General features: G+C 33.8%; 128 protein-coding genes, 4 pseudogenes and 2 other annotated features (2 of these 134 running past the window's edge). Of the genes and pseudogenes, 29 read left to right on the top strand and 103 right to left on the bottom strand.

Going from position 1 to position 115,343, the window contains the following annotated elements; all coding sequences use genetic code 11:
- The 14 genes and pseudogenes from MKY90_RS10435 to MKY90_RS10370 all read right to left on the bottom strand — a co-directional run.
- Positions 1-58 carry the start of a hypothetical protein gene (locus tag MKY90_RS10435; RefSeq protein WP_061675489.1) on the bottom strand. The gene continues 131 nt to the left of window position 1, outside the view, so the window shows 58 of its 189 coding nt (coding positions 1-58); it begins with the start codon at positions 56-58; its stop codon lies off the left edge, out of view.
- 162 nt (positions 59-220) lie between these two features.
- Positions 221-406, bottom strand: coding sequence for a hypothetical protein (locus MKY90_RS10430; RefSeq protein ID WP_098168027.1), 186 nt, complete (start codon positions 404-406; stop codon positions 221-223).
- A gap of 171 nt (positions 407-577) precedes the next feature.
- The gene (locus MKY90_RS10425) at positions 578-757 is read right to left on the bottom strand and encodes a hypothetical protein (RefSeq protein WP_061675524.1); all 180 of its coding nucleotides are present in this window, start codon (positions 755-757) and stop codon (positions 578-580) included.
- A 382-nt stretch (positions 758-1,139) separates the two neighbouring features.
- On the bottom strand, positions 1,140-1,328 hold the full coding sequence (locus MKY90_RS10420; RefSeq protein ID WP_061675486.1) for a hypothetical protein: 189 nt from the start codon (positions 1,326-1,328) through the stop codon (positions 1,140-1,142).
- 86 nt (positions 1,329-1,414) lie between these two features.
- Positions 1,415-1,608 (bottom strand): annotated as a pseudogene (locus MKY90_RS10415) (hypothetical protein).
- Positions 1,609-1,803, bottom strand: a complete 195-nt coding sequence (locus tag MKY90_RS10410; RefSeq protein ID WP_061675484.1) for a hypothetical protein — start codon at positions 1,801-1,803, stop codon at positions 1,609-1,611.
- Between the two features lie 13 nt (positions 1,804-1,816).
- Complete coding sequence (locus tag MKY90_RS10405) at positions 1,817-2,032, bottom strand: hypothetical protein (RefSeq protein WP_098168121.1); 216 nt, start codon at positions 2,030-2,032, stop codon at positions 1,817-1,819.
- A gap of 149 nt (positions 2,033-2,181) precedes the next feature.
- Entirely contained in the window at positions 2,182-2,610 is a 429-nt protein-coding gene (locus MKY90_RS10400; protein ID WP_061675483.1) for a GNAT family N-acetyltransferase, read from the bottom strand.
- Between the two features lie 3 nt (positions 2,611-2,613).
- On the bottom strand, positions 2,614-2,979 hold the full coding sequence (locus MKY90_RS10395; protein ID WP_061675482.1) for a cupin domain-containing protein: 366 nt from the start codon (positions 2,977-2,979) through the stop codon (positions 2,614-2,616).
- A 12-nt stretch (positions 2,980-2,991) separates the two neighbouring features.
- Positions 2,992-3,477: a GNAT family N-acetyltransferase gene (locus MKY90_RS10390; protein ID WP_002127033.1), complete on the bottom strand. Its 486-nt coding sequence runs from the start codon at positions 3,475-3,477 to the stop codon at positions 2,992-2,994.
- Positions 3,474-4,034 (bottom strand): 2'-5' RNA ligase family protein, encoded by a 561-nt coding sequence (locus MKY90_RS10385; RefSeq protein ID WP_061675481.1) that lies wholly within the window; start codon positions 4,032-4,034, stop codon positions 3,474-3,476. The genes MKY90_RS10390 and MKY90_RS10385 overlap by 4 nt, the downstream gene beginning before the upstream one ends.
- 6 nt (positions 4,035-4,040) lie before the next feature.
- A complete protein-coding gene (locus tag MKY90_RS10380) occupies positions 4,041-4,607 on the bottom strand; it encodes a GNAT family N-acetyltransferase (protein ID WP_061675480.1) in 567 nt (188 codons plus the stop codon).
- 231 nt (positions 4,608-4,838) lie between these two features.
- Positions 4,839-5,966, bottom strand: coding sequence for a metallophosphoesterase (locus MKY90_RS10375; protein WP_215598819.1), 1,128 nt, complete (start codon positions 5,964-5,966; stop codon positions 4,839-4,841).
- A 150-nt stretch (positions 5,967-6,116) separates the two neighbouring features.
- Positions 6,117-6,539, bottom strand: a complete 423-nt coding sequence (locus tag MKY90_RS10370) for a GNAT family N-acetyltransferase (RefSeq protein ID WP_098168030.1) — start codon at positions 6,537-6,539, stop codon at positions 6,117-6,119.
- Positions 6,540-6,670: 131 nt separating this feature from the next.
- Between MKY90_RS10370 and pdxR the strand changes: the two genes are divergently transcribed.
- Positions 6,671-8,071, top strand: a complete 1,401-nt coding sequence (gene pdxR, locus MKY90_RS10365; protein WP_341091267.1) for a MocR-like pyridoxine biosynthesis transcription factor PdxR — start codon at positions 6,671-6,673, stop codon at positions 8,069-8,071.
- A gap of 44 nt (positions 8,072-8,115) precedes the next feature.
- Here pdxR and MKY90_RS10360 read toward each other — a convergent pair whose 3' ends face one another.
- Both MKY90_RS10360 and MKY90_RS10355 read right to left on the bottom strand, forming a co-directional pair.
- Entirely contained in the window at positions 8,116-8,973 is an 858-nt protein-coding gene (locus MKY90_RS10360; protein ID WP_002012482.1) for a YitT family protein, read from the bottom strand.
- Between the two features lie 169 nt (positions 8,974-9,142).
- Positions 9,143-10,351 (bottom strand): macrolide family glycosyltransferase, encoded by a 1,209-nt coding sequence (locus MKY90_RS10355; RefSeq protein ID WP_002141425.1) that lies wholly within the window; start codon positions 10,349-10,351, stop codon positions 9,143-9,145.
- A 383-nt stretch (positions 10,352-10,734) separates the two neighbouring features.
- On the opposite strand from MKY90_RS10355, the gene MKY90_RS10350 reads away from it, so the two are divergent.
- The 3 genes and pseudogenes from MKY90_RS10350 to MKY90_RS30400 all read left to right on the top strand — a co-directional run.
- Positions 10,735-11,613: a phosphotransferase gene (locus MKY90_RS10350; protein ID WP_098168032.1), complete on the top strand. Its 879-nt coding sequence runs from the start codon at positions 10,735-10,737 to the stop codon at positions 11,611-11,613.
- A gap of 23 nt (positions 11,614-11,636) precedes the next feature.
- Complete coding sequence (locus tag MKY90_RS10345; protein WP_016126813.1) at positions 11,637-12,503, top strand: GNAT family N-acetyltransferase; 867 nt, start codon at positions 11,637-11,639, stop codon at positions 12,501-12,503.
- A pseudogene (locus MKY90_RS30400) lies at positions 12,496-12,630 on the top strand (class I SAM-dependent methyltransferase); the annotation flags it as partial. The gene MKY90_RS10345 and the pseudogene MKY90_RS30400, both read left to right, overlap by 8 nt.
- A gap of 31 nt (positions 12,631-12,661) precedes the next feature.
- Here the strand turns inward: MKY90_RS30400 and alr are convergent.
- A complete protein-coding gene (alr, locus tag MKY90_RS10340; RefSeq protein ID WP_016126812.1) occupies positions 12,662-13,837 on the bottom strand; it encodes an alanine racemase in 1,176 nt (391 codons plus the stop codon).
- Positions 13,838-14,008: 171 nt separating this feature from the next.
- Here alr and MKY90_RS10335 point away from each other — a divergent pair, with 171 nt between their 5' ends.
- Positions 14,009-14,470 (top strand): DinB family protein, encoded by a 462-nt coding sequence (locus tag MKY90_RS10335; protein ID WP_098168033.1) that lies wholly within the window; start codon positions 14,009-14,011, stop codon positions 14,468-14,470.
- On the opposite strand, the gene MKY90_RS10330 is transcribed toward MKY90_RS10335, so the two are convergent.
- From MKY90_RS10330 to MKY90_RS10300, 7 genes are all read right to left on the bottom strand, one after another.
- Positions 14,439-15,635, bottom strand: coding sequence for an MFS transporter (locus MKY90_RS10330; protein WP_341093233.1), 1,197 nt, complete (start codon positions 15,633-15,635; stop codon positions 14,439-14,441). The two genes, MKY90_RS10335 and MKY90_RS10330, sit on opposite strands and share 32 nt — an antisense overlap.
- Positions 15,636-15,839: 204 nt before the next feature.
- On the bottom strand, positions 15,840-16,385 hold the full coding sequence (locus MKY90_RS10325; protein ID WP_002135878.1) for a MarR family winged helix-turn-helix transcriptional regulator: 546 nt from the start codon (positions 16,383-16,385) through the stop codon (positions 15,840-15,842).
- 147 nt (positions 16,386-16,532) lie between these two features.
- Positions 16,533-17,309: a Cof-type HAD-IIB family hydrolase gene (locus tag MKY90_RS10320; protein ID WP_341091261.1), complete on the bottom strand. Its 777-nt coding sequence runs from the start codon at positions 17,307-17,309 to the stop codon at positions 16,533-16,535.
- Positions 17,310-17,315: 6 nt separating this feature from the next.
- On the bottom strand, positions 17,316-17,906 hold the full coding sequence (locus MKY90_RS10315) for a histidine phosphatase family protein (protein ID WP_016092755.1): 591 nt from the start codon (positions 17,904-17,906) through the stop codon (positions 17,316-17,318).
- 91 nt (positions 17,907-17,997) lie between these two features.
- Positions 17,998-19,209, bottom strand: coding sequence for a stage II sporulation protein P (spoIIP, locus tag MKY90_RS10310; protein ID WP_341091258.1), 1,212 nt, complete (start codon positions 19,207-19,209; stop codon positions 17,998-18,000).
- Between the two features lie 15 nt (positions 19,210-19,224).
- The gene (locus MKY90_RS10305) at positions 19,225-20,196 is read right to left on the bottom strand and encodes an SPFH domain-containing protein (RefSeq protein ID WP_016126806.1); all 972 of its coding nucleotides are present in this window, start codon (positions 20,194-20,196) and stop codon (positions 19,225-19,227) included.
- A 2-nt stretch (positions 20,197-20,198) separates the two neighbouring features.
- Positions 20,199-20,627 carry an NfeD family protein gene (locus MKY90_RS10300; RefSeq protein WP_002012470.1) on the bottom strand — a complete coding sequence of 143 codons (429 nt, stop codon included), beginning with the start codon at positions 20,625-20,627 and terminating at the stop codon, positions 20,199-20,201.
- A 274-nt stretch (positions 20,628-20,901) separates the two neighbouring features.
- Here MKY90_RS10300 and MKY90_RS10295 point away from each other — a divergent pair, with 274 nt between their 5' ends.
- Positions 20,902-22,119, top strand: a complete 1,218-nt coding sequence (locus tag MKY90_RS10295) for an MFS transporter (RefSeq protein ID WP_016126805.1) — start codon at positions 20,902-20,904, stop codon at positions 22,117-22,119.
- A 49-nt stretch (positions 22,120-22,168) separates the two neighbouring features.
- Here the strand turns inward: MKY90_RS10295 and MKY90_RS10290 are convergent, their stop codons facing one another.
- The 5 genes from MKY90_RS10290 to spoIIP (MKY90_RS10270) form a co-directional block, all read right to left on the bottom strand.
- The gene (locus tag MKY90_RS10290) at positions 22,169-23,644 is read right to left on the bottom strand and encodes an amidase family protein (RefSeq protein ID WP_341091250.1); all 1,476 of its coding nucleotides are present in this window, start codon (positions 23,642-23,644) and stop codon (positions 22,169-22,171) included.
- A gap of 187 nt (positions 23,645-23,831) precedes the next feature.
- A complete protein-coding gene (locus MKY90_RS10285; RefSeq protein WP_002127013.1) occupies positions 23,832-24,278 on the bottom strand; it encodes an NUDIX hydrolase in 447 nt (148 codons plus the stop codon).
- A gap of 23 nt (positions 24,279-24,301) precedes the next feature.
- Positions 24,302-25,042: a M15 family metallopeptidase gene (locus tag MKY90_RS10280; RefSeq protein WP_002031537.1), complete on the bottom strand. Its 741-nt coding sequence runs from the start codon at positions 25,040-25,042 to the stop codon at positions 24,302-24,304.
- Between the two features lie 11 nt (positions 25,043-25,053).
- Positions 25,054-25,551 (bottom strand): GNAT family N-acetyltransferase, encoded by a 498-nt coding sequence (locus MKY90_RS10275; RefSeq protein ID WP_201056167.1) that lies wholly within the window; start codon positions 25,549-25,551, stop codon positions 25,054-25,056.
- 266 nt (positions 25,552-25,817) lie between these two features.
- Complete coding sequence (spoIIP, locus tag MKY90_RS10270; protein WP_002127011.1) at positions 25,818-26,972, bottom strand: stage II sporulation protein SpoIIP; 1,155 nt, start codon at positions 26,970-26,972, stop codon at positions 25,818-25,820.
- A gap of 89 nt (positions 26,973-27,061) precedes the next feature.
- On the opposite strand from spoIIP (MKY90_RS10270), the gene MKY90_RS10265 reads away from it, so the two are divergent.
- Both MKY90_RS10265 and MKY90_RS10260 read left to right on the top strand, forming a co-directional pair.
- Complete coding sequence (locus MKY90_RS10265; protein ID WP_002127010.1) at positions 27,062-27,367, top strand: hypothetical protein; 306 nt, start codon at positions 27,062-27,064, stop codon at positions 27,365-27,367.
- Positions 27,368-27,371: 4 nt separating this feature from the next.
- Complete coding sequence (locus MKY90_RS10260; RefSeq protein WP_078178819.1) at positions 27,372-27,677, top strand: permease; 306 nt, start codon at positions 27,372-27,374, stop codon at positions 27,675-27,677.
- On the opposite strand, the gene MKY90_RS10255 is transcribed toward MKY90_RS10260, so the two are convergent.
- From MKY90_RS10255 to MKY90_RS10230, 6 genes are all read right to left on the bottom strand, one after another.
- The gene (locus tag MKY90_RS10255; RefSeq protein ID WP_341091248.1) at positions 27,650-28,216 is read right to left on the bottom strand and encodes a DUF1572 domain-containing protein; all 567 of its coding nucleotides are present in this window, start codon (positions 28,214-28,216) and stop codon (positions 27,650-27,652) included. The genes MKY90_RS10260 and MKY90_RS10255 overlap by 28 nt on opposite strands.
- Positions 28,197-28,526: a chaperone CsaA gene (gene csaA / locus MKY90_RS10250; RefSeq protein WP_001263027.1), complete on the bottom strand. Its 330-nt coding sequence runs from the start codon at positions 28,524-28,526 to the stop codon at positions 28,197-28,199. Before csaA ends, MKY90_RS10255 begins: the two co-directional genes overlap by 20 nt.
- 66 nt (positions 28,527-28,592) lie before the next feature.
- Complete coding sequence (gene brnQ4, locus MKY90_RS10245; RefSeq protein WP_396022273.1) at positions 28,593-29,930, bottom strand: branched-chain amino acid transport system II carrier protein BrnQ4; 1,338 nt, start codon at positions 29,928-29,930, stop codon at positions 28,593-28,595.
- Between the two features lie 450 nt (positions 29,931-30,380).
- Complete coding sequence (gene cbpA, locus MKY90_RS10240) at positions 30,381-31,028, bottom strand: cyclic di-AMP binding protein CbpA (RefSeq protein ID WP_002186059.1); 648 nt, start codon at positions 31,026-31,028, stop codon at positions 30,381-30,383.
- 175 nt (positions 31,029-31,203) lie between these two features.
- Complete coding sequence (locus MKY90_RS10235) at positions 31,204-31,848, bottom strand: HXXEE domain-containing protein (protein WP_002148541.1); 645 nt, start codon at positions 31,846-31,848, stop codon at positions 31,204-31,206.
- Positions 31,849-31,856: 8 nt separating this feature from the next.
- Positions 31,857-32,444, bottom strand: coding sequence for a TetR/AcrR family transcriptional regulator (locus tag MKY90_RS10230; protein ID WP_002086042.1), 588 nt, complete (start codon positions 32,442-32,444; stop codon positions 31,857-31,859).
- A 270-nt stretch (positions 32,445-32,714) separates the two neighbouring features.
- Between MKY90_RS10230 and MKY90_RS10225 the strand changes: the two genes are divergently transcribed.
- The 3 genes from MKY90_RS10225 (at position 32,715) to MKY90_RS10215 (ending at position 35,604) form a co-directional block, all read left to right on the top strand.
- Complete coding sequence (locus MKY90_RS10225; RefSeq protein ID WP_002168576.1) at positions 32,715-33,602, top strand: hypothetical protein; 888 nt, start codon at positions 32,715-32,717, stop codon at positions 33,600-33,602.
- 210 nt (positions 33,603-33,812) lie between these two features.
- The gene (locus MKY90_RS10220) at positions 33,813-35,120 is read left to right on the top strand and encodes a hemolysin family protein (protein WP_002086044.1); all 1,308 of its coding nucleotides are present in this window, start codon (positions 33,813-33,815) and stop codon (positions 35,118-35,120) included.
- Between the two features lies 1 nt (position 35,121).
- Positions 35,122-35,604 carry a DUF456 domain-containing protein gene (locus MKY90_RS10215; protein WP_000217328.1) on the top strand — a complete coding sequence of 161 codons (483 nt, stop codon included), beginning with the start codon at positions 35,122-35,124 and terminating at the stop codon, positions 35,602-35,604.
- Positions 35,605-35,627: 23 nt separating this feature from the next.
- On the opposite strand, the gene MKY90_RS10210 is transcribed toward MKY90_RS10215, so the two are convergent.
- The 4 genes from MKY90_RS10210 to cls form a co-directional block, all read right to left on the bottom strand.
- Positions 35,628-36,248 (bottom strand): NAD(P)-dependent oxidoreductase, encoded by a 621-nt coding sequence (locus MKY90_RS10210; RefSeq protein WP_002168577.1) that lies wholly within the window; start codon positions 36,246-36,248, stop codon positions 35,628-35,630.
- Positions 36,249-36,486: 238 nt separating this feature from the next.
- A complete protein-coding gene (locus tag MKY90_RS10205) occupies positions 36,487-36,666 on the bottom strand; it encodes a hypothetical protein (protein WP_002012451.1) in 180 nt (59 codons plus the stop codon).
- Between the two features lie 197 nt (positions 36,667-36,863).
- Positions 36,864-37,328 carry a spore coat protein gene (locus tag MKY90_RS10200; protein WP_002012450.1) on the bottom strand — a complete coding sequence of 155 codons (465 nt, stop codon included), beginning with the start codon at positions 37,326-37,328 and terminating at the stop codon, positions 36,864-36,866.
- 32 nt (positions 37,329-37,360) lie between these two features.
- Positions 37,361-38,545: a cardiolipin synthase gene (cls, locus tag MKY90_RS10195; protein WP_002127002.1), complete on the bottom strand. Its 1,185-nt coding sequence runs from the start codon at positions 38,543-38,545 to the stop codon at positions 37,361-37,363.
- Positions 38,546-38,704: 159 nt separating this feature from the next.
- Here cls and MKY90_RS10190 point away from each other — a divergent pair, with 159 nt between their 5' ends.
- On the top strand, positions 38,705-38,791 hold the full coding sequence (locus MKY90_RS10190) for a YjcZ family sporulation protein (protein ID WP_000505094.1): 87 nt from the start codon (positions 38,705-38,707) through the stop codon (positions 38,789-38,791).
- 129 nt (positions 38,792-38,920) lie between these two features.
- Here the strand turns inward: MKY90_RS10190 and MKY90_RS10185 are convergent, their stop codons facing one another.
- From MKY90_RS10185 to cotH, 8 genes are all read right to left on the bottom strand, one after another.
- Positions 38,921-39,427 (bottom strand): acyl-CoA thioesterase, encoded by a 507-nt coding sequence (locus tag MKY90_RS10185; RefSeq protein ID WP_002012448.1) that lies wholly within the window; start codon positions 39,425-39,427, stop codon positions 38,921-38,923.
- Positions 39,428-39,546: 119 nt separating this feature from the next.
- Positions 39,547-40,416 carry a TIGR03943 family putative permease subunit gene (locus MKY90_RS10180; RefSeq protein WP_002012447.1) on the bottom strand — a complete coding sequence of 290 codons (870 nt, stop codon included), beginning with the start codon at positions 40,414-40,416 and terminating at the stop codon, positions 39,547-39,549.
- A 3-nt stretch (positions 40,417-40,419) separates the two neighbouring features.
- A complete protein-coding gene (locus MKY90_RS10175; RefSeq protein WP_000418719.1) occupies positions 40,420-41,316 on the bottom strand; it encodes a permease in 897 nt (298 codons plus the stop codon).
- 199 nt (positions 41,317-41,515) lie between these two features.
- Positions 41,516-42,457, bottom strand: coding sequence for a magnesium transporter CorA family protein (locus MKY90_RS10170; RefSeq protein WP_000932386.1), 942 nt, complete (start codon positions 42,455-42,457; stop codon positions 41,516-41,518).
- Positions 42,458-42,643: 186 nt separating this feature from the next.
- Positions 42,644-44,023 carry a putative polysaccharide biosynthesis protein gene (locus MKY90_RS10165; protein ID WP_016126800.1) on the bottom strand — a complete coding sequence of 460 codons (1,380 nt, stop codon included), beginning with the start codon at positions 44,021-44,023 and terminating at the stop codon, positions 42,644-42,646.
- 96 nt (positions 44,024-44,119) lie between these two features.
- Positions 44,120-44,722, bottom strand: a complete 603-nt coding sequence (locus MKY90_RS10160) for a DedA family protein (protein ID WP_002031481.1) — start codon at positions 44,720-44,722, stop codon at positions 44,120-44,122.
- Between the two features lie 104 nt (positions 44,723-44,826).
- The gene (locus MKY90_RS10155; RefSeq protein WP_002031477.1) at positions 44,827-45,444 is read right to left on the bottom strand and encodes an NUDIX hydrolase N-terminal domain-containing protein; all 618 of its coding nucleotides are present in this window, start codon (positions 45,442-45,444) and stop codon (positions 44,827-44,829) included.
- Between the two features lie 105 nt (positions 45,445-45,549).
- Entirely contained in the window at positions 45,550-46,626 is a 1,077-nt protein-coding gene (cotH, locus tag MKY90_RS10150) for a spore coat protein CotH (protein WP_016126799.1), read from the bottom strand.
- A gap of 181 nt (positions 46,627-46,807) precedes the next feature.
- Here cotH and exsB point away from each other — a divergent pair, with 181 nt between their 5' ends.
- Positions 46,808-47,422, top strand: coding sequence for an exosporium protein ExsB (gene exsB / locus MKY90_RS10145; protein ID WP_078178628.1), 615 nt, complete (start codon positions 46,808-46,810; stop codon positions 47,420-47,422).
- Between the two features lie 46 nt (positions 47,423-47,468).
- On the opposite strand, the gene MKY90_RS10140 is transcribed toward exsB, so the two are convergent.
- From MKY90_RS10140 to MKY90_RS10115, 6 genes are all read right to left on the bottom strand, one after another.
- Positions 47,469-48,080, bottom strand: coding sequence for a phosphoserine phosphatase 1 (locus tag MKY90_RS10140; protein WP_098168042.1), 612 nt, complete (start codon positions 48,078-48,080; stop codon positions 47,469-47,471).
- Between the two features lie 13 nt (positions 48,081-48,093).
- Positions 48,094-48,639 carry a short-chain dehydrogenase gene (locus tag MKY90_RS10135; RefSeq protein ID WP_016126797.1) on the bottom strand — a complete coding sequence of 182 codons (546 nt, stop codon included), beginning with the start codon at positions 48,637-48,639 and terminating at the stop codon, positions 48,094-48,096.
- Positions 48,640-48,651: 12 nt separating this feature from the next.
- On the bottom strand, positions 48,652-49,068 hold the full coding sequence (gene fosB / locus MKY90_RS10130) for a FosBx1 family fosfomycin resistance bacillithiol transferase (RefSeq protein ID WP_002148565.1): 417 nt from the start codon (positions 49,066-49,068) through the stop codon (positions 48,652-48,654).
- Between the two features lie 59 nt (positions 49,069-49,127).
- Positions 49,128-50,789 (bottom strand): peptide ABC transporter substrate-binding protein, encoded by a 1,662-nt coding sequence (locus MKY90_RS10125; protein ID WP_002126994.1) that lies wholly within the window; start codon positions 50,787-50,789, stop codon positions 49,128-49,130.
- 71 nt (positions 50,790-50,860) lie between these two features.
- Entirely contained in the window at positions 50,861-51,859 is a 999-nt protein-coding gene (locus tag MKY90_RS10120; RefSeq protein ID WP_016126796.1) for a DUF2628 domain-containing protein, read from the bottom strand.
- A 25-nt stretch (positions 51,860-51,884) separates the two neighbouring features.
- Positions 51,885-52,337: a methylated-DNA--[protein]-cysteine S-methyltransferase gene (locus MKY90_RS10115; RefSeq protein WP_002031467.1), complete on the bottom strand. Its 453-nt coding sequence runs from the start codon at positions 52,335-52,337 to the stop codon at positions 51,885-51,887.
- 133 nt (positions 52,338-52,470) lie between these two features.
- Here MKY90_RS10115 and namA point away from each other — a divergent pair, with 133 nt between their 5' ends.
- Positions 52,471-53,508 carry an NADPH dehydrogenase NamA gene (namA, locus tag MKY90_RS10110; RefSeq protein ID WP_215598827.1) on the top strand — a complete coding sequence of 346 codons (1,038 nt, stop codon included), beginning with the start codon at positions 52,471-52,473 and terminating at the stop codon, positions 53,506-53,508.
- 835 nt (positions 53,509-54,343) lie between these two features.
- Here namA and MKY90_RS10105 read toward each other — a convergent pair.
- From MKY90_RS10105 to MKY90_RS10080, 6 genes are all read right to left on the bottom strand, one after another.
- The gene (locus MKY90_RS10105) at positions 54,344-55,366 is read right to left on the bottom strand and encodes a sensor histidine kinase (RefSeq protein WP_016126795.1); all 1,023 of its coding nucleotides are present in this window, start codon (positions 55,364-55,366) and stop codon (positions 54,344-54,346) included.
- Positions 55,363-56,034, bottom strand: coding sequence for a response regulator transcription factor (locus MKY90_RS10100; protein WP_000720526.1), 672 nt, complete (start codon positions 56,032-56,034; stop codon positions 55,363-55,365). The genes MKY90_RS10105 and MKY90_RS10100 overlap by 4 nt, the downstream gene beginning before the upstream one ends.
- 81 nt (positions 56,035-56,115) lie before the next feature.
- Positions 56,116-58,098: an ABC transporter permease gene (locus tag MKY90_RS10095; protein WP_341091238.1), complete on the bottom strand. Its 1,983-nt coding sequence runs from the start codon at positions 58,096-58,098 to the stop codon at positions 56,116-56,118.
- Positions 58,088-58,855, bottom strand: a complete 768-nt coding sequence (locus tag MKY90_RS10090) for an ABC transporter ATP-binding protein (RefSeq protein WP_001244390.1) — start codon at positions 58,853-58,855, stop codon at positions 58,088-58,090. Before MKY90_RS10090 ends, MKY90_RS10095 begins: the two co-directional genes overlap by 11 nt.
- A 552-nt stretch (positions 58,856-59,407) precedes the next feature.
- Positions 59,408-59,680: a hypothetical protein gene (locus MKY90_RS10085; RefSeq protein ID WP_016126793.1), complete on the bottom strand. Its 273-nt coding sequence runs from the start codon at positions 59,678-59,680 to the stop codon at positions 59,408-59,410.
- Between the two features lie 69 nt (positions 59,681-59,749).
- Positions 59,750-60,130, bottom strand: coding sequence for an MFS transporter (locus MKY90_RS10080; protein ID WP_341091236.1), 381 nt, complete (start codon positions 60,128-60,130; stop codon positions 59,750-59,752).
- 245 nt (positions 60,131-60,375) lie between these two features.
- Between MKY90_RS10080 and MKY90_RS10075 the strand changes: the two genes are divergently transcribed.
- Positions 60,376-60,726, top strand: a complete 351-nt coding sequence (locus MKY90_RS10075) for a hypothetical protein (protein WP_003188779.1) — start codon at positions 60,376-60,378, stop codon at positions 60,724-60,726.
- Between the two features lie 152 nt (positions 60,727-60,878).
- Here MKY90_RS10075 and MKY90_RS10070 read toward each other — a convergent pair whose 3' ends face one another.
- Positions 60,879-61,538 (bottom strand): oxidoreductase, encoded by a 660-nt coding sequence (locus MKY90_RS10070; RefSeq protein WP_003188777.1) that lies wholly within the window; start codon positions 61,536-61,538, stop codon positions 60,879-60,881.
- Positions 61,539-61,654: 116 nt separating this feature from the next.
- Positions 61,655-61,879 (bottom strand): hypothetical protein, encoded by a 225-nt coding sequence (locus MKY90_RS10065; protein ID WP_002012427.1) that lies wholly within the window; start codon positions 61,877-61,879, stop codon positions 61,655-61,657.
- A gap of 197 nt (positions 61,880-62,076) precedes the next feature.
- Between MKY90_RS10065 and MKY90_RS10060 the strand changes: the two genes are divergently transcribed.
- Both MKY90_RS10060 and MKY90_RS10055 read left to right on the top strand, forming a co-directional pair.
- Positions 62,077-63,027 carry a metal ABC transporter substrate-binding protein gene (locus tag MKY90_RS10060; protein ID WP_002126988.1) on the top strand — a complete coding sequence of 317 codons (951 nt, stop codon included), beginning with the start codon at positions 62,077-62,079 and terminating at the stop codon, positions 63,025-63,027.
- 138 nt (positions 63,028-63,165) lie between these two features.
- Positions 63,166-63,636 carry a GNAT family N-acetyltransferase gene (locus tag MKY90_RS10055; RefSeq protein ID WP_002031458.1) on the top strand — a complete coding sequence of 157 codons (471 nt, stop codon included), beginning with the start codon at positions 63,166-63,168 and terminating at the stop codon, positions 63,634-63,636.
- 136 nt (positions 63,637-63,772) lie between these two features.
- Here the strand turns inward: MKY90_RS10055 and MKY90_RS10050 are convergent, their stop codons facing one another.
- Positions 63,773-64,723, bottom strand: coding sequence for a CobW family GTP-binding protein (locus tag MKY90_RS10050; RefSeq protein ID WP_002086082.1), 951 nt, complete (start codon positions 64,721-64,723; stop codon positions 63,773-63,775).
- Between the two features lie 165 nt (positions 64,724-64,888).
- On the opposite strand from MKY90_RS10050, the gene MKY90_RS10045 reads away from it, so the two are divergent.
- A complete protein-coding gene (locus tag MKY90_RS10045) occupies positions 64,889-65,791 on the top strand; it encodes an aldo/keto reductase (protein ID WP_002064972.1) in 903 nt (300 codons plus the stop codon).
- Between the two features lie 24 nt (positions 65,792-65,815).
- Here the strand turns inward: MKY90_RS10045 and MKY90_RS10040 are convergent, their stop codons facing one another.
- Both MKY90_RS10040 and MKY90_RS10035 read right to left on the bottom strand, forming a co-directional pair.
- Positions 65,816-66,400: a GNAT family N-acetyltransferase gene (locus MKY90_RS10040; protein ID WP_002126982.1), complete on the bottom strand. Its 585-nt coding sequence runs from the start codon at positions 66,398-66,400 to the stop codon at positions 65,816-65,818.
- Positions 66,401-66,475: 75 nt separating this feature from the next.
- Complete coding sequence (locus MKY90_RS10035; protein WP_002141392.1) at positions 66,476-67,948, bottom strand: flavin monoamine oxidase family protein; 1,473 nt, start codon at positions 67,946-67,948, stop codon at positions 66,476-66,478.
- A gap of 187 nt (positions 67,949-68,135) precedes the next feature.
- Here MKY90_RS10035 and MKY90_RS10030 point away from each other — a divergent pair, with 187 nt between their 5' ends.
- Together MKY90_RS10030 and MKY90_RS10025 are read left to right on the top strand one after the other, a co-directional pair.
- Positions 68,136-68,327: a DUF3896 family protein gene (locus MKY90_RS10030; RefSeq protein WP_002012420.1), complete on the top strand. Its 192-nt coding sequence runs from the start codon at positions 68,136-68,138 to the stop codon at positions 68,325-68,327.
- 104 nt (positions 68,328-68,431) lie between these two features.
- Positions 68,432-69,433 (top strand): LLM class flavin-dependent oxidoreductase, encoded by a 1,002-nt coding sequence (locus MKY90_RS10025; RefSeq protein ID WP_002012419.1) that lies wholly within the window; start codon positions 68,432-68,434, stop codon positions 69,431-69,433.
- 52 nt (positions 69,434-69,485) lie between these two features.
- Here the strand turns inward: MKY90_RS10025 and MKY90_RS10020 are convergent.
- The 3 genes and pseudogenes from MKY90_RS10020 to MKY90_RS10010 form a co-directional block, all read right to left on the bottom strand.
- Positions 69,486-70,427: pseudogene (locus MKY90_RS10020) on the bottom strand (alpha/beta hydrolase).
- 254 nt (positions 70,428-70,681) lie between these two features.
- Positions 70,682-71,146 carry a DUF3939 domain-containing protein gene (locus MKY90_RS10015; RefSeq protein ID WP_002012417.1) on the bottom strand — a complete coding sequence of 155 codons (465 nt, stop codon included), beginning with the start codon at positions 71,144-71,146 and terminating at the stop codon, positions 70,682-70,684.
- A 108-nt stretch (positions 71,147-71,254) separates the two neighbouring features.
- Entirely contained in the window at positions 71,255-71,698 is a 444-nt protein-coding gene (locus MKY90_RS10010) for a Dps family protein (RefSeq protein ID WP_002012416.1), read from the bottom strand.
- A gap of 235 nt (positions 71,699-71,933) precedes the next feature.
- Here MKY90_RS10010 and MKY90_RS10005 point away from each other — a divergent pair, with 235 nt between their 5' ends.
- A complete protein-coding gene (locus MKY90_RS10005; protein WP_002064968.1) occupies positions 71,934-72,974 on the top strand; it encodes a YkvI family membrane protein in 1,041 nt (346 codons plus the stop codon).
- A gap of 33 nt (positions 72,975-73,007) precedes the next feature.
- On the opposite strand, the gene MKY90_RS10000 is transcribed toward MKY90_RS10005, so the two are convergent.
- The 5 genes from MKY90_RS10000 to MKY90_RS09980 form a co-directional block, all read right to left on the bottom strand.
- The gene (locus MKY90_RS10000) at positions 73,008-73,376 is read right to left on the bottom strand and encodes a DUF3979 family protein (protein ID WP_002141388.1); all 369 of its coding nucleotides are present in this window, start codon (positions 73,374-73,376) and stop codon (positions 73,008-73,010) included.
- A 266-nt stretch (positions 73,377-73,642) separates the two neighbouring features.
- A complete protein-coding gene (locus MKY90_RS09995; protein WP_002012413.1) occupies positions 73,643-73,948 on the bottom strand; it encodes a hypothetical protein in 306 nt (101 codons plus the stop codon).
- A 164-nt stretch (positions 73,949-74,112) separates the two neighbouring features.
- Positions 74,113-76,095, bottom strand: a complete 1,983-nt coding sequence (locus MKY90_RS09990) for a methyl-accepting chemotaxis protein (protein WP_002086101.1) — start codon at positions 76,093-76,095, stop codon at positions 74,113-74,115.
- A gap of 208 nt (positions 76,096-76,303) precedes the next feature.
- Positions 76,304-77,353, bottom strand: a complete 1,050-nt coding sequence (gene rsgA / locus MKY90_RS09985; RefSeq protein WP_341091232.1) for a ribosome small subunit-dependent GTPase A — start codon at positions 77,351-77,353, stop codon at positions 76,304-76,306.
- A gap of 182 nt (positions 77,354-77,535) precedes the next feature.
- Entirely contained in the window at positions 77,536-78,063 is a 528-nt protein-coding gene (locus MKY90_RS09980; protein WP_341091230.1) for a DinB family protein, read from the bottom strand.
- 196 nt (positions 78,064-78,259) lie between these two features.
- On the opposite strand from MKY90_RS09980, the gene MKY90_RS09975 reads away from it, so the two are divergent.
- Both MKY90_RS09975 and MKY90_RS09970 read left to right on the top strand, forming a co-directional pair.
- Positions 78,260-78,607: a DUF4257 domain-containing protein gene (locus MKY90_RS09975; protein WP_000426320.1), complete on the top strand. Its 348-nt coding sequence runs from the start codon at positions 78,260-78,262 to the stop codon at positions 78,605-78,607.
- Positions 78,608-78,691: 84 nt separating this feature from the next.
- Positions 78,692-78,916 (top strand): hypothetical protein, encoded by a 225-nt coding sequence (locus tag MKY90_RS09970; protein ID WP_098168047.1) that lies wholly within the window; start codon positions 78,692-78,694, stop codon positions 78,914-78,916.
- A 184-nt stretch (positions 78,917-79,100) separates the two neighbouring features.
- Here the strand turns inward: MKY90_RS09970 and MKY90_RS09960 are convergent, their stop codons facing one another.
- Entirely contained in the window at positions 79,101-80,276 is a 1,176-nt protein-coding gene (locus MKY90_RS09960; protein WP_098168049.1) for an MFS transporter, read from the bottom strand.
- A gap of 49 nt (positions 80,277-80,325) precedes the next feature.
- The gene (locus MKY90_RS09955) at positions 80,326-81,261 is read right to left on the bottom strand and encodes an aldo/keto reductase (protein WP_098168050.1); all 936 of its coding nucleotides are present in this window, start codon (positions 81,259-81,261) and stop codon (positions 80,326-80,328) included.
- 107 nt (positions 81,262-81,368) lie between these two features.
- Here MKY90_RS09955 and MKY90_RS09950 point away from each other — a divergent pair, with 107 nt between their 5' ends.
- Positions 81,369-81,677: an ArsR/SmtB family transcription factor gene (locus MKY90_RS09950; protein WP_002012403.1), complete on the top strand. Its 309-nt coding sequence runs from the start codon at positions 81,369-81,371 to the stop codon at positions 81,675-81,677.
- A 40-nt stretch (positions 81,678-81,717) separates the two neighbouring features.
- On the opposite strand, the gene MKY90_RS09945 is transcribed toward MKY90_RS09950, so the two are convergent.
- The 3 genes from MKY90_RS09945 to MKY90_RS09935 form a co-directional block, all read right to left on the bottom strand.
- Entirely contained in the window at positions 81,718-82,668 is a 951-nt protein-coding gene (locus MKY90_RS09945) for a serine protease (RefSeq protein ID WP_341091227.1), read from the bottom strand.
- Positions 82,669-82,954: 286 nt separating this feature from the next.
- On the bottom strand, positions 82,955-83,242 hold the full coding sequence (locus tag MKY90_RS09940; protein ID WP_002012401.1) for an AbrB/MazE/SpoVT family DNA-binding domain-containing protein: 288 nt from the start codon (positions 83,240-83,242) through the stop codon (positions 82,955-82,957).
- A gap of 119 nt (positions 83,243-83,361) precedes the next feature.
- Positions 83,362-85,242, bottom strand: coding sequence for an ABC transporter permease (locus MKY90_RS09935; RefSeq protein WP_098168051.1), 1,881 nt, complete (start codon positions 85,240-85,242; stop codon positions 83,362-83,364).
- Between the two features lie 264 nt (positions 85,243-85,506).
- Between MKY90_RS09935 and nadE the strand changes: the two genes are divergently transcribed.
- A complete protein-coding gene (nadE, locus tag MKY90_RS09930) occupies positions 85,507-86,325 on the top strand; it encodes an ammonia-dependent NAD(+) synthetase (protein WP_002064947.1) in 819 nt (272 codons plus the stop codon).
- Between the two features lie 98 nt (positions 86,326-86,423).
- On the opposite strand, the gene MKY90_RS09925 is transcribed toward nadE, so the two are convergent.
- The 4 genes from MKY90_RS09925 to MKY90_RS09910 form a co-directional block, all read right to left on the bottom strand.
- Positions 86,424-86,831, bottom strand: coding sequence for an NUDIX hydrolase (locus MKY90_RS09925; protein WP_341091224.1), 408 nt, complete (start codon positions 86,829-86,831; stop codon positions 86,424-86,426).
- Positions 86,832-86,861: 30 nt separating this feature from the next.
- Positions 86,862-87,059 (bottom strand): DUF4083 domain-containing protein, encoded by a 198-nt coding sequence (locus MKY90_RS09920; protein ID WP_002086113.1) that lies wholly within the window; start codon positions 87,057-87,059, stop codon positions 86,862-86,864.
- Positions 87,060-87,162: 103 nt separating this feature from the next.
- Positions 87,163-88,323 carry a transglutaminase domain-containing protein gene (locus MKY90_RS09915; protein ID WP_002086115.1) on the bottom strand — a complete coding sequence of 387 codons (1,161 nt, stop codon included), beginning with the start codon at positions 88,321-88,323 and terminating at the stop codon, positions 87,163-87,165.
- A 145-nt stretch (positions 88,324-88,468) separates the two neighbouring features.
- On the bottom strand, positions 88,469-89,221 hold the full coding sequence (locus MKY90_RS09910) for a YwqG family protein (protein WP_061675422.1): 753 nt from the start codon (positions 89,219-89,221) through the stop codon (positions 88,469-88,471).
- 224 nt (positions 89,222-89,445) lie between these two features.
- On the opposite strand from MKY90_RS09910, the gene MKY90_RS09905 reads away from it, so the two are divergent.
- Both MKY90_RS09905 and MKY90_RS09900 read left to right on the top strand, forming a co-directional pair.
- Complete coding sequence (locus tag MKY90_RS09905) at positions 89,446-89,604, top strand: YjcZ family sporulation protein (protein ID WP_000540422.1); 159 nt, start codon at positions 89,446-89,448, stop codon at positions 89,602-89,604.
- A gap of 82 nt (positions 89,605-89,686) precedes the next feature.
- Complete coding sequence (locus tag MKY90_RS09900; protein ID WP_063217763.1) at positions 89,687-90,652, top strand: patatin-like phospholipase family protein; 966 nt, start codon at positions 89,687-89,689, stop codon at positions 90,650-90,652.
- A gap of 95 nt (positions 90,653-90,747) precedes the next feature.
- On the opposite strand, the gene MKY90_RS09895 is transcribed toward MKY90_RS09900, so the two are convergent.
- Positions 90,748-90,915, bottom strand: coding sequence for a DUF3933 family protein (locus MKY90_RS09895; RefSeq protein ID WP_002012388.1), 168 nt, complete (start codon positions 90,913-90,915; stop codon positions 90,748-90,750).
- Between the two features lie 12 nt (positions 90,916-90,927).
- Positions 90,928-92,370, bottom strand: coding sequence for an aminotransferase-like domain-containing protein (locus tag MKY90_RS09890; protein WP_002141371.1), 1,443 nt, complete (start codon positions 92,368-92,370; stop codon positions 90,928-90,930).
- A gap of 122 nt (positions 92,371-92,492) precedes the next feature.
- Here MKY90_RS09890 and MKY90_RS09885 point away from each other — a divergent pair, with 122 nt between their 5' ends.
- Positions 92,493-93,110 (top strand): LysE/ArgO family amino acid transporter, encoded by a 618-nt coding sequence (locus MKY90_RS09885; protein ID WP_341091220.1) that lies wholly within the window; start codon positions 92,493-92,495, stop codon positions 93,108-93,110.
- A gap of 48 nt (positions 93,111-93,158) precedes the next feature.
- Here the strand turns inward: MKY90_RS09885 and MKY90_RS09880 are convergent, their stop codons facing one another.
- The 20 genes and pseudogenes from MKY90_RS09880 to MKY90_RS09790 form a co-directional block, all read right to left on the bottom strand.
- Positions 93,159-94,409 carry an MFS transporter gene (locus MKY90_RS09880; RefSeq protein ID WP_215553109.1) on the bottom strand — a complete coding sequence of 417 codons (1,251 nt, stop codon included), beginning with the start codon at positions 94,407-94,409 and terminating at the stop codon, positions 93,159-93,161.
- 217 nt (positions 94,410-94,626) lie between these two features.
- A complete protein-coding gene (locus tag MKY90_RS09875) occupies positions 94,627-94,833 on the bottom strand; it encodes an alpha/beta-type small acid-soluble spore protein (RefSeq protein ID WP_000113539.1) in 207 nt (68 codons plus the stop codon).
- A 122-nt stretch (positions 94,834-94,955) separates the two neighbouring features.
- Positions 94,956-95,798 (bottom strand): sugar phosphate isomerase/epimerase family protein, encoded by an 843-nt coding sequence (locus MKY90_RS09870; protein WP_002126948.1) that lies wholly within the window; start codon positions 95,796-95,798, stop codon positions 94,956-94,958.
- A 14-nt stretch (positions 95,799-95,812) separates the two neighbouring features.
- Positions 95,813-96,817, bottom strand: coding sequence for a DUF6005 family protein (locus MKY90_RS09865; RefSeq protein ID WP_063217767.1), 1,005 nt, complete (start codon positions 96,815-96,817; stop codon positions 95,813-95,815).
- A gap of 24 nt (positions 96,818-96,841) precedes the next feature.
- Positions 96,842-97,117 carry a petrobactin biosynthesis protein AsbD gene (gene asbD / locus MKY90_RS09860; RefSeq protein WP_063217768.1) on the bottom strand — a complete coding sequence of 92 codons (276 nt, stop codon included), beginning with the start codon at positions 97,115-97,117 and terminating at the stop codon, positions 96,842-96,844.
- Entirely contained in the window at positions 97,114-98,352 is a 1,239-nt protein-coding gene (locus tag MKY90_RS09855; RefSeq protein ID WP_063217769.1) for an AMP-binding protein, read from the bottom strand. Before MKY90_RS09855 ends, asbD begins: the two co-directional genes overlap by 4 nt.
- Positions 98,339-100,180: an IucA/IucC family protein gene (locus tag MKY90_RS09850; protein ID WP_215552499.1), complete on the bottom strand. Its 1,842-nt coding sequence runs from the start codon at positions 100,178-100,180 to the stop codon at positions 98,339-98,341. Before MKY90_RS09850 ends, MKY90_RS09855 begins: the two co-directional genes overlap by 14 nt.
- 67 nt (positions 100,181-100,247) lie before the next feature.
- Positions 100,248-102,056, bottom strand: coding sequence for an IucA/IucC family protein (locus tag MKY90_RS09845; RefSeq protein ID WP_078184741.1), 1,809 nt, complete (start codon positions 102,054-102,056; stop codon positions 100,248-100,250).
- 250 nt (positions 102,057-102,306) lie between these two features.
- Positions 102,307-102,843 (bottom strand): GNAT family N-acetyltransferase, encoded by a 537-nt coding sequence (locus MKY90_RS09840; RefSeq protein WP_215552500.1) that lies wholly within the window; start codon positions 102,841-102,843, stop codon positions 102,307-102,309.
- A 77-nt stretch (positions 102,844-102,920) separates the two neighbouring features.
- Positions 102,921-103,601 (bottom strand): MgtC/SapB family protein, encoded by a 681-nt coding sequence (locus MKY90_RS09835; protein WP_002012374.1) that lies wholly within the window; start codon positions 103,599-103,601, stop codon positions 102,921-102,923.
- Positions 103,602-103,759: 158 nt separating this feature from the next.
- Positions 103,760-104,416 (bottom strand): YkyA family protein, encoded by a 657-nt coding sequence (locus tag MKY90_RS09830; RefSeq protein WP_002086134.1) that lies wholly within the window; start codon positions 104,414-104,416, stop codon positions 103,760-103,762.
- A 14-nt stretch (positions 104,417-104,430) separates the two neighbouring features.
- Positions 104,431-105,252 carry a peptidoglycan-N-acetylglucosamine deacetylase gene (locus tag MKY90_RS09825; protein WP_201051895.1) on the bottom strand — a complete coding sequence of 274 codons (822 nt, stop codon included), beginning with the start codon at positions 105,250-105,252 and terminating at the stop codon, positions 104,431-104,433.
- Between the two features lie 134 nt (positions 105,253-105,386).
- Positions 105,387-105,653: pseudogene (locus MKY90_RS30395) on the bottom strand (sensor histidine kinase); the annotation flags it as partial.
- Positions 105,654-105,715: 62 nt separating this feature from the next.
- Positions 105,716-106,717 carry an LCP family protein gene (locus MKY90_RS09820; RefSeq protein ID WP_098168058.1) on the bottom strand — a complete coding sequence of 334 codons (1,002 nt, stop codon included), beginning with the start codon at positions 106,715-106,717 and terminating at the stop codon, positions 105,716-105,718.
- Between the two features lie 359 nt (positions 106,718-107,076).
- Positions 107,077-109,380, bottom strand: a complete 2,304-nt coding sequence (locus MKY90_RS09815; RefSeq protein WP_341091215.1) for a glycoside hydrolase — start codon at positions 109,378-109,380, stop codon at positions 107,077-107,079.
- A 221-nt stretch (positions 109,381-109,601) separates the two neighbouring features.
- A complete protein-coding gene (locus MKY90_RS09810) occupies positions 109,602-109,814 on the bottom strand; it encodes a DUF6366 family protein (RefSeq protein WP_002031378.1) in 213 nt (70 codons plus the stop codon).
- A gap of 92 nt (positions 109,815-109,906) precedes the next feature.
- A complete protein-coding gene (thrB, locus tag MKY90_RS09805; RefSeq protein ID WP_078204805.1) occupies positions 109,907-110,800 on the bottom strand; it encodes a homoserine kinase in 894 nt (297 codons plus the stop codon).
- On the bottom strand, positions 110,797-111,855 hold the full coding sequence (gene thrC, locus MKY90_RS09800) for a threonine synthase (RefSeq protein ID WP_000276430.1): 1,059 nt from the start codon (positions 111,853-111,855) through the stop codon (positions 110,797-110,799). The genes thrB and thrC overlap by 4 nt, the downstream gene beginning before the upstream one ends.
- Complete coding sequence (locus MKY90_RS09795) at positions 111,848-113,143, bottom strand: homoserine dehydrogenase (protein WP_078184736.1); 1,296 nt, start codon at positions 113,141-113,143, stop codon at positions 111,848-111,850. The genes thrC and MKY90_RS09795 overlap by 8 nt, the downstream gene beginning before the upstream one ends.
- 307 nt (positions 113,144-113,450) lie before the next feature.
- Positions 113,451-113,682, bottom strand: a binding site (T-box leader).
- Positions 113,683-113,798: 116 nt separating this feature from the next.
- Positions 113,799-114,030: a binding site (T-box leader), on the bottom strand.
- A gap of 236 nt (positions 114,031-114,266) precedes the next feature.
- A complete protein-coding gene (locus MKY90_RS09790; protein ID WP_341091213.1) occupies positions 114,267-114,905 on the bottom strand; it encodes a pyridoxamine 5'-phosphate oxidase family protein in 639 nt (212 codons plus the stop codon).
- 81 nt (positions 114,906-114,986) lie between these two features.
- Here MKY90_RS09790 and MKY90_RS09785 point away from each other — a divergent pair, with 81 nt between their 5' ends.
- Positions 114,987-115,343 carry the 5' portion of an NUDIX hydrolase gene (locus MKY90_RS09785; RefSeq protein WP_078184734.1) on the top strand. 252 nt of this gene lie beyond the right edge of the window, so only the first 357 of its 609 coding nucleotides appear in the window; it begins with the start codon at positions 114,987-114,989; its stop codon lies beyond the right edge, outside the window.

Here is a 115,343-nt window from a genome sequence, read left to right as displayed (position 1 = left end):
CTATCAGATTATGATCTCCTATAACTAGAGTGAAATCTAATATAAGAAAAGATTTCATTCAACTTCTTACTTATTAACCGGAACTTCTATTGCTAGTTTGGCTGTCTACATAGTCAAAATTACATTTATCTGCCGATTCAAGCATTCTACCAATAATTATAAAGATTGTTTTATTTCGTTTAGTTTCAATACTGCTCCAATCGGAAAAAGTTCATTCATTTCACTTTTTATGTATCTTTTGATAAACTCGTTCAAATAGAACTGAAGACCCCACAGCTATTACACCAAATAAAAATACTACAAGTACATTTATTAATCTTGTTTTATTGTCTGCAGGCACCATAAAACTCGCGATGAGTGTTACTAATGTGCCAATAATAATTATAATTCTTCCTTGTTTTAACATTCAGTTACTCCTTTTTCTTTGTCCAAGCTACCTTTATAGCCATATTAACTGAATTTGTATTCATCTATATTTAGAATAATCTCAGAAATATCTATTTTTCTTCATTTCAATTTATAGAAAAGAAATGCTCGTGTAACTCTCCTTCTATAGAAATACTCATCAATCCAAGTTTCATTTATTTATCCTCCTGCTAATATAATCCATTAAAGTAATAGCTCCGATCCCCATAGCTCCCCAGAAAACCATACTAAATGTATATATTACCTTTTCCTTAATTGAATATGGACCCATTAGTCCAACAATGATTGAAATTACAACTCCTATAATCATTACAATTTTCGCAATTTTCATCATCCTACTGCCCCTTATCCATCTTCTTATTAAATTTTTGATTCACCATAATTAATTTATTAGCAGGATATACCTATAATAAATTAGATCCTTCCTTTCTTAAACAAACTAATTATTTCTATCTCTCTCTAAATTTATTAGTTATATATTCTACTAAGCTTGTAGTCCTAAGAGACATTACACCCAATACAAGTATAAAAGTGAAAGTAATAATTTTCCCTTTTAAATCGAAAGGAAAAAACAAACTAGCAATAGCCATTGCTATAAACCCAACAATTTTAATAATTTTTGACGATTTAAACATTCTCTTATTCCTCTCCCAAATATTCTTGAATTTTGCGAACAACCCACCAACTACTTTTCAACTTGGTAAAATTTTTATTTATTCCTCTTTTCTTTGCTTTTTAATAATGTAATCTAATAAAGTAATTCCACCTAACCCGATTGCACCATAAAAGACCATACCTAGTGTATGTACTATCTTTTCTTTTAACGAAAATGGAGCTATTAGTCCTGCAATGATTACTATTACAATTGCTATTATCATTACGATTCTTGCAATTTTTATCATCCTATTACTCCTTATCCGTCTTCTCAAGATTTACAAATCTACACCTTTGGGTTTTATTACTGTTCCCACTTGTAAAAGCTTCATAGTCACTCTCTTTCAGTTTTTATTCCCCTAATAAATTCCATTATATATGTAAATCCAATTGCTAATCCGCAAAAAACAAGTACAAAAAAAAAGTAAGAATATGATCCCCTAATGACTGCGGAAAAAATAATGAAAGTAATGCAATAATAGGTACTGTTATTAAATATATAGTTCTCATATGTTTAAAAGGGCGCATTTATTTACTCCTTTTTCTATTGAATTTCTCCATAATATTTATAACAATTGAGTTCCATACTAGTGAAACCCCAGTAAATATAAGAACAGCTAGCGAAATAACAATTTTATCTTTCCACGTTTCTCCATTTATCATAGCGAGTGTAATGAATAATACTGCAGCAATACATATTACTATTCGTGTTACTCTACGCATTTTAATCCCATCCTCACTCTTCTCTCTTTAATTTAAATGAGAATCCTCCACCATATTCATTAGGTGCTGTTGCGGAAAAGCCTGATTCTTCACCTGCACGGATTTTATAACCATACCCACCCAGTATGATTTCACCTGTAACATTTATATCATAAAATACTGATATAAGGATAAAATCAGGGATCTTAATCTTCGTAATTTCCGCTTCGTATACTTGCAAAGCTATCATGTTTTTTTCTTCATATTTATAGTAATTTTTGCTACTTTCCCTCAATTTTCACCCCTATTATATCTTTTTCAAAAAATCTTATTTAACTGCATTCCAACTATTAGATAAATTAAATTCAACAAGAGCACTTCCCGCCGGAAATATTTCTCTCACTTCAAAGTCATAATTACCTGTCTTTCAACAAACCCAAAATCTTCGTACATCTCTTTTGCAAAATTCCCAGCAAATACATTCAAACGAATTTCGGAATACTTCTCCTTCAATTCCTTAATGCCAGCCTCCATCAATTCTCGTGATAATCCTCTCCCGCGATATTCCGGGAAAACGTATAACTCATATATAAATCCAAGTTTTTCACGAGAAAAATAATCAGTATTTTCCCCTATTAATATCCAACCCATTACTTTATTTGCTTCTTTAACGACTAAATAATATGCTCCCTTTTCTATAATTGGCTCTGTAATTTCAATCGCTTTCTCCGTACTTAACTGACAATTTCCTCTCGTCCCTTCAAAAAGCGATTGAGCTGCATATTTTAATATTTCATTTGTATCTTCTTGATTTGCCTTTATTATCATTTTTCACAACTCCCCTTGAATAATAGGCATTATTATCGCTTGTTCAAGATTCTCCACTTCCATAACAATTGCCATCAAGCCCTTTTCCGTACTCGTCTCATGTAACTCACCCTTCTCCCAAAATACAGCTTGTCCAGCTTCTACCTTCACTTTTTCTTTATCTGCCCCGCATACATATCCTTCACCATCCACAATAAGAAGCAGTTGAGATACAACTGCTTCATGATATCCGATGATTCCATTCTCTTGTAGATGCATAGAACCGATATGTATATTCCCTTGATGTTTTAATATTTTTGACATTATAAAATTAGATTGAAATGCTGATATATGCTCTCCCACTTTTTCACTGAAATCAAAAATTTTCATTTCTGATCCTCCTTATATGTATAAAACCATTCTCACTGTTTGCAGCATATGTCCTTCGAAATCTTCTTCAAATTGCTCTAAAGCCGCAAAACCTTTTGCTTCATAAAATCGTTTTCCTTTTTCATTTTCCGCTTCTACATGAATGTACATTTTTCGAATCCCTTTTAACGTCGTGATCCCTTTTTGTAACAAAGCTGTCCCTATCCCTTTCCCTTGCTGATCTGGCAACAAATAAATTGCACCTAATTCTGCTTCGTTTTGCAGTCTAATTGGTGAAAAATTTGCAAAGCCAATTACTTCTCCCTCTTCTTCCGCAACAAATAAATGTGTATTTTCAAGGCGATATTTCATTTTTTCATCGGAATACGCTTCATTTAAAAAGTTGTCTTGAATCTCTCCCGGAATAATTCCTTCGTAAGTATCATGCCAAGCTATTTTCGCTACGTTTTGTACAGCATGAATATCTTCTTGCTTCATTTCTCTAATTACATATGTCATCTCGATGTCTCCATTCTCTTTAAATTACACTCTGCTAAAATACTAGAAGAAACGGCAAAACCATCTTCATAATTTACCTTAATTAATTTTAACTTCTCAATCGAAGCTAGTGTAACATCAAACTTTTCATATATATATTCCATTACACTTAAAAATTGATTTGAATTTAACCCATTAGCAATCGTGCAATGTGGAACCCATTTTCCTGGTACGTAATATGACTGTAGATTATCATGAAAAACTTTGAAATAATCATGATAAGAATGATGAAGTCTTAATAACTCATCAGTAATGGTTGGTGCTAGAAAGATCGTTCCGTTAGTAGGAAAAGTTCCAACTGAAGGAAAAGTTACAGCGGAGATGTTCTCTTGAAAAACTACAAACTCCTCTAATTTCTTCGTGTATAAATTAACATCTAACTCATTATAATCAGCCAATGTAATATGTGGTTCTACTCCAGCTAGTTGATTTATTCCAATTATATTTGTTAATTCATTTTGCAATTCTCTAATTTTATTAGTGAACACACAATCAAATGTAGCAATAATAGCGTACATGCTTCCTCACCCCTTCGTTACACATAGCACTTCCCATTCTTCACGAATCATTCCCATTCGAATAGAATCATAGTATGTCCCGTTATAATATCGGCATTTTCGCATTCTTCCTTCTAAGCTCATTCCTATTTTCTCTGCTACTTTCATCATTCTTTCATTGCCAGACCAAGTTGTAAGCCCTACTCTACCAATCTCCATATTTTCAAATAGTAAGTCCCTATATAATGTTAATGCTTCTGTACCATATCCACCGTTCCAGTATGCTGGGTCATAAATTACGATTCCCATTTCTAACCAACGCGTCGGTTTATGCTCCCAATAAAATCCGACTGTCCCTATAATTTGACCGTCATTTTCGACAATTAAATTCGATAGCGGCTCTTCTATTAAACGTTTTTGTGAATTTTCTTTATATGGCGTGTATTCTTGCATTGATATTGGAAAGTATGGTGCATCCCATTTCTTCCATTCTGGGTTTTCTTCTTTATATACAATACTCCATAATGTTTTTATATCTGATTCCTCAATTGTACGAATTGTAACTTTGTTCCCCTTTAATATAACGTTTTGCATAATTTCCTCCTACATCTCTCTTTATTTCATATATAATTATAATGTTTTTTCTGAAAAATCAAAACAAAACTATACTCTATATTGTATAATTTTGTTATAAAATACGAATTATTTATGTAAATTAACCAATTTTTTCGAGTTTAATCTAGAAACGGAATTTCGGAAAAATTAGATGAAGTACGAACTCGTAGCATAGTTAATAAAAAAATAGGAGGTTATATCCCTCCCATTTTAGCTAAATATTGCATTTCCCTTCTTTTCTACCTCAAGTAGAATTCCTTTCTCTATCCAGCCTTCTACACCATCTTTTTTAATTAAATCATATCCCATGCAGCTACCATCAATTAAAGAAACTGTATCCCCTTTTCTAATACTGATTTGCGCACAAGAAATATCCGTTTTCACTGTATACTCACCTGATTCAAGTTGCTTTATATACTCGTTTTTCACATGAAGTAATTCATTTGTTCCTAGTTGTTTACATACGGTAAAACCTTTCATTCTCTCCACAGGTTCTATGTAATAATGTGGATATGTAACCCAGCCCTGCATTACTGAATTCGCATTAAAATCGGCCAATACTTCATACTGTGGAAAATGATCTACAAATGTATAAGAAAACGTATCACCTGAAGTTGTCCTCTGAATAATAAATGCATTTAATTGCCCTGCTTCTTTAATCGCATTACCACCATCAATCGCAATAATTTTTTTCTCCTTATCAATAACTGGATTGTTAGACGGCGCCTCTTCGGAATAGTTCACAACAGGCCAATGTCCAACAATTACGTACTTATCCGCTCTATGTGACTTATTAAAAAACTCCGGCATTGCAATTGCATTTTTCCTGTCTGTTTGTCTCCAATTCTCTCTATCTTCAAGACCAGCATGTACAAAGATATAATCTTCTGTTTCAATCGCTGTCGGCAATTCTGTTAGCCACTTTATTTCTTTTGAAAAATAGCTCATCAATATGTTTTTCACTTCACAAATATCACTTTCTTCATTAACTGTAACGTTCAATTGCCCTAGCCATTCATTAAAAATTGTATTTTTTCTCGTACATAAATAATTTATTAGCGCAGGATTTTCATTTACAAGCGCTTCAACTACAACTTCACAATTCCCTTCAATTACATAAACATTTGGCTTGCTAACTACTAAATCCATCACATAGTTTACGACGCCAATGCTATCGTTCCCCTTCTCACAAAGGTCTCCATTTATAATTAAATAATCATCATCTTTAAAATTAACTTTATGTAATAATTCCTTTAAAAGATTTAATTCGCCATGAATATCAGATATTACGATAACTCTTACACCTTTTGGGATTAATAGTTTCTGAATTTTTTCCAAGTATAAACTCTCCTAACCTTCTTTTAATTCCATATTATCGTCTCAATTATAAAGAGACTATTCGACAAAATAAGTAATTACCCCTCCTCATTCTTCAATTCTAAATTAAAAGGGGTTCCATATGCTCTCACACATAGAACCCCCTTACTATTATAATTCTTTATAAAAAGAATAGCTTACCTTATCATAGCCTTCTCTTTCATAAAAACGATGTGCATCAACTCTTGGAAACGCTGATGTAAGAACGATAGAACTGCACCCTTTTTCTTCCCCCCATTTTTCTACATATGACAGCAGAACCTTACCATATCCTTTTGATCTGTGAGCTTCTGCAGTTACAAGATCATATACGAAAACATGTTTCTCATTATAAAAATTCGTACAAATCGCTACACCAGCTAGACTAACAACTTCGTCATCTTCATTCTGTAACGAGAGTAGTTTATAATTTTCTTTTTTCATTTTTTGAAATAAAGAACTTGCTTCTTCTCTTGAAATTTTTGTTCGTAATTGCTGTAATACAGGGAATACATCATATAAATCAGATTCTGTTACTACTTCTCTAATACTCATTATAATTCTCCCCTTTCTATTTATTAAATTTTCTAAATGTTATATCATCATTATAAAAAGTAACTGCCCTTAACTTAAGTGACAGTTCGATTATTTTTTATATGGCCAGTTTTTAAAGGAGAATTCTTAAAATGGATCTTACTATCCCATTACAACTTGAAAGTAAAACACCAATTTACTTACAAATTTACGAATATATGAAACGAGAAATTTCTCAGGGCTTACTACCTACTGGTACACGCCTTCCTTCTCACAGAAATTTAGCGATACAACTTAATGTTAGTCGTATTACTGTTGAATCTGCTTATCAACAATTACTAGCTGAAGGTTATGTAGAAAGTAAACCGAAACGCGGGATTTTTGTTGCAGAAGTTGATATTGATGTCATTCAAAATAAACAACAAGTTGTGTCAAACAGCGCTAACAATATAAAAAAAGAACAATATGACTATGATTGTAGCCAAGGGCTGATTGATCAAAAAGCTTTTCCAATTACAAACTGGAAAAGAGCATTACAAGAAACTTTATTCCAGTATGAAAATGAATTATTTGCTAGAGAAGATCCTCAAGGTGAGTTCGTTTTACGAGAGCATATTTCAAAATATTTATACCATGCCCGCGGGGTACATTCTTCACCTGATCAAATTATTATCGGAGCCGGTACGCAGCCTCTTCTTTGGCTACTACTTCAACTGCTTGGTTCAAAAAAAGAATATGGAATCGAAAACCCTGGATTTCACCGTATAACTGCCATGATTCAAAGTTCTGGTCTTCCTGTTCACCCTATTTCATTAGACGATAAAGGGATTCGTATTTCAGCTTTACGTGAATCACGTTCCAATGTAGCATACGTCACTCCATCACACCAATTTCCTCTTGGAATGATTATGCCATTATCTAGAAGGCTCGAATTATTAAGATGGGCCAATGATTGCGAAGGATATATTATTGAAGATGATTATGACGGGGAATTTCGTTATATAGGAAAACCTATCCCCTCTTTACAGGGACTAGATTCAAATGAACGCGTTATTTATATGGGAACTTTCTCGAAATCCTTTTTACCTTCTTTGCGAATGGGGTATATCGTTTTACCACCTCATCTTTTAAAAATCTATAAAGCGCTTGGGGGCATGTTTAAACAAACTGTTTCTACCCTGCAGCAACTTGCCTTTGCAACCTTTATTCACAATGGTGATTGGGAGCGCCATTTGAACCGTAGTCGTACGTTATATAAAAGAAAGCACACATTACTAGTTAAATCTATCAAAAATGACATGGGATCTCGTGTTCAAATACTTGGCGAACAGTCTGGACTGCATATCGTACTTCATGTTCATAATGGTATGAACGAACAAGAACTGATTCATACTGCTGCAAAACAACAAATCAAATTATACCCACTCTCTACATATGATTCTGTACATAATTTAAGCGAGGCGTCATATGTACTACTCGGTTTCGGCAGCATTCCCGAAGATAGTATCGAAATTGTAGTCAAATTACTAAAGGAAGCCTGGTTCCCTAAGTAAAATAACTCCACATAAGTTATACTTATGTGGAGTTATTTTACACACTATTTTTCTGATACGTCTCCTGATCGAGCAGTCCTTCCTGGACGCTTAACACCAGTTGTTTCTGTTGAATAGGAAGCTTCAATTATAGCGGTTGGATCTACAGAGAGAACGAGATCTTTCATTTTTGGATAAATGAAACGGTTTGTAATACAATAAATGATTTTCTTGTGCTCTCCTAAAAAACCACCTTCTCCATGTAGATACGTAACGGATAATTGCAATTCTTTCATAAGCAAATCGCCTATTTCTTTATTTTTCCCAGAAATAATCATAACGCTCTTTCCTTGATTAATACCATCTAATATGAAATCAATCATTTTCGTAACAATATAGAAAATAGCTAATGAGAACATCGCTTGTTCGATTGAAAATAAAATGGCAACAAAAATGAAAATAACCGCATTTACAGCAAGTAAAAATGTACTAATTGGTACTTTAAAATGCTTGTTCATCCAAACAGCTAACATTTCTGACCCATCAATTGCTCCACCCATTTTTACAACAATCCCAACACCAACACCAAAAAGAACTCCTCCATAAAGTACAATTAATAATTCCGAAGTTGTAATTGCTGGAAATGGCTTTAAATAAATCAATCCAAGTGTTGTAACAACATTTGCATAAGACGTACGGATAAAGAACTTCTTACCCATTACTTTTGCAGTAAATAGTAAAATTGGGATATTAAGTCCTAAAAATACTCCATAAAGCGGTAATCCAGCAACTTTATTTGCCATAATAGCAATGGCCGTTACCCCGCCATCTACTAATCCATTAGGTGCTAAAATAAGCTCTAATGAACCCGCTACAATAATCGATCCAATTGTTAATAATACGTATTCAAATACTCTTTTCATTCATTACCCCCAAAACATATATATTTTCTTAGTATTATTTTAACGTAATTTTACTACTAATTCAAAGATATCAGTTTATATACACAAAAGTTTCACCTTTATAGTGATTTTTTATGTGATTTATTTATAAAAACACACTTACGTATTTCAGTAAGTGTGCTCCAAACATTTATTTAAGTTTTAAGTATGAATTCACTTTCATTTTAAATATTTCATCAACTGCTCTATTATACCCACCAGCATTTCGAAGTGACTCTCCAACTTTACGACTATTTTCCTTAAACGTTACATCATACATTACTTTCTTTACAGTCTCACGTAACAATTCAGAAGTTAATTCTTTACGATTAAGCCTTATTCCAGCTCCTACTTCACTCACTCGTTTCGCAACTAAAGGCTGATCTCCTGTTACCGGAATTACAACTAACGGGACACCGTAATATAGTGCTTCACTCGAACTATTCATACCACCGTGTGTCACGAATACATCAGCGTACTGTAATACTTCTAATTGCGGCACATAATTATACAACTTAAAGTTATTCGGAATGTTTTCAAATTGACTTATATTTATCTTCTTACCAACAACTAATACGACTGTCGCTTCTACATCTTTAAACGCTTCAAAACATTTTTCATATAACTCAGGTTGTTCATTAAAAACTGTTCCCATAGAAATGAAAATCAATTGTTTATCTTTTAAATCTTCCATAGGAAAGCTATCTACTTCTTTTCGAGTAGCAATTGATGGACCGACAAACTTATACGATTCATCGAATACATCTGAACGCGGCTGATATTCCTTTGAAGTATATACAATAGTAATATCACCAGGATGATTCATAATATCATACATATTAATACATTTCATTCCATACTGCCTATTCCATTTTTCCATTCCCGCTAAACAAGATTGATATAATGGATTAGTTTCATCTACTTGTCTCGATTCTTGTTCATCATTAAAAGTAATGTACTGATTAAAAGCAAACGTTGTACAAGAAGAAACGCTAGGTAATTTTAAAACATTCGCTATAATACGTCCTACTGGAAAATGATTATCGTATATCAAGTAATCGTACTTTTCCCCTTTTGTTTCTTCTACAATTTGAGTAACAATACGCTCTGATGCTTCAATCATATGAGATAGCATCGTCAAAGGACTCCCACCTTCATTTACTCGTTCCATAATATTAATTTGAGAGAGGAAATTCTCAAACACTCGGAATTCTGCACCTGTTGCTTCAATCTTCTTTCTATAATCTTCAATACAATACGAAACAACTGTTTCCCCTCGCCGAATTAATTCACTTACAATAGCTAAAGTCGGATTTATATGACCTTCTCCAGGGAAATTTATTACGAGTACATTTGCCATAATATTCTCTCCTATCTAATATAATCAATAGTTAATCATATTAATTAATTTAAAACTATTAAGTAATCTATTCTACTTCTTCATATTTTTCTCTTCATTTTATTATTGAGAAATATTTTTCATAACCTACATTATAACTCTTATAAAAGTAGACTTAACCCTTCATTTATTGAAAAATACGGGATTTACATTCAGGCATTTTTACAGATTTATCATCAGAAACATTATTTTGATAATTCATACAAAACTAGAAAAATATAATTTTCACACTGATTTCTCACCATAAATTTATTTAAGTTCTATGTTGTCCCCATTATTATCCACTTGGTACATATTCTGTTATATAATAAATTTATAGAATTTACAGAATAAGGAGTCCTTTCATGCTACAACAACTATTCATTTCACCTATTATATCTGTTCAAGCACTACATCCGGGCTATGAAGACCATGCAAGCGACGTGTTTCTTGTTAAAACAGAAACTGAAGAAGTTATTGTTCGTTCCTCAAAAATGACTGAAGAGCCCAACAATGATTTTTGGTGGGGATGTAAAAACCTTTTTGGAATTGATCCAAGGCATGTACATCATTTAGAAACAATACACGCATTATTGAAAAAGCATACTACCTTGCCCATCCCGACTATTTTGCAAAAACATGTTTTAAATGAGCGAGAGTATGTAATCGTCGAAAAACTAACCGGAAATACGCTGCAATCATTTTTCGGACAACCTGATTCTATTTTATTCAGCCTTGGAAAAGGACTAGCAGAAATTCATTCGTTTCAAGCAGAGTTTATAGGAAACCCATCAAATACTTTCCACATTCCACTAGAAGAATTTAAATCTCACATATTAAAAGTCAGTAAAGATCTTGTAAATAGATTCTATTCCGATAACGCGAGCATCCAAAACGCATTTCATACTTTTGAGTCACAGCTATCTTCCTTGCCGTCACCGAAGGAATCTACACTCGTTTTAATTGATATGGATCCTACCCAGTTTTTATCAGATGATCAATCTATTACTGGTTTAGTAGATACAGAAGCTTATGCAATTGCTCCACGAGAGTTTGATTTTATTGGATTAGAATATGTACTTACAGAAAAAGAGGCTCATGCTTTTAAACAAGGTTACGAAACCATTATGCCCATTCCTCGTCTTGAAGAATGTAGACATCCCTATCGATATTTGTACCGGTTATTATCTGTTCAGGGCAGTGTGGAGTTAGACAAGTGGCTAAGTCATCCATCCTATTTTTAAATACGAATGAGAGGGATTATGAAATGAATATTGAACAAAAGAAATCTTTAACAGCAAACGAAATTCAGCAAATGAAAGATTTATCTCATATTTGCGGACAACACGATCAAATTGATTACTCGTCAGATTTACATATAAACTTTTTAACTGCCCGTAATATAGAAGTGGTAAATGATTTTCTATTTTATGATGATACTCAATTAATCGGCGCATTAAGTATGTATGACTTTGAGAGACCAACAAAACTGGAGTTAATAGGGTTTGTTCATCCGAACTATAGGAAACAACATATAGGCACTACTCTTTTACAAACCGCAATGAAAGAAATACAAAAAAGAGAGGCAGATGAAGCCCTTCTTATAATTAATGGTGACTCTATTTCAGGGAAATCATTTGCAAAACAAATGAACTTTCCTTATTTATACAGTGAATACGGTATGGAGTTCAAAACAAACGAAGCACAAAAAACAATGAAAAATAATATTAATCTTACTGTTGCATCTTCTGAATTACTTCCTGATCTTATAGAAATCGCTAGTGAAGCTTTTGGAGATTCGGCAGCAAATACATCCACATGGTTACAAAAGATGATGAATTCATCTTCCCATCAAGTTTATAGTGCTCTTATCGATGAAAAAGTGATAGGAACGATTACAGTTACTGAGCAAGAGCAATCTACTACACTATCAGGATTTGCAGTTCATCCTTCTTATCAAGGTAAAGGATATGGTAAAGGTATTCTTAGTTATATGGTACATACACTTATTACAGAAGGAGTTTCAACAATTGAACTAGACGTCGAAACGAAAAATAACAATGCTTTAAAACTATATACACAATGTGGTTTTGAAATTATGACAAAGTATGATTATTATAGATTGTTGGAATAGGAGTGACTTTTCTATCGAGGAAGCATGTTATTTTAGAGACGAAATTATTACCTCTTTAAAATCTGTAGGATGTAACAATATACAACTACACGGTATAAATAGAACATTTTTCATTTGTCAAAAATAAAAAAACTGAATCATATCGATTCAGTTTTTTCTTATTTTTTTCTTAATATATTTACAACCGCAGTCGTTTCATCATTTTTTTTATAAACACGTGGAATTCTTCTATCCAACATGCATGTAACTTCATAATTAATTGTACCTAACATATCTGCTATTTCTTCCACCGCAATCTCTTCTTCACCTTGTTTGCCGTAGAATACAACTTCGTCTCCTACTTGTACTGGCATTGCATTTGTAACATCTAGCATAAGCTGATCCATACAAACACGGCCAATTACAGGTACTCGTACTCCGTTTATTAGTGCATGCCCTTTATTAGATAGCTGACGATTATAACCATCAGCATAACCAATCGGTACAGTTGCAATCCATTCTTCGCCCGTTGTTACATAAGTATTCCCATAGCTAACACCACGATTTTTCTTCGCATGTTTAACATGAGCTACTTTTGATTTTAAAGACAACGCTGGCTGTAAGGAAGCAACTGTATGATCCACTTCTCTTGAAGGATACATACCGTAAATTCCAATACCGACACGAACCATATTTTGAAATGTGTTACTAAGTTCCATTGATCCTGCACTGTTTGAACTATGAATATATGGAAAATGAATTCCTAATTCTTCCGCTGTATTTACAGCTTTCTCAAACAAACTTGTTTGCATATTTGTATAAGTTTTATCTATTTCATCGGCGGTAGAGTAATGTGTAAACATCCCTACTACTTCTACATATCGCATACGTTTTAACTCTTCAAAAAACGGTTTAACTTCTTCTTCCTGTAAACCAATACGGCTCATTCCTGTATCAATTTTCACATGAATTCGCACTTTCTTTTGAAGATGGTTTGCAACTTCATCTATACCTTGTAAATCTTCTACTCTATAAACAGTCATCATAACGTCATATTGAATTACATCTTCTACAGCTGCTACTGGTGTATATCCTAAAATTAAAATAGGTACAGTGATTCCAGCTTCTCTTAATTCAATCGCTTCATCTACAAATGCAACTGCAAGTTGGTTTATTCCTGCTTCAATAGCCGATTTCGCAACTTCAACTGCCCCATGACCATACCCATTCGCTTTTACAGCAGCCATCATTGCAATATTTTCATCATTCACACGTCTTTTAAATTCTTTTACATTATGTTTTACCGCATTTAAGTCAACTTCAACAATTGTATCTCTTCCATATTTCAAGCTCATTGGTCTAACTCCTAACTCAATAATTACATTCCATTCTATTTCACGTTTCATATGACCTTTTACAATATAATACTTTTCACTATGCTAGTCAAACTACTAGAATTTTCGGAATTTTGAGTATGATATAATACCCTTAAGAAACTATTATATACGGAGGTGAGAATAATTACAATGTTTGTTCCATCTGCATTGAATCAAGTTAAAATTGCTATCGATACTTCCATTCAAATACTGAACCAATATACTGAAAGTGATTTGAAAATAAAGCCGATTGAATCAAAGCGGTCATTATTTGAAATGTGCACACATCTTTCCCTTATTTTCCATGCTGATTTACTCATATTAAATGGTATTACGGAAAAAGACTTACATACCTTTTATATAGAACAAACACCAGAAACAATTACTCAAATACAGCAAACGATGATACAAGGGTACGATTTACTTTCTAAAACTTTTTTATCCTATTCCAATAAAGAATTAGCGGAAATTATGACTGCTTATTGGGGTATTTCTTACTCTCGATTCGAATGGTTGCTTGAAATCGTTGCACATTTTTATCATCATCGCGGGCAAATTCATATTTTATTATGTGAGCATATTAAAAATCCTTGCATTCCTTTATTCGAATAAAAAGAGCGGAAACAAAACCAATAAAGAGTATCAATCCTAATAAAACAAACGTCTGAGCATATTCTCCTATTTTCATAAGATAAATAGAAATAATAGGTCCTATACTAGTTCCTAAAAATAAAATAAATGTATAAATAGAAACTGCTATTCCCCTTGCTTCCCCTCCTAATTGGCCAACAAGAGAAACTAACGATGGAACGGATATAGCAATACCTATTACAAAACAGATGCTCATCATTACAAGTAGCGGCAGGTTCGAAATAAAGCCCATTGAACTTAAACTAAAAATAGCGACCAACAATCCGCCCTGAAGAACTTGCCTTACTCCGAATCTCTTTGTTAAACGACCCGCAAGTGGTGACAGCAACATACCAAATAGCCCCGCTAAGCGAAAATAAAGAATTTGTTCTGAAGTTAAATTGTAAGTAGGACTGCTCAAATAATTCCCTAAAACAGTATACATGTTAACAAAAGCCATTAACAAAACAAATGCAATCATATAGCTCAATACTAAGCTTTTATGTGTAAAAACTTTACCCATCTGTTTAATTGGTCCCAAAATATCAGTATTGGATTGAGACGTTTCCCCTTTCGGAAGAGAATAATGAACCAATACAGCAGTAATGATATAGACAATACTAAGAAGAAAGAACACCATATGCCATCCAAAATGCTGACTAACAGCTGTACTTATTACTTGCCCTGCAATTCCAGCTACTAAAAAACCGGTACTAACAAATCCTATTGTTGTAACCTTTTTTTCTACTGGAAACATTTCTACAACGTAAGCTAACGCTACTGGAGAAAATGTAGCTGCTGCTATCCCCTGTAACCCTCGAAGAATAACAAGCCAAAATAAACTATCCACAATCCCTAAGAAAAAAGAAACAATCGACAGTGCAAGCAGTCCAATAAAGATCCCTTTTTTTCTCCCATATTTATCAGAGATTGCCCCAAATAACAAACAACCTATAGCAAAGCCAACAGAAAATATACTGCCTGTAGCCGCAGATTGTGCTAATGAAACCTTAAAAAGGTCTGAAAATAGAGCGGTTAAAGGAATCGTCACATATAGGCTGGACATAACTACCATGCCTGCCCAACATAACACCGCTGTCATTATTGTGTAATTCCTTTCACTATTTACTTCTTTTGATATTTCCATCATAAAATCTCCCCCTTACAATGATTTTCCCCATCGGTTTAAAACATCTAAAGTAAACTACTCAAAACGACATTCCTTTAACACTTACTTAATTTGTTTACGTTAAAAGACATATCACCACCCCTCATCAAATTAGCTAGACATATAATAAGGTAACCTAATTATATGTCTAAATAAAAAAGTTGACTCACACAATCAACTTCTTTATCTGCCTTCTCCTAATTTCTTCTGCATAGTTACTTGCATTTTATTTAATAGCTTCTCTAAAGTTTGACGCTCTTCTTGACTAAAGTCATCAACTAACGACGCGCAAGATGACCAAAAAGTCGGTAAAGAATGCGCAACTAGTTCTTTTCCTTTCGGAGTAATTTTCACCTTTAATCTTCTTCGATCTTCAGAATGATTGAATCTTACGATTAACTCTCGTTTCTCCATCCAATCTAATAAGCCAGTGACAGAAGCACGTGTAATCCCTAATCGGCTCGCAATATCCGAAGGACTCATGTTCACTTCTCCCCCATTCGATTCCATTTCACGCAAAATAAACAACAGTAAAAAATCTAATTTACTTTCTGAAATACCCAACGGAGCTAAATCTACGTCAACTGCATCTAGAACATTATCAGACGTCCATAACATTAACAAACCAAGTTTTGCTGCGATTGGATCCGTATCCGCTGATACTGTCTTTTTTATTAACTCTGCATAAGGCTCAATCCCTAAAGGAAGAGCATCTTTTTTTGAATCCATTCATTTTCACTCTCCTTTCTTTCATTTAATTAGCTTACCTAACTACTTTTTATTATACTCATATTCTTCCTTCTATTGCAAGAATATTGTTAGACAAAAAAATCCTGTTTTTAAAACAGGATTTTTCACACTGACTAACTAATATTTCTAAATAATCCCAAACTCTTTTAAAGCAAAAGAAATGCCACCTTCACTTGATTTCTTTGTAACGAAATCTGCTCTTGTTTTTAACTCTTCTCCGCCATTCCCCATTGCAATTCCTAGTCCTACATACTGTAACATCTCAACATCATTTTCACCGTCACCAAAAGCAATTGCGTCTGATTTACAAATTTTCAGATGTTCCAATACCTTTTGAATTGCAGTTAGTTTCGATACTTTATTATCTTCCAACACATTCATAACGTAACCATGAAAACGTTCAAACGTAAGCATTGGATATCTTTTCAAAAATTTTTGAGTTTCTGATTCATCAGCATACAGACATACACAATAAACCTCTTCTGATAAGTTTCTAACTTTGTCAGGATACTGCTCTAAATTTAACGTTTCGTTTAGTGCTCGTATTACACGTTCATCTTTCGAAGCAACACCATTCATAGCAAATTCTTCTGTAAAATAAGAAACACTATGACCATGTAATTCAGCGAAATTTGAAATATCATGAACAATTTCACTTGAAAGTACCGATTTATGTATAACTTCTTCCCTACATTTTATATGTGCACCATTTGCAGAAATAAACGTGTTTATGCCCAGCTCTTTAAATTGTGAACATAAGCTATATGGTCTCCCGGTTGTAACAACTACGTGAATTTCTTTATCTATTAACCTTTGTATCGCTTCTCTTGTACTTTCGTGCATACTTCTATCAATCTCACTTAAAAGGGTACCATCAACATCGAAAAATACAACTTTGTACACAGGTCCTTACATCCCGTCCAAATGATTCGTATCATTTATGAAATGTACCGTTTTTTGTGCACCCTCAATTTCAATCAAACTAATTCCCGTATCTCCCATTTTAAAATAATAGTCCATGCTAATTGGCATTTGGAAAAACGCTCGTAAAATACTATTTATTACACCACCGTGTGCAACAATTGCAATTCGGTCATACGTATTCTCTGTCACGATTTTAGAAAAAATCCCTTCTATTCTCATTCTAAATTCAATAAATGATTCCCCGTTTTCAAAACGATCATGAAGAAATTTTGGCTCTGGATATTTTTTCGCTTCTTCAAATGATAACCCTGCTTGTACCCCATTATTAAACTCCATTAATTCTTCTTCTAGTTGAATTGGGCACCCAATTCCTTCTGCTAATGTTTCACCAGTTTCGCGAGCACGTTTTAATGTGCTTGCCCAAATGAAATCTGGCGGGAAATCTGCTTTCACTTTCTGTACAAGTCTTTGTACTTGCTGTCTTCCCTTTTCTGTTAATTCAAAGTCAGCTCGACCTTCATGTACATTTAAAATATCTGCTTCTGATTCACCGTGGCGTATTAGTAGTATTTGCATGTTTCTTCCGCTCCCTTGTTTAATATTCACAAAACTCCATTATATCACATTCTTAACTTTATATAACAAAAAAGGAACGGTTTCCCGCCCCTCATCCATTCACTTTCTCTGCATCATTCCAATAATACTTACTAAACGCTTCCGTCAACACATCAATTGTGTTATATAATTCATCTAATGTATTATCAACACCACCAACTTCAATTAACATCGCATTTTTAGATAAATCTTGATTATAAACGCCATTTCCATCTTTTTTATACTTTGGAAAGATTCCTCTGCTTAATCCGTAATAGTTTTCATCTAAATAACTATTGATTGCTCTTGCAATTTTTTCATTTTCAGCACGCCCTTCATTTTCCATCCCAATTATAAAATATAATCTTGCATACGATTTCCCGTTAATTACTTTTGTTGTTACCTTCTTCCGCTGATCATCACGGTGTATATCAATCGGAAACGCAATATTATTATTTTGTGCTAATGTTTCTTTTACATATTCATGAGACGCTTTATATGATTGCGGCCATTTCCATTTTTTACTCGCTAATAAATCCCCCATATTCGTTTTATCATGAACTACTGGAATTCCTTGTCCTTCAAGTTGTTCTTTCATACGTTTCCCTAGTAAGGACACATTTACATCTGGACTTGATGGATCGGTAGCCCCTGGTAATAACGGAAAGAAAGATTCCCAGCTATGTGTATGATAAATATATACTGCACTTTCACCTTTTTTCGCTCCATTCTTTTTCTGAACCGGATTATTCTTTTCAGCTTCTGTAACTTTATCTTTTGCTACTTCTCGCTCTTTCGTTACTTCTTCAATCGGTACACTAGATTCATTTGGGATATTCGTAAAGTTTGTCCCTTCCCCAGCTACAATAATGTTAGAGTAATACTTTGACATACCAGGCACTTCTTTACCGACAAACGTTCTTAAATCTTTAATTTTCAAATCCGTCGCAATCGAGAACATTAAATTTCCAAATGACTCCCTTTTATTCTGCTTAAAATAATCAAATCCGTAATAGCGATTCTCACTTTCTATCATTTGAACAAAACCTTGCATCGATACTTTTCCAAACCATTGATTCACGTAATTCGATTTTATTGTATGTAAAAGCGACGTCAAAATCGACGCAATAATAATTATGACTAGTGCATATAGAAAGAGTAACGAGATTAGTTTCTTCCCATGTATACGGGTTGCATACTTTTTCAATGTATCACCTTCTTTATACATGGATATGTACAAGCTTTTCGTAATATACGCAAAAAAAAAAGAGAAATGGCATCCCATTTCTCTTTCTCACTCTTATTGTTCTTTTTCTGTATCTGACGAAGGTAATTTCTTCGCTTGTTTTTCTTTGAAGATTTCCCCAATTGCACCAAGAGTACCAAGTGTTTCAATTGCATTAGACGGAATAAAGACTTTATTCGCTGGTCCTTTTGCAACCTCAATTAATGATTCAAACGATTTATAAGCAAGTACGCGTTCATCTAAATCTGCTGCGCGAAGTAATTCAATTCGGTTTTGTTCTGCTTTTGCGATTTCCTCAATCGCTCTTGCTTCCCCTTGTGCTTCTAATTCTTTTGCTTCTTTTAAACCTTCAGCTTCTCGAATACGCGCTTCTTTATCCCCTTCAGCCATTAAAATTTTACTTTGTTTTTCCCCTTCAGCCCGAAGGACTTTATCTTGTTTCGCTGCTTCAGCTTCTAAAATGATCGCACGTTTATTACGTTCTGCTTTCATTTGTTTTTCCATTGATACTTGCACATCTTTTGGTGGATTAATATCGACTATTTCGACACGCTCAATACGAACGCCCCATTTTTCTGTCGCTTCATCAAGTGCTAAACGAATTTCTGTTGAAATTTTTTCACGACCTGATAATGTTTCATCAAGCTCCATTTTACCAATAATTTGACGCATTGTTGCAGATGTAATATTACGAACACCATATTCATAGTTTGAAATACCATATGTCGCAAGCTCTGGTTCAACAATTTGATAGAAAATAATTGTATCAATTTCTACTTGTACATTATCTTTCGTTATTACCTTTTGTGGTGGTACATTCGTTTGTTGAATACGCAAATCGTGATATACACGAACGCGGTCTACAATTGGGATTAGAATATTTAATCCTGGGTGCATAATCCGTTGAAATTTACCAAACCTTTCAACGACCCCAACTTTTTGCTGAGAAATAATTTTAATTGTCAATGCAATAAATACAACGACAATCAATGCGAAAATAATCGTTAACGTTAATGCTACTGCCATATTTATTCACTCTCCTTTTTCACTTGTAAAATAGTACTATGCCTCTGTATAACAACGACTTTTTCTCCAGCATCAATAGGAGTATCCGAAATAGCTGTCCAAGTATCTCCATCCACTTTCACAATACCGTTCACTTCGCTTGTAATCGTTTGCATAACAATTCCCTTTTTACCAACAAGTTTATCTACTGTATCAGTAAAACCTTTTGCTTCTCGAAAGTTTTTAGAAATTCTTTTCGTAAAGAAAGTCAATGTTAAACTTACAATCGCCCCAACAACAACTTGTAAAAATAGTGCATCAGGAGCAAACAAAGCAATAAGACCTCCGACAACAGCTCCAATTCCAAGCCAAAGCATGTAAAACGTAATCGACAACATTTCTGCAATAAATAAAATACCCGCTATTATAAACCAAATCACCCATCCAGCCATATGCAACCCTCACTTTCTTTCTCATTTTCTATATGTATATGAAGAAAAGAATGGTTTATCCGCCCTTTCTCATAGAGGGGGCGTTTGCTACAAGCTATTATATGTATTCGCTGTTACAACAAGCATTAATAAAATGCTATATTAATATATTCTTCATTATACACGAAAATCCCTTTCAAAAAATGACAAAAAATTTAATTCTTTCAAAAATATAACTTACAGATTATAATAATTAAAATTAAAAGCAGTATTGATTTGAAAGGTGGTATTCTTATTGCCTAAACGTTCACTAACTTACTATTTGGGCTCCAAAATATGCATTACTCTCGCTGACATTGTATACATAATGATTATTACAACTCACATCTATATCACAACTAGATCAGCTACAATTACTGCTCTTTTTCCATTATTACAGGTTATCACAAATCTTATCGCGAACACCTCTGCACCACTTATAATGAATCGGTTTCCATCTTATTCATTGCTATATACTCTACAATGGATTAAAACAGCTCTTTTAATATTGTTAATGATATTATTTCCTATACTATCAGCAAACATTTCTGCTCTTTTAACTTTTGTTATTTTCATTTCATTATGTAGTGGCTGGAGCGCTCCTCTACTATACGCCGTTATCCCACGCTTAACACCACAAGAAAAATTAGTAAAAGTAAATAGTGTCTTTTCCTTTTCAACACAAATTATACAAGCCGCTGCATACTCATTTACAAGCATAATTGTTCTTCTCATTGGCGTTACTTCGACACTCATGATTAATAACATATTGATGATTTTCGGATGTATTACATTACACCTTTCATTACAATCTATACAAGCTGAACGAGTAGCAGAACCCACTTCTTCGAAAACTACTGCATTATTAGAAGGATGGAAACTGTTATTTCAACACCCGTCTCTGCGCATCGTTACAATTATGGACTTAATTGAAACTTTCGCAGGGACGATATGGATCGGTGCTATTACGATGGCATATGTAACGACTGTTCTTCATAAAGGCGAAGATTGGTGGGGATATATTAACACAAGTTATTACGTCGGCACATTAATTGGTGGGATATTAGCGTGGAAAATGAGTACATATATTCAAAAAAATTTAATACGCTCCATGGCGATAGGCTCTCTTATGTTTAGTATTCTTACATTTTTATATGGTATGACAAGTAGCGGATTTATTGCTCTATTTCTTTGTGTTCTAATGGGGCCATGTTATCAAATTAGAGATATTTCTCAAACGACGGTTTTACAATCAAGCGTCACTCCTTCTTTATTATCGAAGATGTATACAGCTCATGGTGCACTTCTCTCGACAGCTTCTGGTCTTTCTATGCTTAGCGTTGGAATTATTACTGATATGTTCGGCGTTCGTACTATTTATATTATCGCCGCTTTTCTTATTTTATGTTCTGCTTGTTTATCCTTTAACTTATTAAAATATCAGAAGACGGAGCAGAAAGATATTTCACTTTAATCAATAAAACAAAAAGGACAGGAATTCCTGTCCTCTTTGTTTATTCTATTCATGACAAGTTGGGAATCTTCCTATGTTTTGTCGCTTGTTCAAAAGCATATGCTAGTTTAATTAATGCCCCTTCACTAAAAGCAGCACTTGCAAGAGTAATTCCAAAAGGCCTCCCATTATCCATATATCCCGCAGGCATTGCTATAGACGGATAACCTGCTTTCGCACATATAGTAGATCCTATATAAGAAGGGAACAGTATCGCATCCAGGTTATATTTTTCCAACGCAAAATCAATACCTTGTTTTTGCGAAAAATATATATCTTCTAATCTTGCGTTTAAATATTCTGGATTTCTTAACGTATTAGGAAAATCTTTTCTTCTTTCTAACTTAGTTTGTCCATATTTCAAAGCTCTTTCTGCTATGTTTTTATTAAACTCCATTAACTCCGAAATAGAATGTACTGGAATAGTAGAAGGTAATTTAGAAAGATAGTTATCCAAACTGTGCTTCAGCTCATAAAGTGGAACTCCCCAACTCCATTCCCTATGAAAAGACGGAATATCAATATCTTCTACTACTGTCGCTCCCTCACTACGTAATACTTGGATCGTTTCCTCAAACAATTTTTCATCGTACTCACCATTTTCGTAATAGTCTTTTGGAGCATTGTTAAATACGCCAATCTTTGCTCCCTTTAATCCATTTACATCGAGATAAGGTGTATAATCTTGATATGCCATTCCTTCACTTTTATGAGTGGCTACATCCATCTCATCCACTCCCGTTAAGTTCCCTAATAGAATTGCAGCATCCGTTACCGTTCTAGCAAATGGCCCAGCTGTATCTTGTGAATAAGTGAAAGGAATAATTCCACTACGACTAATTAACCCAACAGTCGGCTTAATACCTACAACCGAGTTTTGAACAGCTGGACTTAAAATAGAAGCATCTGTCTCTGTTCCAACGGATAATACAGTAAAGTTAGCAGCAACTGCAACGGCAGATCCTGTACTCGATCCACCAACAAACATATCATCCTTTCCTGTACCGTAAGGATTAATCGTTTGACCGCCTCTAGCGCTATATCCAGCCCACATTTCAAAAGACATTCCGTTTGCTAACTCTGTCATATTTGCTTTCCCTAGTATAATCGCACCTGCTTCTCGGAGCTTTTTAACAAGAAATGCATCTTCACTACTTATATTTTGTTCCAGGGCAATCGTACCAGCACTTGTATGCATCGAGTCATTCGTTTCAATATTATCCTTAAGTAAAACAGGTATACCATGTAATGGACCTCTTACTCCTTTTGTCTTTCTTTCATAATCTAACGCTTCTGCAATAAAGATAGCATCTGGATTGATTTCTAAAATAGAATTGATTTTCGGTCCATCTTGGTCATACTTTGCGATTCTATGAAGATAATACATGACTAGTTCTTTTGAAGTTAACTTCCCAGCTTCCATTTCCTTTTGAATATCATGAATTGTTAATTCTTTTTGCAATAGTGTATTGAACTGAATTTCCATCGTCATTCTCCTTCTATAAAGTCTTTTATTGCTAACATGTATCTATTACTTTTTCATTTTCTCCGCTCCTCGCATAAACAGCTACAATCCCTTTAAAGAAATTCAACTCACCAGTTTAAAAACCTTTAATTTCCAGAGAAATAAAAAGAGTCTGAAACGAATACAATATCGCCTCAGACTCTTTTTATTATTTTACATATACCTCTTCTAACAAATGTAAAAACTCGCCTTGTTTACCTGCTAATTCAGGGCATTTGTTAATATCAACCCATTCATAACAAAATACTAAACCTTTGTCTTCCTCACCAGCACTTACTATATGTTCCCACGTATCTTTCACATCTGTTAATAATGAAATGTGGAAAAAATGACGTTTTTGATATTCCTTTTTTTCTTTCATATAAATAATGTAATCAGAAAGGAAGCGCTCGATACAAAAATGGCGTAGTCCTGACTCTTCTTGTACTTCACGTAAAATTGCTGCCTCTAACGTTTCGCCTTCATCTACCGTCCCGCCTGGCACTTGGATACCAGCCTCTCGTATATCACGATGTTTAAAAACGAGTAGTTGCATAACCCCTTCTTTTTCTCTCGTAATATATGCATGTACCTTTTTCTTATATAACATCGTCATCTTAGCCCTCTCCCCTCAATTCATTACTGCGTTACTTCTTCAATCGTTAGTTGGTTTTCATATAAATATGTAGCTTGCGGATTCCCAACATAACGTACATGCCACGGTTCATAACGATAACCGGTAATCCCTTCTTTCTCTTTCGTATATCGAATAACAAAACCAAACTTATGGGCATTTTCAGAAAGCCACTTTCCTTCTTTCGTCTCCCCAAAAACAGTTTCTAGCTGAAATTTAGCAGATTGAGATGTAATATCCATAGCTAGTCCTGTTTGATGTTCACTCGTACCAGGGACTGCACTAGACATTGCTGTCTTTGCTTCTCCATCTTGTCTTTTATACATTGTATTTAATGCTTTTTGTCGATCAAAAGATCTAAATCCAGAGACTGCAAAAAGGAAAATCCGCTCATTATTGGCTTGCTGAAACATTTCCTCAAGTGCCACCGCTGCCTCTTTCCTCATCTTTTTCTTCTCTTGATCACCTTCACTAGAGTAACGTACTTTCGGAACAACTAAATCTGGCGGTCTATACCCATCTGGTAAACGCCTATTTTTATTCACAAGTACAAGCATCGAACTTGGATTACTAATGACTGCGATATCCCCATCCATATTAGCAATCGTTTCTTTAGCTTTCGGAAATATATTGTTTACATTTACTTCCTTCGCCTCTTGCTCCTTGTACATCTTATAATTTATTCCTGCTACTCCAATGATCAGTATCATTGCTACGATACCAAGTAGTGCCCATCTTTTTTTCATATAACGACCTCTTATTTTAATAATTTGGCCATTTCATACTCATCGATACCTTTTCCATCGATGATAAGAGCAGATTTTTTGACACCTTCTTGTTCAAATCCAATTTTGCTATATAGTGCCTGAGCTCTTGTATTGTGGGCCATTACCGTTAATTCTAAACGCCATACATCATGTAATCTTGCCCACTTCTCTACTTCTTTAAACAAACTCGTTCCAATACCTCGGCCACTATACTCTTGCAAAATGCCAATTACAATGCCTGCCACATGTCTCTTTCTTTGAATATTATTTCCATCAACTAAAATAAACCCTACTATTCTCTCTTCTTTAACTGCTACAAATATTGTCGCATATTCATTTTCTATAAAACGGTGGACCATCTTTTCTTGTTGCTCTACTGTAGTTTTTCGTTCTCCTGTTTCGTATAACATAAATTTCGTTTCTTCATCTAATTGCTTACTTAATTGTAAAAATGATGCTGCATCTTCTACTCTAATCTCACGTATCACCTTAATCCCCTACCCATTCTGTTAGTTAAAAATTTTCCTTGTGAAAAGATTTTCTATATTTTTGCGAAAATCCCTTTCTAATTCTCCTATTATAAATAGACAAATTTCGATATTACTATAGCAATTACAAATTATGTCTATAATGTGACATCTTTTCATCCTCATTTCATGACAAACAAAAAACGTAAGCTGTACACTTACGTTTTCCCCCAATTGATGTAGGCTGATAACCATCGGCAATGCCTACCACTAATTCAAATTTCACTTTATCCATTCACTTTTTCTGCTTGCCAAAAATATTCACCAAATGCCTTAGCAAGTGCATCAATTGATCGATTTAATTCTTCCTCTGTATTATCTACCCCGCCAACTTCAATTAATATCGCTTGTCCTGATAGGTCTTGATTGTAGACTCCATTTCCTGTTTGGAATCCTTTTTGAATTACACCACGGCTCATTCCCGGATATTTCTTACTAATCGTCTCATGTAACGCAGTTGCTAATTGTAAGTTTTTTTCATAGTTTTTGTTACCTTTCCCAATTACAAAAGCAAGCTTTGCATATGATTTATCTCCAATTGTTTTTGTCGTGACATTTTTCCGTGCACTATCACGGTGCAAATCGAAAAAATATTGGAGTTCTTTATTACCAGCCATCGCTTCTTGTACAATTTCTCGTGACAGTTTATAAGAACTATTACTATTTAATCCTTTACTTATTAATTTTTGACCAACATCAGTTTTATCGTTAGTAGCACCGATCCCTTCACTTTCTAACTGTTCTCGCAATCGATCGCCAACTATTGAAATATTCGTTACAGAACTCGTTGCTTTATTTGGATTTGGATCATTCGTTAAGTTAAGTAACGGCAAATAAGATTCCCAGCTATGTGAATGATAAATCAATGCAACTTGTCTTTTTCCAGTCGTTTGAGCTGGTTGTTTCTTCTCTTTATTCGGATCAGGCTTAGGAACTTGTCCAGCTTCTCCAGTCCGTTCCTTCACTACTTCTTCAAGAGGAACACTCGATTCTATCGGTAAGTTGGAATAATTTGTTCCTTCACCTGCTATAACGATTTCTGTATCATATTTCCCAAATCCCGGAAGTTCTTTCCCGACAAAACTACGTACATCATCAAAACGAATATTCGTAGCCATCGAAAAGAGGAATGAAGAAATAGAAAAGTCTTGATTCAAATTCCGGTACTCCTGTGTAAAATAATGATTCTCTTTCCCAATAACGTACATGTAACCATTCATTGATAACTCATTTAACCAATTATATAAATACGTTGACTTTGTCTCTTTCATGGAAGTTACCATTACACTAATAAGAAAGAAAGTCGCTAATACCGTAGTAATAATAAATATAATTAACTTGCGTACACTTGTTAATTTCACGTAAAAAAAGCCTCGATTCATACTATCACCCTCTCTATTTCAAGTTATGTACAAGCTCTAGAGAATAGACCGCTTAAATTCCGGCTATATTGTTAATGAGGTGAAATGAATTGAAGCTACTAATAGGAACATTACCAATCGTCTTATCATTTATTTTTTATTTGTTTGCTTTACATCCTAAAATTCGTATTGTGCTACATATTTCCGCATACTTAGCATTGTATGTACTCGGGACAATTATTTCTATTAATATATATGATGTTTTAATACAAAATTTAGTTTTCATGACAAGCATTCATGGAATTTTACTAAATCCACTTTTTCTACTTGCAGGAGCGTATATAGGGATATACACTTTGTACTTAATTTTGTCTCAAATTATTACGAAACTAATGAATTCCAAAAATGGAGTGTAACGAAATGCAGCCACCATTCATCTGTCATAAATGTAAAAAAAGAATAACGAGAAGGAAAGATCTTATTACCTCTACATGGCATTTCCGCTTTTATTTGTTTCATAACACTTGTTTCAAAAATCAGCAATTATTTGTCTCACGTTTTATTCCTATAAATACACTCTTTGGTTTCTTTCTTATTACATATGGGCTTATTGCTGGCAGCATTCTAATGTTCACGGAGCCCTCTATCAATTGGCTTATTTTTTTGCTTCCTATTTTATATCGGTTTCTTTCATATTATTACGTTGAACGTTTTTTCTGTAAATAACTAGTAGATTGACCTCTGGGAATGCTTAAACACTCCCATTCATTTTCTTTTAACATTTTACCAATGTAAATGATTTGTCCAATATGTAAAGCATAATGAGAAATTTGCCTTTCGATCTCTTGCATGACAGTGTGTTCTTCTCCACGAATGTATACTTTCTGCAAAATCTGCTCTGCTGTTAAAGTATCCATCGTTTTAAAGACATACTCCCACCCTTCTTGCCACGCAGCAAGCGCTTCTTGTTTTGAATTGTAGCCACCTTCAAATTCACCATCTCGGTTACGATCTATTTTTTCGCCATCAGACGTTAAAAATTCCGTCCATCTTGAACGCATATTACCATGTAAATGTTTAATAATAATCGCGATACTATTTGTCTCTTCCTGAGCTGACCACATTATCTGTTCATAAGATAATTGAGAAAGTACACGTTCTCCTTGTTTTTGTGTTGCCTTGAAATTCGAAATGGCACATTGTAAATATTCTCGTCCGATATCCATGTTTACCCCTACCTTCACACTAACTAATTTTCGTTCCATTTGGCAATTCCATATTAGGCTGAAGCAACACAACATCACCAGCTTCAGGAACACCACCCAATACAAGCACTTCCGATTTAAATCCTGCCACACGCTTTGGCGGAAAATTTACAACAGCAACAATTTGCTGACCGATTAAGTCTTCTGGATTATATCTCTTCGTAATTTGAGCACTTGACTGCTTGACCCCAAGCTCCCCAAAATCAATTTCTAGTTTAATCGCTGGCACTCTCGCTTCTTTAAATTCCTCTGCCTGTGTTACTGTTCCAATTCTTACATCAAAAGTTAAAAAATCTTCAAAATTAGCCATTTTATCATTCCTCCCAATTATTACTTAGACAAAATACAAAAATCCCCTTTAAAAAAAGAAAGGCGCCTAAGCACCTTTCTTTTGTAATTCACTTAATTCATTTGATTTATAGAAGAAGAAACCGAGAATCCCGCCAATACATGATGGGATTAGCCATCCTATTCCTTCTTTATATAATGGTAACATTTGTAGCACATTAGAAATCGCATCAATTTTAATGTTCGCACTTTCTAAACCGTTAAAGAAACTAATTAACAACGCACCTAAAATCGCTCCAATATATATTGTATTACGCTTCCCTATCCATTTATGGAAATATGAAAGAACGATTAATACAATTGCAACTGGATAAATGATCATTAACACTGGTAATGTTACTGTGATTAATTGTGTTAACCCTAGGTTAGATACAATTAAACTAAATACACATACCATAGTTACAATCGTTTTATGCGAAAGTTTTGGGAATAAGTTTGTAAAGAAGCCAGCACACGCAGATGTTAATCCAACAGAAGTTGTTAAACAAGCGAGTATAATTACAAGTCCTAATAAAATTTTGCCACTTGTTCCATATAACTCATTTACAACATTCGTTAAAATAAGACCACCGTTCTCCGACACACCAAGTGATGTACTTGTAGATCCGAGATATGCAAGTGATAAATATATTAACGTTAAGCCTAATACAGCAATAATCCCTGATACAACTGTTATTTTTGCGATTTGTCCGCTCTCTTTTATCCCTTTTGAGCGAATAACTTGTACAACAACAATCCCAAACACAAGTGCACTAATCGCATCCATCGTTAAATATCCTTGAATAAATCCACCAAAGAAAGCATTCTCTTTATAAGCAGCTAAAGGTGCAGCCGGTTCTCCAATTGGATCAATAATTGCTTTTCCGACAATAACAGCAACAATCAATACTAACAATGGTGTAAGAAATTTCCCGAACCAATCCACTAATTTAGATGGATTTAATGATAAATACCACGTTATTCCGAAGAAAACTATAGTGAAAAGAAATAGCATGTACCACTCAGAAACCATTGTCTCTGATAGAAATGGCTTCATACCCATTTCAAATGAAACAGCTCCAGTACGCGGAATCGCGAAAAATGGTCCAATCGCTAAATAACTAATCAATGGGAAAATAAACGCAAATATAGGATGAACTCTAGAAGATAGCGCTTTCAAGTCCCCCTCTACAAACGCGACAGCTGTTACAGCTAATAGGGGTAATCCGACTCCCGTTACAAGGAATCCAATTGTAGCAATCCAAACATTTTCTCCTGCTTGTTGACCTAAAACTGGCGGGAAAATTAAATTTCCTGCCCCTAAAAATAGTGCAAATAACATTAAACCAATCGCTACCGTATCACCTGGCCTTAAACGTCCCTTCATGCTTTTCATTTGCATAGCACTTTTTCATTGTTTATATCTCTTTTCACAATATGCTATGCATCCTCCTCTCTGCTCAAGATGATAAAATATGCCCCTTACAAAGCAATGTCTTTCTCCATAATTTCTCCATTCCCCTTATTCTTACTCTAATTATTAATTTTTGATTTTTGATTTTTTTGAATATTCGAGTCATTAGAGTGTTATAACGTGGAGTTTAGTTGTCAGACCTCTTTGTTTTTATCACACATATAGTAACATATTTGGCTGAAAAATAAAAACATATTTTTAAATAGAATTTTTTGAAAATCAAAATTATCCACACATACCTCCTTTATTTATTCTATTACACAAATTTTTTTAGAAATTTACGATTTTTACATTTTATTATATTTGAATATTTTTATACAAAAGAAAGTAAAAGCCATCAAAAAATAAGATGGCTTTTACTTGTTAGTCTATCGTTTCAACTTCACGTGGATTATTCATCTCTTCAACATACACAACTCTAAATCCATGATCTTCTAAATCCTTTAGCAATGTTTCTAATTCACTATCTTCAAACTCTTCTCCCAATGTAAACATTATTCTACGTACTAATAAAGCATCATTATCAAAAGTCATTAAGCTTTGAATACCAGTGTATTTCTTTAGCACTGTCGATAATTTTTGAATGGCCCCATTATAATCTTGTGTTCCAATCATGACAGAATATTTACTAGAATGGACTCCCCACGCATCTTCTAATAGTTCAAAAACTTTTTTATGAGTTAAAATACCAAGGAAGACCCCTTTTTCATCAACTACTGATAAATACGGTAGTTTTTTAATTGTAAAAAATACTTTAAAGAAGGAAGAGTCTTCTCTCACGTACCCATTTTTATCGTTCAATAATTGTAATACATTATCTTCAAGTGAACCTTTATATTCTAAAATATCTACTTTGTATACATTCCCTAAAAACTTCTCTTTTTTTTCATCTAAAACTGGTACACAACGATACCCCGTTTTATTTAAATGTTCCAGCGTTTCCCCTATCGTAATTGAACTTGAGCAAAACAAAACTTCCCTTTTTGGCACATAATTCCCTTTAATCCTCATAAAAAAGCCTCCTTATGCTAAAATACTTTCTGTGCCATAACTATATTATATTTTCAGAAAAAAATAAATATATTATTTTATTTTTCTGAAAATTATTCATTTTTTCGTCATAATTTATTCATGAATCATTCACTTGTACTCTCTTCAGCATCAAAAATCCCTTCTGAATTCTGGATCACTTTACTGCATCATTGTACGGACCTAATTGCTTTTTAGAAAAATAATGATTTGTCTCCTTACTTTTCATTAACATATTTCCTTTTATAATTAAAAAATAGGTAGCTACTAGAAAATAGATCAGCCCTAATATCCAATCCAAATTTGTAGCCAGATTGTGTAAAAGAACATATCTCATATATGCATAGCCAATCGGAACATGTAGTAATACAACCGCACCTAATCCCGGATTGTATATTGTTTTAGCTTTTATATTCGCAAAAATACCATGCCATATGAATTGAAAAAAACCCATTAAAATAGGTGCCATCCCAAGCCATATTATATTTTGAAAGAAAACCGGAAGTAAATAAAAAACATACGCAATCAAAATATTTATTACCATAGCAGATTGCGTATTTAATGGATAGCGATCTGGTATATCACTTTTAAATATAACTACATTAAACAGACCAGCGAAATAACCTGGCCAACGATACTCTTCAAATTGATGCACTAAAATGGCTACAAAACTTAACGCTAACAGTACTTTTATTTCACTTATTTCTCCCAAATTCGCGACTAAACAAACAACGACAACAATAGCCACAACTAACCCTATATCATACCAATGCTTTCTAAAGAAACTAACCATCTCTATCACCCACTATCTCAATTTTTATAAAAATAGCGTTCAAATAGGAAATCAATCTGTTTTTCTATAGGTAGTACTCTTATATCTGCCCCTGATTCAAGAATTGGCATCATTAATGCTGGAAGAAAAATGGATCCAAATATTTGCACTGTCATCATCATTAAAATTTCCTGATCCGCTTCATTTGTTATTTCGCTCAAAATATTCTTCACTTTACTAAAACCTAGCCTCTTCAAAAAATCTCCATATTCGTATTGAGATGTAAATACCGTAGTTCCCATTGCAATAATCTTCCTGACTAACTCAGGATATTGCCGAATTACTAGTACATAATCAAATAAAAATATTTTTAATCTTTCTTTCGCTGGTACTGTAATATCATCTAAAATAGAAAAAGTGCCTTGGAAGCTAATTAACAAAACTTTAATCGCCTCACTAATCAACTTTTCTTTTGAACCAAAATGGTAATTTACAAGCGCAATATTTACATCTGACAATGATGCAATTTTCCTTATCGTTACCCTTTCAAAACCTTCGTTTTTAATTAACTCCAAGGTTGTATTTAAAATCTTTTCTTTCGTTGATATGTTTTCATTTTCCCCCAACTTATCTCCCCCTCTAGAATTTATCGATTAAACAATGATTTAAACATTGTTTAATTTTATGGTATCACTTTCCAATTTGAAAAATCAATTTAATCCTTTCGACATTTACCTACATTTCTTTTCATTCATCCCATACATAAAATAAATTTCTAAAAATAATTTAAAACTATCCATATACCAATACGTAAAGAAAAATATATTGTAACTTCCCCCGAAAAAAGCTAAAATAAGAATAAGAATTTTCTGAATATTCTAAGAGTAGGTGGTTGTATGTCCTTATTGCGCTCACATATATGTAAATTTATAGTTGGTATTTTTATTATTTTTGTCATAAGTCCTATTCCAGCATTATTCATTACACATAATTACTCTTACACAACTGGATTTATTAGCATTTTTCATAACTTTGCACAACTTTTTTCTATTTCAATTCCAAGAATCGATTGGATGCATGAACCTATCCTTTTCTCAGCAAATCAGATTATAAATACACAAAATATGATACATACTTCTAGCCATTCGTCACCACTATTCCCCTACATATGGGAAATATATTTTTTATCAATCGTTCGTTTCACATTCACTCTTGTAATCGGTTTCTTTATTAGTTTAGGGATCGGTCATCTATTTTTAAAAGCACCGAGATCAGTAAGAAAGTGCACTTCCTTATTGCGCTGGATACCATATTCTTTTGGTACTGTGATATTACAATGTTCAGTACTATTACTACTACTCTACATCGCGGAATTCATGAAGGTTCCTTTCTTCTCCTCTTTTATCATCGTATGTAGTACTTCCATGATAATCGTTCTGCAAGCAATAAAAAAATGGCTTCCTTTCTTAAATAATACAAATGAATACGAAATAAAAAATTCAGCCTTCCTTGTTGATACGTTATTTATGGCGCTTACTTCCAATCATAAATCTATTCTAAGTTCCATTATTCTTTCATTTGTTTTTATGGAATGTGTTTTTCACGTAAACGGACTCTTACAATTTATCGTTCAATTTGGTGGAAATGCACCTATAGTTGTCGCAATTGGTTTATTACTTCTTTACATCCCATACAGCGTATTATCTTTTCTCCAAACACTATGGACAACAAACTACAATAAACAGCAAACATACACTTTAACAAGAAGTATTTCAAAACCATAACGTAGAATAACCGTCTACTTTAAATTAAAAGTAGACGGTTATTCCTATTATATAGAGGACAAAATAACAGCAAATTAAAAAACTACTATAGAAACCTACCATTATTTACCCATTTTCTTTGACTAATCTTTTCATTTGGATTTATTATAAAAGTATAACATAATTACAGGAGGTGACATCTTTATTCCAAATTAGGAATAAAGAACACACTTGGACATATTAAATATTTTTCTCATCTTTATACTTATCCTTATTTCTGGTTTTTTCGTTGCTTCAGAATTCGCTGTCGTAAAGGTACGAAAAAGTCGAATTGACCAGCTTGCTAATGAAGGTAATAAACAAGCATTAGCTGCAAGAAGCGTTTTATCTAACTTAGACGTTTATTTATCCGCTTGTCAGCTTGGCATTACTATCACCTCTTTAGGACTTGGTTGGCTTGGTGAACCAACTGTGGAACATTTACTGCGACCACTATTTGAAAAAATCAATATTACTGGAACAATGGCTAACACGTTATCCTTTATTATTGCTTTTAGTGTGATTACTTTTTTCCATGTTGTATTAGGCGAGTTAGTTCCTAAGTCTTTCGCAATCCAAAAAGCTGAAGCAATCACATTAAAATTTGCAAAACCGCTTATTTTATTTGATAAAATTATGTATCCGTTCATTTGGCTTCTCAATAGTGCAGCTATATTTTTCACAAAATTACTCGGTTTAGAGCCTGCGAAAGAAAATGAACTTGCCCATTCCGAAGAAGAACTACGACTCATTTTAGGTGAAAGCTATAAAAGCGGCGAAATTAATCAAACCGAATATAAATATGTAAATAATATTTTTGAATTTGATGATCGTGTTGCTAAAGAAATTATGGTACCTAGAACTGAAATGGTTTGTTTATCTACTGAAAATACGTTAGAAGAAAATATGAAAATCGTTGCAACTGAAAAGTATACACGTTATCCTATTATTGAAAAGGATAAAGATGATATTATTGGAATGATAAATACGAAAGAGATTTTTCATAATCAAACAAAAGGCATTTACAAACCACTTGATGCCTACATACATCCTGTTTTAACTGTATTTGAAACAGTTCCCATTCGTAAAACGTTAATACACCTCCAAAAGAACCGCGTACAAATGGCGATTGTTATGGATGAATACGGCGGAACTGCTGGCCTTTTAACGATGGAGGATATTCTTGAAGAAATTATCGGAGAAATTCAAGATGAATTTGACGCAGACGAATCACCAATGATTGAAAAGCGTACTCCTAGGCTTACTGTTTTAGATGGGAAAGTACTCATTTCTGAAGTAAATGATATGTTTGGCCTACATATCGATGAAAGTGATTTAGATACAATTGGTGGTTGGCTTCTCTCTCAATCAATTGATTTAAATATTGAGGCTGGCTATTCAGTTGAATATGATGGTTTTCAATTTAAAGCATTAGAACTTGATGGGCATCAAATTAAAAAGATTGCTGTACATAAATTAGATACTACAAAGGAGTTATAAAGTGACTGTTTTACTAACAATTTGTATCATTGCTTGTTTCATTGTTTCATTTCTTGCCTTTATATACCCCATTATCCCTGGCATCCTTGCCGTATGGGCTGGCTATTTCATTTATCATTTTGGAATAAACGGCGGAGAGTTAACGACATCTTTTTGGATTATTCAAGTCATTTTTACACTCTTCATTTTCGTTGCTGACTTTATTGCAAATGGATACTTCCTAAAAAAATACGGAAGTACAAAATCGGGCGAACGTGTTGGTATGGTTTCTATCATTGTCGGATCGTTCTTCTTCCCACCATTCGGGCTTATTATCATACCGTTCTTATCTGTATTTATTACGGAACTAATGCATAAAAAGGCGCCAAAAGACGCCCTTTTAGTCGGAATTGCAACTGTTGTCGGTTTTTTAAGTAGTACAGTAGCGAAAGCAATTCTCCAAATCATTATGATTATCATCTTTGTATGCTATATCATTTTTTAGCCATCCCTATTTTGGGATGGTTTTTAATATGAAATACCTACTCGGCTTTTCTCGTATAAGCTTTTATTACGTAAACTCCATGTAAACTGAGCTGTATCACCAACTGTGATTTTCGATCCATCTGTTGGCAACATATCTTGTTCAGTTCGATATACACCGGTTACATCACCATCTATTAAATGCGTCGGACAAACAACAGTCCAACATAGTTTACTATTATTCAGCGCTTCATAAGCAGCTAAATGATCTTCCGCAGCTGTTGTCATTTTTCTTTTCGATTCTTTTGATTGGAAACGATATATACTTGGGTTTGTTCGTGCTTGTAAAATACCAGCAGTTCCTATTGTAACAATTTTCTTTATGCCCTCTTCTTCCATTTGCTTTATAATAATCGGTAAACTCTTCTCTAACGTCCCATTCCGATCAGTTCCAAGAGCACTAATTACAATATCACATCCTTTAATCGCTTCCTTTATATCATTTCCGTTTAACACATTTCCCTCTATAATATGTAACCTTTCATGCTCTGTTTCCACTCTACTCAAATCACGAACTAATACCGTCACTTCATATGAATCATGTAATGCCAATTTCATAATGTGTGATCCTACTCTACCTGTCGCTCCTAATATACATACTTTCATATATTATCCCCTCTTCCATTCTTTCTCTCTATTTTTCCGCAAAACTTACAAATACGCAACAAAAAAGCTCCCTCATATATGTGAGGAAGCTCTATTATCCATTTATCCCGCATTAACGGGCAGTAAATTCGGCGAATGCGAGGAAATTAGGTGGGAGATAACTGCCCGTAAATGCCCGATTGGTGTGGGCTAATAATCAGTGGGGATGGACAAAATCCCCACTGATTAAAGATTCACTTTATTTCTTTTCTTTCGAATCAGAAGATTTTTCTGTTCCACTTGTTTCTTTATCTTTCTTTTCATCTTGCTGCGAAGTTGTGTCATCCTCTTTCTTTTTATCCTCATCTTTACTACAACCTACCATTAATAAAGAACTTGCAAGTGCCATAGCAGCTAATGACTTAACCCATTTGTTCATTTGCGTTTCCTCCCTTTGATAGAATATGTACAACCCCATATTACTCTTTATTTTTAAAGGAAAGATTTAAAAACAGTAAAGATATTGTAAACTTTTGTAAATACTCTGATAACACAACTGGTTTGTCTCAATTCTTCTAATTGTGCCTTTCATTAGACATAAAAAAACTAAGACGCCTTTCATTCCGTCTTAGTTTTTCACGCAAACTTCTCACTTTCATTTTCATATAAATGTTTAATTTTATATTCCTTCTTCACAACATATTGCCAAACACTATAAGCATAACGATTCATTTTCACAAAACAATTTTCCAAGAAAGAACGAAACTCTGGGTTCGCAACTTCCACTGCAACTTGAGCAAACTTTAATGCTAATCGCTTCAAATGTGAAATATAACAAATAGCAATCCCAATATCCCCTGTATACTCATTATCTGTTTCCCTATCCATTTCAGTAAATTCCGGCCACATTTGTTTACAAGTTATATGTTGTATATTTTCTCCTTCTTGAAAATTCACTTGTTCATTATATGCTTGTAACATATACGGCAAATGATGCTGTAATATATCCTTTAATTCTTCATCTCGAACCTTGCTCGTGTATTCTCCAACTTTATATATAAGTGTGTAACTATATGTCATCAATTCTTTCATACAATCCATTAAAGCGCCTCCCTTCCTATTTCATCTCTATACTATAAATATGATGCGATAACATTTGATATTCTTGCTAGAAACCAATCCCATCTACTAATTTTCTCAAAATCTTCTTCAGAAAATCGTTTTGATTTATGAAAGTCTTCTTTTAATCGACTCCATACGTCAGCAACGACTGTCTTATCATATATGAAACAGTTAGATTCGTTATTTAAGTAAAAACTTCTATTATCAAAATTTGCTGTACCAATATCAACCATTTCCTCATCGATGATTGTTACTTTCCCATGAAAAAATCCATTTCGATATTGATAAATCTCCGCTCCAGCATCTAACATGTCTTTCAAATAAGGATAGGCAGCCTGTTTTAGCAATACTGCATCACTTTTAAATGGGACGAGGATTTTTACATGGACACCACGATTTAATGCATCTTTCAGCCCCTTCACCATTTCTTTACTCGGTACAAAATATGGTGTAGCGATAATTAAAGAATGTTTTGCCTTCTTTAAAAACGCTCCATACTCCTTCCATAAACCTTTTCCATTCGAAAATACGTATTGATATTTTACATTTCCTTGTACAGGTAACTCTTGGTGTATAGGAAACTTTTCTCCCGTATCTTCTTGCCAGTCTTCCGCAAACTTCCGTTCCATATCAGTAGCTCCATTCCCTTCGATGCGTACATGATAATCACGCCACGGACCAAATTTAGGATCCTGTCCAAGATATTCCTTTCCGATATTGAAGCCACCAATGTACGAAACTTTCCCATCTATAGTAACAATGCGTCTATGATTACGTTGATGCAAAGAATAAAATAAGTTTTTTAATTTAGGTTTTTTACTAAATGTAAACTTCACGCCTTTTTCTTTTAATTGATCAATTATCTTTTTCTTAAGCTTATATCCGCCAATGCGGTCTACTGACAATTTCACATCTACTCCGCTAGATGCTTTTTTCTCTAATAACTGTAAGAACTTTTGGCTTATTTCATCTTTTCCTACAATATAAAAATGAATATACACATTCTTTTCTGCACGATTTATATCCTCAAATAAACTTTTATATAACTCATCACCGTTCGTATATACTTGAAAATCCCCTGATCGGATTTTTTCTAATTCATATCCACTAGCCATTTTCTTCCCCATTTCCACATCAACGTTCATCCATATGAATACACCTATAAAACAAATTATTACAATTAAAAAGCGCTTCATGGATACGTTCCTTTCTCTAACTACTGTTATTCCTATATCTTTCCTTTTTTAAAACATTATCATACAAAAAATATGTCATTACATGATATACGTCCATATCAAACAGGAGCTCATCTGCATATTGTATGTTGTATCTTAAAATAAAAGGAGGAAATAACAATGGGCTTCGCACATGGTAATGGATTTGCGCTACTAGTCGTATTATTTATCCTCTTAATTATCGTCGGTGCTGCTTGCTTCTGCTAAGCAGTTATTGTAGTACGATATGGGGATGAAAAAAATATAAAAGCGGACACCTATTTTTAGGTGTCCGCTTTTCATTTCAAAAATCTCCTAACCTATTACAAAATAGTACCACTAGGAAAGTATTTTATATCAAAAAGTTAGCAGTGTAGCTACCTTCTTACTCTCTGCCTTACGAATATGGCGCTGTTCTGCACGTAACACAGCAATTCGATGCAATTCTTTCTCCTCTTCTGTCTCAGGGATAACACGCGGTACAGGAACTGGATTATTCTCCTTACTAAGCGCAACAAAAGTAACGAATGAAGTTGCTGCTACACGTTTTTTACCTGAAATTAAATCTTCTGCTACTACTTTCACAAATATCTCCATAGAAGTTCTTCCCGTCCAAATTACGAAAGATTCATAACTAACACAATCTGAAGAACGTACTGGATGTAAGAAATCTACCCAATCCATAGACGCTGTGACACATTCCATTCTCGAGTGTCTCGTTGCTGAAATTGAAGCAACCATATCCATCTCCGCCAATATCTTTCCACCAAATAGCGTGTTATGATCATTTAAATCCGTTGGAAATACTCGACTCGTTTTAAACACCCTTGATTCATTAGCTGTTTTACCCTTTACTTCAGTCATTGTTATCACCCCTTTAATTATTTATCCCTAATATCCCAATATACACTACACCTCATGAACTACACGTTTAATATTAACAATTTTTAGAACTTTTAGTCCACAAAAAAGAACCGATTTTATCAATCGGCTCCTCTAAACACATATTGTTCTTTCGGCTGTTCAACTTTATTCCATTTCGTTACCTCTAACACTGGAATATTCGCATGAAACGGCTGATAAAATTCAGTTGAAATTTCTCCCTCTATCTGAATCCAATCATCATTTTTCCACTCTACCCCTTCTGGTTTTTTAACTAACATACCATATACACCCGAATCCGCAACACAATGTATAATGCCGAAACGGAATAAGAAATATTGTTCCTTTTTAGAAGAATCATCTCGGAAAACAAATCCTTTATAAGACAGGGTTTTACCAGTAAATTCACCAGGATAATTATAAATTGTCTCCATACCCTTTAAGAAATCTTCATCTTTTAAAGTGATATTATCTTTCGTAACAAACTCTTTCTTCCCTTTTTCCATTACACCACGATATCCTTCTTTCCCGTAATAAATACTCGTGTCAGGTCTTAGAAATTGTCTTGTCATAAATGGATCTTTACTTTCTGCTTGCGCTACTGGAAAATGGAATCCCTTCGCCTTAACAATATCGGAATCTAATGTTGCAATTGGGAAAAACAATCCTGTAATGATTGGAAAACAGAATAACGTGTAAGAAAACACTTTTTTCCACCATGTATTCTCATCTTTCGAATGATCATGCCCACAATGACTATGATCACAACTACAATCATGTTTCTCTTTTTCCTTTTGGTGCTCTTTTTGGAAAACGATAATAATTTGTACAATCGTTAAGAAACCTAAAATAATAGCAGCAGTTTTTGATAAATAGGCGTACTTCATATTTATATACTTCGTAATGTTACCGGAAATATGAAGCTGTCCAATTAAAATTGTAAAGCCTAATAATATATATGCTCGAAACATAACCTACCACCCCATCGCATAAATGAGTAGTGAGCTTGCATAAACAACAAGGGTAACTGTAACCGTCACAACAATTACAAATTTTGTTTTAAATGTCGCAAGCATCATAAACATATTTTTAATATCCACCATCGGTCCATATACGAGAAACGCGACAAGTGACGCTGTTGAAAATGTACTTTGGAACGAAGAAGCAATAAATGCATCCGCCTCTGAACAAAGTGATAAAATGAAAGCAAGTCCCATCATTACAGCTGATGAAGAAAACGGACCTTGTCCAATAGCAAGCAATGTTGAAGTTTGTACAAACGTTTGAACTGCAGCAGCAATTAACGCTCCTAACACTAAGTATTTTCCCATTGAGAAAAATTCCTCAACAGCATGTGTACATACATCCCACATTTTTGTACGTAACGGACGCTTATGATTCACTTCTGGGAAGTGATCATCTCTTAATTGATGTTCTTTAAACATAAATGATAATATAATTCCAACGATAATTGCTACGATAATCGCTACAATAGAACGATACCATACCATGTGCATACTACTTCCAAAAGCAACATATGTTGCAAATAATACAACTGGATTAATAATCGGTCCAGTTAACATAAATGCAATTCCTGCATAGGGTGGAACCCCTTTTCCGATTAATCGTCTTACAATCGGAACAATTCCACATTCACATCCAGGAAACATCATACCTAAAAAAGTAGCTAATAAAACAGACAGAAATCGGTTTTTAGGCATCCATTTTGCCACCATATCTTCTGTCACAAACATTTGAATGAATCCTGAAATAAATACACCAATTAGCACAAAAGGAAGTGCTTCGATTAATATTGAGATAAAGATTGTATTCATTTGCAGGAATGCTTTCGGTAATTGAAACAATTCCATGATGTATTTCCTCCAACTTTTCATTAACAATATGTAATTTTAACCCCATTTCATTATTTGAACAAGAGTTATATGGAATTCATAACCTTCATACACATTACATTTCACAAGTTATATTCTGTTCCAAAATTGAGATTTCATAGCAAAAAAAGCTGCGCTAGCACAGTTTTATAACTATGCTAGCGCAGCTTTCCTATCATTAAAAGTAACGTTTCTTCCAAAAAACAAATGCTAAAGTGAAAGATAATGTTACACATATTATAAGTACAATTACAAAACCATGTGCTTCCCCTTCAAATGGAACCTTTACATTCATTCCAAAGAAACTAGAAACCATCGTTGGTAATGATAAAATGATTGTAATAGAAGTCAACAGTTTCATAACACTATTTAAATTGTTAGAAATAACCGAACTAAATGTATTCATCATTCCACTTAAAATGTGACTATATATTTCCGCCATTTCAATAGCCTGCTTATTTTCAATTAATACATCTTCTAGTAAATCTTGATCATCTTCATACATTTTCAAAAATGTACTGTTTCGCATTAATTTTTGAATTACAATTTTATTTGCCTTTAATGATGTTGTAAAATAAACTAAACTTTTTTCAAGGCCGAGCAATGTGAAAATTTCTTTATTTTTCATCGACTTATTTAATTGGTGCTCTAAATCGATTGTTTTTCGATTAATTTGCTTTAAGTATCTTAAATAATAAGTAGAAATTGTATATAAGAGCTGAAGTGCGAAGCGCGTCTTTTTAAACGTATAAAATTCTTTAATACGTTGATTAATGAAGCGTTCAAAAATTGGATTTTCTTCTAAGCAAATAGTAACAAAACAATCTGGCATTACAATCATACCTATTGGAATCGTGTCATAAATTGAATTTCCTTCTTCATCATGTCTGACTGTCGGAATATCCACGATAATTAAAGTATTATTGTCTTCCTTTTCAATACGAGAGCGTTCTTCATCATCCAAAGGGTCTTTAATGAAATCTAAGTCTACATTTAAAGTTTGTACTAGATACTGAATTTCTTCTTCTGTTGGATGAAGTACATTAATCCAGCAGCCCTTTTGCATTTCCTCAATCTCTTGTAGTTTTCCGTTTCGGTCTGTTAAATAAATATTTAACATACTATCACCCCGATTCTTTTTACATGTGGGAATCTACCTCACTTAAACAACAGTTTTTGAACCGCTATTTTCAGCATATGAAACAAACGATTAAATTTCAATAGAAAAATTATTTTGAAAACGTTTTTTTAAGAAAAATCTTGTAAACATAGAAAAAGACAGAGTGTTCTCTGCCTTTAAAAAAGCTTATGTTGCCTTTATAACATATTTAGAAAGCATCCACAAGTTAAAGCCGACTGAAATCGTATAGCCAGCGTATGTTGAAATGATAAAACTTACATAATCAAAATACGGTAGCAATACAATATTTAAAACTATCTTCACAGTTATTCCGATTACTAATCCTAGCACTGTTTTCTGTTGTTGATTAATTCCTTGTAACATGGCAGCGGTTACTGTAAATAGTGAGAATAGTATACAAGCAGGAGCATAGTACTGCAAAATAATACTGCCCATCTCCGGATCATTTCCAGCACCAAATAAAAGAGTATACACTGGTTTTGCTAAGATCATCATTCCAATCGCCGCCGGTACGGTAATTCCTACTACTAATACATTCGTCCTCGTAAAATGTTTATACAGTAGCTTCTCATTTCCCGCTGTATAAGCTTTCGTCATCTCAGGTACAAGGGACATACTAAAAGCTGTTGCAACAGAAACCGGGATAAGTACAACCATCTGAACAAGGCCAATAATCGCATTAATCTTTTCTGCTTCTCCTTGCATATATCCTACTTGTATAAGTAGCTTATTAATTGTAAATGTATCAATCGTCTGATATAACGGAATCGCTAATCCTACTACAACGAAAGGAATAGAATATGTAAACAGTTCTCTATACAACGAAAAAAAAGTTTTCGTCGTTTGTGGTATACTGGCAATCTCTTTTTTCTTTAAATGTTTTCTCCTTCTTATATAATACGCACTTAAAACACTTAATCCACCTAGTGCTCCCATAAATGCTCCAAACGTTGAAATACCAACTGCCAACGAAACAGAAGCTTTTATAACATATAAAACGACAAAGCTTCCTATCAAAATAGTTAAGACCCGAAAAAATTGCTCTACAACTACACTGAGTGCAGAAGGTCCCATAGATTGAAAACCTTGAAAGAAACCACGTAACAAGCTCATTACAGGAACGAGTATTAACGCAAAACTTACAATTTGAATATTGTGTGTGACAGCTACCACACTATTACCCGACTGATCATTTCCATCAATCACAAGTTTAGCTAAATGTGGTGCTAACATATATAATGCTAAACAAGAAATAACGCCCATAATGACCATAAAAACGATACCACTCTTTAGCACTCTCTTAACAGTGTGATAATCATTGAGTTGATCATATTTTGAAACCATTTTTGAAACGGCAAGTGGCAATCCCATCGTTGCAATACTAAGCATAATTGTATAAGGACGGTATGCATACGTATATAATACGTACCCACTCGTACCCACCATTGCTGTAAATGGTATAACATATATAAACCCTAACATTTTAGATATCATCGTTGCCATCGTTAAAAATATCGTTCCACGTAAAAACGGTGATCCTTTCATCACATTCCCCCGCTACGCTTTATTATTACACATTATGGACAACTCCTTTTTTTTAGAACTGAAACAATAAAAAAAGCCAATGAAAAATCATTGACTTTAACGCGCTGCTTTTTTCTTTTTTAAATACTTTAAACCGAAGTATAGAGCAACAAAGAGAACAGCCCCTATAATTATGTAATGTGTGTAATCAGATGCATACTCTTTAATATGTCGCCAATTTCCACCAAGCTTTTCACCTAAGTATATAAATAGTATTGACCATGGAATAATCGCTACAACTGTATACAGTGTGAAAAGTTTTAATGGCATCTTAGCTAGTCCTGCCGGAATAGAGATTGCATGACGTACAATTGGGATAAAACGTGCCGAAAATATTACTCCAGCTCCGTAACGCTTAAACCAATTTTCTGCTATGTCTAAATGGTGTTTATTAATAAGTAGATATTTTCCATATTTCTCTACAACTGGACGTCCTCCATAGTATCCAAGCCAATATAAAAAGATTTGCGCTAAAGTACCACCGATTGTTCCAGCAATAACTGCACCGACAAAGCTAATTTTACCATCTGCGACTAAAAAGCCAGCATACGAAAGTACAATTTCACTCGGGATAATTTCAATCATTAAAGCTAGTGCTACTCCAAAGTAACCTAGACTTGCAAAGAATTGCAATAACTGATCTATTATGTTTGCTAACATTTTCTTTTCTATCTCCTTTTTTCTTCACATACCATCCCATTATTACATAAAGGTTGCATTCTGCCAATATCTTCATTTCAACAATATCATCGGCATAAGCATTATTAATCTATTAATATTTCTTTTTGAGGTTCTTTCATGTAGGCAAACATTTCTTTAATTTGCTCTTCTGTATTTCTAGCAATCGATAAATTAGGCAATTCATTCTCATCAAAAAACTCCACATCTTCTGTTTCAATACTAGTTTTCTTTTCGCCACCAATAATCTTACAGCCAATAAAAATTTTATATACATGTGTTGCTGAAGGCGATGGTTGATGTTTTTCTTTATCAAATATAGCGAGTAGCTTAAAATCATCTACTTCATAGCCCGTCTCCTCTAAAACTTCTTTTGCTGCTACTTCTGTTGGCGTATAACCAACATCAGCCCATCCACCTGGCAATGCCCATTTCCTATCACTTTTTTCTTTCACAAATAATAGTTTTTCATTTTGAAAAATAACTGCCCGTATATCAACTTTAGGTGTTTGATAGCCTGTCTCACTTGCAAATAAATTCTCTACTACTTCCCAATCTGTCTTTGTGTAATGTGACATCATTGAAACTGAAATGTCCCGTAATTGTTGGAAACGCTCTATATCATATACATCCTTAGAATACGTTAAACCCGCTTGAGCTATAGATTGTATTTGTTTTACCCAATCAATCCACTTGACCGTCATGTTTCCACATCTCCATTCTTTATTAAGTAAATATTACGTCAATTAAATCGATACATCTTTATTATACAAAAAAAGAGATTGATAATGTTCCAATCTCTTTCAAAATTAATCCAATTCATGTAAGTGGTCTTGTATATACTTCCTTCTTTTATTTATATATTCATCAATCATATCAGCTTCTTGATCAAATGTTTCTAATTTTCCTTTCATATATAGATCTTGTAGTAAATATGGACGAATCGATTCACACAAACCTTCTACTTTCGGCATCATAAACGAAACGGTAAATTGTTCTTCTAATATTTCTTCCAAAATACTTCGGTATTGTTTTCTAAATACAGGTATATCTAGCAATCTTGCACTTAACGTATTATAGCCTTGAATACGAATATATTCATGATTAAGTGGTCTCCCTTGTACATCTCGCCCCCAAGTCGCATCATAATCCCACGGTATCACTTCAAATAAATTTGTCTCATCGTTATGATATAGTGCATAGTTATGAACGAAGCCATCAAAGTTTTGCGTAAAAATAACTCCAGCTAACCATCGTAAATATTTATCTACATGTAGAAACTTCCCGATTTCTTTTTCATAATCTTCCCTCGACAAAGTATTCGCTTGAAATACAAATTCACTCAGTTGTTCTTCACTATTTTTATTCGAATATTTAAATTCATAACCCGCAAAGAGCTCTGTCTTAACATCTTTATCTCGCTCACTCATTAACGAAAAATTCGCATCATCATCTATCGCATAATAAATAGAACCACTCGGTAGCCCTCTATTTTTCAAAAAGTTTTCATCAACTGATTCTAACTGTAAATACACACCTTGAATTTGACCATTAATTTTTATAAATACATGTTGTGATTTTGGCGAAAGTACACCAATATCATGAAAAAAATCTAAAGATAATTTATTTCGTATGAGAGACGGATCCATAAACTCAGAATTCAAATGAAACTCTTTTGCGCCTTGAAATTTTTTCGGTTTATAAAACATAACATGATAAGATTTTTTCTCAAATTCGCGAATATGAGCCCCTCGGTATACGATATCAATGTCATACTTCTTTTTTCCATAAGTTAATTTTGCTGGCACTGGACTATCTGACCAAATGTCCTTTTTCAATTCCACTAAGTACATTGGATGAACAAAAAAATCATATGAAGGCAGCATATTTTCTCATCCCTTCTCAGTTCTCTTCATTCAATGTATGCGCCTTGTCTTGTCCATACATCCGCTATCATCTATTTATATAAAATTACACTCTTGTCCTGTTCAGAAAGAAGTCGAATCTCATATCATGTTAAGGAAAAAGAATACCTTTTCAATTTAACACTCGATAAGGAGGATTTCTATGAAACGTGATATTAGAAAAGCTGTTGAAGAAATCAAAAGTGCTGGTATGGAGGATTTCTTACACCAAGATCCAAGTACTTTTGAGTGCGATGATGATAAATTCTCTCATCATAAATGTACAACAGGGTGTAAATGTACAACAGGGCGTAAATGTACAACAGGGCGTAAATGTACAACAGGGCGTAAATGTCCAAGAACAAGATGTACTCGCGTAAAACATTGTACTTTCGTTACAAAATGTACTCATGTTAAAAAATGGACGTTTGTTACGAAATGCACTCGTGTGCGCGTTCAAAAATGGACGTTCGTTACAAAAGTTACTCGTAGAAAAGAATGCGTTTTAGTTACAAAACGTACTCGCAGAAAACATTGTACGTTCGTTACAAAATGCATACGCTTTGAAAAGAAATTTTTCTGGACAAAACGAAGTTTCTGTAAAAAATGCGAATTCTTCCCTCACGGACACGGTAGCTCTTGCGATGATGATTGTGATCATGGTAAAGACTGTCACGATGACGGGCACAAATGGAATGATTGCAAAGGCGGACATAAATTCCCATCTTGCAAAAATAAGAAATTCGATCACTTCTGGTATAAAAAACGTAATTGCTAGTTTTTTATGTCCACCAAAAAAGGTCGCTTTGCGACCTTTTTTACGTTTACTGAAAATGACTTATATCTGCAAATTGTTTTACTTTACCACGGTTTTCATCAAATTCAATCACACTAAGACTCGCGCTATGCATAAATGGCTCTTCCCATACATGTTCAATTTCAAAACCTGCAAAATGCCCTACGAGTAATTTCGCTGCTGCAGCATGAGTAACTATTAAAATATTTTCTCCTTTATGCTTTTCTAAAAGAAAGTGTATCCCTTCAATTACTCTTTTATGAACGGCCGCAAAGTTTTCCCCTGATGTTGACTGAAAAAGATGTGGTTCATTCCAAAATAAATGTACTTCTTCTGGATATTGCATTTCCAAGTCAGCAATTGTTTGCCCTTCCCATATCCCCATGTTTATTTCATAGAAACGTTCATCTTCTATAATTGGAAGATCGCGTTCCCCTTTAATCAATTCAGCAGTATGAAGCGTTCTTTCGCTTGGACTACTATATATGGCATGGAGTGGTAAATCCTTCATACGCTCCCCTAATTGTTTCGCTTGTATCATACCATTCTCTGTTAATGCTGAATTTTCCCGTCCTTGCATCCGCCCTGCTACATTCCATTCTGTTTCACCGTGCCTTGTTACATATACCGTTGTCTTCATTTCACATGCCCCCTTACCATTTTGGCCGCGATTCCCACGGCTCTACTCTCCCTACAATCCATTCTGTGCATTTACTTTCAATTCCTTTTATAACTCCGTCAGCAATCTCTTCATGAGTAAGCCATCTTGCATATGTATCTTCTAAAATAAACCCTAATATAATTCTATAATAACTACATAATGTTCCACCTATTTTTTGTGACTTCGTACGCGATGCACTACTACCTAATATATGAAATAAACTATACTTTTCCGATGACAATTCAACTTCATTACAAATGAGTCGTAATGCATGCTTAGCACTCGAATGTACCCATGCAACTACTAATATAATTGGACCATTCTGTTCAATTGTATTTGTAATAGATCGCTTTAGACCATCGTCATTTTGATAATCTAAAGGAAGACATGTAATATTTTCTGGTGCCGAACTAGCTTGCTTAACATTTTCTAATTTCACTTCATCTCGTCCAATAACAGACACACGAAATCCTTGATCACAAAGCCACATAGAAACTTTCTTTAACATTCCTGTTCCACCAATTACAAGTGCATGCAACTTCTTCCCCCCTTAGTAAAATGTCATATGAGGTTTTTCTTCTCTATAATAATTTAGACGGTCTTGCAGTGTCCCTGAATGAAACTCGAACTTGTGACCGTCAGGATCAACAAAATATATAGACTCACAATCTCTCACATCACGCTCTCTTCCTTGTAAAATATGAACTTTATTTTCTTCTAATCGCTGCAGTAAGCGTTCAAAGTCTTCTTGTTCAACAGAAAATGCGAGGTGCGTATAAGATTGATGAATCTCCTTTCTTGGAATATGTGCCTCTTCGTTCAGTGCTATCCATACTCCACATATATTGAAATATGCAAGTTTTCTCCCTTTAACTAATAGTTCTCCTTCTAGCACTCTTTCATAAAACATAATAGCGTTTTCTAAATTTGATACTGAAAAACAAAGATGATTGATTCCTTTCAACACTCCACGTTCCTCCCTAAACAAATAAAAGATGAGCGAAAATTCACTCATCTTTTATTATACTATTTCTTTGTAATATATGCCCATTTATAACTAAAGTCGCCACCGAACGTATGGTTAGCAATACCATTTACATACGTCTTCTCTAAGTAAGCTGTACTTTGTTGGTACGTAGGAGAGATTGCAGCATCTTGACCAATTAAGATTTTTTCAGCTTCTGCAAGTGCTTTCCAGCGTGCTGCGTCATCTTTTAGTAGTTCTCCTTTTGATTTTGCTACTAAATCATCGTACTTCGGATTTGAATAATCCATTTCATTAAATGAGCTTCCAGTAACGAACATATCAATATATGTCATTGGGTCTGGATAATCTGGACTCCATGCAGATAATGAGAATTCATATTCAAATTTCTTTTCTAAATCTAACTTCTGCTTATATGGTTGTTGCTTCAAATTCACTTTAATACCAGGTAAGTTTTTCTCTAATTCTTCTTTAATAAAGTCGCCCACTTTTTTACGACTACCGTTATCATCATTTAGTAATTCTACTGTAATTGTATCTTGACCAAGTTCTTTCTTCGCTTCTTCCCACAGTTTTTTTGCTTTCGCAGCATTATCTTTACTGTCACGGAAATTTTTATTTACAGTACGGAAGTCTTTTCCATCTGGTCCTGTCGTAAACTTTTCAGGTACTAAGAAATACGCTGGCAATGATCCATCATTCAAAATTACATCCGCAATTCCTTTTTTATCGTACGCTAAATCAATCGCCTCACGAACCTTTTGATTTTTAAACGTTGCATTTTTTTGATTAAAACGTAGGAAATACATACGTGGGTCTAGCTTCGTTTTAAATTCATCTGGTTTATTCTTTTTATATTTGTCTACAAACTCAGAACTTAAAATGACACGGTCTGCTTGATCACTATCATATAAATTTACCCCAGTACTTGTCTCTTTTACTATACCCACATTAATTTCTTGTAATTTCACAGCATCTTTATCCCAATAATTTGGGTTTTTCTTTAACTGGTAACTTTGTTCATGTTTCCATTCACTCATTGTAAATGGTCCATTGTACAATAATTTATCTGCTTCTAATCCGTATTTATCCCCTTGTCCTTTTACATACTTTTCATTTAATGGGAAGAATGTAGGGAACGAAGTAAGCTCAAGGAAATAAGGTGCTGGTTGCTCTAATTCTACTACCAACGTTTTATCATCCTTCGCTTTAACACCTAATTGATCCGACGGTACTTCTCCTTTATTTACTTTCTGTGCATTTTTCACATCAAATAAAATAAATGCATATTCTGCTGCTATTGCTTTATCTAATGTACGTTGCCATGCATATACAAAATCTTGTGCTCGAACTGGATCACCATTTGACCATTTTGCATCACGTAATTCAAATGTATATGTCTTTTTATCTTCACTAATCTTCACGTCTTTGGCCATACCTGGAGTTGGTTTATTATCTTTATCTAGACGATATAATCCTTCCATTGCATTTACAAATACACGGAAAGATACAGAATCTGTTGATTTAGATGTATCCATTGAAGGAATTTCAGCTGTTTCTAGCAAATTTAAAACTTGTTTATCTGCCATTCCCTTACTTGATTCTTTCTTCGTTGTCGAAGCCTTCTCCCCATTCCCACATCCCGCAACCAGTACACTAGCCGATAATGCAACTGCAGCAATCGTTGTTACCTTTCTCTTCATTCTTCCTTCCCCCAATCTATATGTATAAGTTAAAACTTGTATAATATATTTTATTATACAAAAAATTCTGATTATTTTAAATATTTATTTTCATAAAAAGAAAAAAAGCGGTCAGAAATTGCTTTCCCTCCGCTTTGTTGAATAGCATTTACTTGTAAGCCATCCTCTATATCAAATGGATTTTGAACTTTAAATATTTCCTCCATTATCTTCAAAAACTCTTCTTCATTTTTAGATTCACCGTTAATCGTAAGTGAATATGGTTCCACTTCTCCCAATTTATAATCAACAATAAATTGAATTGTCACCTTTTTCCTTGGCATCTCAGGACTCTCCCCCTGAAATTCTACTAATTCTAATCCTTCCGTTCCCCGATAGTATATCCATCCTGAATTTTGAAAATAATTTTCGAACGATTCACCAATTGAAAAGACTGGATATTCATAAAGCGAGCTTGTACGAACTTTTTGAATAATATCCCGATCAGTTGGGAAAAAGAAATGACTAAACAAAATACTAGCAACTGCTAAAATAGTAACGATTGTTGCTCCCATTTTACTCGTTCCACCACTATCATGGATCAGATAATTTTCAACCGATTCATCTTTAATTCCCCGTGCTTTTATTCGATATATACGCCTTTCTGCAAATTGATAATATAATCCATTTGCAAAAATCCCCATCCCAAATAGAATGAAAATGAGTAATAAAAACGTAAGAGGCACCATATTAATGATTGGCAACGCTACGTTGAACCCCATATAATAAGAAAATGCATCACATGCTACTAATAACAGTATAAATAAAGCAGCAGGTAAATAATACTTACGATATCCAAGCCAACCTACATTGAAAATAGCAGCCAAACCATTCCAGCTCCACCTAGCAATTCGCTTATTCTCAAGCTCCCATTTTCTTTTGTAATATGGATATTGTCTCCCTACATATACTTCTAATTCTTTGTCTATTAGCGAGCTTTCTTCACCTTGTTTATTATGCAAGTTCCGTTGACAATTTGCACAATTCAACTGATCATTAATACAAGGTCGCCCACAATTTATACATTTCAAAACAATCCCTCTTTCCATCCATACTTCATTTTAATATGCCTTCATGCTTCAATAACCACTCTTTCCTCCATAAACCACCTGCATACCCAACAAGTTTTCCACTCTTTCCTATTACACGATGACATGGAACGATAATTGAAATTGGATTCCGGCTATTTGCCCCTCCTATCGCTCGTACAGCTTTCGTATTCCCAACCTTATCTGCAATATCTAAATATGAAGCACTTACGCCATATGGTACGGTGTAAAGTGCTTCCCATACATTCTTTTGGAATGGTGTTCCTTCAGCAGACAATGGAACTGTAAACTCTTTTCTTTTTCCTTCAAAGTATTCATCTAATTCATTTATACATTGTTCAACAAGTTCATTTTTATGTTCTTCTTTTCTTTCTTCAACAAATATAACAGACGTAATCCCTTTCGTATTCGCTGTAATTTCCAGCAAACCTAATTCACTTTCATAATAAGCCTGATACATATGTCATCCTCCAATTCAATTCATATTAGCCATTGTAACACGAATAGACGAAATTTTTCGTATAAGCGTTTTATTAGGGAAACAAAAAAGAGGATGATACAATGTAAGAAAATTCAATCAAGGGGGATATTTGATGGAGCTTCAACTTTTTTCACCTTATACAATTAAGAACGTTACGCTAAAAAACCGTATCGTTATGTCGCCTATGTGTATGTATTCATCAGAGAATGAGGATGGCCGAGTAACCAATTTTCATCTCATTCATTATGGAACCAGGGCTGCTGGCCAAGTAGGCTTAGTTATGATTGAAGCAACAGCTGTGTTACCTGAAGGACGTATTTCTAACAAAGACTTAGGCATTTGGGATGATAATCTAATTGAAGGCTTACATAAGACGACAGCATTTATACATGATAACGGCGCAAAAGCTGCCATTCAACTCGCTCATGCCGGAAGAAAGGCTGAATTAGAAACGGACGCTTTAGCTCCTTCAGCAATTCCGTTTAACGATGGAATGAAAATACCCGTGGAAATGAGTAAGCAACAAATTAAAGACACCGTATTAGCTTTTCAAAAAGCTGCGTTACGTTCAAAACAAGCGGGATTTGACGTTATTGAATTACATGGTGCTCACGGTTATCTTATTAATGAATTTCTTTCTCCGCTTGCAAATAAGCGGACTGATGAATACGGAGGTTCACCTGAAAATCGCTATCGTTTCTTACGCGAAATCATTGACTCTGTAAATGAAGTTTGGAACGGACCGTTATTTGTTCGTATTTCAGCAAATGATTATCATCCTAACGGGTTAACAGTTCAAGATTATGTGCAGTATACAGGATGGATGAAAGAACAAGGAGTAGATTTAATCGATTGTAGCTCTGGTGCAGTTGTCCCAGCTCATATTGATGTATATCCAGGTTATCAAGTGCAATATGCCAAACACATTAAAGAGAATGCTAACATTGCAACAGGTGCAGTTGGATTAATTACGACTGGATTACAAGCGGAGCAAATTTTAAATAATAACGAAGCAGATTTAATTTTGATTGGACGCGAGTTACTTCGTAATCCTTACTTCCCAAGAATAGCTGCCAATGAACTTGGCTTTGAATTAAAAGAACCATATCAATACGGGCGAGCACCCGGGAAAATTAAAACTAATAAATAAAACCGAGAAGAATATGTAATACTGAATCTAAAATAATTAAAGATATATAAGATATATAAGATATATAAGATATACTACACGACAACACATGTTGTTTAACAATGTAGTTTTAAGGTGTATCAACACTTTGCTTGATACACCTATTTTTTATGTTTTTTATCACTCATTTATCACTACATTCATTAAGTCAACAAATATGTTATATCCTTTCTTTTAAAACTGCCCTCTTTACTTTAAGTACAATACTTCACAATTTTTTTCACCTAAATAAATTCAATCTCTTAAAAGTGTTATCCATGTAAAAAGATGCCACCTTATTAAAGAAAAGCGCTTTATAGTGGAATAATAAAATAGAGAAATAGAAACAACTTAGGTTATTTCCCTTCAAGTAACGCAACCGTTGTAGCTTAAAAATAAAGTTTGATTAAATTAGACCTTAAAAAATTGAAATTAATACATAATAAAACAACACTTGAAATTATTCATACTTGCTTTAATTGCAATATACATTTGGACACAATTTAGACACAAAATATCCAATTCCTTGTACGCTAAGGGATCGGATATTTATTTTACTGTTTTATATAGTGTACAATTTCTCGCTTACGAGGTCTGTGTAGCAACCGAACCAAATCTTACGTTAAGTATTAGTGGACATCAAAAATAGTAATGACTAATCCAGATTAACATCCATCCGATTCACAATTAAATATACCAATATGTTAAATGGCTAAATAATACAAACGGTATGAAGAGAATTTCTACTCTTTTCATACCGTTTTAAATTTATTTATAAGTTTCATACTAAATTCGTGGAAAGATGGCAGCATCTCTTTTATAAACAAGGCTCAAAAGTTACCATACCTGACAACGGAAATATTAATGTAACTCTAGTTCCTTTATTCACTTCAGATTCAATGCCAATTTTCATTCCTAATTTTGAGCACAGTTTTTCGCATAGGTACAAACCCATTCCTGTACTTTTGCTAAATCTCCTTCCATTCTCTCCAGTAAATCCTTTTTCAAAAACTCTATTTATATCTTTAGTTATTATCCCTACTCCATTATCCTCTATAGTTAGTATTACTGAGTTAGCTTTCTTAATTGAGTATATACGTATCATTTGTTCCTTGTTATTTGAGTACTTTATGGAATTTCCTAATATTTGATTAACAATAAATTCAACCCATTTTTTATCACTATATACGATTTCATTAATATTTTTCATATCTAATTTTATTCTCTTATGAATAAAATCTCTATAATTTCTTTTAATTACAGTTCTTACTACATCATCAAGGTTGATTGGTTTTATAATATAGTCCTTACCGACATTATTGCTTCGAGAATAATACAGCACCTGTTCTACAAACCCTTCGATTCGATCCAATTGTGAGTCTATTTTATTAGTTACTTCATTTTGATTATTTTCAATTATTAGCTTTGTAGAAGCTATCGGCGTCTTAATTTCATGTACCCATGTTTCTATATATTCCCTATAATCCGATTGCATATCGCTATAATATTTTACATTTTCATGCATATCTCTACTTACTTCTTTCAGTATAGCGTTAAGCTTTTCCCCATGTATAAAGTTTGATTCCTTTACTACCTCTGGAAGTAGGTATTTTTTCTCCAAGTTTTCTAATATGCCATTAATCTCATTATAATAATTTTTACATTTTATAAATTCTATAGCCATATATATAATCAATGGAAAAAACCAAATACAAAAGACAAAGAATATTATAATGAACTGAACATTCACAGTCAGCAATATACCTGCTAGTATAATAAATACCAGTACATTAGATAGTATTACTACCATTTTATCTTTAATAAATTCACCTATATTCATGGCATTATATACCCTAAGCTTCTTCTTGTTGCAATTGGATTTTCTATACCTATCTCTTCAAGCTTTTTTCTTAATCTATTTATATTAACAGTTAAGGTGCTATCATCCACAAAATAATCAGATTTCCATAAGGTTTCTATGAGTGAATCTCTTTTTACAATATATCCGCGATTATTTATTAAGCATGAGAGTATTTTAACTTCATTTTTAGTTAACTCTACAGACTTGTCTTGATAAGTAACTGTTGCATTTGAGAGATTTAAATTAAAATCTCTATAAATTAAGATATGATTCGTCTTTAAATCTCCAGATGTCCTTCTTAAAATGTTTGTTACTCTTGCTAATAGTATTTCTGTATTATAAGGCTTTGTTATAAAATCATCTGCTCCTAAATTCATACTTATTAGTTCATCTACATCACTATCTCTGCTTGTAACCATGATGATTGGAACATCTGAAGTTTTACGTATTTCTCTGCATATATAATAGCCATCGAACACAGGAAGGTTTATGTCTAGTAATATAAGGTCTACATTCTCACTTTCTATATGTTTGATAATATGATTAAAATCTGTGGGAGCCTTTACTTCATATCCATACTTTATAAAAAAATGTTGTAATTCTTCTCTGATGATTTCATCATCTTCAATCAGAATGATTTTTTTCATGACTTTTCCCTCCCTATACAGAATATAAGGCTATTACATCTTGAGAAACAAAGTGTAATAGCCCTAATAAGCATTATAAAATCAAGTATTACTTTTTACAATATTTTTATAACCGACATATGTCGTGTAGAAATATACTACATAAACTACAAGAAATACTAAGCCCGTCATCAATGCTGGTAAAATAATGTCTGTTTGTTGAAATCTGTTAATATAATAATTGACTACATAAATTCCAACTATAGAATGAATTATGGCAAGAAAAACTGGAAGACTAAAGTATACGAAAGTTTGAATGAAAATCGTTTTGTCGATCATTGTTCCGTTTGAACCAATTCTCTTCAAAGATTTATATCGATCTATGCTATCACTGGCTTCTGATAATTGTTGAAGAGCTAATACAGCCATACTCGTTATTAAAAATACAATACCTATATATATCCCAATAAACAGTACGATAGTTTTCAATCCCTTACTTCCTGCACAAACTTCATCCTTTGATTTGCCTGCTATACGATTAATATTTAATTTCGGGCCATTTTCGTCATAAAAGCCCCGTGCAACGTTATCATATTTTTTATTATATCCTTCTCTATTTCCATCTAAATAATTTACATTAAGTACGGATTCAGTAATTTTGTAGCCTGATAAAAACTCATCATTTATAACGATTGTGAAGTAATTAGTTCGCACATCATAAGTGTAAAGGTTCTCTTGTATAACTTTAGCGTTTTTTACCAAATATTCTTTTTCTTTAATATTCACCTTATTGCTATTTTTTAATCTTTCATTTGTCGAATTAGCCAACCGGCTTTCATTTGATAAAAGTAAAATTTCATTGTTATTTAAAGTGATTTCCTTTTCACCTTTAAGATTTAAAATTTTATTATAATCAGATACTTTAATGAAATCTATATCGTTATTATAATCTTTACCTTCTGGTACAAAGTCCACCACTTCCATCCCTGTTCGATATACATTATAAGATACATATTTTTCGTTATTACTTATTTTAAAATTAGCTTTATTTAATACTTCTTCTATAGTGTAACTTTCATCCTTATTCTCCAACGTAATACTGGCATCAAATGGTGTTATTTCTTTCGTTGTGGCGTCCATCATTCTGTTAAAGCTGATTCCTGTAGATAAAGCCACCATTGTAAGGAATAACATTAAACAGATTACAGACATGGATATAAAATTTGTATTAACCTTACTATTTATTTGTTTGATGATAAATATATTTAAACCTTTAAAATAGACTTTTTTATTTTTCTTTACAACATATAATATAAATCCAGATAAACTAAAGAAAAACAGCAATGTACCTAATATGCCAAGAATGATTGATACCACGAGCATAGGATTAGTAAAATTCAATCCGATTTTTAGTACAGTCACATATGCATATCCAAGTGATGCTACACACATAATAAATGTGATTACATAGATAAGAGGATTTCTAAATTTTACATCTTCGCTTTTTCTACCTGCTGTTAACAAATCAATTATTTTGTATCTAGAAACAACATATACATTAAATAACATAACAAGTAAAAACATGATTCCAAAGTATAATACGCTTTTACCTATAGCACCTGTTGAAATTGCAAATTTATATTTATTGATGGGCAAGTCAAATAGCTTTAATGCAAATGTAGATAACCCCTGCGATACTCCAATACCTATTATAAGTCCACTCACTAAAGATATAACGCCAACTAGAAATGTCTCTGTTACTAATATTCTGGATATGTTTCTTCTTCCCATACCTAAAGTCATGTATATTCCTAATTCTTTTTTACGTTTTTTAATTAAGAAATTATTTGCATACAATATTAAACCACCTAATATTACGGATACAAATACTGACACATTTGAGATAGCGTTCATTACTGTAGGCACATACTTTCTATCTGAAGCGTTAATTTCCATAAGTGCCTTTTGTGATTTTATTGAGTTAAAGCTATAAAATATACAAACAGCCAGTGTTAGTGTTAAGAAATATATTGCATAATCTTTAAAACTTTTCTTTACATTCCCAATAGCAATCTTAGAGTACATTATTATCGTCACCTCCAAGAAGGGTTATAACTTCGATAATTTTAGTAAAGAATTCTTTTCTGGAATCATTCCCTCTTACCAACTCGATAAATATTTTTCCATCTTTAATAAAAAGAATTCTACGAGCATAGCTTGCTGTAAATGCATCATGAGTAACCATAAGTATTGTAGCTTTTAAATCCTTATTTAGACTTTCAAATCTTTCGAGTAATAATCTAGCTGATTTAGAATCTAACGATCCTGTTGGTTCATCTGCAAGTACTAAAGATGGATCTGTTACGATAGCTCTTGCCGAACCAACCCTTTGTTTTTGTCCGCCTGACATTTGATAAGGGTATTTGCTTAATACTTGTTCAATGTCTAAATATTTTGCAACTGCTTGTATTTTCCCATCAATTTTTGAACTTTTCTCACCTTTTATTGTTAACGCTAGGGCAATATTTTCATAAGCAGTAAGGGTATCTAATAAATTAAAGTCCTGAAATATAAACCCTAATTCATTTTTTCTAAACTTATCTAGTGACTTTGATTTTAACCGAGTAATGTCACTATTATTTATCATTATTTTTCCCGTAGTAACATTATCAATAGTTGATATACAGTTAAGTAATGTAGTTTTACCACTTCCTGAAGGCCCCATTATCCCAACAAATTCTCCCTCATCTACCTTAAAACTAATATTATCTATAGCCTTTGTTACATTATCTTTATTACCATAATATTTTTCAATTTTTTCTACATTTAATATATTTCGCATTAATACTTCTCCTTTTTCATTATAAAAATTCTTTAACTCTCATTCATTTATGTAATTCATTTTATATAATTTCATTTATAGTATCGATGGAATTACATTTCATTAACATTACATTTTTGTTATATTGAGTAATACCTCTACATGTAAGTTATCAGAAATCGCGATGGTATAAGTAAGGATTATTCGATGCCTTACCAAAGAGGCAGATAAATGTAGGGGTATCGGTTCTGGTGCAAAAACGATAAGACTTATCTAATTATAGGTAATAAAAAACTCTAAATTTTCTATGTTACATAGAAAATCTAGAGTTTTCATTCCAAATATTGATTAAACATACTTTATCTACGTTTTACAACCATATTAGAGAAAGAACTTTACTAATAATAAAATATCATTAATTTTCTCCCAAAAAAACATTTTAGATCAAAGGACCAATTATCCATTTCTAATCTAACCTAATCTTAAAGTTCAAATTTTATTTAGAAACCCCCATCTTTTTTTGCTTTTTAAGCATAATCCCAATCCTAAACCAATTACCGCAACCACAATTGATTATAAGAAAGTGTCATTGTTCCCAGCAATAAAGGCATCTATTGAAATTGTTTTTTTCAGCTTTTGAATCGCATCAGCTGACATTCCGATCATCTCAGATTTATGTTCTTTTAACATTTCTGTACCATGAAACTGTGTACGATTCGATATCAACGTGACAATAAGACTTGAAGTTATTGCTCCAACTGTTTGCCCTAACGTACTGTTCATCGCAGTACCATATGATACTTCTTCTTGCTTTAATGCATTGAGTGCATTTGTTTGAAGAGACATTTGAACCATCCCCACGCCAATTAAACGAATAGCATACGTTAAACAAATAACCCACGAAGCGGTTTCTAGTCATAGATTCCCTAAAATTACAGATGCCACAATCATTAAAGGAAAACCGATTAGGATAAGTGGACGAATTCCAAAACAATCAAATAACTTACCGTTAATTGGTGCTAATAATCCCATAATCATCGCACCTGGAAGCATAATTAATCCTGATTTTAATGCTGTCATGCCTTGAATGTTCTGCAAAAATAACGGTACAGAAATCATCACCGAATACATTGCAAAGATAGTTGTAATTAGCACGAAAATAGATAATGTATATTTAGGGTTTAGGAAGATCTTAAAGTTTAAAATTGGTTTTTCTAAGAAGCTTTGACGAATGACAAAAGCTGCAATTCCTAAAACCCCTGCAATTAAACTAACAATAACTACTGTGGAATCCAAGCCTTCTTTACCCGTAGCACTAAAATACCCGAACCAGAACAAAAGCATGAATTACTAAACTATCTAGAATGGGCAGAAAAAACGAAGGGATTTTACGGGGAAAAAGGTTTTAATTTGGAAGTAATGAAAATAAAAAAAACCATAAAAATGGTTTAGAGTGTGATTACGAAAAACGAAGGATTACCTCCTTCGAACTAGGTAAAAAAGCAATAGACGCCCTTCTTGCGGAGGGCAAAGAAGTTACCTTGCACAATGTATCTAAAAAGACAAAAGAACTCGATGAACAAGGCCAAGGGATTCATTTTAATACTATAAGAAATCATGAAAAAATCTATGCGTATTATAAAGAAAAGAGTAAGAGTTATAAGAAAAAACAAAAAGAGATCGAAAAGCACCTTCCCTATCGACAAAATGAAAAACATGCTTTTCACGAGTTTGAACAATTAAAGTCTGACAGGAATTTAAAGAATGTTTACAGACAGTATATGCGTCTAACGAAGTCCGAATTAGCAACGCGTTTAATAGAAACTGAGCAGTATATCACGAAAGGAAATCAGGCGTATTTGAAAAGGTTATTTGAGACGTATGAGGGATAAAAGTGGAATAAAATTGTCGTGATAAAAGGAGTGGATTCCCCACTCCTCTTTCATTTTAGTATAAGTGTTAAACAACGTGTATTTACTGTTAATCCAAGCCTAAAACTCTATTTCCTTTGTCTTTCAGTAAAAGTCATTCTTCTCGGTTTTATTTATTCTATCGTTGTAATTTCATTTGAATTATAAATATGAATACCCGATTCTTCACGTAGCGCTGTTATATACATTCCTTTCGCCACATCTTTAGCTGAAATTGGTTTATACTTTTTAAAAGCCCCTTTAAATATAAACGGAAGAATACGAGATAATTTCTCAGCCATTCTTTCCCCAAAACGATATTCTTGTCGATTTCCAACTAATAATGACGGCCTGAAAATATGTATGCCACCAATAACTAGCTTTTTCAGCTCCTCTTCCATTTTCCCCTTCACTTGCGAGTAAAAGAAAAATGATTTAGGTTTTGCTCCCATTGATGAAATAACAAGAAAATTTTGCACGCCTTGTTTTTCAGCTAAGCAGGCAGCTCGTAATGTATATTCATAATCTACTTTTTTAAAATTCGACTTCGACTTCGCTTTTTTTATCGTTGTTCCTAAGCAACTAAAAACATCATCTACTGCAAAAAATTCTTTGTATTCCTCTAATACTGAAAAATCCACCTGTTTCTGTTGCAATTTCTCATGCTGTAATTGTAATGGTTCCCTTACAAAAATAGTAACCGAATCGTAGTAATCTGAGTCAAGTAATAGTCGCGTTATTTCTTGTCCAACTAACCCACTTGCGCCAAGTACTAACGCTGTTCGCTTATTCATATATGTGTATACCTCTTTATTTACTATTCTCTCCTATAGCTAATCGTCGCTAACAGGAGTTTCCGTTCTCCCATTTTACCATAAGTAAAGCACTATGCGTATGCATAGTGCTTTACTTACTCTTTTTTCTCTTCTTTTTCTTCCGCTGGCAATTTTGTAATTGTTGTAGCATCCCCTAAATTACTTATTAGTCTTCTTAAAAAAATTAAAACAAAAGATAATGGCAAAACAACCGCAAGTATTAATAAGATAGCTTCCATGAAGTAACCCAAGCGCTCATCCCCTTTTTTCTGCTCCCTCCCAATATATGAAAGTAACATTGTCACATATGCACCAATCATAAAAATTAATACCTTTCTTTTTGACAGATTTATTACAAAATCAAATCGTAATGATTATTATTTATTGCAACTTTCATAAAGATGTATTATACTAGGTTCGCAAACTAAAACGTAATTATTCCGTTTTGTATTAAAACGATATTTTCTTCTTATATTTGGAGAAAATATAATTGTAAAAAAGAAAAGAGGAGAATTATATGCCTAAAAAATTAGCTCTATTTTCATTTATACTTATTTTCACACTCATCTTTGCTGGATGTTCTAACAACAAAGAAGGTGCAGCGAAAAAAGATGGGAAACTTTCTGTTTATACAACCATTTTCCCACTCGCTGACTTTGCAAAAAAAATCGGTGGTGATTATGTAAATGTAGAAACAATTTACCCACCTGGTGCGGATTCTCATACATTTGAACCAAGTCAAAAGCAGACTGTACAAGTGGCGAAAGCCGATTTATTTGTTTATAACGGCGCAGAATTAGAACCATTTGCCGAAAAAATGGAAAAATCATTAAAAAAAGAAAACGTAAAAATTGTAAATGCATCTAAAGATATCGAACTTCGTGCTTCATCTGAAGAAGAGCAGCACGATCATGGAGACGGTCATAAAGAAGATGAACATCATCACGATAAAGACCCACACGTTTGGATAGATCCTACTCTTGCGATGAAACAAGCAGAAAAAATTAAAAATGCACTTGTAGAATTACAGCCTGAACATAAAAAAGAGTTCGAAAAAAACTTTGCAGCACTACAAACAAAATTCACTGATTTAGATGATCAATTTAAAGCAGTTGTTGCAAATGCAAAAACGAAAGAAATATTAGTTTCACACGCAGCTTACGGCTACTGGGAACAACGATACGGTTTGAAACAAATTCCAATCGCTGGAATTTCAGCATCTGATGAACCATCTCAAAAACAGCTTGCTGACATTACAAAAACAGTAAAAGAGCACGGTCTACAATATATTTTATTTGAAACATTCTCTACTCCAAAAGTAGCATCAGTTATTCAAAAAGAAACAGGTACAAAAATTTTACGCTTAAATCACCTTGCTACTATTTCTGAGGATGATGCAAAGAACAATAAAGATTACTTCACATTAATGGAAGAAAACGTAAATACTTTAAAAGAAGCAACAAACTAATCAACTATATTTTCTAGGCAGCTGAATATGTCATTCAGCTGCCTTTTTATGTATTTATCCTTGACTTGACCAAAATAACAAGTAAAATTATCCATATTAGCTTTTAAGCTATATTAATCTAGAAGGTGAGTTGGAATTATGACTCTTCACATTAGTGAAGTAACAGCAAAAAATTGGCGTTCAGTAGCTGCTTTAAACGTCGCAAAAGACCAGCAGCAATTTATTGAAAGCAATGCGTTTTCTTTAGCAGAATCATTATTTGAAGGAAACGGAACGTCAGTAGGTTTATATGATGGAGAAACACTTGTAGGGTATGCAATGTATGGATGGTATTGGGAAAAACGTAAAAGTGTCTGGTTAGATCGCTTTATGATTGATCAACAATATCAAGGAAAAGGATACGCAAAACGTTTCCTTCGCATACTCATTCAATTCTTACAAGAAAAATTTGAATGTAAAATAATTTATTTAAGTTTACATCCTGACAACAAACTCGCAATGGGGCTATATGAATCATTTGGCTTCCGTTTAAATGGGGATATTGATGACGAAGGTCCAGTTGTAGGTGTTGTAATGGAATTACTTATAGATGAAAATACAAGTCTGTGAAAACAGGCTTTTTATTATGCATTTATCAATGTTATGTTTTCTATTTTTAGTTTCGTTCCCTTATTACTTCATTTTTGTAATCTAGTATTATCTCATTAAAATGCTCATAAAAAATAAGCCTGCGATTTACGCAGACTTATTTCACACATTCTTCAAAATGTTCTTGGAACCATTCTTTATTAATATCTCTTCCGATGAAAACTACTTCACTTACTCGCTCTTCGCCCTCTTGCCACTCTCTATCGTACGAAGCAGCAAATAACGTATGCACACCTTGGAAAACAATACGTTTATCTACCCCATCAATAGATAAAATTCCTTTGTAGCGATATAAATGCTCCCCTAGTTCCTGAACGACAGCTGACATCCATTCATTCAATTTTTGTAAATCTAACGGACGTTCTTCACGTAGTACAAACGATTTTACACCTTCTAGATGGTTATGTTCTGTATGAGGGTAAATTTGCAGCGTATCTTTCGTTTTAAACGTTTGAATTTGTAATAACGATGGAATATCTACCTCACAGTTAGTCGCCTCGATTAACTTTGCAGTCGGGTTAATTCCTTGAAGTTCATGCAAGAGATTTTCTTTCTCATTTTCTTCAATTAAATCTAATTTATTAACTAACACAACATCAGCAAAGGCAATTTGTTCTTTTGCTTCTAGTCCCTTTTCAAAATGTTTATGTATATGATAGCTATCTACAACTGTTACAACACCGTTAATTTGATATGCAGATTGAATAACTGGATCTAAAAAGAAAGTTTGAATAATCGGACCTGGATTTGCAAGACCTGTTGTTTCAATTACTAATCCATCAAAGTCCATTTTCCCTTCTGCTTTCACATCCAGTAATTGTTTTAAAGCAACAAGTAAATCTTCACGCACAGTACAGCATAAACAACCGTTTGTCATTTCCATAATTTCTTCTTCAACGTTCATAATTAATTGATTATCGATACCAATTTGCCCTATTTCATTTACAATCACTGCTAATTTCTTGCCGTGATCCTCTGATAAAATTCGATTTAATAATGTCGTTTTCCCTGATCCAAGAAAACCAGTTAGTATTGTTACTGGAATCATTCCTTACATCTCCTTATAGCTATATGTTTCTACATTATAGCATATAGAGAAAAACGTTTTTGTAGCAAAACATATTTATTGTATGTACAACCGGGTAACTATATAATAATATGTAGCAAGAAAGCCTTTTCAAAAATATTATCATTCATCAAGGGGGTACTTATAATGGAACGAGTTCAAATGGCCGAAACACTAGAATTTTCTCGTATTATTCAAGGGTTCTGGCGTTTAGCAGAATGGAATATGACAAAGCAAGAGTTACTTTCTTTTATTGAAGACTGTATGGATTTGGGGATTACTACTTTCGATCACGCTGATATTTATGGCGGATATACATGTGAAGGATTGTTTGGAGAAGCGTTACAACTAAAGCCTTCCTTACGCGAAAATATGCAAATCATCACTAAATGTGGAATCGCTCCCCCATCCCCTAAATTTCCAGAGCGATATGTTGCTCACTACAATACGAGTGCTGAACATATAATAAAAAGCGCGGAGGATTCATTACAAAACTTACATACAGATTATATTGATGTATTGCTCATTCATCGTCCTGATCCATTCACGGACCCAAATGAAGTGGCAGAAGCGTTCTCACGCTTAAAGCAAGAAGGAAAGGTTCGTCACTTCGGTGTATCTAACTTTTTACCTTCACAATTTAATATGTTAAGTTCGTATTTAGATTTCCCGCTCATTACAAATCAAATTGAAGTATCTGCGATGCAGCTTGAGCATTTTGAAAAAGGTACGATTGATTTATGCCAAGAAAAACGAATTAATCCAATGATTTGGTCACCTCTTGCTGGTGGTGAAATCTTTACTGGTCAATCAGAACGTGCCATACGTGTACGTGAAACTTTACAAAAAGTTGCTACTGAACTAGGTGTTACTAGCATCGATACTGTTATGTATGCATGGTTACTCGCTCATCCAGCTAACATGATGCCAATCGTTGGCTCTGGTAAATTAGATCGTGTGAAAACAGCCGCTCTTGCTACAAAAGTTAACTTAGACCGCCAACAATGGTTTACAATTTTCGAAAGCTCTAATGGACATCCTGTACCATAATAAACAAAAAGAAGAGCTGTTTCTTTACAGCTCTTCTTTTTCATATGTATTTCTCGTCATTGCAAATACACACATATCCCTTAATCCATTTCCATCCACCGCAACACTCGCGCTTTCTAAAGTACCCTCTAATTTAAAGCCTAATTTCTCTGGTATCGCTCTACTCTTCTTATTTAGAGAATCACAACGAATTTCTACGCGGTTTGCTTTCAATTCAGTGAAAGCATAATCTGTTATACCTTTTGCAGCCTCTACCATATAGCCCTTTCCACTAAACCTTGAATCAATCCAATACCCGATTTCAAATTGAGGTATATCCCAATTAATACGATGTAATCCGGCAGATGCAATAAATTCACCTGTTTCGTTCGAAAAAACTAGTAATCTCAAATCCTCACGCTGCAAAAATTGAATATGCGATTTTCTAATACTCTCTTCTATTTCTTCCTCTGTTTGCTCTTTTTGTGCAAAGACCATCCAAGGTTTTAATTCTTGTATTGAAGCTTGAATTGCGTCATATACAACTTTACCATCACCTGGTTTTGGCATTCGAATAAAAAGCCTGTCAGTATAAAATTCAGAAGGAAAATCGAATAATAACGGATTCACTGTAAACACTCCCTATAATTCTTTTATATATAATAATATCCATCTCAAGTTATACAGTAAAGAAATTTCTGAATTTTAAACTTTTTGATCATTCACTTCCATCGCTACACGAACTCCAGATTCAATCGCACCTTGAATCCATCCGTGATACAGCGTTGTATGATCACCAGCAAAATATATTCTCCCCTCAGGTTTTACAATGACTGGCTGTAATTCTGATTCTTGGCCAGCTTGAAATAGTGCAAACCCTCCAAGCGCATATGGATCTAATGTCCAACTCTTTGATATTCCAGACATGAACTCATCATATACTTGACCACCTAATATTGTTGCTAAATTTTGTAGTGTGTAATAGATACGATCCCCCTTTGATAACCCATCCCATAACAACGCATCATAAGACCATGTATAGCTTCCTAACATCATAGCAGGCCCTTTCTCTCCGATTCCATGGCTTGGATAATACGCATAACGTATAGGAAGATCTGTTATAATTCTCCCACCTAATTGCCCTTGTTCCTCCCAAAAACGACTTTTAAATTGAATTCCTATTTTTGTAGCTGGCATATAATGCAATTCGCGAATTGTTTTCCACTTCGCATGAGATATCGAATCAAATGGATCTACTTCTACAAATCGCATTGTTGAAAAAGGAATTGTAACAATAACTAAATCCCCTGTAATACTACTATATTCAAAAGTTTCCTCGTTCCGGTAATAGGCTGTTACACTATTGGCTTGTTGATGAAGCTTCATTAATTTTTGATTATATATAATATTTCCTTCTAATTGTGGTAAAAAAGACTTTGGTAATCTATCATTCCCACCTATTATTTCGCAAAATCCGCTCTCCTCTTGCATAATATATAAAAAACGTAACGTCTCAACGAATGACCTTTCTAAAAAACCTTCTAAATCTAATAGAACACCTATCATCTCAATCGTTACTGGCGAAAAATACGTATTATATTGATAAGGATGATATTTTAAAAATTGACCTGTAGAATATTTCCCAAAATCCTTTACTACAATATCCCAATTTTTCTCTGGGTTCTTTTTTATAAAATTTATAATGGGCTGTACCGCTAACATTAATAGTTCCTCAGACGTTTTCCCAACTTCATTCATTTCCACAGGATATCTTAAAATACTTGGATCTTTTTCGTATTGTTTTAATGTCGTTTTCCGACCATTTACGTATATAATATCTGTCTCATTCCTATTAATAAAAGGGCTCACCTGTAGCCCAAACTTTCTTATATATGCCATCGTTAATGTATGCGAATACGGAATTCTCATCGCTCCAACATCTAAATATAATCCGGTATCTTCCATCCTAACTGTCTCTATGCGGCCACCTACACGGTTGTTCGCTTCAAAAACCTTCACTTCATGCCCTGCTGCTTTTAATAAAGATGCCGAAACTAATCCAGCCATACCAGCCCCTACTACAATGATTTGTTTCGGACGTGTCGTCTTCTTCAATCCCTTATTTATAACTTTTAACGTTTCATCCATCTCATTGTTAAACATTATATCTTTCTGCACAATCCCACCCCTTACTTCATGAAATACAAATTAGTGGTTTAGTGCATTTTATTCATAAATTCACTTAAACATAACACCACCACAATTTGAAAATTCACTAAAAATACATAAGGTGCAGCTCTCCCCCTTCCACATGCTTCATATGATAAACATACAGATAGTAACTGTATGGAAAGGGTGGATACACATGAAACGTACTTACGATTATCAGGCTACAAAAAAACATTTAGAATTAAAGAAACAACAGTTATGTAAAAAACTCACTAGCGTTAAACTAACTGAAGAAGAACGCAAGCAAATACATTTAGAAATTGATAACTACGAATATATATTAAACTTAGTCGAAATGAATCATTATGAACGAGGGTTTTCTCATTAAAAGCGGATAAAAAATTATTCACTTTTCCTTTTGAGCATTTCATTACGCATTTTTCGTAAGTAAATATATAATAGGATGTACATTAAGATTGAGAGGTATATTCTATGATCAAATTAAGTGTATTAGACCAATCACCTATTTCAGATGGTAGCACAGCAGCCCAAGCTATTTCGCATACAGTTACGCTTGCACAAGAAGTTGAGAAACTCGGATTCACACGTTTTTGGGTATCCGAGCACCATAATTCAGTTAGCTTAGCTGGTTCAAGTCCAGAAATACTCATTTCACATATTGCCGCGAAAACTGACCGTATTAGAGTTGGTTCTGGTGGTGTTATGCTGCCACATTATAGTCCATATAAAGTTGCCGAGAATTTCCGCGTTTTAGAAGCACTTTATAAGGGCCGCATCGACCTTGGTGTCGGGAGAGCGCCTGGTGGTATGCCGATAGCAACTCGCGCACTTCAAGAAGGTAAAATGGTCTCACTTGATCAATATCCAGAACAAATTGCAGATGTTGCTATGTACTTACATGATCAAGTACCAGAAAACCATCATTATGCAAACTTAAAGGCTACTCCAGTTATCCCAACATCTCCTGAAATGTGGATGCTCGGTTCTAGCGGAGAAAGTGCAATGATTGCGGCAAAGCAAGGCGCTTCTTTTGCATTTGCACAGTTCATTAACGGATACGGTGGCCCTGAAGTAATGAAGGCTTACCAAGAACAATTCCAACCTTCCTATTTAGGTGATAAACCAAAATCAATCGTATCTATTTTTGTTATTTGCGGAGAAACAAATGAAGAAGCGGAGAAGATTGCATCAAGCCTTGATTTATCGATTTTACTATTAGAACAAGGAAAACGGACTACTGGTACTCCTTCTATTGAAACTGCTCAAAATTATTCGTATAGTGCTTATGATCTATTCCGCATAAAAGAAAATCGTCAACGTATGATTGTCGGTGATCCGTCTTCTGTGAAAGAAAAAATATTAAACTTAAGCAAAGCGTATAATACTGACGAATTTATGATTGTCACGATTACTCATCAATTTGAACATAAATTAAACTCTTATCGCCTATTGGCAGATGCTTTTAATTTATAATAACGAAAAGGAGATGCATCACATATGATGCATCTCCTTTTCTTACTACCAATCAATTGTTTTTGCTTCCTATATATTCAATAGCTTCTTTTAATAACTCATCAAAATTATGAGGATAATCATGATTTAAGTTAGGCACAACTTTATACTTATGTTCTATATTTTTATCCTTTAATAACGTTACAAATTGCTGTGTACCTTCAAAACAATCTTCATCTTGATCCCCACATATTATATATCCTTTTATGCTTTTATCATGCAATATTCCAATCATCTCTTCCCATTCTTCCATTTCCGGAAGCCACGGTGCCACAAAAATAAAACCGTTCACTTCTATTTCACCTTGTAACATGGAATGTAACGCTACTCTTGCCCCAGCAGAAAAGCCACCAATAATAATATTCCCAAATGTTTTATTCACTTTAATCTTATTGTAATGTCCTTTTAACTCATCTCTTCCTCTTTCGATATTATCCCACACATATCCATCTGAAAATTGAATTTGGGAAGATTGAGGCAATGCTAGCATAAAACCTTGTTCCATTACAGAGTTCCAATATGGTTCTATTATTTGTATATTTTCTTGATCCCCATGCAGTGTTATTAGTAGATTTTCAGTTTGTTTGCTGTATTTATATTTCACGTCTGCTTGTTCCGATTTCTTTGCTAATTCTTCTCTTTCTTTACATAATTGAACCATTCTATGAAACTCTTCAAATTTATGTAGTGGTTTTAAATCATCATCGGAAATTAAATACTCACTTCCGTATCAAAATCCATTTTCTATAATTGCTTTCTTCATTAAATGCAACGCTTCTTCTTCAAGTCCTGCTGCACTTGCTAATGCATATTTAAAATTATATATTTGCGCTTCATTACCCATTACATCTTTAGCATTATTCATTATATAAGAATACGCTTCAAAACTTCCTTTATTTGCATAACAATGTAACGTTTCATTTAATAACTTAATATAAGTCATATTATTTTCCATATAGGAATTCCCCCGTAACCTTTTATAATAATTGCTTCTCCAGTCTTCCTATCATTCTAGGGTCACGGTATAAGTAGTTAAATTCTACAATTCAACTTAATAATACCTGATTCTCAGAATGATATTTAATAGTTAATGTATGTATACGCATAATACACCACTCCTTCCTATCCACTAGTTGTAGTATAAAGTTAAATAAACTGAAAAATCAATATTTTAATTAAAAAAAGACAACAATAATATTATTGTTGTTCTCATAACATCTGCCCACTATTCTTTTTTTTCTTATCTGGTTTACTTGAAACTAAATAATGCTTTTCTGAAATATATAAATTTCTTTTTAATATACGATTTAAATATGGTCCTAGCTTCACTCTGCATATGAGGCGATCTTCGCTATCTTCAACAATTGGGAACATTTCTTTTTCTGTTACATATTGATCTACGGCCTTTTGTACGATATCAATTTCTTTAACTAGGTTTAAATTTTCTTCTGTATGTTCAAATACTTCAAGCGTTTCCTTCGTTATCAGAAAAAAATTTGTTGGAAATGCAGGTAAATAGGGCTTTAACAAATCATAATTTACTGTGTAATCATCATTTACTAAAACTGTATAAACGATATTAGCATTCGTTTCTAGAAACTTCGCCATCGCTTGTTCTAATTCATCTTTCGTAATTTCCCTATCTTCTTTTCCAGTTCTGAAAAAGCGAAACATTGTATCGCCTCCTTTTTACTATATTATAGCATAAAAGAAAACTGAAAAATTACAAAAAACTCTATTGAAAGAATTTTTCAACAGAGTTTTTCTTTAATCCATTTATGTTTATTTTAAGAATGCACTTAACATCCATACGTGTTGTTCTAATGTCGTATGAATTGCTAATAGCATATCAGCCGATGTTTCATCATCAGCTTCATCAGCTACTTCCATACCTTCTTTTAATTCTTGAATAAGTGCAGAAAAATCGTTTACTAAAATTTGCACCATTTCTTCTGCAGACTCTTTGCTTGTCCCTTCGATTACAGTTGAAGTTGCTAAATACTCTTTCATTGTCGCTAACGGTTTTCCTTCTAACGCTAAAATACGCTCTGCTAACTCATCAATGTATGTTCCTGCTTCATTATAAAACTCTTCAAATTTCTCATGTAATGTAAAGAAGTGCGGTCCTGTCACATACCAATGATAATTATGCAGTTTGACATATAATACATTCCAGTTTGCTACCTGCTTGTTTAATACTTCAACAACATTCGTTTTCGTACTCATACAATCCACTCCTCTTATCATGTTACTATCTTTTAATGACCTAACTTCATTTTACCATACATTCCCTATTCTTTTGAATGAACAGCTTATATGTAACAAAGTTTTAACAACCTTAATATTTCCCTAATATCATATAATTCATGTACCCTTTCAACTACTTCATATGTCTAATTGTCCAAGCTCACACATATGCATAATAGTAAGTCAAGCTCATCATAGAAGAAAGAGGGATAACATGGACAATCAACAATGGCAAGTAGCAAAGAAAGTCGCTGCTACTTATATCGGAACGGTCGTTGGAGCTGGATTTGCTACTGGGCGCGAAATTGTTGAATTTTTTACAGTTAACGGATTTTACGGAACCATTGGCATATGTATAAGTGGATTTTTTTTTATTTGGCTCGGCACAAAGATGATGTTACTTTCATCACAAATAGGGGCATTCTCAGCTCAAGAATTCAACAAATATTTATTTGGGGATGTATTTGGAAATGTCGTAAACACATTACTATTACTCGTATTATTTGGTGTAACGAGCGTTATGTTATCAGGAGCCGGTGCAGTATTTGAAGAACAACTCCGCCTCCCGAGACAACTTGGTATTTTCATCACGGTCATCGCCTGTCTCATTATTGGGAGCCGGGGATTACAAGGTGTTTTTGAAGTAAATACGCTTGTCGTACCTATTATGATGATCTTTATTATCGGACTCGCTATTACAACCTTTTTCCATAGTACAACACCTATTAGTAATACTATTCCTGCAGAGAGCTGGAATATGAAGTGGATTACTAGCCCTATTACATATGTCGCTTTAAATCTTTCGCTCGCCCAAAGCGTTCTCGTCCCGTTAGCCAGTGAAGTAAAAGATCGAAAAGCCATTTTGTGGGGTGGAATTTTAGGTGGTGCAGGACTTTCTTTAATTTTATTATGCAGCCATTTAGCTATCTTATCAGTCGACCAATTTTATCAATACAATATCCCAATGGCTGAAGTCATAAGAAGATTTAATGCAACTTTTCACTTTTTCTTTGTTCTTATTATTTTCGGTGAAGTGTTCACAACTTTAGTTGGTAATGTGTTCGGGATGACAAAACAAATGCAATCCATTACCGGATGGAAAAGTAATAACATTATTTACTTCATATTACTAATTAGTTATTGCTTTAGTTTCATTGGATATAGTGAATTACTTCATATTCTATACCCTATTATCGGTTGGGTGAGCATCATTTTACTACCGATTATTGCCTTTAAACAACTTCAAAAAACATAAAAAAACATCCGTGTATACGGATGTTTTTCATCTTCATTCACATTCTTCACATACTTCCCAGTACGGCCCCATTTCTACTGCAAGATATGGCTTTAATTGCAAACGAATCATTCGACTTGGCATGCGTTCCAATACGAATTGAATGCCGTCTTCCTCTTCATCCAACTCAACTTTTGAAATAGCAATTCTTTGCATAGTAGTAATAGGGCTTCCATCTTTATATAAAGTGATTTTCACCTCATCATACTCATTAAAATACAATTCAACATTCATTTGCTTTTTTAACATTTCATCAACAATTTCATAATTATCATTTTGTTCCTGGATTATATATTTCCAGCCGCCTCTATCTAATTCTATCGGAGCAGCTTGGAATAATGTCATCAAATCCTCGTATAGCATAAGATAACCCCTCTCTTACTAAAAAACGATGAGTATTTTATATACCCTTTATCTCTATCACTATCCATGTTTATTGTACCATATATCACGAATCTTACTGCATTCATTTGCTTTATAAACACATACAAAACATATAGTATTTTCAGTTCACTCTCTATTCACTAGTACGTCCTCTTACTGATAACTTATCACTTTCCTTATTTCCTACACACTACTTATAACTCTTAAAAAACCACAAAAAAGAAGAGTAATTTATATCACTCTCCTCATAAGACTTTTCCTGTAGCTGCTAATGCTAACACTATAATTAAACTTGCAAATAATAGTGATACAATTAAACTAAAAATCGGTAATATTTTCTTTTCATTCTTCTTAAATAATAACCTTAAACTAAGAATGATATTTAATGGAACAAATATAAAATAAAAGTATTTAACGATTTGTAATGAGCTATTTGAAAGTGTTTTAAATACAAACACTTCAATTAAAAAAGCAACAAAGAATAAAATGCTTAACCAAAACGAGACATAGCTAAGCCAAGAATGTCTTTTCGTTCCCCAATACACTCCCATACTGATCTCCTTTAAACGTAGTCTATATTATATTAATTATACACCCGCTTAACAAATTCCTCTATTTTTCGACAAACATTAAATACATTGAACCTCTAATCCGTTTATCAGCTAAAAGACTGTCTCTAATAGCACTAATGCTATTTTGAGACAGCCTCCCCTTTTTATACTTTAAATCTTTCAATTAATACTTGTAACTCTTCAGCCATTTGAGATAGTGTACCAGCCGCGGAACCAATTTCTTCCATAGAAGCTAACTGCTCCTCAGCTGACGCTGCAACACTTTGTGTACTCGTCGCATTATTTTGTGCCGTCATAGCAATTTGACCAACCGAAATAGATACTTCATTTGCACCTTTTGACATCCCATTAGCTGTTTCAACCATCGTTTTAATTTGGTCAGCAATTTCATTTGTAGATTGTAAAATTTCAGTGAAATTTTGTTTTGTTTCATTTGCGATAACAAGTCCAGATTGCACTTCTTCATTTACATTATTCATAGATTTTACTGTCTTACTCATATCATCTTGTATTTCACAAATTAATTTACTAATTTCACTTGATGATACACTAGATTGTTCTGCTAATTTTCGTACTTCATCAGCAACAATTGCAAAGCCTCTTCCATGCTCACCAGCTCTTGCAGCCTCAATTGCTGCATTTAAAGCTAGAAGATTTGTCTGATCTGCAATATTTTGAATAACTTCTAAAATATCACCAATTTGCTTTGATTTGTTATTCAACAACTGAATAACAGCATCTGACTGTGAAACAGATTCCGCAATAGATTGCATTTGATTTACTGTTTTTCCAACTAGCTTTCCACCATCTTCTGCTTTTTCGCGAGTGTGAGCAGAAGCAGTATTAATAGATGATGAGCTATTTGCTACATGCTGAATCCCTTCTGTTACATCAAACAGTAACATAGCACCATTTTCTACGCTTGCTGTTTGCGTCGTTGCACCACTTGATATTTCATCCATTGCTGATGTAATTTGTTCAGTCGCTTCACTCGCTTGTCTCACACTTGCTGTTAACTCTTCAGATGCAGCTGCAACATGCCCTGCTGAAGTATTAATTCTTCCAATTAACGTTCTTAGTGAATCTGTCATTTCATTAAAACCTTTTGCAAGTTGACCGATTTCATCGTTTGAATTAATTTCAATTGTTTGCGTTAAATCTCCTTCACTTATTTCTTTAGAAGTGGCAACTAATCTCTTTAAAGGTTTTGTAATAGAAAGAGTTACGAAATAAATAAGTGCCCCTCCTACAACTAATGAAATAAGCATAACAATTAACATATTATAAAATACAGGCTGAGCAGCTTCAATTACTTCATTTGAGTACATCGTTCCACCGATTTTCCAACCTGTTTTTAAGTTTGTAGCAAATACCATTTTCTTTTCACTACCATCATACGTGTATGAAAAAGTGCCTTGATTATCTTCGTAAATTCTCTTTGCCCAAGAATCAGCTGCTTTATCTCCTGGTTTTTCTTGAGGATGCGCAATTATTTTTTGTTTTCCATCTAAAATGAAAGTATATCCTTTTTTACCAATATTGATTAACTTTGTTGTTTTCAATAAATTCTCTAAACTTAAATCTACCGCAACAACACCATTTTTATCTTCTGTTTGTTTTGCGATCGTTACGACAATATGTCCATTTCCTTTCGCCTTATACGGTTCAGTGACCACGATTCCACCTTGTTTACTCACTGCATCTTTATACCAAGAACGAGTTGTTGGATCATAATCTGCTGCCATTTGTATATTTGGTTCTTGCACAAACTTCTTATCATTGCCGGCAACATATACTTGTTCAATATCTTTATTTAAATTAATATATTGAGATAATACCTTTCTTAATTCATCTTGATTATCTCCTTGATACATATCACTATGAATCACTCGTGCAAAGTTATTTACTTCGTTAAATTTCGCCTCAATCATTTGATTGATTAAATTATCTAATATTTTTATATTATCGTGAGCACTACTCGTAATTTGTGATTCAAAATTCTTTTTAGCCGTTTGATAAGACATTCCTCCAATAATAGAGACAGCCGCAATTAAAATTATCAAAAATGAAATTAATAGCTTTTTTGCTACTTTTATATCTCGAAACCACCTTAACAGTTTACTCATTATAAACCTCCTACATTTAAATATTAAGTTTTAAAGATAAATAACCAATTATGAATATATCCCATTCCCTATCCTCTATTTTTACAATTCGTTTTTGATAAACACCTTGTAAAGTTTAAACAAATATCCCCCCTTTGTCTATATATATGAATAATATTATTATAAAATTTACAAATACAAAAAACCAAAGGAATAGTCCTTTGGTTTTTTACATTTTTTTATGTTGTTTAGAAATCTTCTTCCATCTATCTCGTTCCTCCCTTGCCAGAGTAATGTTTTGTTTTCTCATAACATATGCCAATTCTCTTTGCAGCTTTTTATAGCTTAGTAAGCGCTCTACGGGTATAGTTCCGTTATCTATAGCATTTCGCACTGCACATCCTGGTTCACCTTCATGTTTACAATCTCGAAAGCGGCAAGTATTTGCAAGATCTTCAATATCGGAAAATGTAGTTTGAATTGCCGTGCTTCCTTCCCAAAGCTGAAGTTCCCTCATACCAGGCGTATCAATTACTAAACCGCCACTCGGTAATTGGAACAATTCACGGTGAGTTGTCGTATGCCTTCCTTTACTATCTTCTTCACGTATATCTCCGGTTTTTGCTACAGCTGTTCCTATTAATGCATTTAATAAAGTAGATTTCCCTGCACCTGAAGATCCAACTAAAGCAATTGTTTTTCCTGGTGAAACAAATTGTTGCAATAATTCTATTCCGACGTACACTAAGCTATCAACAACAAATATAGGAACACCGATTGCTACCGCTTCAGTTTCTGCAATTTTCTGTTCCACATCTTCACATAAACTACTCTTCGTTAAAACAATAACAGGCATTGCACCACTCTCATAAGCCACCAGCAAATAACGTTCCATCCTTCTTACGTTGAAATCATGGTTAAGTGCATTCACTAAAAATAGATAATCTACATTTGTTGCGATAATTTGTTCTTCAGTTCTGTTACCAGCTTCTTGTCTTGAAAAAGAACTTCTTCTCGGAAAAATACGGTGAATAATTGCCTTTTTCTCATTTTCTATTTTCTTTATATATACCCAATCCCCAACTGCCGGATAATCTCCCTTCGTTAACGCTTCATGACGAAACTTCCCAGACAGTTCCGCTACATATTCACCATCATTACAAATAATCCGATATATATGCTTATGCTCAAGTAAAATACGCCCTACTTCATAGTTCTCTACAGCTTGTTCTTCAAAAAAAGAATCCCATCCGAAAGATTCTAAAATATTTTGATCCAAATTGATATCCTCCCTAGTTTGAACTTAGTGGAAGGATCGTGCGCTCACTTATAGAGTATCGCCCTTTCCGTCCACCTTTGTATTTGGTTTATTATTCATATAAGTTAATTTCGCCATAATACATCACCCCGTTCTTATTTTAATTACTCTCATTATATGGAATATTGATTTAAAAAGCTACCTCATTTAACGTAATTTTCAAATAACTTATTTTTTAGCATTTTAATTTGTCCGCGATGACTAATTTCATCTTCTAGCACATGAAACCAAAGGTAGTGCTGATTATACGCTACGCCATTAGGCCACTTTCTTTCTGACATTAGCCATTCGTCATCCTGTTCACTCAAACACTTTAGTGTTTCTTCTCTCACTTTTTGCAAAAGTTGTACATAATACGGTATGTCATAGCCACGAATAGATTTCCCTGCTTCCCCTAAATACAGTGCATCTTCCCATATTTCTAATTCTTCTTTTGTAAAGTCACGCTTTTGAAATGAAATAAGCTGATGTGCTTTTTCAATAGCTGCTATATGCTTTAGTAACGCTCCGATGGAATTCCCTCCACTCGGCATAATTAAATCTAATTGCTCAACTGATAGCTCGTTTATTCCCTGTAATGTTACAGCCCTCGTATGTTCCAGCATGCTTACTAATTCCCCTATATTTTTTGTATAACCATCTACACTTCTTATTCGATAATCTATATTCATATCACGCACCCCTTTCTACATTCATATTAAGGAATAACCGCTTCATACAATAGACTGAAATATATCAGATTTTTCTGTTATAATTAAATTGAATACGGAATAAACCTAAACAAACTTTCTCAATATGCTTATATGAAATATTAAAAGGAATCAATATCAAATTATCGAATCTTATTCACTAAAAGGAGTGGATTCGATGGAAATGTATCAATGGCTAACCGCTGTTCTCGTTGGTGGCATTACTGGCTTCGTTTCCCATCTGATCAATAACCAAGGCAAGTTATTGCTTCCACGCCGTTTAAAAACTTTTTTTCATTTTGGATTTTTAACTGATATTTTTACAGGTAGCCTCGCCGCACTTCTTGGACTCGTTTTATTCGATGTCACCTTAATAAAAGAAATTATAAAAGTCTCCATTGTGACCGCTATTTCCGGTCAAACGTTTTTACTTCACCAAGCTCTTGGTGGTGAACAGGCTAAAAATACGCAAATTGGGAAAGCTGATGAGAAAATCCAAGAAATTGACAAACTATTACGACGTTAGTCTATACTTTCTCTAAAAATTATTGTTATAATAAAAAATAAATATTTTCTATTGCGTCGTTTGTCAGAAGAAAGGGTGTTTCGTATGACAAAAAAGAAAATAGAAGATTTCTTAACAAACACCGAAAAAGAGGAACTGCTAGAAAACTATAAATGTTTACGAGAAGCCCGCACAAAAAGCGAAGCTAACTATTTTGGTGAAGCAGTAAACCATCTATTAAATAAAGCAAAACAACGAATTATTAATGATGCAGGCATACATGATGAAAATGCAGCAACTGTTCAATCAAAGAGAAAAGCACTGTTTTAGCTAAAACAGTGCTTTTTATTACGGCATTTTTCACATTACTTTCACATCTATTTCACAAATATAAGTATTCCTATATGTTAAACTAAGTATATCCTTTTCCAAGGAACTATATGCCGATATATAAATCCCTATCTCTTTAGGGATTTTTTGTTTTTTGAATTTCCCCGATTTATTTTTAAAGGCTTTATGATGCAATTCCTGTTTCACTATCTTCATTAAGCTTTTCACTTTTTCTAAACAAAAATAAAGCTCCTATATATAGTAACGCAGTAAAACTACCTACAAGTATAAAATTGTGAGATGCTGCAAATAACATTCCTGCTATTGCCGCTCCAATCATTTGGCCAATATACATAGAAGCATTAGCAAGAGCGGCTCCTGTTCCTCTTGCTATACTAGACATATTTTGTAAGCACCCCATCATCAATACAAACAAAATTCCTGTCACAAAAAATAAAACAAAGAAAAATAACTCTACAAACATAATGTTCTTTAAATGAGGAAGTATGACATATAGCACTGCTGTAAATAGAATTCCACCATAGAAAGAAAGGTTATAACCAATTTTATTTACGATTCTCGGCCCAAAAATGTTACCGGTTAAATTTCCTAATCCTAATACGAGCATAGCTGTTCCTATTTCATGGACTTGTAAGCCAAATTGAATGGAAAGCCATACACCAAAAAATGAAAATGCAGCAAAATTACCAGTTTGAAAAACAAAATATGCAAAATAAGAAAGTGAAACCTTTGAATCTGTAAGTAATTGTTTATAGCGCTTTAAGATGTTTGTTTTACTTCCACCTATATGAACCGGTTGTATTTCTGGTAATACTACATAAATAAGAATGACAAGTAGTGCTGATAATATACCAATGATGAAGAATGGTGTAGTATAGTGTATCATTGCTAAATACGACCCTACTGGTAGCCCTAAAATTTGAGAGATTGATAACCCTGCTGTTGCAATTCCAATTGCTTTTACAATTTGCTTCTTCTCTATAAGGAGCGGAATAGATGCCCACACTTGTGGAGATACAAAAGCTGCACTTACACCTGCTAAAAATCTAAATGTTAGCATCCATAAAAAACTCGGTGCCATTCCACACAAAAATGTACTTAATGCAAAAAAACTCATTCCTAATACCATCACTTTTTTTCTGTTTAAGCCATCTGATATAGGACCAGCGATAAGCGCAAATCCAGCGTATCCTAAAGCATATGAACTCACCATCCATCCTGATAATTCAGTTGATACATGATACACCTGTTGTAATGTCGGCAAAAGTGGTGAAATTAAGAAAGTATCTGTACCAATCATAAACATTATCGTAAAGAATACAGCTAGCACTCTTTTCATTTAAACCTTCTCCTTTTATATAAAAAGAGGGCCCTATCCCTCTTTTCAACTAATCTTCTAATATAGATTCAATCTCTTTCATAACCTTCTCATTCAATGAAACTTCCACCGTTCTTACACTTTCTCTTATTTGCTCTGCTCGTTTCCCACCAGGAATAACAGTATCAATTCCTTTTTTGTTTAATAACCACGCTAAAGCTAAATGCGATACTTCGAGATTCTTTTCTTTAGATAAGCCTTTTAACTTCTCAACTTTCTTAAAGTTACTCTTATATGTATTTTCTTCAAATAGATTTACACTTTGACGCCAATCCCCTTCGCTCAATTTGAAATCTTCTGTATATTTTCCGCCTAGTATCCCAAAGGCAAGAGGCCCGTACGGAATAAATGAAATACCTGATTCTATACAATATGGCAAAAGTTCTTCCCCAGCAGCACGATCCAACATATTATACGGTGATTGTACAACATCTATATGTCCGTGCTGATTCGCCTCTTTTAGTTGATCTACATTTACGTTAGATATTCCAATTGAACGAATTTTCCCTTCTTCTTTTAGGCGAGTAAGCTCTCCAATTGAATCTATGTAACTTGTTTCAGGATTTGTAAAATGTAAATAATATAAATCAATATAATCAGTTTGTAATCTTCTTAAGCTATTTTCCACAGCATTTCTTAAATAGCTTCGTTCATTATTAATATGAACCTCTCCATTTAATAACGGCTGAATTCCACCTTTTGTAGCAAGTACAAACTCGTGGCGTTTTCCTTTTAATACTTCTCCTACCAATTCCTCTGATCTACCGAAACCGTACGAATCTGCTGTATCAAAAAATGTAATCCCTTGCCGAATTGCTTCTTCTATTAATCTTTTTCCTTCTTCCTCATTCACATCAGCATATAAATTATATCCCCCAACAGCGTTTGTTCCTAACCCCAACTTCGAAATATTTAGTCCTGCCTTTTGCAATTTTGTATACTTCATTTTTTACCCCCCTATATTTCTATTGTTCGATTATATTCGAACAATAGAAATATACCACTTTATATGTTATAGTGCAAATATATTAACTTATACAAGCAGGTGAAAAAATGCGTACTCTCTATCATCCAAATCGAGAAGAAATTCAATTCTCTTCTGTCTTATATGCACTTAGCGATCAAATTCGTTTACAAATTGTAACTATGCTACTAGAGAAAAATGAACAATCTTGTGGTGCGTTAAACATTCCAATTGCGAAATCAACTTTATCTCATCATTTCAAAGTGTTACGTGAATCTGGTGTTATGTTTACACGACTTGAGGGAACGCAACGTTTCATTTCAATTCGTGAAGAAGATTTAAATACTAGATTCCCTGGTTTATTAGATGTTGTAGTACATGCAACAGAACCATACTAAAAAACATCTCATATTTATATGAGATGTTTTTTAGTAATTACTATTCTTTTAATAAATCTATTAATCCATTCCCTTCAGATGTACGTTCATACCCTAAAGGTACAGTCCTTTTTATAAGTTGCGCATATATTTCCAGCTCTGATAATTTTCTACCATACTCTCTCTCACACTGCTTTATGAGAAGTGCTAGCGCCCCAGCGACATGCGGCGTCGCCATTGAAGTACCACTTAATACCGCATATTTCCCCTCTGGATACGTAGACAGTATTTCATCACCCGGCGCTACTAAATCAATTTCTTGATTTGAATTACTAAAGCATGAAATTTTCCGCTCTAAATTAACAGCACCTACTTCAATTACTTCAGAATAAGCACCTGGAAAATCTAATTCTTCCGTATCATCGTTACAATCTCCATCATTTCCTGCAGCGCACACGACAAGTACGTCTTGTTTTACCGCATTTTGAATAGCTTCATGTAACTCTGGTACATCTTGCGGACCACCAAGTGACATTGAAATGACTCTAACTCTTTCTTTATTAGGCCCTCTCCAATTTACTGCATAATGAATGGCCTCAATAATTTGCTCATAACTCCCAGAACCATCTCCCGCTAAAACCTTTAACACTAACATTTTAGCAAGTGGTGCGACTCCTAAAACACCAACACCATTTTCAGTCGCTGCAATTGTCCCCGATACATGAGTACCATGCCCATTATTATCAAGATAAATATTGGGATTTCCTTCATAATCTTTTGTGAAATTTCTCCCACCAATAATACGATCTTTTAAATCTACATGATTTACATCACAGCCTGTATCTAAAACAGCAACGACAATATCTTTTCCTTTCGCGCTCTTTTCCCATACTTGCGGAGCATGAATCAATTGTACACCTGGTGGAATTTCATTTACTTGTTCAACCACTTTATTTACAGTAAACGGAATCAATTTAATGCCTTTTTGTTTATTCGCTGTACTACTATTCATTGTAATCCCTCCTGAAAATATATTATTTTCATTTCAGACCACTATTGAATGCGTTTAGATTTAACATTCGTTTTATTCGTTCCATTTCCCTTCCTCTCAAATGTTTCTCAATAAACAAAAGAAAAGGACCTATTATGGTCCTTTTCTTTTTCAGTTTTTCAATAGAATAATATAAAGTGAAACTATAATCAGCGGGGGATTGTTCATCTCCACTGATTATTAGCCCTCACCAATCGGGGGCTTTTACGGACAGCCCGACTCCCACAAATAGCGGGATAAATTAAGACTAAATCTTACTCTTGTTCAAAAACTGCTCAATTTCTTTTATTACATGTTTTGCGCCTTCTATACTAACAGTAATGTTTCCATTTGCTAATGAAATATTTTGATCTGAAACATCACCTGTTATTTGACAAGCATTGTATGGTTGATATTTTTGTAAAATGACTTTGTCTTCTTCTACAAAAATTTCAAGTGGTGATTTGATTTGTATTCCTAATACATCTCGTAATTCTTTAGGAATAACTATCCGTCCCAATTCATCTACTTTTCGAATAATTCCTGTTGCTTTCATGTTACTCCCCCCTTACTCTCTATTATTTTTTTCACCTCGCTATTTTCATTTTATCACTATATATTTGGTAATGCCTTACTCTTTTTAGAAAATATAGTACAAAAGTTAAAAAAACACATTTAATGAATATTCAATCTTTCTTTCAATTGTTTTAAATAACGCGATCTTATAATTAAGAAGTATACAACTTGAATACCTACGAAAATACTTAATACAATTGTATTTTCTTTAAACAGTGAGTACTCAAACATTTGTCCTAACGCAGTTAATGCTACTGCCCCGTGTAATGTTGCAACTCCAACTGGAACGAAGAATAAAAGCGCTAAGCGGATTGTGACTACTTTCGATAATTCCCCTCTCGTCAATCCAACTTTTCGAATCATTTCAAATAAACGAGTATCGTCCTCCAAATCTGAAAATAAACGGAAGTAAAGGAAGCTTCCTGCACAAACGAAAAATACAATACCAATAAAGAAACCTACAAATAAAATGGGTCCTGCGATTTGTAGACTTTGATTTTGATCGTACTCTTCTGCACTAAACGTTGCATGTTCTTGATAAGGCTTAATCTGATTCGTAAGCTCTTTACCGACCTCAATTTCATCTTTCGCGGATTGTGTTTTATACATATAATCTTTTTCTTCTTTAAATCCATCTTGTAATGAATCATATTGATTTTTAGAGATTACATACACATTACCTCTTAGTATTTTACTTAATGAAGAAGTATTAACTTTTTTCACATTTAAAGGTTCATTCATATTTGGTAAAGTAATTTCTTTTCTTTCTTTCATCGGTGGTCCGGGTATTTCGACTGACAAAAATAAAGCCTCTTTATTTGATACACTATTAAATGGTTCTCCTGTTAACTTTGCATATTCTTTATAATCTAATTCTTTTATAAAAATGGCGCTTCTTAACGACTGCTCCTCCGTTTTTTTCGATGAAATATTTATTTTTGAAGCTGCTATATTATGTTTCTTTAATCCTTCGTCAATGATTTTCAGATGCTGTGACTCATTGCTATTATCTTGCTTAGACTGATAGTGAAACGCAATTGGTCTGTCCATAATTTCTTTCGTCATCGAAGCAAACCCAACCAATGTACCTATTGCTGAAAATGCTACAGTTGAAATAATCGTTACAATAAAGAACATCCTTGCATTATCTCTCATACGGTATGCTAAATCTGACAAAGTAATAATATTTGTCTGTGTCCAATAGAAACGTTTACTTTTTTTACATAATCGAATAATAAAGACACTCAACTGCTTGTACAGCAAATACGTACCAATAATTACTACCGTTGTAACAGGAATCATCATTATAAATACCATTGCACCATGTGACATAAGAGCTCCTGCATAACCAGCACTAAGCAATACTACTGCTAATATAGAAGAAATTATAGATGCCTTCGGTTCTGGCTTCGCCTCTGCTGATCCTCTAAACAATTTCATAATTTTATTTTTACGAACCATTCCTGCACTAAACAATGAAATGATCATAAATAATACGAAAAACATAATACTCGTTACAACAATCGCTTTCATCGGTATGTAATAGGATAAAGAGATATCTAGTTTTAATATCATCGGAGCTACAAATATTAATATCCCTGAAAACAACATACCTGAAAGAATCCCAAAAATTATTGCCCCTATTCCAATCATTATATTTTCAAAGAAGATAAGACGCTTTAATTGATATTTCGTCATACCTAGCATCATTAAAATTCCTAGTTCACGCTTTCTCGTTTTTAAAAACATTCCCATTGAATATAAAATAAAGAAGAATGTAAATAAGTAAATAATAGACTGCGCAAAAGACATACTTACGAATACGTACCGTCCTAATTCTCCAGCACTTAATGCCGGATGAAACGCAAAAAATGAATACACAAAAAAGGCCATAATTGCAAATGCACTACTCAAAAAATAAGCTGAGTATGTTCGTCTATTTCGCGTTACATTTCGAAATGCGAGTTCTCTAATGTTCATACTACTTCTCCGCCCTTCTACTAACTATACTTTTATATTAGTAAAGTTCGGAAATACCTTCCATCGATTCAAATGACAAAAACCTTACATTATTGAAAGGTTTTAAACAATTGCTTATATAAAACAGTTTCATTATAATGACTACATTCATACACGCATCCTATTGTATATTCGTTAGTTTTGCGAAATAATAAAGGATAGAAGTATGTACCAATATACATATAAACTTATTTACCGCTTTAATATGAATAGGAGGAAAACATAATGACATTACAAGAACAAATTATGAAAGCATTACATGTTCAGCCTGTAATTGATCCGAAAGTAGAAATTCGTAAACGAATTGATTTCTTAAAAGATTATTTAAAAACTACAGGTGCAAAAGGATTTGTACTTGGAATTAGCGGCGGACAAGACTCTACACTGGCAGGACGTTTAGCACAGCTTGCAGTCGAAGAAGTTCGTAATGAAGGTGGTAACGCAACGTTTATCTCCGTACGTCTTCCATACAAAGTACAAAAAGATGAAGATGATGCACAATTAGCATTACAATTTATTCAAGCTGATCAGTCTGTTGCTTTTGATATCGCTTCAACAGTTGATGCTTTCTCAAATCAATACGAAAACTTATTAGGCGAATCATTAACAGATTTCAATAAAGGGAACGTTAAAGCGCGTATCCGTATGGTTACACAATACGCAATCGGCGGACAACAAGGGCTACTCGTTATCGGAACTGATCATGCTGCTGAAGCTGTAACAGGTTTCTTCACAAAATTCGGAGATGGCGGTGCAGATTTATTACCATTAACGGGATTAACGAAACGCCAAGGACGTGATTTATTACAAGAATTAGGTGCAGACGAGCGACTTTACTTAAAAATGCCAACAGCTGATTTATTAGATGAAAAACCAGGTCAAGCTGATGAAACAGAGCTAGGCATTACTTACGATCAATTAGATGACTATTTAGAAGGTAAATCCGTTCCAGCTGACGTTGCTGAAAAGATCGAGAAGCGTTATAAAGTGAGTGAACATAAAAGACAAGTACCAGCGTCAATGTTTGATGATTGGTGGAAATAGAACATAAAAAAGAAGCTAATCTCATTTAGCTTCTTTTTTATACGTTAACGATATACCCCTACTCTTTTCTCTAATAAATCCTGCAAGCAATCTTCATGTTATTTATTAAACAATGGCGGCATTTTGTCTAAAGGAAAAAACTGCAAATCTAACGTTTCATCACCGTCTATTTTTGTATTCCCTCCAACGATTGAAAACTTAAAGAATATTACAATTGCCTGTGCCTGATCTCCATTCGGATATGTTTGAAAATATTTCGTATACACACCAATGAGCTCATCAATTTCCACATCATATCCTGTTTCTTCTTTTATTTCTCGAATCGCAGTTTCTGCCGCAGATTCCCCGACTTCCATTGCACCGCCTGGAAATCCCCAGGCATTAAAGTCTCCTCTTTTTTGTAGAAGCACTTCACCAAATTCATTAAATACACAACCACCTGCAAAATTCAAAATAACATAATCATGCCCTACTTTTTCACGTAATTCTTTTATATAATTAGCCATCTTCTTCCCCTTTTCATACATCTTCTATCGCTATTTCTTATCTTTTTCAAGCAATTCAATAATCCGATCTAACTTCTGATTCATATTAATCACATGTTGTTTTTTTGCAGCGCTGTTTTGCAATAACCTTCTAACAAACAATGTAAATGATAGGAAAAACAAAACGATAAGTCCGATTACTAAACAAGTATATATCAATGTAAAAATACTACTTTCGAACAAATTCATTTAGATTCTACATCCTTCCTCTTTTATTTCATCCCATAATTCTGATTTTTTAAAGTAATACATAATAAAAAGAGCACCTTTTACAGATGCTCTTTTTCATTGCTTAATACGTAAATGTAATTGTCGCTAATGAATAACCTGTCATTGCACTATATGGCGCAACTTGATAAGATACACGCTTTGCACCTTTTGGCCAAGTTATTTCATTTAATACTTTCTTTATATCTTGCATCGTTCCATCCATTGACTGCTTATATCGTACTTCTACTTTTTCTGGCTTGGAAGCAAATTGTTGCTGTAACTTTTGCTTAAATTCATTATAATTTTCCGCTCCATATTGTGCAGACAAGTATTTTAAATTTGTTTCTTTTAACATTTGTTCATATACAGCAGTTTTTGAACTACCGGATTTTATTTTGTTTGTTAATTCACCAAAGTAACTTGTAGTTGCCGCTGGGTATTTACTACGATCCCATTCGTGGTCTTTGCTTAATTGCTCGTCAGACATATTAAAATAGGAATATGTTACACGCCCAGCTTTATCTGGTACTGGATCATCGAATGTAGTATCTAGATGGTACCACTTGTTATCAATGTTCACTAAATTCCATGCGTGAGCTTGTCCATTCCCTGTACCTGTTACAATATGATTTTGAATACCTGCTTCTTGCAATAATTGATATGTTAATAATGTATATCCTTGGCAAACTGCAGAACGATTCGCTAACGCTTCATACGCTGTATACGCTTGATAAGACGTATCATAAGATACATATTTTACAACGTAATCATGAATAGCTTTTACTTTCTCATGTTCATCCATACCTTGTTTAATGATAGAATTTACAATTGCTTTCGCCTGAGACTTTACATACTGTGTTTGCTCTTTTGATTCACGATACTCCACTTGTAATGTAAACGTATAATTCCCTGGCATCCCTTTTATAGAATACCTAGTAGATGCTACATTATATTTTACATACTCATCAGCATCTACCATTTTATTAAACTCGCCGTACAATTGGTCCATAATCTTTCTAGCATCTCTATCTTTTGTTTTATATGCGATTGTAATATTTTCTTCACGATTATCAATCTGTTTTTTTAATTCTTTTCTGAAATCATTTAACAACTTTGCATCTGATTGTGTTGTCACTGTAGTCGGATTCGTAGCCGCATAAGATACAGATGACGCTTGTAAGCCTCCCATTACTATAGTTGAACAAAGTGCGGCAGCTGTCACATACTTACTTGTCTTTCCCATCTTGTCACTCCTTACATTCTATAACTATACGAAAAAGTATCGTATAGTTTCAGAGTATACAATACTTTTCAAAATAGGTCATATGAGATTATGCATATTTAACATTGTAAAAAGGTTGTTCTTTTTACAAGAACAACCTTCTTCATTAACAAGTTTGTAACACACAACATGTATTTTCAAAACGTCGATTTTTCAAATCTTCATTACCAATACAGAAATATAGCATTCCTAATTCTCCCCAAACCATATTACAATTTTTATGATCTGAATCAATTTGGAATAAAAGCGTCATTTGCTGTGGATCTATCCCCATATATTGTCCAGTCTCGTACAATACCTCATCTTGTACAGAGAATGGTTCTCCAAACATTTGATGATTATCATAGTTGTCTGGGATTAGCTCTTCAAGTAATTGCAAGAAACGATCCGAATCCGCCTCATCTTCAATGAAAAGTTCTGGCAATTTATATGTCAGTTCAAAATTAATTGCACACTGGTTATATTTCGCTTGTATTTCATCTGCTCTACGTAATTGCTCTACAGGGATATCATAATAAAGTACACGTCCGGCTTCGGTTGGATCCACATCTTCTTCAAAGTAATTTTCAATACTAAAGAAATATAACATCCCTGTCTTAGGAAGATTATGTTCCATACCAACGTTTTGTAAATCACTTAAATTAAATTGTGCGATGAAACGTAACGGATTCTCTTTGTATGTTGGATATTCAAATGTATTTGGCAAATCAGGAACTCCGCCCATTTTCGAACTGCCTATCGTAATTATTTCCTGTTGTTTTGGCACAACTTTTACACAAGGAAATACAGTATTAATAAGTTCCTGTTTCAAATGTGTTAGTTCATATTTATCAATTAATATTTCAATTTTCTTTTCCATAAATTCTCCTTACATTTACATACTTATTTGTATCATAGCACAAAGATTATACTCCATTCATTGTAAAATCAACAAGCCCTCCAAAAAACGGGCTTATCCCTCGTACGCGAACAAGTTTAAAAAAGCATAGTATACATTGTTCCTACAAACACGATAGTTCTTTATTTCTTCCAGTACATTTTCCCCTCGTTCATTTTTATTTTTAATTTAAGGAGGAATTCCACATGGGTTACGGATATAGTTGCGGCGGCTACGGCGGTGGTTACGGTTACGGCGGTAGTTGTGGTGGATGTGGTTATGGAGGTTTCGCTTTATTAATCGTTTTATTTATCCTTCTAATCATCATCGGCGCTAGCTGTTGGGGCGGCTTCGTAGGCTGCTAGTAAACTTAAAAACTATTGTAAAAAAGCACGTACAATACGTGCTTTTTTTCCATTTTCATTTTTTAGAAAGGAAGTATGTTCAATGAAAATTGATGGTGTTTTTGAAGGAGGCGGTGTACGCGGAATTGCGCATGTGGGGGCAATTTGCGCGTTAGCCGAAAAAGGATATGAATGGGAGCGCGTAGCTGGAACATCAGCCGGCGCTATTATTGCAGCTCTTCTAGCAGCAGGATATTCTTGTTCCGAATTAAAAACGATTGTAACAGACATTGATTATGAAAAATTCACTAAAAAAACTTTTCTTGATAGAATCCCCTTTATTGGTAAAGGATTAAGCGCTTGGTCTACTCTAGGTATTTATTCAAATGTATTTCTCGAAGAATGGCTAGAAGACCTGCTTAGAAAAAAAGGAATTCATTTGTTTACAGACTTACCCGATTTGAATAAACTCAAAATTATTGCTTCAGATATAAGCAATGGTAAAATGGTTATTTTTCCCGATGACTTACCAAACTATGGATTTTTAAATTATCGCTTCTCTATCGCTAAAGCAGTAAGAATGAGTAGTACAATCCCTTTCTTCTTTGAGCCAGTAAAATGGAGAACACCAAAATGGAAGCAGCCTTGTTATATGGTTGACGGCGGTATTTTAAGTAATTACCCAATTTGGATTTTCGATTCACCGACTTCTCCTCGCTGGCCTACCTTTGGATTTCATTTTGTAAAAGATGAGATTCAAGCTGATCCCGCCCACTATGACGAACCTATTTCCATGTTCAAAGGATTATTTAAAACGATGATGCAAGCTCATGATTTACGGCATTTAGATAAAGAATCAAAGGCTAGAACTATTACAATTCCAACAGGAAGCATTACCAGTACTAATTTTCAACTAACTAAAGAAGAGAAAGAATGGCTCTATAACTCTGGTTATAATGCAGCTAATAAGTTTTTACAATCTTGGAACTTCAGACAATATGTTGATGAATATAGAAATGGAAATCAGGATCGCAAAACCAATCGATTTTTCCGTCAACTTGACTCATAATTATATTATTTTCCCTGTCACACTTTAATAGTAAATAAGCCTAATAATATAGTACATTATTAGGCTTATTTACTTCTTATGTACTCTCCCATTATTTAAGGATAAGTTAACCCTTCAGCTTCTTCTGCGGTAATTACTATGTAACGGTTTCCGGTTCTTAATCCTAATAGTTCTGCTTTTTCAACTGCATCCTGTTTTGTCTCTGCATAAGCAGCTAAATATTTATCCCCATCGATAATTTGGCAAATCACATATTGTTTCATGGTTTTCTCCTTTTACCCTTTAATTAATTGCGCAATCTTTTTTATTCCAACTTCAATTTCTTCTACAGTTGCATAGGAATAAGAAAGACGTAAAAATTGGTTAGCACTTCTATCATACAAAGTGCCTGGGTTTAACAACACCCTTTCTTGTAAAGCTTTTTCAAATAAACTACGATTCGAAATTGGTAGATTTATATGTAGCCAAATGTAAAAGCTTCCTACTGGCTCATGCCAAGTTGCAATGCCACTACAATACTTTTCTAACATACTTATCATAAAATCTCTACGTTTTTTCAATTCACTTCTTACAAACTGTAAATGTTCATCATACAATCCATTTTCAAACCACTCCGCTGCAATCTGCTGGGATATAGAACTTGAACCATAATCAGTTTGCATTTTTATATCTGCTAATCTTTGAATAACTGATTCTGATCCAACAACCCACCCAATTCTTAAACCAGGACTAATGACTTTGGACATACTTCCAATATGTAGCACGATACCATTTTTATCATATGCCTTTAAAGGCTTTGAAACTGGTGCATCGAACCATAAATCTTGATATACCGCGTCCTCAATAATAGGTAATCCAATTTCATTACATATCTCCATCACTTCTTCCCTCTTCTTAGCGTTCATACTAAAATTGGTCGGATTATGAAAAGATGGGATTGTATATAAAATAGATGCGTTAAATTGTTTCTTATATTTTGTGATATAGGAAGTATTTATACCATTCTCATTCATTGGTATTCCAATCAAGCGCATTCCTGCTGATTGAAATACATTAAGCGAATATAAATATGATGGTTTTTCTAATAAAATTGACGCTCCTTTCGGAAGAAGCCCCATAGAAATAAGTTGCAGTGCTTGGATTGCTCCCGAAACAATTAAAATAGAGTCAGGAGATACATATACCCCATGCCCTTTTAAATATTCCGCAATTTTTTCTCTTAAATGGAGATTTCCTTTCGGTTCCTCATACCCAAGTGTAACATTTGATTGTAGAATTTTATTAATAATACCCTTCATCTTTTTCTCAGGCAAGAGACTCGGTGAAAGTTCACCTGTTCCTAATCGAATTACATTGGGAGTAAATTCAGCTTGATTAATCTCTTGTACAGCAGGAAGATTCGGATAATGAAGTCCTGTTTCTACATAAGACTGCCAGTTTGGAGGCGGGGCATATGTAGAAGTACTCTCACTATTATTTATAACAATTGTTCCCTTCCGGCCATTCCCCTCAACATACCCTTTTGCTACTAATTCATCGAAAGCCATTACAATTGTACTTCGATTCACTTCAAACGTATGCGCCAAATCTCTTTGTGAAGGTAATTTAGTTCCAATTGTCCATTCCCCATTAACAATTCTCTCTTTTATATAAGATTCTATTTGTTTATACAAAGGAACAGATGAAGACATATTAGGTTTCCAAACGAGCCTTTCCATTATCTCACCTCACATACTTTATGGTTGGTAACCTATCCAACCATATGGATGGATACAAATTTTCATTTCTTCTATACAATATAGACTATCATAATTAATCAAATTAAGTAGGAGGTAATCTGATGAGTGAAGCAATTATTCACGGTATCATCCTTGCATTTGGTCTTATCATTCCATTAGGTGTCCAAAATATTTTCGTCTTTAACCAAGGCGCTAGTCAACCAAATATTTGGCGAGCTGCTCCTGTAGTCTTGACTGCATCTATATGTGATACATTATTAATATTAATTGCTGTACAAGGTGTCTCCCTTGTCCTCTTAACTTTCTCTTGGTTAACAACCACCTTGTATATGATTGGATTTTTCTTTCTTATGTATATGGGCTGGGTTATTTGGAGAAGCGATCCTTCAAATGATGTAAAACAAGAAAAAAGCATGCCTTTAAAAAATCAAATTATTTTCGCCGCATCAGTTTCATTACTAAATCCACACGCAATTTTAGACACAATTGGTGTAATCGGAACAAACTCTATACAGTACATAGGAAGTGAGAAATGGGCTTTCACTTTTGCAACAATTATAGTTTCTTGGATCTGGTTTATTAGTTTAGCTTTTGCTGGAAAATTTCTTAAAGGATTTGACTCGACAGGAAAAACGATTATAGTATTAAATAAAATTTCAGGGCTAATCATATGGGGAGTCGCACTTTATATGTTAAAACAAGTTATTTTTCCTAACTAATTAAAGAGAATTGCATGTTATGTAATTGGCATGCAATTCTCTTTCGCATTATGAAGTTGGTTCCGGTTTCTGTTTTAACATCACTTTATCTTTTGCTGGTTTAATCCAAATAATTGCTATGACAGCACCAATAGCAGCGAAGATGCTTGTTAAATAAAACACTTCATGGTCTGCCCCTTTCATAAAAAAAGAATACAGGGGTGGTCCAGCTGCTACACCGATAAATCGCATTGAACTATAAAATGACGTAACTGTCCCCCTCTGCTCTTTTTCAATCCCTTGTGTAATAAGAGCATCTAGACATGGTAACGCCATACCAATTCCTCCCCCCATAATAACGAGACAAAGAAGTAGCAAATAGATTCCTTTTAGAAATAAAGGTAAGAAGACAGATGCAGCAGCCAGTAAAAATCCAATATAGATACACTTTTTCATAATATCTTGTTTATCTCCAATTTTTTTACCAGCCATATATGAGCTAAGTGATAGTACAAGTAAAGGAATAGCGAGTACACACCCTTTCCATATACCATGAATATCGTACTTCGACTCCAGTATAGTTGACAGATAAAAAAGTATTCCGAATAAAATAAGCATAATAATTGCACCTAGTATAAAAATGGCAATTAACCATCTTCCCTTTTCTCGAAACGTAGAGATAATAGATTGAATAAATTCCTTAAGTGGTGGGGCTTCTTCTTCTTGTTTCTTCGCCTTTACTAGTACCAGTAGTAAAACAATCGATATTACACATAAAACTGGAATCGCCCAAAATGGTAAGAACCATACAATTGCTGCAAGAGCTGATCCTAATATGGGACTCAATACTTTTCCAAATGTATTTGACGTCTCAATGATTCCTAAACCTGCACTAACCTGTTTTTCATCTTTGTATAAATCACCGACACATGGTATGACAACTGGCATAGCACCAGCAGCACCTATCCCTTGAATTGCTCTTCCGATAAGAATCCAAACATAAGGGTTATCAACTTTCCATGATACCCATCCCGTTATCGCTCCTCCAATAGCTGCAATTAATAAACTTGGAACCATTACCATCTTTCGTCCCCATCTATCTGATAAATAACCAGCAATCGGTATAAGTATAATTGCAATGATAGAATAAATTGTAATTATCATGGATACTTGGAAAGATGAAATATGTAATTTCTTTTCAATGGTTGGCAGGATTGGAATAAGCATTGAATTACCTAGCGTCATAACAAGTGGAACTGATGCAAGTGCAATTAAACAACAGTTTTCTTTTTTTAACATGTTGATTTCGGAACCTTTCATCATATATTTCTTACCATATAATAGCCCTGCTGGAAATTATGTTTACATTCCACCAGGGCTATTTCATCTTTACTACTTTCCATTTACAACAAAAGAAATTGGGTAAAATATAGCATTACCCCTATTCTTTGAATCCTGTTCACAATATATCCATACCAATTAATTGAAAATAAAAAAGAAAGGAAGAATCCTTCCTTTCTCCTATAACCTTCTACATTTAGCGAGTATATCCGCCACCAAGCTGTTGTTCTGCCATCGCTACAAGGCGTTTTGTAATTTCACCGCCTACAGAACCGTTTGCACGTGAAGAAGTATCAGCTCCAAGCTGTACACCAAACTCTTGTGCAATTTCATATTTCATTTGATCTAGAGCTGCTTGTGCTCCATGTGATGCTAATTGATTAGCGTTACGATTTCTAGCCATTACCGATCACCTCCTTATATATATTAAACTGTATCAAATCCGAAATTAAATACATGGTAATTTTTGGTTATTAATAAAATAAAAAAAGAGTCTCCTAAACGAGACTCTTTCATCATTTCACCTTATGAACTTACTACTTCTAATTTTCTATTCGTTAATGCTTTCATTTCTTCTTTCAATATATCTTTCGCATTATGCCCAAACCATTCAAGCGAAGCAAAATGATCAGTATCTCTCACTTCCCGGATGATTTCATCATAGTTTACAATACCTTCAAATAATGGAACCATTCCTATACGACTTCCAGCAGCGGCATATACATTATTTGGTTCAAACACGTGTAAATACTCCGCTGATGATATATTCTTAAAATGGTAATGTTGTATCCACGGCTTTAATCGATGAAAACTATCTACAGGGTCTGCACCAGACTCCCATATATGAAGAAAATCAAGGTTTATTTTTAAATATGGATGATTTACTTCTTCTAACAATTTCAAAGTAGACGGCAAAGTATCCGTTAACGTATTTGGATGTGTTTCTAATAGTATATACATATTATGCGGAGCAAATAGATCACAAATCATGCGAATTCGCTCCACATACTCTTTTCTCTCTTGTTCCGAGAAATCCTCACTACCTTTTTGCCCGGCAAACGTACGAATTTTATTTGTATTGAACCAATTAGCTAGTGTTACCAGCTGTTCACATTTTTCCATCGTTTTTTGAAAATCCGCTAATAATGATATGTCCAAGTAATCACTTATCATCGTAACTTCTAAATTTTTATCCTTTAAATAATCTATTTCTCGTTCTGTCGTTTCACGCTCTTGCATATATAAATTTTGTGCATGGGTCCCCCACAACTCAATTCCTTCAAAACCGTTTTCGTATGCAAATTGGACAATATCAGTAAATGAAATTAGTTGATGGCGAAATGAAATTGTACATAGCGAATATTTCATTGGTTTGAACTCCCTTATCTTAAATTCAATGAACTTGTATTAGTTAAGAAAGACTGATTTGTTATCATTTCTTTCCATAACAGAAACTGTTTCTCTAGTTCATCCTTAATCTGCAGTTCAATTGTATTCATTTCATCAAGTTTCTCAACAATTGGTAATAACATATCTTTATTATTTGTCATTGCCATTTTAATAGCACGGTACTGTACATTTGTAAATCCTTGTACAATGTCTTCCACTCGATCACACCAATAATCAAATTCTTGCTCCGAATATTGTAAAGTTTCACGGAAGTATGCAAAGGCATGTTCATAGCTATATTTACGTATTGCCAATACGGGTATTTGCTTTACTGCCGTTACGAGCCCGGAAAGTGAATACCCATCCTCTTCATTTACCATTTTTATTATTAATTTTTTTAATTCCATTGTTAGTTCATTATCATCTTTTTTGAATGTTTCCATGAAATAACTTTCTACCATCTCTTGTGTTGGCTCCTGAATTCCTTCTATATCAATGAAATAGCCTCCACCAAATGGGTTGTCTTTAACAGAATGGAGCACTTTTTCTCTTTCCATATTCCCTTCCCAGCGAAAATCAGGATCAAGCATGAACCATTCCTCTTCTTTCTCTGTCTTCGATATCATTAAGTAATGCGGAAACGGTTTTTGATGAAACTTATTTTCTCTCTCAGGCAATAAAGACATATCAACCATTACAATTACGTAACGATTTTCCGGCTTATTTTCTACTAATTCTAAAAATTTTTCTACATTGCTACTTTTATCTTTTGAATGATCGTACCATTCGTTCACTTTAATGCCATACAATTTTTCATACCAAAGTAAGTAGTTATCATGATTAATGTTTTCGGAATGATAAGAAATAATCCCGCCTTCTGTTATATCAAAATCTCCATCCCATAATCCGAAATAAAATGGACGGAAATCTATATCGCTACGCCTTTTTATAATTTCACAAAAACAACTCACTAAACAGTGAACTTTAATTGAAGTCATACTCTCATCCACTTTCCTAAAAGGTTAGTTATTCACATTTATTTCGTGTAACGGCTGTAACTCTTCCATAAAGTCAAGCAAAGATCCTACAGTAAGAAACGCCTTTGGGTCTATCTCATCCTCTGGAACGCATAGCTTTAAATCCATTTCTATGTATACTATAAGCTGTAACATCATTACCGAATCTATATATAAATCTTGATTTAAACGCATCGTTTCTTCTAAATGCGTTACATTGTTCAGTTCCATTTTTTCTCTCATAATACTTAAAACTGCTTCTTTTAACATTTCACGACTCATGTTGTTATCTCTCCCATCTCTAATAACTTCCGACTTACTTTCCCTGTTTTATTTTTCGGAATCTCTGTTACATTTTCAATTTCATGTGGCACTTTATAAGACGGTAAATGCTGTATGCACCATTCTCGTATTTGTACTGGTTCAATACGAGCGACTACTTTCGCTTTTACTATTTCTCCCATCACAGGATGCTTGCCCCGGTATACAATCGCCTCCTGAATACCTTCTAATCGAAGTATCGTTTCTTCCACTTCTATAGGAAATACCTTTAGACCGGACACATTAATAACATCATCTATTCGCCCCATGAAATGAAGGCCTTGCTCAGATCTATAACCTAAATCTTTTGTATAAATCTCCTTTTCAGCAATTTTCACTACGATTTCTTCAGGTTCATCTTCATTTGAACCTATGTTAATACTTACATGAGGAAGTGGTTTTCCTAAATCCAAATGTGTTTCCATAGCATGACATATACTAATGCAACCAGCTTCAGAACAGCCGTACTGCTGCATCATGTATTTCGTCATGCCCTTTAACTTATAAAATAGCGTTTCTGGCAAAGGTGATCCTGATGTCATAATTTTATGAAACTGAAAAGTCCCTTGTGGAAAACTCCCCATAATATGTAACATAAGTGGTACTGCGTATATGATATGTTTTTCGGTATTACGAACTATATTTAATGCGAATTTAGGGTTTTTATTTGTAATGATTATAGGCTTACTACCTCTCGTAATTGCTGATAACGTGCCACAAATTAATCCGTATGAATGTGAAACTGGAGCCATTACAATTGGCACTTCGTCTTCTTCACATTTTAAAGCTTCATTGTAAGCAGCAATTTCTGTTTCAATTTCCGTCCATGCTCTACGAATCAGTTTTGGCTCTCCTGTTGTACCTGAACTATACTGCAATAAAGACGGTTCTTCTTGTAATAGATTTGGAACTTCTAATTTTGTAAAGTCGTTACTTTCTCCGTATAAAAGTGCAGTACACTTTGCGCGCTTTGCCATTTCAATAGCTGTATCCTTTGGCGTATCTTCATGAATAAGTAGTACAGATGCTCTTTTTTCTTTTAGGAAAAACACAAGCGTAATAATATCGAATGGATTTTTCAGACAAAGTGCAAATCTATTTCCTTCTGCTTCTTGAAATTGTTCCACTCCCTCGTAACCTTGTAATCTCAATTCAAAATCATATTTGCTAAATTCTTGTTTATTAACGATTAGCATGATTTCCCCCTGTAACAACTGATTTTTGTATTGTAAGTTGCTTTGCTCTATACAATGGATTTGGAACTTCATGAACAAGCGATTCCACATCCATATATAAACGACGCTTCGTTAATTGCTCTGCATGAAATGTAGGTGCATATAATTGTAATGCTTCAAAACGTTCTTTCAAATGCGAAAATCTTTCAAAATGATCTTCTATTTCTTCAACAAGAATGATCCAAAATTGTTCCTCTTTCAACTGATACTCATCTGCCAGCACGAAAGCCAGTTCACCTAGATTGAATAGGAAAAGCGCATCTAAAACCATTTCTTGTAAACATTCAATACGGTCCATTTCAAAGAAATCATTCATTTGACCATTCGCATATGTTTTATGCATTTTAGTAAAGTCTGGACATTTTTCGAGTTCTTTCAAAAATGGACGATAAAACTCCAGTCCTTCATGAAAATCTTTTAGTGCAATACGGACTGGTATTCCCTCTTCATGAACTAAAATCATGTTTTGTCCATGTGATTCTAATGCGACTCCATGCTCTACAACGAGGTGTACAACTGGGATAATTGCTTTTTGAATAAGCAATTGTAACCAGCTTTCTACTCCATATCTCTTTAACCACAAATCAATAGTTGGTGTCCCATCTTTTCCCTTGGCATATAAACCGTTAAATGGGATTGCCTCTTCTTTCTTATCTAAATATTTGTGAACGCTTTCACGCCAAATACATCCTAATGAGCCATACGTAGCTTTTTTATTCGTATCGTACGTAACACTCGAAAATTCATTTAACAAAATTAAACGCGATTCATCCCTTAAATAAGGGTCATGATTTACTATATCTTTTAACCAATTCGATATAGCAGGTGCACTCACAACCGAATGTGGTTTTAATGTACGGATAGTTGAAGTATTGAGTAAATTCATTGATAACTTTACATATGGTTTCTCTCGATTCGTAACATTTCTTAATGTCCGCATCGACTGCTGCGCGCAATAATCATCTTCTGATTTCCCTAAATAAATAATATATTTACCCTGTATATGGTCAGTATAATTCGGAATAATAAAGTTCTCCCACTGCCAAGGATGAACAGGTATAAACATGTACTTCTTCGAATCACAGTCCATTGTTCGAATACGATCCATATACTCTTCGATTTTCTTTTCACCAATTTCTTCTTTAAAGGTACAGTTATAACTCTCTTCACTTTCATATCCTACAGTCGTATATTTCTCATGAACTGCAATCCATATAATTTTCATTGGTTGCATAAATTCAAATCCATATTGAAAATTATCACGATATTGAAACCCAATGCGTGCTTTATAACTAGGATGATACGGGTGTCCATCTATTAAATGACTTTCAAGCTCATCATAAGATTTCGCAAGATAGTCTTCTTCACAACTTCTCTCATATTGTGCAATCGTATCTTTAAAGATTGTTTGTTCTAATTCTTGAATAAAAGAATCCAATTTTGTTCGATCCACTTGAACAATCCGAAAAATCTCCTGTAAAAATTGTGAAACTGATTGTATTTCTTCTTCCTCATCTTGAACTCTCATTATTAATGAGTCATGTAAACAAATACGCCCAAATGTCATACGTTCTTGCCCATAGCATTGGTACATTACATTTTGATCCTTTTCATCAAGACCTTGTATAATAAAAAGTATTTGCTCTCCCTTTTGTATACGAATCGGCGTAATGATTTCTTCATAAATTAACGATTCTACTAATTGCCGGAATACTCTTCTTCTTACTGAAATGTACTCTTTTGATTGGAGTGCCTTCAATATTTTTATGTGATAAACTTCTTCTTTCATAAATCCCTCCGCTATAATACGGAATATCAAATTCCATTATTTGTATTACGTGAAATTTTAGCACTACTTATGAACGAACAGCCACTTCTCTAACGAGTGGATTATCTACTTGTACATAAATTGCTTGCTCTAAAGGATTTGTCAGTTCATCAACATCGAAAAATCTCGTTAGCAAATTTGCTTTACATGCCAATTTATTTTCTTCCAACAATTCACTTAAAAATGTAGAAGGTTCGCGGTTATATGGAAGGAACGCTTCAAGTACAGACCTTAATTCTGAAAGAAGAATTTCCTCCTTTATTAATCCTGCTGTACCAAAACCGTTAATTAGTCCAAACATATGATTAAAAATTAAATAGTAACGAAATCTTTCATCTACAATGTAATCGTCATATAAATTCCCAGTACGTTCGCCAATACCCGCTAGTTCATTATCTAGCACTGACTTCATTGAATTGCAGAAATAAAAACCTTGATTATCACGGAAGTAAAACTTAACTGGATAACCATCTTTCAATTGAACAACACTATTTTGTTGATGCGCTTCTAATGCAACGCCATAACGTAAATACATCCATACCATCGGCTTTAAAGAGATATTCATATATCGTCTAAACCACTCTAAACTTACTTCTTCACAGCTTCTACCTTCTAAATCCGCTAAGTGATGAATAATATTCGATAAACGAGTACGTTCTCCCGGTATAGCATCTTGAACTAGTCCTGCAATTAAAGTAACGTCATTTGCATGTTCACTATAAAAAGGATTCTCTCGAATAATCACTTCAAATCCAGACTCTTTTGCTCCATAATTTAAGGTAATAAAGGCTGGATCACAAATAAAATCAAAACCTGGATACTTTTCTAGTACTTCACCAATTGACGTATTTAACATTTCCTTCCCTTCAAGGCCACTCTCAAGTTCCTTCAACTTATTAATGCGCATTGAATTTGTTACTTTCACCGGAAATGAAAACTTAAGCATATATTTCGAATGAGGATGATATAGCGTTCTAAGTGATGATGTCGCCATATAACACTTACCTACTGGACCGATATATTCAAGTACACCTTGATTCATCCAATTTTGCACATAAGATTGATGTAAGAGCCATTCTGCTTGTAGCGGATGGATTGGAATTAATGAATATTCATCTTCTTGACAGTACTCTTCAATAAATTCTTGACCTACCTTTTCATCGTTCTTTAATTCCTTTTTTATCATCGCCGTTGTAGAATCTTGTAACAATGACTTTTCACTTACTATACTTTTATGTGCCCGAAAATAGTGAAGTTGGCACTCCCCTTTTAATTCAGGAGAATACATGGAACTTTTCCAATCCAATATACCTTGTCTACTCTTTGGTGTAGGATGAGTTAAATGTCCAAATAATAAAGATTGCTCCGCCTCAATAAAAGTTGTATGGAAACCATATAATGCAGATGTATCTTCTGCTCTCTTCTTTGTAAATTCCTCAATATTTTGACAACTACGAATAACTCGAAGCATAAGTTCAGCAGGGTTAGTTCCTTCTCCATAGTTGATAGACATCTCTTTTATTAAAAATGTAATAACTGTAACGTAATCTGCTTTTATAACAGTTTTAGTTTCTCCGATTTGATAATAAAACTGTTCTCCAAACAAATGGCGATCTGTTGATGATTTATATATAACTTCTCCATACAAAGTAACCTTCTGTGCCGATAGCCGACAACATAAATATGTGGGGACTATATTTCTATTCAACGTATTACTGAAGATACTTTCTATTCTTTCATCCTCTGTAATCCATTCTCCACTCCCTGTTTCTCTTAAATAACAGTTTAAAAAGCTTTGTATTGTTGCATGTTCTGCGATTTGTTTCGCATGCTGCATACTGCTCCTCCTCTTTTAGACGAACACTATCATTTTTTTGTGAAACTTCTGACAGTTGAATTTTATTATCAACTATGATTTTAATTGATAATGATAATCATTTCAAGATATATTTCAGAATTTTTTTATCTAGCTAAACTTTTCACCTTTTCAAAATATTTAATCCGTCAACAAAAAAATACACCAATATAATAATTGATGTATTTTTTCATTTTCGTAAATTAAGTTTACATAATAACATTATCGTTTTCTAGATTGATAGTGATTTGTATAAACAATCCATATCTCGCCAAGCATATGCTATTTCTTCTACATTTAGTCTTTCTAAAAGTCTCGTGTCAATTTTTTCAGGATTATATTTTTCATAAAACTTTTTAGAAGGGTTATTAGCAACAACCCAAACTAACAGAGATTGCATATTATCTTTTTTACATTCCGATAGCAATGCTTGAAATAATCTTTGTCCTATCTTCATTCCTTGATATTTTTGTAAAATGTATATTGCATATAATTCCCCATCACAATTATATGTACCTGTTCTTTCAACTCCCCCATCGATAAATCCGATAATTTCCCCAGTTAACGTCTCTGCTACAAATCTATATTGTAGATTGTCTTCTTTTTGAAAAATGTTTTCCCATTGCTTTTTTCTTTGTTCAAATGTTAAATTTTCTAAAATTTCGTTAGCGAATATCCCAGTATACGTCGTTTTCCAGCTTTCCACATGCACTTTCGCAATTGCCGAAATATCAGCTTTCATTGCCTTTCTAATATGTATCTCCACCATACTCATCCCCCTTAGAAAATAATTATAGCAAAATGTTTTGTGTGCATTAAAAAAAGAGTGAATTTTCATCACTCTTTTTATCTACTTTCAACTTCTACTGAAACAACATGATCGATTTCTTTTAAAGAACTATATAATTCAGTTGTATATAAATCTTCTGGAGCTAAAATGACCATTTCCAATTGCTGAGATGCCCCATTATCAATATCTTTAATTTTCACTCGTTTTACTTGCATATTTAAATTTTTAATTTGCTTAAAGATCCCGTCTAACTCTCGATGTTTGTTTACGGTAATTTTTATGGATAAGTCCTTTTGTCTTAATGAATAAGGGCCTGCAATTTTCACAATTTGCGGAAGTACGTTAATCGCTAATATAATTAAAATCATAGCAACCGTCGCTTGTATATAAAACCCTGCACCAATCGCAATACCTAGTGCTGACGCGGCCCATACCATAGAAGCCGTCGTTAATCCTGAAATAACGTCATTATTTCTTCGTAAAATTACCCCTGCTCCAAGAAAACCGATCCCACTAACAATTTGAGCGGCGAGACGCATTGGGTCCATGTTTGTATGACCCGGTACAGAATAAACATTCACTGATTCAATTGAAACCATTGTAATTAAACAACTCGCTACGGAAATAACCATACTTGTTTTCACACCAAGCGGTTTATTCTTTAGCTGCCTATCTATTCCGATGAATAATCCTAAAAAGAGTGCTAAACCTAATTTAAATAAAAATTCATATGACATACTTCATTCTCCTTACTTTACAATGTTTCCCTTGGAACAATCCACTATAACTCTTTTATGATATCAATTCCAGTCTTTTCTATTCATTTAAAGTAAAAAACCGAAAAAACATTTTTGACAATGTTTCCCCGGCTTTTTATTATAATTAAGATCTTTCTTTATTTTTGTTCTTTAATTTTAATTTGTGCATCTTTATAAAATGCTAATTTATTATCATTATACTCTTTTGTATGTTTATTAAATTGTTCTTTCGCCTTTTGCGCTTCCACATTTAACTCATTAACAGTTTTAACTTTTTCACCAATTTCTTTTAACTTCGTTTCTTTTACTTTTAATTTTTCATACAGTTCTTTTTCAGTCGCTAACGCCTTCGTGTAATTCTCATTCATCTTTTGGAAGGCATCATAACGATTTTTATACGATTCTTCTACTGTTTTTGCTTGTTTTTGTAATTTCTTATCTTCGAGTTTTTCAATATTATTTTGAACGGATGTCGTTTCTTTCTGCGCTTTTTCTAACTGTTCCTTCTCGTTTTTCAATACTTTTTCACGCTCGTCTACATTTGCAGTAGCTTGCTCTATTTTCTTTGAAACTGCTTCATTATGCTCTTTACCTTCTTGTAAAATTTGAGAATAAAGTTCTTGTCCTTGCTTTTCTAACTTCTCTAATTTTTTTGTGTCATCTGCTAAAGATTTTTCCTGTGTAGATGCTGCTTCAAAAGCCGTAAATAAATTTTCTTCTGGCTTTTCACCGAAACAACCTGATAATAATCCTACTGATAATGCTCCAACTACTGCTACTTTTCCATATTTCAACTTCAATTCCTCCATTACATACGGTTATCATGCCAGAGGTTCACGGGGAAGTGATTCTCTTCATGATATGCTTCAAACTCATAACCCTTTTCTTTTAGACCCTTTAATATTGCTGGCACAGCTGCGACTGATTGCGGATGAATATCATGCATTAAAATGACTTCTTGAGGATTTGTTGCACCAGCTAATACATTTTGAGCGATTTGTGCTGCCGCTGCATCGACTGGTACTTTGTTGTATTTCCAGTCTAAAGAATCAATTGTCCAGTCCCATACTTTAAGACCACCCTCTACTACTTTGTTTCGAAGGTCTTCATTTAAACCAGGCTTCGACCCGTATGGTGGACGTGTTAATTGAGGTGATTTTCCAATAATATTTGCGATTAAGCTTTGATCTTCTTTCATTTCATTAACATATTCACCATTTTTATATAACTTCGCAAAATTGTGTGTCATACTATGCATTCCAACATAATGACCCTCTGCATTTTGACGTTTTACTAAATCAGGAAACGCTTTTACATTCGCTCCGATTAAAAAGAATGTCGCCTTCGCATCATGCTGTTTTAACATATTTAATAATTCAGCCGTATATTTTCCTGGCCCATCATCAAATGTAAGATAAGCAACTTTTCTTTCCATTCCGTTAAAACGACTTGGCGCCGTTTTATTCATTTCAACTTTCGATTGTTCACTTGCAAGCTGCACTATATTTTCTTGCTTAGCAACAGCTTTTGCTGGTGAAGTAATAGATTGAAACATGAAATACCCAATAGCTACTATTGCAATCGCTACTGAAACAACTGCAACTCGTTTAATTTTAAAAGCCTTTTCCATTCTATCGAATTCCTCTCCCTATTAATCTTATATATAAATCACCCAATATAATTATACATCTATTTATTTTATTACACTATATAAACAATCTAAAATATGAATTATAATGGGAGTTTTATCAAAATTGTTGTTCCTGCCTCAACAAACTCTTTATTCTTTTCATACCAATTCTTGATTGCACTATGTACAACTTTCAAGAAGATTTGTTTTAACCTGTTTGATCTTCATCTTCTATCAATTCAATTCGCTTTCAACTTGCAATGAGATGAATTTATTTTCTCTATTTTAGGAGTTAATTACCAAATTCTTTCCTCTAGTATATCGTACAATTGCACCTTTTGTTTATATAAATTAAAATGATTTAACTGTAGACGTGAAAAAACTAGTAGCCCTTCTACTAAAAATAAATGAAGCAATCCATTTCCATAAAAAAAGATTGGCTGAGGCCAACCTTTTTTTATACTTATTCATTTCGAGTTGGTTTTGGTGTAACACCTAAATGCTCATTTAACTTAGTCGAAATATCTTTCACATTTTTTTCGTTTGGAATGTAATAATAAATACCACCAATACGTTTATCCGTTCCTTCTATTTGCATCTTTTCCATTTGCAAATCTGATCCTGCCATATTTTTCGTAATAGCAAGCATATCATCAAACGTTAAGTTTGTTTTCATATTTTTATCAACTGCATCAAGTAAAGAGCCCATTTTACTAATTGATTGAACAGACATTGCTTTTTTCGCAATTGCTTCAATTACAAGTTGTTGCCTTTGACCACGCATTGCGTCACTGTCAATTTTACGCGTTCTAGCAAGTGCAAGGGCTTGTTCACCATTTAAATGTTGGTAACCTTTTTCTAAATGGATCATACCTGCTTGGTCTTTACTATCTTGTTCTGTGAAAGTAACAGGTACATCAATATCAATACCACCAATTGAATCTACAATTTGTACAAATGACTCAAAGTTAAACTTCACATAATAATCAACTGGTACATTTAAAAATCTTTCCACTGTATCTCTTGTACTTTCAACACCACCAAATACGTGTGCGTGTGTAATTTTATCTAATTTCTTTCTAGATGGAATATAAACACGTGAATCACGAGGAATACTTACTAATTTAACGGATTTATCATCTTTATTAATTGTCGCTAATAAAAGTGCATCTGTTCGAACCGCTTCACCATATTGGCTTTTTCTCATTTCGCTTCCATCGACACCCATGATTAAAATCGAAATATTATCCTTTAAAGGTTCCACTTCTTTGTCCCTTTTTGATGACTTATCAATTTGTGCATATGCATCACTTACAACAGCTTTTGCTTTGTTATATATAAACGATCCATATCCTACTCCTCCAAAAACAAGTAGGAAAAATGGAATTAAAATGAACCATTTTATTGATTTTCTTTTAGAACGTTTTTTATTGCTTCTCGTATTTTGTTCTAATTCAGAGCTCATGTTCATTCTCCTCTCTTTCTCTTTTCCTAGTATAATGTATGTCTAGTAATCTTCATATTGAATTTCCTTTCAATCACCTTACATTTTTGTAAGGTTACATCATGAATCCAATATGTATTCCATTTCACATTATACTCTCGTGCTTATTTTTGGCAAGTCACTATTTATCAACTTCAAAAATTTAACACTTCAAAACATTCAAATTTACAGATTTATCATTCTGTTATTTGCAGGTAGTAAGACTTTCACCTCATAATTTAGCAGGAATAAAAGAGTCAAGTTTTGGCCGTGAAATTTTGATTGGTGATGACTAATAATCAGTGAGGGATAAACCCCCCACTGATTAAAATTTCACTTTATTATTTCTCATTTGGTGTGTATATCATTTGCTTCCCATTATTATAAATTAAAGCTGATTTTGCTTTTATTTTCGTTTTTTCTATTTCCACATCATCATTAGAGAAATTCACAATAATTTTAATATCTTTTCCATATGAAGCAGATTGGACTAATTTATCTTCTGACAAATATGCAAAGTTCGTCATTTCTTCTTTTACTGCCTTTTCATGAACTTCATTCCAAACTTTCAGATGCTGCGTAATTTCTTGTTTATGCTTATTCCACTCTACTTCATCTAAATGGTACAACGGAGGCACATTATACAATAACTCATATAACATTCGGTTTCCTACCTCATCTTTTACTTTCAAACTTCCCCATTCCCAGTGGTGCGTTGTAATAACCGAATCATTGTATACTAGTTTATATAATGGTACCGAATATACTGGATTTAAATATACTTGTTTATATTCTTCTTTTAACGGTACTTGTTTTGCATATTTTTCTGGAACATTTTGATTCGGTGACCAATATCCGCCCACATAATACGGACTTGTTTTATTTTTCCTCATATCTTCATCGTCCCATTTAATAACAGGCGTTTCAATGCCGTGAGCAAATGCAATCGTGCTACTTGCAAAGTCATTTCCGCCTTCTGAGCCAACTACCATACCTTTTTCTTGCGCAATATAATCCATTCGTTGCAACCTTGCTTTTAAATCTTGTTCTTGTGTCGTTAAATGTTTGGCCGAATAATCATCATAAATTTCACCTGTTGCATCACAATCAATAAACCATGAATTATATTTAGGTCCATTTTGTAATATCTCGTTCATTCGCTCTTTTACACTAGGAAGAGATAAAGTTGGATTTAACTTTCGCCCTCTACCTAAAAATCCTTGCACTTTTTCTCCATTTTTCTTCGTCACAGTTGCCTCTTCATATAGCGATGGATCCTGAAAAGAAGCTGTATTCCAATTTTTATCAGCTTTTTCGTGAATAGAATGATAAGAATCATACGGACCAACTAAATATCCTATTTTCTTAGCTTCTGTCACGAAATTAGGCTGCATATACCCTTGTTCCCAATTCGGTAGCCCAATCCATGCATTGTCTATTCCTGCCGCTTTCATTTCCTTTATAATATCCGTTCCATCTGCCTTACCCCATTTACTTACTTCTTCAACTGCATCACCGAGTACTGACTTTAATAAATGTTTATTTAAGCTATACAGCTCTGTCTTCGATAAGTGATCTACACCTTTCTTTAATAACACACTAGCTTCCTGATTAACTTTCGGGAAAATATCCTCTTTATACAATTCCTTCATAGATAATACTTCGTTTGTATAGCGTAAAATAACATTTTTTTGGTACTTATCAATGAAATCTTGTTTACTTACTTGCTCAAACACACTCAGTTCTCCAGGCTCCGAACTATTCTTTTGAATAAGCCCTTTTATATGACTAAACACCGGGCTATTTATTTGCTCTCTTAGCTTCGGCCAATTCACGTTACTTTCTGATAAACCATTTTGATTCCAAAAGTAAAAATGAGCTGCCCCGTAAAGTTTTTCGATTTCTTTATTTTTTCTTGCCTTTTCTTGTAATGTTTTAAATTCACCTTTTCGAGCAATATTATCCTTATACAGTTTAGCGATACTTACTGCATCATTATTTGTCACATATAATTGAAATCCATATGTTTTATTTTTATTTATACTCGGGAATTCATGTGTAAAATCAAACCCTATTTTCGGATCTGAATGAAATTTCAATTCATTATTAAACATATTGTTCGCAATATATACGATCGAATATTTAGAACCATTTAATGCAAAAAACTTCATAGAAAATGATTCAGCAAATGAATATGCATCATCCTTTAAAAACTTCTTCCAATTCTCATCATTACTCGGAATTTGCTTACCTTCCCATAACGGAAGTGTATAATTTTCAGCTTGCACTTTTGGCCATGTAAAACTTTCTGCACCAGTCGATTCCACTTCAATATTTAAGTGGTCTTTTTTCTTTTCTAAATTTACTTTTACTTTTTGATCCGGATATTCCCATGATGTATGATCCTTGTTTTTTTTCAAATTCGATACCTTCATTTTTGGTAACGGTTGTGATGCCTGTTCTTTTACACCATCATGTTCTACAGTTAACGTAAAAGTCTCAGGATTTACATCGTAAGTAAAATCTTTATACGTCGCTTTCTTTATTTTAGACTCTTGTAAAGCATCATTACCTTTTACATCACACCCGACTAAAGTCGAAAGTGACAATGTTGTAAGAAGACATATCGCTATCATTTTTTTCATCTTCTGCACCTCCACCAATGAATATACAGGAGGTTTGTTACAGGAATATGGCAAAAAAATAATAGAGCTAGCATTATGCTAGCTCTATTATGAGCAAAAAAAATTTACGTATTACTATAATCTGTTTAAAGAAAATATGTAATACAGTGGAACTTTAATCCTTGTTTTTTTATTCTCACTAATAATTAGATCAAGCAAATCTAAATTCCATCAAGCTTTCCTTAACTGAAAAAGTAACTATATATAATATATCCTAAAACTAGCACTAAAATTAATATCCCTGTACCTTTCCAATTCATACCACCTGTCATATCAGCGGGGCTACCTGATTCCGCCCTGTTGAGTCCATCATTCAAAGAACCGGTAGGATTATTTTTCAATTCACTTTGTCTCATGCGTTCTCTTTTTTCTTCTGGTGACTCTTTTGAACTCATATAATCACCTCTAAAATTAATGTTCATTCCGAAAAATCCCCTTTAAAATAGATTCTCCATAACGTAAAGAAAGCTAGCGATGCTAGCTTTTTTTATAATCCAATATGTTCTTCCTTATTTACAGTAATCCCTTTATGATCAATTTCAAGCTCACATACTTTCATAGCTGCAAATACTCTCGCTAATTGGTCAGCTATTTCTTTACGCTTCTCGTACGGAGTTAAAATAAAAATGGATGGTCCCGCACCACTAAGCGCTGTGCCATATGCTCCGAATTCTTTTGCACATTTACGAATTGATGGTAATAACGGTACAAGTTCTAAACGATATGGCTCGTGGAAATGATCTCGTTCCATCATTTCACCTACAACTTCCCACTTCTTTTGACATAATGCAGCTACTAATACGTTACTTATCGCACTAGCCTTAACCGCTTCATGAAACGGAAACACCTCTGGTAATACAGATCGACTTTCCTCCGTATTTAGCTCTTCATTTGGAATAAGAGAAATTACGCCTAATTCCTTACTTTCAATCCTTACAACCGAAACATTCTTTCCATCCAGCGCTCCGATTACAGTTCCACCTAAAATAGAAGCAGCAACATTATCTGGATGTCCTTCAAAATTTGTAGCAATTTGAACTTTCTGATCAGTTGTTAAGTTCAAATTTCCAAGCTGATTCGCAAGCTCTATTCCTGCTACAATTGCTGATGCACTACTTCCTAGACCTCTTGTCAGCGGAATATTACTAGTAACTTCTATTATATAGGGTGATAAAGAAGGAAACACTTTACATGCCGTGCTAACAATTAAATTTTTATCGTCTGTTGGAATTGAATCTTCAAAGGAATGGATTACTTGCCATTTATCTGCTTCCGCCTTTACCACCACATCTAAATATAATGACAATGCTATTCCTACTGAATCAAATCCAGGTCCGACATTCGCTGTACTAGCAGGGACACGTACTCTCAATGGTATCACGACATAATCACCCCTTTAATATGATCTTTAATTTGCTCTATATCATTTGACACACTTGCAATATCAAATTTATTAGAAGAAATTGCGATATCAGGATCTTTCAAACCGTTTCCAGTTAAAACTGCAACAACAGTTTCTCCCTTTTTGATTTTTCCAGATTGCACATGTTTAATGACGCCCGCTAATGAAGCATTCGATCCTGGCTCTGCAAAAACTCCTTCAGTTTTTGCTAACAATCTATACGCATGTAATATTTCTTCATCTGACACCATATCTATTTCACCATGAGACTGCTCGGCAGCCTCTACTGCATACGACCAACTCGCTGGGTTACCAATACGAATCGCTGTTGCAATCGTTTCAGGTTCTTCAATTACATGCCCTTTTACAATTGCAGCTGCTCCTTCGGCTTCAAAGCCGTGAATTCTTGGTTTTTTATAACCCTTTTCTTTTTCATATTCACAGAATCCTTTCCAGTATGCTGTTATGTTCCCTGCGTTCCCAACCGGAATAGCTAGAACATCTGGTGCATTTTCCAACTGGTCGCAAATTTCAAATGCTGCTGTTTTTTGTCCTTCAATTCGGTAAGGATTTACTGAGTTTACTAATGTAATCGGCTCTTCTGCAGCAATATTTCTTACAGCCTTAAGTGCATCATCGAAATTCCCTTCTATTGAAATGATCTCCGCTCCATAAGCAACTGCTTGCGCTAATTTCCCATGCGCAATCTTTCCTTCTGGTATTACGATAATACATTTCATTCCGAGGCGTGCCGCGTATGCGGCAGCTGATGCTGATGTATTACCTGTAGATGCACAAATGATAGCCTCTGAACCTTCTTCTTTCGCCTTTGCAACTGCCATTACCATACCACGGTCTTTAAAAGAACCTGTTGGATTCGCTCCTTCATATTTTCCGTATAACTGAATCCCTAATTGTTTTGATATATTTAATAATGGAATAAGGGGTGTATTCCCTTCCATTAAGCTGACATCAGGTGTGTTTTCATTCACCGGTAAATAAGAAGCGTACTGTTTTAATAGTCCTTTATACATATTGTTTTTCCTCCTCAATAATGTAGTAACTGTTTATTTCACTTGCGACATCTTCTATCGCTCCTAAAACTTGCTCGAATTGATATTTTGAAGTTTGATGCGTCACAACAACGACTTCTGCAAGCTCACGATTTAAAGGTAATTGAATAACTTCTTTTAAACTTACAGAATAATTAACGAAACATTCCGTTACTTTTCGTAACATCCCTGGCTCATCTCGTAATGAAATACGTAAGAAATATTTCGAAACTACTTCTTCATCTCCTTGTAATTCGTAAGGCTCTGGTTCTTTTAACGCACTTTTATTTTTCGGAACTTGATTCATATTTTTAACGATTGAAATAATGTCACTTACTACAGCAGAACCAGTTGGTAACTTCCCAGCTCCAGGTCCGTAAAACATCACTTCTCCTACTGCTTGACCGTGAACATACACCGCATTAAATTCATTATTCACATTCGATAGCGGATGATGACGTGGTAATAAAGTCGGTTCTACACTTAAGTGAATGGATGATCCTTGTTTTTCAGCTTTACCAATTAATTTCATTGTAAATCCTAATTTTTCGGCCATCTCTAAATCTTCTTTTTCAACCTTTCGAATACCTCTAACTTGAACATCATCTAAAGAAACATTCATCGAAAAACCTAAGTTTGCAAGAATTGCTACCTTTCTCGCAGCGTCTAGTCCATCTACATCCGCTGTCGGATCTGATTCTGCAAACCCTAATTTTTGCGCTTCCTGTAAAGCCTCTTCATACGACCATCCATTTTGACTCATCTTTGTTAACATATAATTTGTTGTTCCATTTACGATTCCCATTATTTTTTCAATTTGATCTGAAGCTAGCCCGTCTGATAATCCTCTTAATATTGGAATCCCACCGGCTACACTCGCTTCGTAACATAGGTCACATTCATTTTTATTTGCCAGTTGCAGAAGCTCCGCACCATATACGGCCATTAAATCTTTATTTGCTGTTACAACATGTTTTTTATTTTGTAAAGCCGTAACAATATGCTGTTTCGCTTCTTCAATTCCGCCCATTACCTCTACTACAATATCAATATTTGAATCATTTAGAACTTCATCGACATTACTTGTTACTACGATTCCATCAATGCAAACATCACGTTCCTTTTCCAAATCACGTACAACGACTGTCTTTACCTTTACTTCATATCCTGTATCAAGAGTGATTTTTCGATAATGTTCTTTCAAAATATGGACAACACCACTTCCGACAGTACCTAATCCTAATACACCAACATTAATAACGTTATTCATTTTCTAATCTCCTCCTAAATAGTTTAATTGTTACACCTATGAATCACCTTACTCTGCTTTTTAATCATGCAGGTGGTGGTTATTTCCGTACGTACTAATCGTTTCATGTTACCGCACCTCCTTTCAAAGTAATAAAGTGAAACTTTAATCAGTGGGGATTTTGTCCATTCCTCACTGATTATTAGTTGAACCAACTGGGCTTTTACGGACAGTTGATCTCCCGTCTTACTCCCTCGCATCCGCCAAATTTTGAGATGGGAATCTTACTGACCGTTAATGCGGGATAAAAAAACACACTCATCCCTAGGAAAGGGACGAATGTGTTTTCGTGGTTCCACCCTTGTTCCAACCTAGACTTACTTTCTTCTAGATTGCTCAAGTTCAGATAACGGCTGATACCGTCAATAATTACTAGATTGCTCGTTCACTATTGAAGTTCAAAGGTGGTAAGATCATTTCTCGTGTTAGGAAGCTCACAGCCTTGGCCTCCCTCTCTGTAAACCGTAAAAATGTTCTCATGTCCTTATCGTTACTTTTTCGCTCATGTTTATTTGTTAACTCATTATACTCGCATAAAAAACAAAATCAATAATATTTTTTAATTATTTAAAATTTTCAATCTTAAAAACTATAAAAAAAACACACTCATCCCTAGGAAAGGGACGAATGTGTTTTCGTGGTTCCACCCTTGTTCCAACCTAGACTTACTTTTTTCTAGATTGCTCAAGTTCAGATAACGGCTGATACCGTCAATAATTACTAGATTACTCGTTCACTATTGAAGTTCAAAGGTGGTAAAATCATTTTTCGTGTTAGGAAGCTCACAGCCTTGTCTTCCCTCTCTGTAAACCGTAAAAATCATCTCATGTCCTTATCGTTACTTTTTCGTTCATGTCTATTTGTTAACTTATTATAGTTATCAACTTTTCAAAAAGCAAGCCTATTTTTCTTCACAATTTTTAAGAATATGAATAATTATATTTTAAAATAACAAATCATCTAATACAGATTTATTCTCTTGCACATATATTCATCACATACAAATTAACAATATTCATAGTTAAAGTCTCACTCTAAAACGTTTAGAGTTTCATACTTCAACACTATATTTAAAAAATAATTTTTAATACAATCTTTCCCTATAACTTTCTTCTAAAGAACGTCTAACTTCCTCTTCTGAAGCATTCACTTTCGCATGCTCCATTAACATTTTCGGTGCTGATGGTAGCTCTGTTTTATTTAACCATGACTCTGGATCCCACATTTTTGAACGAATAAAAGCTTTTGCACAATGAATATAGCATTCTTCTATTTCAACAACAATTCCAAGTAACGGATTACGTCCATTCGCCTGCATTTCTTTCAAAATTTCTTCATCGTTTGTAATATATGCTTTACCGTTTATTCGGAGTGTTTCCCCAAGACCCGGAATAAAAAAGATTAACCCTACGTGTGGATTTGAAATAATATTTAAAATAGAGTCTATACGACGATTTCCCGGTCTTTCTGGAATAACAATTTTATTTTCATTTAAAACATATACAAATCCAGGTGCGTCTCCCCTCGGCGAAGCGTCACACTCTCCGAATTTATTTGCAGTAGATAATACTAGAAAAGGAGATTTAGACAGAAAATCTACACAATGATGATCAAGTGATGAAATAACTTTTTTCAAAGCCCGTTCACTTGGTTGCCCCAATATTTGTCGTAATTCTTCCTCAGTTGAAATTATTGATTTTATTTCCTTATTCTCTATCTTCACTAATAATCACTCCTTTTTCTTTATTTTCCCAAAATTCAATACAAATATTGTATAATAAAATTTGCAGAAAGGGGAATTAAAATGACAGAGTGGTTAACAATATTTGATCCTGAAAGAAATACACTTGGAAAGAAATTACGTGATGACGTGCATCGTGACGGTGATTGGCACGAAACATTTCATTGCTGGTTTGTAGAAAAAGATGCTGAGGATATGTTCTTATATTTCCAATTACGCTCTAAAAATAAAAAAGAAGCTCCGAATATATGGGATATTACATCGGCTGGACATATTATGCATGATGAAGAAGTAGAAATTGGCGGTCTTCGTGAAATTGAAGAAGAATTAGGACTTTCCTTTCAAACTACTGATCTAACATACAAAGGAATCTATAAAATAGATTATGAAATTTCAAATCTTACTGATCGTGAATTTTGT

Origin of the sequence: Bacillus sp. FSL P2-0099 (assembly GCF_038007445.1) — a bacterium.
GTDB classification, from domain to species: domain Bacteria; phylum Bacillota; class Bacilli; order Bacillales; family Bacillaceae_G; genus Bacillus_A; species Bacillus_A mycoides.
The sequence above is the reverse complement of the archived record's forward strand: the minus strand, read 5'-3'. Positions and strand labels throughout refer to the sequence as shown.

Bases quoted from the DNA above. Each gene is read 5' to 3' on its own strand.
- MKY90_RS09865 (WP_063217767.1), bottom strand. From the start codon at position 96,817: ATGACTTCAATTAAAGTTCACTGTTTAGTGAGTTGTTTTTGTGAAATT.
- MKY90_RS09845 (WP_078184741.1), bottom strand. From the start codon at position 102,056: ATGCAGCATGCGAAACAAATCGCAGAACATGCAACAATACAAAGCTTT.
- MKY90_RS09995 (WP_002012413.1), bottom strand. From the start codon at position 73,948: ATGGGAGTGTATTGGGGAACGAAAAGACATTCTTGGCTTAGCTATGTC.
- MKY90_RS09815 (WP_341091215.1), bottom strand. From the start codon at position 109,380: ATGAAAAAAATGATAGCGATATGTCTTCTTACAACATTGTCACTTTCG.
- MKY90_RS09835 (WP_002012374.1), bottom strand. From the start codon at position 103,601: ATGTCATATGAATTTTTATTTAAATTAGGTTTAGCACTCTTTTTAGGA.
- MKY90_RS10360 (WP_002012482.1), bottom strand. From the start codon at position 8,973: ATGAAAAGAGTATTTGAATACGTATTATTAACAATTGGATCGATTATT.
- MKY90_RS10255 (WP_341091248.1), bottom strand. From the start codon at position 28,216: ATGGAACGAAAATTAGTTAGTGTGAAGGTAGGGGTAAACATGGATATC.
- cbpA (WP_002186059.1), bottom strand. From the start codon at position 31,028: ATGAGGATTAAAGGGAATTATGTGCCAAAAAGGGAAGTTTTGTTTTGC.
- MKY90_RS09905 (WP_000540422.1), top strand. From the start codon at position 89,446: ATGGGTTACGGATATAGTTGCGGCGGCTACGGCGGTGGTTACGGTTAC.
- MKY90_RS10085 (WP_016126793.1), bottom strand. From the start codon at position 59,680: ATGTCTCTTCAAACAAATGCACTCAATGCATTAAAGCAAGAAGAAGTA.
- MKY90_RS10175 (WP_000418719.1), bottom strand. From the start codon at position 41,316: ATGGAATTGTTTCAATTACCGAAAGCATTCCTGCAAATGAATACAATC.
- MKY90_RS10355 (WP_002141425.1), bottom strand. From the start codon at position 10,351: ATGGCAAATGTACTCGTAATAAATTTCCCTGGAGAAGGTCATATAAAT.
- MKY90_RS09850 (WP_215552499.1), bottom strand. From the start codon at position 100,180: ATGAAAGAAGAAGTTTATCACATAAAAATATTGAAGGCACTCCAATCA.
- MKY90_RS09910 (WP_061675422.1), bottom strand. From the start codon at position 89,221: ATGGAAAAGAAAATTGAAATATTAATTGATAAATATGAACTAACACAT.
- MKY90_RS10060 (WP_002126988.1), top strand. From the start codon at position 62,077: ATGCCTAAAAAATTAGCTCTATTTTCATTTATACTTATTTTCACACTC.
- MKY90_RS10350 (WP_098168032.1), top strand. From the start codon at position 10,735: ATGCTACAACAACTATTCATTTCACCTATTATATCTGTTCAAGCACTA.
- MKY90_RS10300 (WP_002012470.1), bottom strand. From the start codon at position 20,627: ATGGCTGGATGGGTGATTTGGTTTATAATAGCGGGTATTTTATTTATT.
- MKY90_RS10370 (WP_098168030.1), bottom strand. From the start codon at position 6,539: ATGAGTATTAGAGAAGTAGTAACAGAATCTGATTTATATGATGTATTC.
- MKY90_RS10180 (WP_002012447.1), bottom strand. From the start codon at position 40,416: ATGTTTCGAGCATATATATTATTAGGCTTTACAATTTTAATTGGACAG.
- alr (WP_016126812.1), bottom strand. From the start codon at position 13,837: ATGAGCTTGAAATATGGAAGAGATACAATTGTTGAAGTTGACTTAAAT.
- MKY90_RS10200 (WP_002012450.1), bottom strand. From the start codon at position 37,328: ATGGATTGTATGAAAGAATTGATGACATATAGTTACACACTTATATAT.
- MKY90_RS10015 (WP_002012417.1), bottom strand. From the start codon at position 71,146: ATGTTTCGCTTTTTCAGAACTGGAAAAGAAGATAGGGAAATTACGAAA.
- MKY90_RS10315 (WP_016092755.1), bottom strand. From the start codon at position 17,906: ATGCAAATACTACTAATACGCCACGGTGAATCAGAAGCAGATATTTTA.
- MKY90_RS09875 (WP_000113539.1), bottom strand. From the start codon at position 94,833: ATGGCTAGAAATCGTAACGCTAATCAATTAGCATCACATGGAGCACAA.
- MKY90_RS09940 (WP_002012401.1), bottom strand. From the start codon at position 83,242: ATGAAAGCAACAGGAATTATTCGAAAAGTAGATGAATTGGGACGGATA.
- exsB (WP_078178628.1), top strand. From the start codon at position 46,808: ATGAAACGTGATATTAGAAAAGCTGTTGAAGAAATCAAAAGTGCTGGT.
- MKY90_RS10030 (WP_002012420.1), top strand. From the start codon at position 68,136: ATGAAACGTACTTACGATTATCAGGCTACAAAAAAACATTTAGAATTA.
- MKY90_RS09950 (WP_002012403.1), top strand. From the start codon at position 81,369: ATGCGTACTCTCTATCATCCAAATCGAGAAGAAATTCAATTCTCTTCT.
- MKY90_RS10115 (WP_002031467.1), bottom strand. From the start codon at position 52,337: ATGTATCAGGCTTATTATGAAAGTGAATTAGGTTTGCTGGAAATTACA.
- MKY90_RS10380 (WP_061675480.1), bottom strand. From the start codon at position 4,607: ATGCAAAACGTTATATTAAAGGGGAACAAAGTTACAATTCGTACAATT.
- MKY90_RS10025 (WP_002012419.1), top strand. From the start codon at position 68,432: ATGATCAAATTAAGTGTATTAGACCAATCACCTATTTCAGATGGTAGC.
- MKY90_RS09810 (WP_002031378.1), bottom strand. From the start codon at position 109,814: ATGAGTTCAAAAGAGTCACCAGAAGAAAAAAGAGAACGCATGAGACAA.
- MKY90_RS09990 (WP_002086101.1), bottom strand. From the start codon at position 76,095: ATGAGTAAACTGTTAAGGTGGTTTCGAGATATAAAAGTAGCAAAAAAG.
- MKY90_RS10165 (WP_016126800.1), bottom strand. From the start codon at position 44,023: ATGAAAGGATCACCGTTTTTACGTGGAACGATATTTTTAACGATGGCA.
- MKY90_RS10125 (WP_002126994.1), bottom strand. From the start codon at position 50,789: ATGAAGAGAAAGGTAACAACGATTGCTGCAGTTGCATTATCGGCTAGT.
- MKY90_RS10345 (WP_016126813.1), top strand. From the start codon at position 11,637: ATGAATATTGAACAAAAGAAATCTTTAACAGCAAACGAAATTCAGCAA.
- MKY90_RS09855 (WP_063217769.1), bottom strand. From the start codon at position 98,352: ATGCTAATCGTTAATAAACAAGAATTTAGCAAATATGATTTTGAATTG.
- MKY90_RS10210 (WP_002168577.1), bottom strand. From the start codon at position 36,248: ATGAAAGTATGTATATTAGGAGCGACAGGTAGAGTAGGATCACACATT.
- MKY90_RS10070 (WP_003188777.1), bottom strand. From the start codon at position 61,538: ATGAATAAGCGAACAGCGTTAGTACTTGGCGCAAGTGGGTTAGTTGGA.
- MKY90_RS10290 (WP_341091250.1), bottom strand. From the start codon at position 23,644: ATGGAAATTCAGTTCAATACACTATTGCAAAAAGAATTAACAATTCAT.
- brnQ4 (WP_396022273.1), bottom strand. From the start codon at position 29,930: ATGAAGGGACGTTTAAGGCCAGGTGATACGGTAGCGATTGGTTTAATG.
- MKY90_RS09885 (WP_341091220.1), top strand. From the start codon at position 92,493: ATGAGTGAAGCAATTATTCACGGTATCATCCTTGCATTTGGTCTTATC.
- nadE (WP_002064947.1), top strand. From the start codon at position 85,507: ATGACATTACAAGAACAAATTATGAAAGCATTACATGTTCAGCCTGTA.
- pdxR (WP_341091267.1), top strand. From the start codon at position 6,671: ATGGATCTTACTATCCCATTACAACTTGAAAGTAAAACACCAATTTAC.
- MKY90_RS10335 (WP_098168033.1), top strand. From the start codon at position 14,009: ATGTTTGTTCCATCTGCATTGAATCAAGTTAAAATTGCTATCGATACT.
- spoIIP (WP_341091258.1), bottom strand. From the start codon at position 19,209: ATGGGATGCCATTTCTCTTTTTTTTTTGCGTATATTACGAAAAGCTTG.
- MKY90_RS10260 (WP_078178819.1), top strand. From the start codon at position 27,372: ATGCAGCCACCATTCATCTGTCATAAATGTAAAAAAAGAATAACGAGA.
- MKY90_RS10330 (WP_341093233.1), bottom strand. From the start codon at position 15,635: ATGGAAATATCAAAAGAAGTAAATAGTGAAAGGAATTACACAATAATG.
- MKY90_RS10280 (WP_002031537.1), bottom strand. From the start codon at position 25,042: ATGAAAAAAAGATGGGCACTACTTGGTATCGTAGCAATGATACTGATC.
- MKY90_RS10050 (WP_002086082.1), bottom strand. From the start codon at position 64,723: ATGATTCCAGTAACAATACTAACTGGTTTTCTTGGATCAGGGAAAACG.
- MKY90_RS10105 (WP_016126795.1), bottom strand. From the start codon at position 55,366: ATGAATATAGGTGAATTTATTAAAGATAAAATGGTAGTAATACTATCT.
- asbD (WP_063217768.1), bottom strand. From the start codon at position 97,117: ATGAGTCGTGAAATGTTAAAAGAAGCAGTTTTAAGTATTATGAGAGAA.
- MKY90_RS10065 (WP_002012427.1), bottom strand. From the start codon at position 61,879: ATGATTGGTGCATATGTGACAATGTTACTTTCATATATTGGGAGGGAG.
- MKY90_RS09915 (WP_002086115.1), bottom strand. From the start codon at position 88,323: ATGGGAAAGACAAGTAAGTATGTGACAGCTGCCGCACTTTGTTCAACT.
- cotH (WP_016126799.1), bottom strand. From the start codon at position 46,626: ATGCTGCCTTCATATGATTTTTTTGTTCATCCAATGTACTTAGTGGAA.
- namA (WP_215598827.1), top strand. From the start codon at position 52,471: ATGGAGCTTCAACTTTTTTCACCTTATACAATTAAGAACGTTACGCTA.
- MKY90_RS09920 (WP_002086113.1), bottom strand. From the start codon at position 87,059: ATGAATTTGTTCGAAAGTAGTATTTTTACATTGATATATACTTGTTTA.
- spoIIP (WP_002127011.1), bottom strand. From the start codon at position 26,972: ATGAATCGAGGCTTTTTTTACGTGAAATTAACAAGTGTACGCAAGTTA.
- MKY90_RS10410 (WP_061675484.1), bottom strand. From the start codon at position 1,803: ATGCGTAGAGTAACACGAATAGTAATATGTATTGCTGCAGTATTATTC.
- MKY90_RS09870 (WP_002126948.1), bottom strand. From the start codon at position 95,798: ATGAAATATTCGCTATGTACAATTTCATTTCGCCATCAACTAATTTCA.
- MKY90_RS10045 (WP_002064972.1), top strand. From the start codon at position 64,889: ATGGAACGAGTTCAAATGGCCGAAACACTAGAATTTTCTCGTATTATT.
- MKY90_RS10010 (WP_002012416.1), bottom strand. From the start codon at position 71,698: ATGAGTACGAAAACGAATGTTGTTGAAGTATTAAACAAGCAGGTAGCA.
- MKY90_RS10400 (WP_061675483.1), bottom strand. From the start codon at position 2,610: ATGATAATAAAGGCAAATCAAGAAGATACAAATGAAATATTAAAATAT.
- MKY90_RS10185 (WP_002012448.1), bottom strand. From the start codon at position 39,427: ATGACTGAAGTAAAGGGTAAAACAGCTAATGAATCAAGGGTGTTTAAA.
- MKY90_RS09975 (WP_000426320.1), top strand. From the start codon at position 78,260: ATGGAAATGTATCAATGGCTAACCGCTGTTCTCGTTGGTGGCATTACT.
- MKY90_RS10100 (WP_000720526.1), bottom strand. From the start codon at position 56,034: ATGAAAAAAATCATTCTGATTGAAGATGATGAAATCATCAGAGAAGAA.
- MKY90_RS10390 (WP_002127033.1), bottom strand. From the start codon at position 3,477: ATGACATATGTAATTAGAGAAATGAAGCAAGAAGATATTCATGCTGTA.
- MKY90_RS10170 (WP_000932386.1), bottom strand. From the start codon at position 42,457: ATGTTAAATATTTATTTAACAGACCGAAACGGAAAACTACAAGAGATT.
- cls (WP_002127002.1), bottom strand. From the start codon at position 38,545: ATGAAGCGCTTTTTAATTGTAATAATTTGTTTTATAGGTGTATTCATA.
- MKY90_RS10140 (WP_098168042.1), bottom strand. From the start codon at position 48,080: ATGAAGACAACGGTATATGTAACAAGGCACGGTGAAACAGAATGGAAT.
- MKY90_RS10425 (WP_061675524.1), bottom strand. From the start codon at position 757: ATGAAAATTGCGAAAATTGTAATGATTATAGGAGTTGTAATTTCAATC.
- thrC (WP_000276430.1), bottom strand. From the start codon at position 111,855: ATGTATAAAGGACTATTAAAACAGTACGCTTCTTATTTACCGGTGAAT.
- MKY90_RS10430 (WP_098168027.1), bottom strand. From the start codon at position 406: ATGTTAAAACAAGGAAGAATTATAATTATTATTGGCACATTAGTAACA.
- MKY90_RS09900 (WP_063217763.1), top strand. From the start codon at position 89,687: ATGAAAATTGATGGTGTTTTTGAAGGAGGCGGTGTACGCGGAATTGCG.
- MKY90_RS10285 (WP_002127013.1), bottom strand. From the start codon at position 24,278: ATGACGATGTTATATAAGAAAAAGGTACATGCATATATTACGAGAGAA.
- MKY90_RS10055 (WP_002031458.1), top strand. From the start codon at position 63,166: ATGACTCTTCACATTAGTGAAGTAACAGCAAAAAATTGGCGTTCAGTA.
- MKY90_RS09840 (WP_215552500.1), bottom strand. From the start codon at position 102,843: ATGGTGGAGATACATATTAGAAAGGCAATGAAAGCTGATATTTCGGCA.
- MKY90_RS10395 (WP_061675482.1), bottom strand. From the start codon at position 2,979: ATGAAAATTTTTGATTTCAGTGAAAAAGTGGGAGAGCATATATCAGCA.
- MKY90_RS10205 (WP_002012451.1), bottom strand. From the start codon at position 36,666: ATGAACAAATGGGTTAAGTCATTAGCTGCTATGGCACTTGCAAGTTCT.
- MKY90_RS10325 (WP_002135878.1), bottom strand. From the start codon at position 16,385: ATGGATTCAAAAAAAGATGCTCTTCCTTTAGGGATTGAGCCTTATGCA.
- MKY90_RS09880 (WP_215553109.1), bottom strand. From the start codon at position 94,409: ATGAAAGGTTCCGAAATCAACATGTTAAAAAAAGAAAACTGTTGTTTA.
- MKY90_RS10405 (WP_098168121.1), bottom strand. From the start codon at position 2,032: ATGATAGCTTTGCAAGTATACGAAGCGGAAATTACGAAGATTAAGATC.
- MKY90_RS10190 (WP_000505094.1), top strand. From the start codon at position 38,705: ATGGGCTTCGCACATGGTAATGGATTTGCGCTACTAGTCGTATTATTT.
- MKY90_RS10090 (WP_001244390.1), bottom strand. From the start codon at position 58,855: ATGCGAAATATATTAAATGTAGAAAAAATTGAAAAATATTATGGTAAT.
- MKY90_RS09795 (WP_078184736.1), bottom strand. From the start codon at position 113,143: ATGAATAACGTTATTAATGTTGGTGTATTAGGATTAGGTACTGTCGGA.
- MKY90_RS10155 (WP_002031477.1), bottom strand. From the start codon at position 45,444: ATGACGGTCAAGTGGATTGATTGGGTAAAACAAATACAATCTATAGCT.
- MKY90_RS10005 (WP_002064968.1), top strand. From the start codon at position 71,934: ATGGACAATCAACAATGGCAAGTAGCAAAGAAAGTCGCTGCTACTTAT.
- MKY90_RS10160 (WP_002031481.1), bottom strand. From the start codon at position 44,722: ATGTTAGCAAACATAATAGATCAGTTATTGCAATTCTTTGCAAGTCTA.
- MKY90_RS09980 (WP_341091230.1), bottom strand. From the start codon at position 78,063: ATGAATATAGATTATCGAATAAGAAGTGTAGATGGTTATACAAAAAAT.
- MKY90_RS10420 (WP_061675486.1), bottom strand. From the start codon at position 1,328: ATGATAAAAATTGCAAGAATCGTAATGATAATAGCAATTGTAATAGTA.
- MKY90_RS10225 (WP_002168576.1), top strand. From the start codon at position 32,715: ATGTCCTTATTGCGCTCACATATATGTAAATTTATAGTTGGTATTTTT.
- MKY90_RS09955 (WP_098168050.1), bottom strand. From the start codon at position 81,261: ATGAAGTATACAAAATTGCAAAAGGCAGGACTAAATATTTCGAAGTTG.
- MKY90_RS10305 (WP_016126806.1), bottom strand. From the start codon at position 20,196: ATGGCAGTAGCATTAACGTTAACGATTATTTTCGCATTGATTGTCGTT.
- MKY90_RS09890 (WP_002141371.1), bottom strand. From the start codon at position 92,370: ATGGAAAGGCTCGTTTGGAAACCTAATATGTCTTCATCTGTTCCTTTG.
- MKY90_RS09945 (WP_341091227.1), bottom strand. From the start codon at position 82,668: ATGAATAGTAGTACAGCGAATAAACAAAAAGGCATTAAATTGATTCCG.
- MKY90_RS09935 (WP_098168051.1), bottom strand. From the start codon at position 85,242: ATGAACATTAGAGAACTCGCATTTCGAAATGTAACGCGAAATAGACGA.
- MKY90_RS09970 (WP_098168047.1), top strand. From the start codon at position 78,692: ATGACAAAAAAGAAAATAGAAGATTTCTTAACAAACACCGAAAAAGAG.
- MKY90_RS10095 (WP_341091238.1), bottom strand. From the start codon at position 58,098: ATGTACTCTAAGATTGCTATTGGGAATGTAAAGAAAAGTTTTAAAGAT.
- MKY90_RS09895 (WP_002012388.1), bottom strand. From the start codon at position 90,915: ATGAAACAATATGTGATTTGCCAAATTATCGATGGGGATAAATATTTA.
- MKY90_RS09820 (WP_098168058.1), bottom strand. From the start codon at position 106,717: ATGAGCTCTGAATTAGAACAAAATACGAGAAGCAATAAAAAACGTTCT.
- MKY90_RS09960 (WP_098168049.1), bottom strand. From the start codon at position 80,276: ATGAAAAGAGTGCTAGCTGTATTCTTTACGATAATGTTTATGATTGGT.
- MKY90_RS09825 (WP_201051895.1), bottom strand. From the start codon at position 105,252: ATGGAAAAGGCTTTTAAAATTAAACGAGTTGCAGTTGTTTCAGTAGCG.
- MKY90_RS10000 (WP_002141388.1), bottom strand. From the start codon at position 73,376: ATGCTATACGAGGATTTGATGACATTATTCCAAGCTGCTCCGATAGAA.
- MKY90_RS10385 (WP_061675481.1), bottom strand. From the start codon at position 4,034: ATGTACGCTATTATTGCTACATTTGATTGTGTGTTCACTAATAAAATT.
- MKY90_RS09925 (WP_341091224.1), bottom strand. From the start codon at position 86,831: ATGGCTAATTATATAAAAGAATTACGTGAAAAAGTAGGGCATGATTAT.
- csaA (WP_001263027.1), bottom strand. From the start codon at position 28,526: ATGGCTAATTTTGAAGATTTTTTAACTTTTGATGTAAGAATTGGAACA.